Raw genomic sequence first — 113,323 nt, 5'->3', positions numbered from 1 at the left:
GACGCCAACGACCGTGGCACCTTCGCCCTTCAGCTCCTTGACGGTTTCCGCACCGATACCCGATGCTGCCCCGGTCACCACAATCTTCTTTCCAGGCAGTCGCATCTTGATCTCTCCTAGGTCCGAGGTGGGTTCAGAACGGGTCATGGCGCGGCGGCGTCTGCACGCTGATCCAGCGCGGTTCGGTGAATTCGTGCGCACCGGCCTTGCCGCCGAATCGGCCATATCCGCTGCCCTTGACGCCACCGAAGGGCATCTGCGCCTCATCGTGGACGGTCGGCCCGTTGACATGGCAGATCCCGGATTCGAGGCGCGTGGCCACGTTCATGGCATGCGGCGCGCCACATCGCGCCCGAAAACGGCGGCGGAGAGTCCGTATTCGTTGTCGTTGGCGCAGGCAATCGCCGCCTCGATGTCCTTGACCCGCACGATCGGTTTGACCGGGCCGAACGATTCGTCGCGGAAAATGCGCATGTCCGCAGTGACGTGGTCGAGCAGGGTGGCCGGCATGAGCGTGCTGTCGGCCTTGCCGCCGCAGACCAGCGAAGCACCTTTGGCCAGTGCATCGTCGATGAGGGCGTTGCAGCGCTCAACCGTACTCATGTCGACGACCGGGCCCAGCACGGATCCCCAAGCGGCAGGCCGCTTGCCTTGGCCGCCAGGCGGGACACAAAGGCGTCAGCGATGCTCTCGTCGACGATGATGCGCGCGGCCGACATGCAGATCTGGCTGGGCAATCATGGCCTCCACGACCTCGGCGGCGTCAGCCGGCGCGTTGGTGACAAAATTCACCACACCCGCTGGCAGGCCCGCATCGTGCAGCGCCTCGACGATCAAACCATGGGTTGCCGGGCAGAGTTCCGAGCCCTTGAGAACGGCCTGTTGCCACACGCCAGCGGAGGCGAGGTGAACGTTGAAACCCGCCCACAAGACGGATCCCCCCGTTTCTGCGGCAACGGCATTCGCGAATGCCTTGGACTTCGCCGCGAGCGACTGCGCGGCCTTCATCAGCATGGCGCGACGCTCCCCCGGGCCGATTGCGGCCCAGGCGGGGAAGGCCTTCGCGGCCGCATCGGCCGCCGCCAAGGGGGCTGCGGCGATCGAACACGGCCCCACTGGCCGCCTGGACATGTTGTGCCCGGCAATCAGCATCGAAATATTGTTCATGGATGTCTCCGGAGGGTCCATGCAATGAGCCGCCAGCCTCAAGCATTCAGCGGCCAAGGAGATGGCATTCGCTGCCAGTGGGCGCAGGAATTCCCCAGAGGATTCTCTGCCAATGGTTGTTTTTAAGAGGAATCTGGCGCGCCCGGCTGGAATCGAACCAGCGGCCCTTGGCTTCGGAGGCCAATACTCTATCCACTGAGCTACGGGCGCGGATCTCGATGTTGCGGTGGTGCAGGCGGCGCGTTCGGCAACTTGTCGCTAAGCGCTTTTTCCCTTCAACAAAACAGGGCAACCGACCCTTCTACATCGAGCTTATGGTGATGAAAATCAACATGCGAGTGTATCAGTAGCGCTGTTTGCGGCGAGTGTGACCAAAACGATGCGCGTAGGCCATATCATGCGGCAGGTTTCACCATCCAGACCTATTTCATAACCACGCGTTGATCATGAGCGAACATCCATCCCAGTCTTCCAACGAAAGCGGCGAACTGCCATTCGCATCCACGCTGCGCAAGACCATCATCATTTTGCTGGTGGGTTTTGCCACGCCTGTCATTGTCTTGCTATTGATCGTGCATTTCATCTCGGACGAAACCGTGCCTCCGGCAGGATCCTTGTCCCTGTCGACGGCGGCTGTCGATCAGCGCGTTGCAGCTGTGGGACAAGTTGCCGTCGCTTCCAGCGCAAAAGCCGCTTCGCAGGCCAATGCAGCGTCCATGTCGAGCGCTGCGCCGGCCCCGGCGGCTTCGGCCACAGCGACTGCGGCGGCGGCCTCGCAACCCGCCGGCGGCGCCCCAGCGGCAGCGGCGGTCACCGTTGCCAGCGCCGATGCAGGCAAGACGTTGTATGAGTCGACCTGCATTGCCTGTCATGGTGCAGGCATTGCGGGTGCGCCGAAATTTGGCGACAAGGATGCCTGGGCGCCGATCATCGCGCAAGGCGTACCGGTGCTTTACGACCGCGCCATTCACGGCTACACCGGCAAGCGCGGCATGATGCCGCCCAAGGGTGGCAGCACCGCCAGCGATGCGGACGTGAAGGCCGCGGTGGACTACATGGTGGCGGCGGCGAAGTCATAGCAACACCTCGCCAGGCATGGCCAAGGCGCCCCGTTCGCGCCTTGGCAGGCACCCACGAAAAAGCCCGCATCTCGCGGGCTTTTTCGTGGGTGCGGTCTCGGATGGGCAGGCGGCGGATGGCGCGCCGGGCGGCGCGCTCACGTCAAGCCATCGACATGTGCGGATGGCTGGATTTGAAAACCGAGGCGGCTGCGCAAATCCGGGGCCGACATGGGTTCCAAAACCATGGGCGCGAACCCAGGCAGGGACAGCAGGCGCAGCGTATCGTCCAGCCAGGGCGCCAGGAGGCTCGTATCCAGGCTATGGACAATGCCCGGCCCTTCGCTGCTGGCAAAAAACAGCCGCCCGAGGGCATCGACATACCCAGCGCTGATGTCGCAGGGCTTGCCGGTATGGGTCTGCCAGCGGGGCAGGTCGTCGAGGCTCTCGCCAACCTGCAAGCGCAGCACCAGCGGTGCGGCTTCCAGATCCACATAAACACGCTGCGGCCCGTTCTGAAAAAACCAGTAGCCGCGTTCATCCGCCGCGTAATTGCGCTGGATGAAGTCGATCAATTTTTCGTGCAGCACGCGGCTGGCCCCGGCTTTGTCGAGCCGGCCCTGGGCATCGCGCGGCCAGGGGTGAATCTCCGCGTCGCGGATCCACCACTGCCCGCGCGCATCCAGCGCCAGCCAGCCGGTACAGGCTGGAACATTGGGCCAACGCAACAGGGCCTTGCGAACCAGTTCATCCATGGCTGTTGTTGACCAAGAAATGCCCGGACGCTCAAACACCATGCTGGAAAAAATGCAGCAGGCGTTGCGGCATCCATGCAATGTGCCCCGGGATAGGTCCCTGGGCAAAACCGACATGGCCGCCTTGCTCGGGTTGCTCCAGCCACACACCAGGGGCAACTTCGCCGGCTGCAGGCAAGGCCGCCGCCGGCAGAAAGGGGTCGTTGCGGGCATTGATGACCAGCGCCGGCAGGCGGATGCTGGCGAGGTGGGGTTTGCTGGAGGCGCGGAGCCAGTAGTCGCCGGCATCCCGAAAGCCATGCACGGGTGCGGTGAAGGCGTTGTCGAAGTCGTACAGGTCACGAGCGGTGGCAATGGCCTGCTCATCGGCCACGCCCGGATGCAGGCGGATCATGGCCAGCGCCTTGGGCTTGAGTGTGCGCAGGAACATGGGCGTGTACACCCTGCGGTTGAAGCCGCGGGAAATGGCCGCGCCACCAGCTGCCAAGTCCATCGGAGCGCTGACGCTGGCCAGCGCCTGGACGACTGCGGCTGCCTGCGTGCCTGCCTCTTGAGCCCAGCGCAACAAGGCGTTGCCGCCGAGCGAGATGCCGGCCGCGTAGATGGGGCCGGCATGCGAGCTGCGAAACCGCCGCAGGACCCAGTCGACCTCCTGCCAGTCGCCCGAGTGGTAGGCGCGTGGCGCGCGGTTGAGTTCGCCGGAACAGCCGCGGAAATGCGGCACGGCCGTGCGCCAGCCGGCAAGCCGGCAGGCCTGCGCGGTGGCCTGCGCATAGTGGCTGCGAGATGAACCTTCCAGGCCATGAAACAGCACCAGCAACGGCCTTGGTGCTGATGCTGCGTCAGCCACGCGCGCAACTGGCGCAACGGGATCGATGCGATCGACATCGATGAAATCGCCATCGGGCGTATCCCAGCGTTCGCGCATCCAGGCGAGCGCTGGGATGGGCGTTGCCGTGAGGGCTCCCAGCCCTCTGCCTTGCGGCAGCCGCCCCCCAGGGGGAATGACAAAACTTCGGTCAGCCGTGCCTTGTCTCATGGGACGCGAAAACAGCGCCGGCCAGATGGTCTGAGCCTGGCCTCCAGGCAGCCAGCACGGCGCGGTGTAGGCAGCCGGCTGCGGCCCGTTGAACGTATCGATGGTGCTCGGCGCTGCGACGGACATGGCTGCATCGGCCGGGCCGGCAACGTCAGCGGTCGAGTCGTGGCCACGCTTCAATGCAGACGCTCCGAAGTGGCCATGACTTCGGCCGCTTCGTGGGCCGTACCGGGGCTGGCGTGGTGCAGCACCAGGCGCCAGCCGTCGGGTGTCTTGATGTAGACATTGGTGGCGAGCACGAAGGCGAACTGCTGCTCCCCCGGATCGCTCTGCACCAGCACGCGCTCGACCACGTTGTGCACGGCGCCACCCAGGGTGATGGTGCGCAGCACCCGCTCGGGCGTGATGCGCACCGGGCCAACCGCGAACAGTTGCTCGAAGCTGGCGCGTATGGCTGCCGGGCCGACGAGGCGCGGGCCGCCCGGATGCACGCAGACCAGATCGTCCTCATCGGCCCAGACCCGCATGAGCGCATCCACATCGGCCATTTGCAGGGCCTCGTAAAAGGCGGCCTCGGCGGCTTCCGCCGAGCTTTGCAAACCTGCTCGCTGCGATGTTGCGCGTGGCATGAAGCACTCCTCGATGTTCGGTTCGACACAACTGCACGGCAGCGGCAACTCCAGCACCGTTGCAGACTTGATTTGAACACCACCGTTTCAAACCCACTCGCGGCCCCTGTCGCGACACCCAGGCCTGGCGGCAAGGGCACGCGTGCCGCTCAAGCGAAGCGCGAGCTGTGCGAAGCGCACGGGCACATCGCAAGATCCGCCGGCCGGCCCTGGGTTGGCCCGCAAAGAAAGACACGCCAGGATGCCGCCAGAGCCATCGCGACGGCCGATTAAATCTGGCTTAAAAACCGGGCACAAACCTGGCCTAAAGCCTCGCAGCGGGAAACCGATCATGACTTCGGCAAGTCTCATCACGATGAGACCGCCTCTTGCTCAACGGCCCATCGGGGTGGACTGGCCTGCCCGGTGCCTGCCAACGCTTTGCTGCGTTCGCGAACATGGCATGGGCGGGCTCTCTTCATTCGGGCCGAGGCGCCATGGCGGCCACGATGGCCTGCAGTCTTGCAGGCCATCGTGCGGTCGCACGGCGGTTGTTCCTGTCATTCCAAGGAGTTGCCATCATGAAACACTTTCCAACATCCCTGAAATGTGTCGCCCTCCTGGCCGCGGCCTTGCTGCCCCTGGCTGCCTCGCAAGCCCATGCCGCTGCCATCCATACCCAGGGTTCCATCCAGTACGTCTGTGGCGGCGTCGGCCAAGGTTCCCTGCAGAAAATGCAGGCGCAAGCCGCCAAGTTCAACCTCGGCTTCTGGATGGTGAAGGGGCCGCAAGGGGAGTATCTGGCCAATGTGCCGGTGAAGGTCATGCAAAACGGCAAGACCCTGGCCAAGTTCACCGTTGGCGGGCCGTTGTGCTACCTCAAGGCACCAGCGGGCACCTACACCATCGAGGGGCGCCATGACGGCCAGTTGCGCACCATCCGGGCGCAGAGCGGCACCACGGCGCACTATTTGCGTTGGTGAGCGTGTCGCGTGCCGCGTGAAGTTGCTTGCCGCCATCGCCTGAATCGCTGCAGACGTCACCGACTTGAGTCCGCTGGAACGGCTTATGCATGTTCCTGAGGCGTTTTTCGTTCCCGGAGACCGGTCATGTTGGACAGCGTCAAGACCAAATTTTCGCATGTCAGGCCAGGCGATACCGTGTTCAAGGGCGAGGGCCTGCGCGATTTTTTCCACGACCGCGATCCGGGCATCAAGGAGGCCACCAATGGCCGAGTGGTTTCCCATCTGGTGAAGGCCACCGACATCCCGCCCGAGACTGGCGGCACCGGCTGGCATTTCCATGCGGCCGACTTCCAGATCGTCATCATGACCAAGGACTGGGCGCGCTTCATGTACGAGGACCAGGACACGCTGGTGGCGGCAGGCGACGTGGTGCGCATCAATGCCCGGGCATCTTGCATTGCCTCTACGACGACTCGCCCGGCATGGAGTATCTGGAAATCGTCGGCCCGGCCGACTTCGGCACGGTCGATGCCGAAGGCCCTTGCGCGATTCCACCACCCACGCCCTGGAAATAGCTTGCGGTGCCGGGCACCATGACCTGTGCGCCGCAGGCACGGAGCAGCCAGCTTCAGAACTCCCTATCGAGTTCGTCGATGTCGGTGTGCTCCCGGCTCGCAGCGGCCAGCCATTCCTGCATTTCCGGCATGGACATGATGCGTGCGGCATACGCGGTGCAGGCGCCATCGAGCGCCACGTCGTAGGTCATGAAGCGGGTCACCACCGGGGCGTACATGGCGTCGGCCATGCCGCGCTTGCCGAACAGGAACGGGCCGCCGTAAGTCGTCAGGCATTCGTGCCAGATGGCGAGAATGCGCTCGATATCGGCTTGCGCCCGGGCCCATACCTTGTAGCCGGGGTAATGGCGCTTGAGGTTCATGGGCAGGGCCGAGCGCAGGTTGGCGAAGCCGGAATGCATCTCGCCACTGATGGCGCGGCAATGCGCGCGCATCGCCAGGGTTTCGGGCAGCAGGCCGGCCTTGGGCTTGACCTCGTTGAGGTACTCGGCAATGGCCAGGGTATCCCACACCTTGATGCCGTTGTGCGTCAGGCAAGGCACCAGGATGGAGGGCGACAACAGCAACAATTCCTGGCGCGCTCCGGCGGCGTCGGGCGAGACCAGGATTTCGTCGAAATCCAGCTTGGCGAACTTGGCGAGCAGCCAACCCCGTAGCGACCAGGACGAGTAATTCTTGCTGCTGATGCTGAGCGTGGTGCACGCCATGGCCTCGTCTCCGCTGTGTGTATGCCAGGACCGGCGGCGATGCCCGGTCCATGTCAGATTCCAAGCAAGCGCTGTGCCAGCGCGGGCCGCCAGGCCGCGTCAGCTTGGCCCGGAGAAGCGACCGAGTTCCCTGGATGCACGGGCAAACGGCTTGAAACTTGCTTGCTTGAACAAGCACCCCAGCCATCGACACAGGGCGCCCAGACGACCGCGAGCGGCAACGCCGTTTCAACCCGTGAGACCGCCATGCTCGACCAAACCGACGAAACCCAGGCCGACATGCTTTGGCCTCTGCGCGAGTTCGCGCGCATGGCCGCACCTGCATGGCGTGACGCACCATAGCCATGCCTGATGAACAGGCCGCCGTCACGCCCTTTTGCGCCCTGCTGCATTTTCGCAAGGGCATGGAGCACCCGGGACCGGCTGCGCTCATCGTCGCGCTCATCTCCGGGCACTTCGCCACGCTGCTGCGCGAAACCGCACGCACCATGCTGCAGGACCATGATGTCTACATCACCGACTGGCACAACGCCCGCGACGTGCCACTGCGCGAAGGCCGCTTCGGTCTGGACGAATACACCGGGCACCTGATGCGCTTCCTCGAGGTCATCGGCCCCGGCTCGCACCTCATGGCCATCTGCCAGCCCAGCGTGCCGGCACTGGCCGCCACCGCGCTGATGGCCGAGGACCGCAACCCCGCCACGCCCGCCAGCCTGACCCTGATGGCCGGGCCCGTCGACTGCCGCATCAGCCCCACCGGGGTCAACCCGCTGGCCACTTCGAAGCCCATCGAACGGTTCGCGCAAAACCTGGTCAGCCCGGTGCCACTGCAGTGCAAAGGTGCCGGGCGGGATGTCTACCCGAGCTTCCTGCAACTCACGGCTTTTCTCAACATGAACCTGGAGCGCCACACCGGCATGTTCCGCCAGTATTTCGACGACCTGGTGGAGGGCAATACCGACCGCGCCCAGTCCACCCGCAAGTTCTACAAGGAGTGTTTCGCCGTGGCCGATCCGCCCGACGGGTTCGATCTGGAAGCCGCCGTGTTTCAGGACTACGACCTGCCGCGCGGCGCCCTCACCTTCCGCGATCGTCCGGTACGACCCGCAGCCATTCGCAACACCGCGCTGCTCACGGTGGAAGGCGGGCGCGACGACATCTGCACACTCGTCCAGACCCTGGCTGCGCAGGACCCTTGCAGCAACATCCACCCTTGCCAGCGCACGCATTACGTCCAGGCGGGCGTGGGGCATTACGGCGTGTTCAGCGGCAAGCGCTGGCAGCAGCAGATCTATCCCGTGGTCCGCAACGTCCCCCGTGGTGCGCACCACAGGGGAGAAGCCCCTCCCCCACGTCTGGGGAAGGTTGGGAGGGAGTAATGTGTTGCGCCAAAGAACCTCCCCGCCTGCGGAGAGGGCGCAGCGCAGGGTGCGTCAGCCGTTCTTGATACGGCTGACGATGGCCGCTGTGAAGGTCTTGGTGTCGGCGTTGCCGCCGAGGTCGCCGGTGCGAACCTTGTCCACATTGAGCGTGCCGGAGATGGCCTGGCGCAGGCGCGTGGCCTTGTCGTGCAGCTTGACGTGGTCGAGCATCAGCGCCGCGGCCAGCATCAGCGCGATGGGGTTGGCCAAACCCTTGCCGGCGATGTCGGGCGCCGAGCCGTGCACCGCCTCGAAGATGGCCGCATCCTGGCCGATGTTCGCGCCTGGCGCCATGCCCAGCCCGCCCACCAGCCCGGCGGCCAGGTCCGACAAAATATCGCCGAACAAGTTGGTTGTGACCAGGGTGTCGAATTGCCAGGGGTTGATCACCAGTTTCATGCAGCAGGCGTCGACGATGACGTTGTCCAGATCGATCCGCCCGGCGTACTTCTCGCCATGCAACTGATAGGCGGTTTCCAGGAAGATGCCGGTGAGCGCCTTCATGATGTTGGCCTTGTGCACCACCGTCACTTTCTTGCGCCCGAGGGCAATGGCGGTTTGGAAGGTGTAGTTCAGGATGTTGAGCGCGCCCTGCCGGGTGTTCACCCCGGTGGCGATGGCCACGGCGTGCGGGTCGTCGTTGATCGGGATGTAATGCTCGTAGCCCATGTACAGCCCTTCGACGTTCTCGCGAAACACCAGCAGGTCGATGTCGTCGAAGCGTCCGCCCGGCACCATGGTCTTGGTCGGGCGCATATTGGCATAGAGCTTGAAGGCCTCGCGCAGGCGCACATTGCTGGAGCGGTAGCCGCCGCCGGAGGGCGTTTCCAGCGGGCCCTTGAGCGCCAGGCGGGTGCGGCGAATGCTGTCGAGCGTGACCGGCGGCAACGGGTCGCCCGCGGCATGCACCCCGGCCAGGCCGGCCACCTGCACGTCCCAGTCGAACGGCGCTTGCAGCGCGGCCAGCGCGGCCAGCGTCGCGTCCATGATCTCGGGACCGATGCCGTCGCCGGCAATCAGGGTGGCGGGAATGCGTGTGCTCATGGAGTCTCCAACAATGAAAAGGCTGCCTGCAGAAAAGGTCCGCAGGCAGCCTGTAAGCATAAGCCGTGCCCATGAATGCCCCGCCCGGGCCGATGCGCCACGACTGCGCCGCCAAGCCCTTCTCAGCCCTGACCGGGCTCCAAAAAGCCCCCTGCGCGCCAAGTCAGCACCAGGGTGTCGCGCCAGCCGGGTTGGGTCGGATCCGTGGGCAGGATGGGGGTGGATTCGTGGATCACGCGGCTGTCGTCCATCAGCAGCGCGCTCCACGGCTGCTCCAGGGTGAAACGCACGCCGTGAGGTCCGTCGGCCTGGAACACGCGGGTTTCGCCACCGCGAATGCCGTGGCGCTGCACCAGGATGACGGCGACGAAGTCGACCCCGTCGCGATGCGCGCCCTCGGGCGTGGGGCGGCCTATGCCTTCGTGGGTGTCGATACGGAATTGGTGGGCTTCGACAAACCATTGCCGCTGTGGCCGCAATTGCGCGAACAGGCGCCCCAGCCCGAGCAGCAGTGCCGCCATGCAGGGCAAGGCCAGCAAGCCCGCGTCGAGCGGCGCGTACCAGCGCAGCATGCCGCCGTGCAGGGCGTTGTAGGTGGTGGGCTGGTAATGGGCGCGGTGCGGCGCCAAGGCCAACTCGTTCTCGCCCGCGGCGGCTCGCAGCTTGTGGATGTAGCTGGCGTGGCGGCGGCTGCGGTAATGCCCGCCGTCTTTCAGATAGCTGTCCGGCGGCAGTGCGTTCCAGTAGGCGGCGGCCTGGTCGCAGGCTTGCGCGCCCAGGCCGCACAACGCCGCCAATTCGGCGGCCGACAGCACGGCGTAGCCCGCGGCGCACAGGCGCTCTGCGGCGTCGGCATGGTTGCCTGCCGCAGGCTCGCCGCCGGCGGCAAAACCGGCGACAGCCTCGTCCAAGGTGGTGAGCCCGCGGTTCATGGCTGGCTCACTTGCCCCAACCGTCTTTGAGCGTGGCGGTGCGGTTGAACACCAGATGGCCGGGCGCATGGTCTTTCGCGTCGGCCACGAAATAGCCGTGGCGCTCGAACTGCACGCTCTGCCCCGGCTGGGTCGAGGCTTGGCCGGGTTCGACCCAGGCTTGCGCGATGCGCAGGCTCTCGGGGTTGAGCATGGAGAGAAAATCGCGCCCGCCGGCATCCGGCTGGGCCTCGGTGAACAGGCGCTCGTACAGGCGCACTTCGGCGGACAAGGCATCGGCCGCGGCCACCCAGGTGATGACGCCCTTGACCTTCACCGCTGCGGCGCCGGGCGTGCCGCTTTTGGTGTCGGCAACCAGGGTGGCCTGCACTTCCGTCACCCGGCCTTGCGCATCCAGCGTGGCGCCGGTGCACTCGATCACATGGCCGTATTTCAGGCGCACGCGGCTGCCGGGAAACAGGCGGAAAAAGCCTTTGGGCGGATCGAGCACAAAGTCGTCGCGCTCGATCCACAGCTCGCGGCCGAACTTGAAGTGGCGCGTGCCCCACTCGGGATGGTGGGGATGCACAGGAGCCTGGCAATCGTCCAGCATGCCGGCGCCCATCAGCGCGTCCCAGTTGGTGAGCACGAGCCTGACGGGGTCGAGCACGGCCATGGCGCGCGCGGCCAGCGGATCGAGGTCTTCGCGCAGCGCGCCTTCGAGCGTGGCGTAGTCGATCCATGAATCGGACTTAGTCACGCCGATGCGCTCGGCGAACAAACGCAGGCTGGCTGCGGTGTAGCCGCGGCGGCGCAGCCCGGCGATGGTGGGCAGGCGCGGGTCGTCCCAGCCGGCCACATGGCCTTCGTTCACCAGTTGCGCCAGCTTGCGTTTGCTGGTGACGACATAGCCGAGGTTGAGGCGGGCGAACTCATGCTGGTGCGGTAGCGGCCGGGCGAGCACGCCGAGGTCGGCCAGTTTGCCCAGCACCCAGTCGTAGAACGGGCGCTGGTCTTCGAATTCGAGCGTGCAGATGCTGTGGGTGATGCGTTCCAGCGCGTCCTCGATGGGGTGGGCGAAGGTGTACATCGGGTAGATGCACCAGGCGTTGCCGGTGCGGTGATGCTCGGCGAACTTGATGCGGTAGATGGCCGGATCGCGCAGGTTGATGTTGGGCGAGGCCATGTCGATTTTCGCCCGCAGCACCATGCTGCCTTCCGGGTGCTGGCCAGCACGCATCGCCTCGAAGCGTCGCCGGCTCTCGGCGGCTGGGCGGTCGCGCCAGGGGCTGGCCACACCGGGCTCGGTGAGGGTTCCGCGGTTGCGGCGCATCCCATCGGCGCTTTGTTCGTCGACATAGGCCAGGCCGGCGTCGATCAGGGCGCAGGCGGCTCGCCACATGAGATCGAAGTAGTCGCTGGCGAAATATTCGTGATTCACCCCGCCAGCCACCCAGTCGAAACCCAGCCAGCGCACCGCGTCGCGGATGGCGTGGACGTATTCGTCGTCTTCCTTCTCGGGGTTGGTGTCGTCGAAGCGCAGGTGGCACACGCCGCCATAGTCTTGCGCCAGCCCGAAGTTCAGGCAGATGCTCTTGGCATGGCCGATGTGCAGATAACCATTGGGCTCGGGAGGAAAGCGGGTGCGAATGCGCGCAGCATCGAACGGCGCCTCGGCGAGCTGTTGCGCGTCGCCCGGCACGCCGGCGAAGCGCCGGCCGGCATCGCGCCCGCTCGCCAGGTCGGCCTCGATGATCTGGCGCAGGAAGTTGGAAGCCTTGGGGCTACTGGGTAGATCCGTGGGTTGCATGGGAAATGATGTGAAAAGAGCAATTTTCCGTCAAGCGCGGCGACGAGGGAGCCCTCATGGCGAAAGTCTTCGCATGCCAAGGGCATGGCGCGGCGTGTTGACGGCCAGAATCGCAACGCTCGCCAACGCGTCGTTGATGCCATGCAGCAGGCCCTGGATGCGCTCTCGTCAAGCTCGATGGGATCGGCATCGGTCTCGGCCATGGCGTCAATGACCCGGCGCGGTCTGCATGGCTCTGGCGAAGCGGGAGGGGGCGCGCGGCCTCGTGGCCCAGGCCACGGATGCACCCAGCAAGGTTCCAGCAATCGCGTCGACCACGACATGCTGCTTGGTCGCCAGGGTCGAGAAGACGATCAGCGCGCACCACAGTATGTTGAGGCGACGCATGCGCCTGCCGAAGCCCAGCGCCGGCGCCATCCAGTCCAGCCAGAAAGCGGCAAACACCGCCGTGGCCACATGCAGGGACGGAAAGGCGTTACCGGCCGCGTCGACCCCGCGCAAAATCGCGAAGCCGGGATGCTGCGCCCAGTTGATGGGGAATGCAGGCACCTGGGTGGGCCAGACATAGAACACGCCCAGGCCGATCAGGCAGACGATGGCCATGCGCGCGCCAAAGCCTGTGATCTCGCGCCGCGTCGCCATCAAGGCTGGCGGCAAGCTCACGTACAACCACAGCGAGAAATAGAACGGCAGGGTCCAGGGCTGAAACCCGATCCAGCGGTCGAGGGCCGTCATGGGCATGACCGTGACCGCTCCGTGCGGATGTTTGAGCAACGCAAAGTAGGCCAGAAAAAACACCCAGGTGAACGCCGTGGTGCCGACGGACTTGAACCAGACATGACGCATCATGGTGCGCCATGTCTGCAACGCCAGTGCGCCCGCAGTCGGAGCAGCCGGGGACTCGTTCACACTCGATAAGGCCATGATCGGCTCCCGCCCCGCGCCTCAGCCGCCACGCGGCGTGCGATCAGGCTGGCATGGCTGCCGTACCCGGCCAACTCCGCATGGGCCTGGGCCAGCGGCCGCACCGCCTCGTTGGTGGTCATGGCGGACGTCGCCCAGGTCACCGCAGAGGCCTTGCTGGATGAGTTGGGCAAGCATGCATCCCTCTGAGTTCCCACGGTTTTTTGCCCGCTGATAAGGTCGGCACATGCTAGCAGCGCGTCGCGTCACGGCAGCCAGAAAAACCAGCGGCATGGCTGTGTAGCGAAGGCAAAAATTTTCCTTGAACTTGTCGGCAAGGCGCCCAAAGCCGGCGTTGAAGGCTACAACTTGGGAGATCCCTCATGCTGCGACAAACCCTGCTTGGACTGGCGGCAACAGCCGCCGTTTTCAGCGCTCCAAATGCCCATGCCGGCGACGTCTGGTGGTCCGTTTCGGTCGGTCTGCCGGCCGTGGCCTTCAATGTGCCGCCGCCCATCGCCTACCCCGCTCCGCCACCCATGGTGTATGCGCCGCCTGTCGTCTATGCGCCTCCCCCGGTTGAGTACGCACCACCTCCAATCAGGTACCGGGTTGCGCCACGCCCACCTGTGGTGGCCTACAACGGCTACCCCTATGGCTATGCGCAGGCCGCGTATCCAGGCTGGTGGCCCCGCCCCGACCGCCATGACTGGCATGCATGGAAACATGAGAGACGGGAGCGTCGGCACTGGAAGCATGACAACGACTGATGGATCGGCCTCTTAGTTCTGTCACGTTTTGTCAGATTTATGTGGGGCGTGCTGTCTCCATTGGCCGCTTCGCCGCGTTGATATCGCATACACAAGGCAGACCTCTTCGGAGAACCATCATGCTTCGCACATCTTTATTGGCTTTGACCCTGAGCGCCACAGCCGCGCTGGCACCTGCCGCTCATGCCGACGGGGTGTATTGGTCGCTGGGCGTCGGCGGGCCGGGTGTGGCTGCCAATTTCGGCAACGTCTACCCCGCTCCCCCGGTGTATTACGCCCCACCACCTGCAGTCACCTACTACCCAGGATATATCAGCTATGGCGTCTACAATCGCCCGTGGCATCCAGACCGTGGTTGGCATAGGGGCTGGGGGCGTGAGGACGACGACGACGAGCGCCATTGATCGGCGATTGCAAGCCACTTCACTGTCGGCTTGCGGGGTGATTGAGAAGCAAGGTGGGATGGGACCGGCCCATCTCACCGTCATCGCCCCTTTGGGTTGACGTTCCAAACCGGTCGCCTGCGCCAGACCTCGGCATGGGGTGGGATATGGCCCGAATGCCCGGGCACAAGGCTTGATCTTTTATGATGACGCCTTGATTTGCTTTGTTTTTTGAGCCTTTTGGCAGCCCCATGTCCGATTCTCTGACCGTCCAATCCCCTGCCGATCCCGCTTTCATCCTGGACATCGCGCAGCTCGTCGTCGCCTCGCTCAATCTCGAGACCGCAGCCGCCGACATCGACCCGGACGCACCGCTCTATGGGGATGGCCTGGGCCTGGATTCGATCGACATCCTGGAAATTGCCCTCGTCGTTTCCAAGCAATACGGGGTGCAATTGCGCGCCGATGACGCCGACAACCACCGTATCTTCAGCTCCTTGCGCCACCTGGCCAACCATGTGGCCGCACTGAGAAACCCGTGATCGCAACACGCTCCGGCTTCCTGCGCGGGGCCGTCGCCGCCGCGCTGTGCGTGGCCTATCCGCTGCTGGCCTATCTTGGGGCGCGCGCGCCCCAACCCAACATCCCGGCGGCCATCGTCGCTTTTGCGCCACTTCTGGCCCTGCTGGGCTGGTTGGTCTGGCAGTCCGCGCACCGCTTCGCCGTGTTGCTGCTGGCTGTGCCGAGCGCCTGGCTGCTGTGGAACCAGCGCACAGCCATGCTGCAGCATTACGACTGGGCCTACCTGCTGCAGCATGCAGGGACTCTGGGCTTGCTGGCTTTCATGTTCGGACGCACGCTGCGGCCCGGCTCCACCCCCTTGGTCAGCCGCTTTGCCCAGATTGCCCATGGCAGCATTTCAGCGCGGGTTGCGCGCTACACCCGCGGCGTGACCTGGGCCTGGACGCTTTTTTTCGCTGCCATGACGCTGAGCTCGCTCGTCCTGTTCGTCGCCACGCCGCTGCCGACATGGGCCCTATTCGCCAATCTGTTGTCTCCCTTGCTGGTGCTGGCGCTGTTCGTCGCCGAATACCTGGTGCGACTGCGCGCCCTGCCTGCGCACGAACGCACCGGGCCGATCGAAGCGATTCGGGCTTATGCGCGCTATAGCGTGGAGACGGCCACCCGGCGCGATGCGGCACGCGCGCAGGCCGCCGCGGCCGAGCCCTTCGCCACGCCATCCGCCGAGCGGCGCTGAGACCGGCACAGCTGGGCTTCGACATGATGCAACTGCCGCTGGTTTCGACGCCCGACCTCGACGCCGTGTTCGCCTGGCGCGAAGGCAAACCCATTCTCGCGCGCGATTTCCTGCACGACGTGCGGCAGGTGGCCGCCGCCATGCCGCCCAGCCAGCACGTGCTCAACACCTGCCGCGACCGCTACTGTTTTGGTGTGGGCTTTGCCGCCGCGTTGGTGAGCGGCAGGGTCAGCCTGCTGCCGTCCACGCGCACGCCAGACACCGCGGCGCAACTGCGCGCCTTCGCCCCAGATGTGTTCTGCCTGAGCGACGCGCCTTGCGACTTCGACCTGCCGTACATGCCCTACCCCGAGCCCTGCAGCATCCCCGCCCCCGGGGAAGCGCTTGCCATGCCGATGATCGCTGCCGATCGGGTGGTTGCGCATGTGTTCACCTCCGGGTCCACCGGCGCCCCCATCCCCCACCGCAAGACCTGGGGTGCCTTGGCCAGCAGCATTCCGGCTAGCGCGGCCAGGCTCGGACTGCACACGGGCGCACGCCACACCCTGGTGGGCACCGTGCCGCCGCAGCATATGTACGGGTTCGAGTCCACCTTGCTGCTCGCGCTGCAGGGCGGCGTGGCGCTGGGCGCGGCGCATCCGTTCTACCCGGCCGACATCGCCGCGGCACTGGCCCGCGTGCCCGCGCCGCGCCTGCTCGTCACCACCCCGGTGCATCTGCGCGCTCTGCTCGCGGCGGACGTGAGCCTGCCGCCCGTGGCCGCCGTGCTCAGCGCCACCGCGCCCTTGGCGCTGGAGCTGGCGCACGAGGTCGAGGCCCGCCTGGGCGCGCCGCTGCTGGAAATTTACGGTTCGACCGAGACCGGCCAGATCGCCACCCGGCGCACGGCGCAGAGCGACATCTGGGAACTGTTCCCGGGGGTGACCCTGCACACCGATGCCGCCGGCGTCACCGTGGCCAGTGGCGGCCACGTGCTCGATCCCATCGCACTCAACGACGTCATCGAACTGCTCGACGCGCAGCATTTTCGTCTGCTCGGGCGCAGCGCCGACATGGTCAACATCGCCGGCAGGCGCAGCTCGCTGGCCTACCTCAACCACCAGCTCGGCACCATCCCCGGCGTGCACGACGGCGCGTTTTTCATGCCGGCCGGAAACGACTCCGACGTCACCCGGCTGATGGCCTTCGTCGTCGCTCCGGGCCTGCGCCGCGAAGACCTGCTCGCCGCCCTGCGCCAACGCGTCGACCCGGCATTTCTGCCGCGCCCGCTGGTGGTGGTCGATGCGCTGCCGCGCAATGCCACCGGCAAGCTGCCGCGCGCGGAGCTGGCCGCATTGGCGGCGTCCTTGCCTCCATCCAAGCTTCGCGAGGCCGTGACGGATGCGCGCTGAACCGCCCGCGCCAGACCCGGCCCAGCGTTTGGCTGGCGTCGAACTGCCTGGCTACGCGCCCGGGCATCCCGCCTTCGCCGGTCATTTTCCCGGCCGCCCCATCGTGCCCGGAGTGCTGCTGCTCGACGCAGCGCTCCATCATCTCGGCGCTGCGCAGGACTTCAGCGCGGGGCCGTGCCGCATCGGCACGGTGAAGTTCCTCAGCGTGGTGCAAGCCGGCGAAAATCTGCTGCTGCAGCACGCGGCGACGCCGGACGGCGGCACGCGCTTCGATCTGCTTGCCGGCACGCGCAAGGTGGCCAGCGGCAGTTTGCAAGGCACGCGCGCCGGCGCCGCGAAGGCTCCCGCTGAACCATGAACACCCGGCCGTCCCACCTCGATGCGCAGCAGGCCCGGCAAGCTGCGGGCTTGCCGCCCGCGCCGCCAGTCGCGCCGCGTGCCGCCTGGGCAAACGATGGCGAGCGCAGCAACCAGTTCACCCTGCGCCTCATGGCCTGGATTTCGCTGCGCCTGGGGCGGCGCATCGGGCGCCTCGTGCTGCTCGGCGTCGCCGCTTATTTCGTGCTGTTCGCGCCCAGCGCGCGGCGCGCTTCACGCCAATATCTCAAGCGCGTGCTGGGGCGTGACGCGAACTGGGCGGACGGCTTCCGCCACGTGCACTGCTTCGCCTCCACCATCCACGACCGGATCTATCTGCTCAACGATCGCTCCGATCTGTTCGACATCCGGGTGCATGGCATCGAGCATGTCGACGCCGTGCTTGCCCAGGGTCAGGGGGCCTTTCTGATGGGCGCGCATTTCGGCAGCTTCGAGGTGTTGCGCGCGCTGGCGCGGCAGCAAGGCGGCATCCCCGTTTCGCTGCTGATGTATGCCGACAACGCGCGCAAGATCAACGCCGCGTTGCACGCCATCAACCCCGCCGCCGCGCACGACATCATTCCACTCGGCCAGGTGGGCTCGATGCTGCGCCTGCACGAACGGCTGGACGCCGGCGCCGTGGTCGGCATCCTCGCCGACCGTTCGCTGCACGACGACACCACCGCCACGCTGCCTTTCCTCGGCCAGCCCGCGCCTTGGCCGCGCGGGCCGCTGCGCATCGCCGCACTGCTGCGCCGGCCGGTGATTTTCATGGCCGGCGTCTATCACGGCGGCAACCGTTACGACGTGCATTTCCTCCCCCTGTCGGACTTCTCCGCCTGCACCCGCGGCGAGCGTGCCGCTGCCATCGACGCAGCGCTGGCGCGCTATGTGGCGCAACTGCAGGCGCACTGCCACGCCGCCCCCTACAACTGGTTCAATTTCTACGACTTCTGGCAAGGCCCGGCCGCCGAGGCCGCCGGCCCCAAGGAGCTGTGAACACCCGCCACTTGCCGCAACGCCCATGCATCGCACCCACCTGACTCCCGCCAGTATCCCCGACCGCCGCCGCCTGCTCCTGGCCATGGTGCTGTTTGCGGCCCCGTGGCTGGCACTGCCGAGCCATGCGGCTGAATGGAACCTCGACGCGCTGATGCAGGCGCTGGCGCAACACAAATCGGGCCGCGCCAGCTTCGTCGAAACCAAGACCATGGCCATGCTCGACGCGCCCATCGAGTCGTCGGGCGAGCTGCGTTTCGCCGCGCCAGATTTCCTGGAAATGCGCACCCTCAAACCCAAGCCGCAGACCATCATCCTCCTGGCCAACCAGCTCACCGTGGAACTCGGCGGCCGCAGCCACCAGCTCAGCCTGGACGATCATCCGGACATCGCCGTGCTGGTGGACAGCATCCGCGCCACGCTCAACGGTGACCGCAAGGTGCTGCAGCGCGACTACGTCGTCAGCCTGAGCGGCGACGCCGCGCAATGGACCTTGAACCTCGTGCCGGTGGACGCCCGGGCGCGGAAGCGGGTGCGCGCCATTCGCATCGACGGGCACCAGGGCCAGGTGCGCAGCATCGCCGTGCAACAGACCGACGGCGACCACTCCCTGATGACCATCCGCGAGCGGACTGACCCGTGACCCGCCGCGCCCTGCCCGCGCTGCTGCTGTGGCTGGCCGCGCTCGCAGCCAGCGTCGTGGTCATCACCCACAGCCGCTTCACAGCCGACATGTCGGCCTTCCTGCCGCGCGCGCCCGACGCCCAGCAACAGGTGCTGGTGGACCAGTTGCGCGACGGCATGATTTCGCGCCTCATCCTGGTCGGCATCGACGGCGCCCATGCGTCCACCCGCGCTGCGCTGTCCAAGGCCCTGGCGCAGCGCCTGCGCAGCCATCGCGCCTTCGCCTCGGTGAACAACGGCGAGCCGGTCGATGCGCAGCGTGACTACAAGCTGTTGTTGAAGTATCGCTACGTGCTCAGCCCCAACACCACGCCGCAGGCCTTCAGCGCTGCCGGGCTGCACCAGGCCATGCAAAACAGCATCGACCAGCTCGCCTCGCCCATGGGCGTCGGCCTCAAAAAACTGCTGCCTGCAGACCCCACCGGCGCCACCTTGCAACTGCTCGGCAGCCTGTCCTCTGGCGCCCAGCCACACATGGTGGACGGCGTCTGGGCGGCGCCCAAGGACGCGCGCGCGCTGCTGCTGCTACTGACCAGCGCCCCCGGGACCGATACCGATGCGCAGCAGGCCGCCATCGCCAGCGTGCGCAGCGCCTTTGCCGACGCGCAACGCAGCCTCGGGCCGAGCGCGGCGCAGGCCAGTCTGGTGCTGAGCGGCCCGGGGGTGTTCGCGGTGCAATCGCGCGCCACCATCAAGGGCGCGGCCGAGCGCGTCTCGCTCATCGGCAGCCTGCTCATCATCACCATGCTGTTGCTGGTGTACCGTTCGCTGCCGGTGCTGCTGCTGGGTTTGCTGCCGGTGCTGTCCGGTGTGCTCGTGGCGATCGCCGCGGTCGGTCTGGGCTTTGGCGTGGTGCAGGGCATCACGCTGGGTTTCGGCACCACACTGATGGGCGAGGCGGTGGACTATTCCATCTACCTGTTCGTGCAGTCCAGCGAGGCCGGCGGCGGCAGCGCCTGGGTGCAGCGCTTCTGGCCCACCATCCGCCTGGGCATGCTGACCTCGGTGGTCGGCTTCGCCACCTTGCTGCTGTCGGACTTCCCCGGCCTGGCCCAGCTCGGCGCCTATTCCATCGCCGGTCTGGTGACGGCGTCCCTGGTCACCCGCTTCGTCCTGCCGCATCTGCTGCCGCGTGGGTTTGCCGTGCGTGATTTGAGCGCCATCGGCCAGCGCCTGTTGCACGCCGTGGCGAGGCTGCGGCGCTCGCGCTGGGTACTGGCCGTGCTGGTGGTCATCGCGTGCTCCGTGTTGCTGCTGCAGCGCCAGCATCTGTGGAACACGCGGCTCTCGGCACTCAGTCCCTTGAGCCCGGCGTCGCTGGCGCTGGACGCGCAGTTGCGCCGCCAGATCGGCGCCCCCGACTCCGCCGATCTGGTGGTGGTGAGCGGCGACAGCGCCGACGCCGCGCTGGCCGCTGCCGAGCGCATCGCTCCGCGCCTGCAGGCGCTGCAGGCGCGGGGCGCCATTGCCGGCTTCGACACCCCGGCGCGTTTCCTTCCCAGCCTGGCGACGCAGCGCGCGCGCCAGGCCGCCCTGCCCCCGGGCCCTGAGCTGCAACGGCGCGTGGATGCCGCGGTGCAAGGCCTGCCGGTCAAGCCCGCGCTGTTCGCGCCCTTTGTGCGCGACGTGGAAGCCGCACGCCATGCCGCGCCGCTGACCCGCAGCGACCTCGCCCACACCTCCTTCGCGCTGGCCCTGAACGGCGTGCTGCTGCGAGCCGCGAATGGCCACTGGTCCGCGCTGCTGCCGCTGCGCGCGCCAAGCTCGGGGTCGATCAACGGTGCGCGCGTCGCCGCCGCACTGGCGGGCACACAGGCCAGCTACATCAACCTCGGCGACGCCAGCACCGGGCTGTACGACAGCTATCTGCGGGCCACCGCGTGGTTGTCGCTCGCCGGGCTGGCCGCCATCGCCTTGCTGCTGCTCGTCGCCCTGCGTTCGCCGCTGCGGGTCGCGCGCGTGCTGGCGCCGCTGCTGGCCGCGGTGGTCGTGGTGGCTGCGGGCCTGTTGCTGGCGGGCATTCAGCTCACCTTGCTCCACCTCGTCGGCATGATGCTCATCGTCGCGGTCGGCTCGAACTACGCGCTGTTTTTCGACCGTGGCCATGCCGAAGGCGGCGGCATCGCGCCGCGCACCCTGGCCTCGCTGCTGTTCGCCAATCTCACCACCGTGGCCGGCTTCGGCCCGCTGCTGTTCTCGGGCGTGCCCGTGTTGGAGGCGCTGGGCGCCACGGTCGGCCCCGGGGCCTTGCTCGCGCTGCTGTTCTCGGCCATGTTGTCCGCGCCCCCGGCAACGAGCAGCGAGGCCGTGCATACGGCCACGCCGGCGGCATAATCGAACGCCCATGCCCGACACGCTCACCGGCATCTCAACGCCCCCGCCATCCATCTGGCGACCCACGCCGCTGGTGCTGTTCGCGCTCGCGGTGCACGCCGCCGCCCCGGTCGGCGTCATCGTGCGGCCAGCGTTGTGGCCATGGGCGCTGGGGGCCGTGATCCTCAGTCATGGGCTCATCACCGCCGCGAGCCTGTGGCCGCGCGGCCAGTGGCTCGGCCCGAATCTGATCCGGCTGCCGGAGGCTGCCATCGCGCGCGGCGAGGTCGCACTGACCATCGACGATGGCCCCGATCCGGACGTGACCCCGGCAGTGCTCGATCTGCTCGATGCCCACGGCGTGCAGGCCACGTTTTTCTGCATCGGCAGCCGCGCCCTCGCCCACCCGGAGTTGTGCCGCGACATTGTGCGGCGCGGCCATGCGGTGGAAAACCACAGCGCGCAGCATCGCCACAGCTTCTCGCTGCTCGGGCCGCGTGGTTATGCGCGCGAGTTGCAGGCCGGGCAAGCCGCGCTCTGCGCAGTGACCGGGCGCGTGCCGCAGTTTTTCCGCGCCCCGGCCGGTTTTCGCAACCCGTTTCTGTGGCCCGTGCTGGCGCGGTTGAATTTGCGTCTGGCGAGTTGGACGCGGCGCGGGTTCGACACCCACGAGCGCGATCCGGCCATCGTCACCCGGCGGCTGCTGCGCAATCTGCGCGCCGGCGACATCCTGCTGCTGCACGATGGTCACGCCGCGCGCGCCGCCAGCGGCCGGCCGGTCATTCTCGACGTGCTGCCGCCGCTGCTGGCCGCCTTGCGCCAAGCGGGCTTGCGCGCGGTGACGCTGCACGCGGCCTGCGCCACGACCTCGTCCCCCCTGCCCCCGCTCGCTTCCGCCCCGGCTCGGCCATGAGCCGTGATGCCAGCGCGGGAACTCGCTGATCCGCCACGAACGGTTTGCTGGCGGCCAATGGGTGCGCGTAGGGCAACTCGTGCGCGGGAAGATTGGGCCGATCCGCGACCACCAGGCCCTGGGTATCGAAAAGACGGATTTGCTGCCGTGCCACCTCAGGCGCGACGCCCTGTTGCCTCAATGCCGAGACGATCAGGTCGGCAAGGCCAATGGCGGCGGGGCCGGCGCCCAGAAAGAGGATGCGCTGCCCCTTGAGTTCGCCGCCGGTGATCTTGAGCGCGTTGATCAGGCCCGCAAGCGTGACACCGGCGGTGCCCTGAATGTCGTCGTTGTAGCAGGAGACTTTGTTGCGGTAGCGCGCCAGCAGGGCAATGGCGTCGACACCCGTCCAGTCCTCGAAGTGGAGGCAGCAGTTCGGAAAGACATCCTGAACCGCGTCGACGAATGCGTCGAGCTGCAGCTTGCCGATCGGGAGCCCATGCCGTTGGCGCCCAGGTCGCCCAGTCCGAGGATGCGGCCGGCATTCGTGACGCAGATGAACCGCCTCGGTGAAACCCGTGGACTTGTTGAGCGCCGGGTCGTGCAGGACTTCCATGCCGCGTTTGGTCGTGTCGATCAGCAAAATCCCCTGAGGTTGATGGAATGAAGACAAGAAAGCTGGCGATGCGGCCCGAGAGGCCAAAGCGTCATGCCTGTGCGGCTGCGACGTAGGGCCTGACCATCTTGGCCGGGTCGACGATGCGGTCGAATTCGGCCGCAGTCACATAGCCCAGCTGGAGCGCGGCCGCCTTCAGCGTCAGGTCGTGATCCTCCGCGTGGTGGGCGATCCTGGACGCCTTGTCGTAACCGAGCACCGGCGCGAGCGCGGTCACCAGCATCAGTGAGCGCTCCACGTACTCGGCAATCTTTTTCCGGTTGGGCTGCGTTCCCTCGACGAGGAACTTGCGGAAATTCGTGCAGCCATCGCTCAGGATCGTGATCGAGTGCATGATGTTGAAGATGATCAGCGGCTTGTAGACATTCATCTCCAGATAGCCGCTGGCGCCGCCGAAGCCGACCGCCACGTCGTTGGCCATCACCTGCACCGCGAGCATCGTCAGGGCCTCGGCCTGGGTCGGGTTGACCTTGCCCGGCATGATGGACGAACCGGGTTCGTTCTCGGGAATCATCAGTTCGGCAAAACCGGCCCGCGGGCCGCAGGACATCAGCCGAATGTCGTTGCCGATCTTGTAGAGCGAGGCGGCCAGCGTGCGCATCGTGCCCGAGAACTGCACGAGCGCGTCATGCGCGCCCTGCACGGTGAACTTGTTGGGCGCGCTGACGAAGGGCAGCCCGGTCAGCCGTGCGATTTCGGCCGCGGCGCTTTCCGCGAACCCCGGTGCCGAGTTGATGCCCGTACCCACGGCCGTGCCGCCCAGCGCGAGTTGATAGACGCCCCCCAGCGCCGCGTCGAGCCGGTCGATGTTGTCGGCCAGCATGCCCGCGTAGCCGGACCACTCCTGGCCCAGCGTCAGGGGCGTGGCATCCTGCATATGGGTGCGCCCGATCTTGACGATGTCTTTCCAGTCCTCGGCCTTCGCGGCGATGGCGTCGCGCAGCGCCTGCACCGCGGGAATCAGCCGCTGTGTCGCATTGACGGCGGTGGCGATGTACATCGCGGACGGAAACGAGTCGTTGGATGACTGCGCCATGTTGACGTGGTCGTTGGGATGCACCGGCGCCTTGCTGCCGAGCGGCGTTCCGGCGAGCTGGCAGCAGCGGTTCGAGATCACCTCGTTCACGTTCATGTTGAACTGCGTGCCGCTGCCCGTCATCCAGACGTGCAGCGGGAACATGTCGTGATGCTGCCCGGCAAGAATCTCGTCGCAGACCTGCACGATCAGCTTGTATGCCGGCGCACCGAGGCGCCCGCCCGCAAGGTTGGCGGCTGCCGCGCCTTTCTTGAGCGTGGCGTAGGCCGTGATCATCTCGCGCGGAATCAGATCCGTGCCGATGCTGAAGTACTGCAGCGAGCGCTGGGTCTGCGCCCCCCAGAGCCGATCCGCCGGCACCTCGACCACCCCCAAGCTGTCCGATTCCTGACGTACGTCCGACATGTTTTCTCCTGTGAACCGTTCTTTCGATGAATTCAATCATTCGGGACCTCGGCCAATGCCAGGCCGCGGAGCTGCGACGCTGAGCTTCCAAACCGGCATGCCTCACGCTTGCAGGCGTTCAGGCGGCCGTGAGGTCGCGCCCCATGCACAGGCCAGCAGGGCAAGGCCCGTGGGCAGCGCCAGTGCCAGAAGGCCGAAGGCCGCCTCGCACGCGGCCCCGAGGCCGCAGCCCAATGCGAACCCGAGAATCGCCGGCCAGGTGCGCATCGCCCATGTCCAGCATGAAGCGGGGGGTGTCACTTGCTGACCTTGCTGCAACCACCACTTGTTCGCCAACACCAGCTCAACTGAAGAACTTGCCCAGTGTCACCGCCACCGACTGAGTGGCCGTCAGGCCGATCGAGGGGTTCTGGTTGCACACATCGTCGTAGGGGAAGGCGTAGGCCAGGCTGTTGCTGCTGACCTGGTGAAAGAACTGCGCCCAAGGATTGAACACTTGGCCGCTGTTGTAAAACGTTCCAGAGGCATTCTGACAGGTGGCATCGTCGAGTGAATTCGACATCGCCCCGCGGTTGAACGCGGCTGCGATCATCTTTTGCACGTTCTTCGCTGCTGGGATGCCGGTAACTAGGGAATTGGCGCATTGCCAGACGTCGTAGAAAGGAATGCCGCGGGCCCACTTGGCGTTGCTCCGCTGTAGAAATTCAGCACACCATTTTGCACGAGGCCGCTATGGACCCCAGTGGACAAATCGTTCGTCACCAATGGCGTGTTCTGCCAAGTGGCGTACCAACCCTGAATGGTCGCGTCGAAATAGCTGTTGAGGTTGCCACTGGAGCCGCCGCCCCCGCAAATGGGAACCGAAGAACCGCCGCCACCTCCCCCGCCACAAGCGGCGAGAATGCTCGATGCCCCCACGCCCAAAAGAAAGATCGCCTGTTCAGTCCGCGTTTGCCCATTCGAGAAACCCCCTGAGTGTTTTGTTACTTTTGGGTCGTGTCAAATACCTTGTTTTACAGATCCTAACGTCCGCACATGAAGCTACGCGAGAGTCAAAGCTCAAACAGTGGTAACAAGTTTTATCGATACGACCAACACTGCAACTGAGCCTTCATGCCGAGTCCCACCGCACTCCCCCTGCCGCAGTTGCGGCTCAGCCACAGCACGGCCACGACCTGCCTCGGCGCTGGCCTCGACGCCCAGTTGCGAGCCCTGCAATCCACGCGCAGCGGCCTGGCGCCTTGCGCCTTCGACATCGTCGATCTGCCGACCTGGATCGGCGCGGTCGCCGGGGTGGACGATGTGCGCCTGCCCGAGCCGCTGCTCGATTTCGATTGCCGCAACAACCGCCTGGCCGAACTCGCCTTGCAGCAGGACGGCTTCGCCGACGCGGTGCAGGCGGCCATCGCGCGCCATGGCGCGCAGCGCATCGGCATGTTCCTCGGCACCAGCACCTCGGGCATTCTGCAAACCGAGCAGGCGTATCGCGTGCTCGATGCAAGTGGCGCGCTGCCGCCCACGTTCCACTACGAGCAAACCCACAACACCTTTTCGCTCGGCGCCTACGTACGCGCGCGCTTTGGCCTGCGCGGCCCGGGCAGCGTGGTGTCTTCGGCCTGCTCGTCCAGCGCCAAGGTGTTCGCCAGCGCGCAGCGCATGTTCGCCGCCGGGCTGATCGACTGCGCCCTGGTGGGCGGCGTGGACAGCCTGTGCCTGACCACGCTGTACGGCTTCAACTCGCTGGAGCTGCTGTCGAGCACGGCCTGCCGCCCGTTCGACGCGGCGCGCAACGGCTTGTCCCTCGGCGAGGCCGGCGCCTTCGTGCTGCTGGAACGCGCACCGGCGGCGCCGGCGGCTGACGACGTGCTGCTGCTGGGCGTGGGCGAGTCGAGCGATGCCTACCACATGTCCTCGCCGCATCCCGACGGCCTCGGCGCCCGCATCGCCATGCAGCAGGCGCTGGAGCAGGCCGGGCTGCAAGCGGCCGACATCGACTACATCAATCTGCACGGCACCGCCACGCCGAGCAACGATGCCGCCGAGGGCCGCGCGGTCGGCGCCTTGTTCGGCGCCGGCGTGCCCTGCAGTTCCACCAAGGGCGCCACCGGCCACACCCTGGGCGCGGCCGGCGGGGTCGAGGCGGTGTTCTGCCTGCTTTCGCTGCGCCATGGCTTCATGCCGGCCGGCGTTGGCACCACGGCGCTCGACCCGGCGATTGCCGCTGTCGCACCGCTCGATTACCTGCTCCCGGCAAGCACGCTGCATGCAAGCCGGCCTGCAGCGAACGCCGCCGCGCCGCGCCGCGTGCTGAGCAATTCCTTCGGCTTCGGCGGCACCAATTGCAGCCTGGTGCTGGCGCGGGGAGATGCACTGGGAGATGCGCGATGAGCAGCTTGATGTCCACCGCGCCACGCGCCGCGCCGCCTGTCGCCCAGGCACTCGACGCCCACATCGACGGCGTCGGCCTGCTCGGCCCGGGGCTGAGCGACTGGGCGCAGGCGCAGGCCGTGCTGCGTGGCGATGTGCCGTATGACGCGCAAAAAACCGTGCTGCCGGTGCCGCAAATCCTGCCCGCCGCCGAACGCCGCCGCGCCACGGCCGTCATCAAACTGACCCTCGCCAGCGGGCTGGAAGCGGTCGCCCACGCCGGCTTGAACCCGGCCGATCTGGCCACCGTGTTCACCTCCTCCGGCGGCGACGGCCGCAACTGCCACGAGATCTGCGCCGCGCTGGCCGGCAGCGACCGGCTGCTCTCGCCCACGCGCTTTCACAACTCCGTGCACAACGCCGCCTCGGGCTACTGGGGCATCGCCACCGGGGCGATGGCGCCGTCCGCCGTGCTGTGCGCCTTCGACGCCAGCTTCGCCGCCGGCCTGCTCGAAGCCTTGGTGCAAGTCGCGCTGCTGCGCCAGCCGCTGCTGCTGCTGGCCTACGACACCCCTTACCCCGAGCCGCTGCACCACGTGCGGCCGATTCCCGACAGCTTCGGCGTCGCCCTGGTGCTGGCGCCGCAAGCCGGCGCACGCTCGCTGGCGCGGCTGAGCCTCGACCCCACCGCGCCCTTCACCGAGCTGCCGGCGGACATCTTGAACGATGCCGCGCTCGAAGCGCTGCGCCTGGCGATTCCTGCCGCACGCGTGCTGCCGCTGCTGCGCGCACTGGCCCGGCGCGAAGCCGCCCGCATCGTGCTCGACGATCTGCCCGGCCAGCAACTCGCGCTGCAACTCGCGCCATGCTGAAGCCTGCGCGCCTGGGGCATGTCCCGCTCGATCATGCATGGATCGCGGCGCACATCCCGCATCAAGGCAGCATGTGCCTGCTGGATGCGGTGCTGCGCTGGGACGCACAACACATCGTGTGCAGCGCCACCAGCCACCGCGACGCCAGCAACCCGCTGCGCCAGTTCGACCGCCTCGGCGCGGCCTGCGGCATCGAGTACGCGGCGCAGGCGATGGCGGTGCATGGCGCGCTCGTCGCTGAGCATGACCGCATGCCTGGCCCCGGCAACGCCCCCCAAGGGGGCCAGCAAACCTTGGGGCGGCCCGGCGGTTTGCTGGTGAGTACCCCCGGCGCAGCGCAAACGCTGCGCGCCCCCCAAGGGGGCCAGCAAACCTTGGGGCGGCCCGGCGGTTTGCTGGTGAGCCTGCGCGCGGTGCAACTGCATGTGGCTCGGATCGATGACGTCGCCGCTACGCTGGAGGTTCGCGTCGAGCGTCTGTCAGGCGACGCGCAGATGCTGCTCTACCAGTTTCGCGTGCTGGCCGCCGACCGCTTGCTGCTCGATGGCCGCGCCTCGGTGGTGCTGGACGCCGCCAGTCTTGCCACTTCATTCGCATCCACACCGCCATGAACACCGCGCCCAACGCCACACCCGCACGCCGCGCCCTGGTCACCGGCGGCAGCGGCGAGATCGGCGCTGCCATCTGCCGGCGTCTGGCGGCCGACGGTTATGCCGTCATCGTCCACGCCAACGCCGGCCTCGCCAGGGCCGAAACCCTGGCCGCCGAGTTGCGCGCACAAGGCCATGCGGCGCAAGCCGTGGCCTTCGATCTGACCGATGCCGACGCCACCGCGGCGGCGGTCGAGGCGCTGCTCGCCGACGGTCCGGTGCAGGTTCTGGTGAACAACGCCGGGGTGCACGACGACGCGGTGTTTCCCGGCATGAGCCTGGCGCAGTGGCAGCATGTCATCGACGTTTCGCTCAACGGCTTTTTCCACGTCACCCAGCCGCTGATGCTGCCGATGATCCGCACGCGCTGGGGGCGCGTCATCAACATCACCTCGGTCGCGGCCATCGCCGGCAATCGCGGTCAGGTGAATTACGCGGCAGCCAAGGGCGCGCTGCACGCGGCGACCAAATCGCTGGCGCTGGAAGTGGCCAGTCGCGGCATCACGGTGAATGCGGTGGCGCCCGGCATCATCGCCACCGCGATGAGCGAGGGGGCGTTCGACCCTGCGTCCATCGCCCAGCTGGTGCCGATGAAGCGCGCCGGCCAGCCCGAGGAAGTGGCCGATCTGGTGGGCTTTCTCGCCTCCGCCCGGGCCGGCTACATCAGCGGGCAGATCATTTCCATCAACGGCGGCATGATCTGATGCGGCCGCACCCATAGCCCCCATGTCTGCCACGCAAGACCTGTCCGTCCACGCCACCGAAGCGCTGCTGTTTTTCGTCCTGCTGCAGCTTGCCATCATCGTGCTGGCCGGGCGCATCGGCGGTGAAGTGGCGGTGCGCCTGAAGCAGACCGCGGCGGTCGGCGAAATCATCGTCGGCATCCTGCTCGGGCCGTCCCTGCTGGGTTTGCTGGCGCCGTCGGTGTTTGGCTACGTGTTCCATTCCGCCTCCGGCACGCCACTGCAGATCCTGTCGCAGCTCGGGCTGATCCTGCTGATGTTCCAGATCGGGCTGGAGTTCGATTTCAACCACCTCGGCGACAAGCACAACCGCCGCGCCGTGCTGTGGGTGGCGGTGGCCAGCCTGGCGGCACCGTTCGCCCTCGGCCTGGGCTTCGGCTGGATCAGCGCGCCGGCGCTGTCGCCGCAGGCCCCGCATCTGGCCTCGGCGCTGTTCGTCGCCACCGCGTTCTCGATCACCGCGCTGCCGATTCTCGGCCGCATCCTGATGGACTTCGAACTCACGCGCACGCCGCTGGGCGTGATCGCCATCAGCGCGGCGGCGATCAACGACGTGATCGGCTGGCTGCTGCTGGCCCTGGTCACCACCCTCACCTTGAGCCATTTCGAGCCGCTCGCGTTCGCGCTGAAGGTGGCGATGGTGCTGGGCTTCATGCTGCTGTGGATGGTCGGGCTGCGGCCGCTGATGCGCCGCCTGATCCGCCATGTCCAGAACAGCGGACACGACCTGCCGCCAAACCTGCTGGGCGGCATACTGGCGATGGTGTTCGTCTCCGCCATGGCAACCTATCAGCTCGGCATCTTCGCCATATTCGGCGGCTTCATCATGGGCGTGATCCTGCACGACGAGGCCCGCTTCGTGCGCGCCTGGAAAGCGCAGATCAATCCCTTCGTGCTGGTGTTCTTCCTGCCGATCTTCTTCACCTACACCGGCCTGCGCACCGACATCGGCGGCCTCTCCAGCGCCGCGCTGTGGGGCTGGTGCGCGCTGCTGGTGCTGCTGGCCACGGCGGGCAAGTTCGGCGGCGCGTATCTCGCCGCACGCGCGTGCGGCATGAACCACCCGCAAGCCGGCGTGATGGGCGCGCTGATGAACACCCGCGCCTTGATGGAACTCATCATCATCAACGTCGGCTACGACCTCGGCGCCATCTCACGCCCGATGTTCACCATGCTGGTGCTGATGGCGATTTTCAGCACCGTCATCACCGCCCCGCTGCTGCGGCACTGGCTGCCACGCGCAGGGCATGCGCTTGCGGCCGGGGCTGGCAGGCCGCTCGCAAGTCGGGAAGCCTGAGCGCCCCCTTCCAGGCCAAGTCTTGCAGGCCCGCCCTGTCTGCACGCTCAGCCCCTCGAAAACTTGCTCTGCGCGTTCGATCACGCGGGCGAGCCGCACCAGCTTGGCCGTTTCCTCGCTGTCGAGCATGCCCTCTTTTTTGCGCCGGGCCAGCCTGCGCTCGGGAATGCCCAGGGCCGGCGCCAGTTCGGATTGCGTGGCGTGCAGGGTTTTGGTCAGGGGGCATCCATGGCCGCCGAGGAAATGCCCTGGCGAATGATGGGCACCCAATCCAGCGCCGTGCGGGGCTTGGCATGGAGAACGCCGTGAGGAGCCGTTCAACGCGCGCGCAAGCGTCTTGCAAGCAGCAACGGCAGGCGCAGCACGAAGCCGAGAAGCAGGCGGGTGTGCATCCAGGTGAGCAGGATGTTGTCGCGCAGGTAATTGAAGTGCGAGACGCCGCCCTCCGCGGCGCTCGGATAACGCACCGGTGCGGGCAGATTGACGGCCGGCACGCCGCGCCAGCTCAGGCGCACCACGGCTTCGGGGTCGAAGTCGAAACGGCGCATCCAAGGCTGTCGGCGCATCACCGCGCGCAGCGGCGCGATCGGATAGACGCGAAAGCCATAGAGCGAGTCGCCGATGCCGGCCCACAGGGTTTCGAGATTCGCCCAGGCGTTGGACACCTTGCGCCCCTGCACGCGCAGCTTGGGCGCGCTGGCGTCGAACACGGGCACGCCGAGCACCATCGCCAGCGGCTGCTGCAGCGAGGTCGACATGAAGGCAGGAATGCGCTCGGCGGGATGCTGGCCGTCGGAGTCCATGGTGAGGGCGTGGGTGTAGCCGGCAGCGGCGGCGGCGTCGAGGCCGTACAGCACGGCGGCACCTTTGCCGCGGTTCTCCGGCAGCAGCAGCACGCGCAATTGCGGGTCGGCGGCGCCCAGGGCCTGCAGGCCTGCGGCGGTGCCGTCGCTGCTGCCGTCCACCACCACCCACACCGGCGCCCACTGCGCGCGCGCGGCTTGGACTGTGGCATAGACCGCGGGGCCGGGGTTGTAGCTGGGGATGAGGACGAGGTGGGTGGCGCTCGGCTGCGTAACGCCCGGTGCCACAAGGGCATCAGACGTCGGTGCAGTCGTGGTCATCGGTCGGGGCGGCGCAATGGGGGGCGGTGGCGGTGGCGCCGCCTTGCGGCAGGAGGCGCGGCAGCATGGCATCGGCCAGTGCGTCCTGAAAATAGGCCGCGATCGCGACGGCGAACGCCTGCACGTCCTGCGGCGGATCGAAACGCTTGCCCAGCCGCACGCGGTAGGTGATGGGCAGCAGCGGGCGCTGCAACAGGGGCCAGCCCTTGGTGAGGAAAGGCGAATCGGTCTCGATGAACACGGTTTGCACCGGCACTTGCGCCTGCTTGGCGATGAGCCCGACGCTGCCGCGCACCGGGCCGATGGGCCGCGCCGTGCTGCGCGTGCCTTCGGGGAAGAGCAGCAGGTGATGGCCGGCGTGCAGATCGGCCACGGCGAGGTGGATCATGTTGCGCAGCGCGTCGTTGCGGATGTAGCGCGCCAGGCGCGCGCCGGCGCCGAGCGAGGGGTTGTCGAGGATGTCGGCTTTCATGATGCAGGCCACGCCAGGCAGGCGGGAGATGACCAGCACGGCGTCGATCAGCGAGGGATGGTTGGGCGCGACGATCATCGGCGGCTGGCCGTGCAGGGCGTCCAGCGCGGACAAGTCGAAGCGGCAGGCGCCGATGACCGAGAGCGTGCGCAAGTACCAGCGAAACGCCGTGTGAATCAACCAGCGGCCGAACGTCAGCCCGGTCCGGCGCGGCAGCAGGTAGTACAGCGGCACGGCCAGCAGCGACCACAGCAGACCCACCACGCCGAGCAGGCCCAGACCGAAATACACCCGCAGCGCATCCCACACCTGGCGTGGGCGGCCGGGAGCGTCGGGAGCATGGGAGATCACATCGTCATTCATGGCTGTCGACCATTTGGGATGATTGTCCCAGGATCCACGCGATTCCAATGCCCGCCGAGAGATTCTGGCTGCGGCGCAACAACGGGCTGTCGGCAAAAACGGCGCCGCTCAGGTTGTCGTAACGGGCGAACCCGCCCACCCAGAATCCAGGGAAGCGCTTGCTCAAGGCCAGGGTGAACTGGCTGCCGGCGTAGCCGCCCGATGCCGCATAGGCCGGGCGTGTGGCCGTGGCGCAGGCCGGGGCCACGCCGTAATACGTCTGGTTGTAGCTGCGGTCGGCGAACAGCGGGCCGGTCTGTGCGCCGAGGTTCCAGCCGTTCAGCCCGGCAACGTCGGCCATGTCGAGATTGAGCACCGGTGCGAACAGCCAGCCCACCTGGCGCGGATGCCACGCCACGCTGATGACGGTGCGCAGCGGCACACGAAAGTCCAGGCGCATGCGCTGCGCCGCCGACTGCCAGAGATGCACATCGAGCGCGGGGCCGAACTGGATCGTGGGCTTGAGGTCAGGCATGCCGCTGCGGGCGTAGTCGTCGGTGCTGTTGACCGGCGGCGATGCGCTCAGGCTGAGGTAGGAATCGACGCGCTCGGTGTCGAACAAGCGTGCCTGAAAACCGTTGCGTCCGGCCTTGAAGATCTCGCCGCGATAGACGAAGTACGGGGTTGGCAAGATGTAGCTGCGCTGCTGGTCGGAGCCGGGATAGTCGGGAAAGCTGAGGACGCCAAAGCCAAGGCCGACCTCCCACAACGGCTTTTGCACCGCTTGGGCGGCGGCTGGCCCGAGGCCAGCCAGCAGCGCCGCAGCGGACAAGGCAAGGGCAACCAGGGTGCGGCGCTTCAGCATGCAAACTCCTGCGCCGTGGGCAACGCCACGGCTTCGATTTCAACCAGTAGATCGACACGGCATACGTCCGCCTGCAGGTACAGCGCCCGCACCTCGTCGTCCACCACCTGTTGCAGCTCGGCTTGAATCGCGGGTTGATCGGCGGCGTGGCGCACATACACTTTGTAGTGCAGGTCTTGCAGCGTCAAGCCTTTGCCACCCTGGGTGCCGGCTTGCCGCAGCACGGCCTCGATGTTGCGCAGAATTTCGCGCGTCTGCTCCGCCACGTCGCCATGGTGGAGCGTCTGGTGGCCGACGATGCTGGCGGTGCCGGAAATGAACAGCGCCGACTGGCCGGCGATGCAGGCCAGGTTGGCGCGCGAAAACGTGGGCGCGCGCGGGCCGTAATCGGCCGGGTAGTGATAGGCACTGAGCTGGCGCGGGTTTTCGATGGCGACGGGTGGCCGACGGCCAGCGATGAAATACACCACCAGCGGCGCGCCGCCCGCCGCCCCCAGCGCACTGGCCGAGGGCACGCTGGCGCCGCTGACATGGCGACCATGGGCGAGAAAGGCGTCCTGCCGGCCGATGTTGAACTGGCGGTAATGCTCCAGCCCGGCGCTTTCGCGGTTGATGTCGGGGATATGGTTCCACACCCGCAGCAGGTGGGGGAAACCGAGCGTCTCGATGGCGGCGAACAGCTCGTCGTAGGCCAGCTCGGTGGTGCGTCGCAAGGGGGAGGACGGGCGGCTTGTGTGAGGGGGCAGTGCCTTGGCGGCGCTCTCGCACAGGAGGCTGGCGTCAACCTCCGGCGCATATTGCGTTTCAGGCTCGTCAACCGCCAGCGTCAGCACGCCGAACAGCACCGCTTCGTTGCAGCGCCAGTGCAGCCGGCCATGCACGCCGGCGCGCAACGGCGCATCGGCGATCCAGACTTCGCTCCAGACTTCACTCAAGGCTGTGCCTTGCCGCAGCGCTTGCACCTGCACCTGCGCCAGCGGCAAATCGAGTCCGGCCAGCGCCTGCGGCAACGCGCTGCCGAAACAGGCGACGCCAAGCACGTTGCGCAGCCAGGCGGCGGGCTGCGCCGCGAGTTGCGAGGCGGGCAACACCAGCAGTTGCAAGGGAGATGTGGCGACCATCACCCGCCCGTGACGCCGGGCAGGGATTCCACCCGAATTTGCCGCTTGCGCAGCCCGCGGGCGCGCCACGACCGGGCCAGATGCCGCAAGGAAGCCAGGTAGAAAATGCCCTTGAGCAGGCGCACCGAACCCCAGATGGGGGTGGTGCCGAAAATGTCGCCAGCCAGCACCGACAGCAACGCCTCCTTCACGCGCCAGATATTGCTCGGGCCCATGAACATGTCGCGCATGGTGGGGTGGTTGACGCGGTAGATGAACCAGGAGAACTGGCGCGGGCCATGGCGCATGCCACGGTCGAAGCGGGCCAGCGCCTGCGCCGCCATGGCCGGCTCGCGCAAGCAGGTTTCCACGGCGTCGGCGGCCATGAAGCCGCCCTGCATGGCCAGCATCACCCCGGAGGAAAACACCGGGTCGATGAAAGCGTAGGCATCGCCAATCAGCAGGTAATTGGGGCCGTGGGTGCGGTCGCTGCTGTAGGAGAAATTGCCGGTGGCTTCGACCTCGGTCACGCGGGTTGCGGCGTTGAGTCGCGCCGACAGGTCGGGCGACATGGCGATGGTGTCGGCGAAGAACTGGTCGAGCGGTTTGTCGCGGGTCTTGAGGTAATACGGCCAGACCACCGCGCCGATGCTGGTGGCGCCATCGGCCAGCGGAATCAGCCAGAACCAGCCATGCTCGAACCAGACGATGGTGATGTTGCCCTGCGCCTTGCCGCCCAGCCGCTGCACGCCGGTGAAATGGGCGAACATGGCGGCGCTGTTGTGCTTGGGGTCGCGGTGCTTGGCCTTGAAACGGCTGGCGAGAAAGGTGTCGCGGCCCGACGCATCGATCACCATGCGCGCGGCCCAGCTGGACTGCGTGCCGTCATCGTGCGTGGCGCTGACCACGGCGCCCCCGGCTTCGGGCAGGAACCGCACCTCGCGCACCGCGCAGCCTTCCATCACGGCGGCGCCTTTGCGCGCAGCGTTGCGGATCAGGATGTGGTCGAACTCCGAGCGCCGCACCTGATAGGCCATGGGCATGGTCTTGTCCCAGGCATCGGCGAACTCGTAGGTCTGGGTGTGTTGCGCGTGCCAGGGCGAGACGAACTCGGCACCCCATTTTTCCATGCCGATCGCTTTGACTTGCGCCGCAACGCCGAGCTTGTCCAGCAGCGGCAGGTTGGCCGGCAGCAGCGACTCGCCGATGTGAAAGCGCGGGTGATGGTCTTTCTCCAGCAGCGCCACATGCAGCCCGCGCTCGGCCAGCAGCGCAGCCGCCGTCGACCCACCCGGACCCGCGCCGATGATGAGGACGTCAACCCGTTGCTGCGTGGACTTTGCGGCAAGCGTGGCCTGTGTGGCCAGTGCCGCGCCTGCGCCGTGCGTATCTGCCGCCATGGAAACCTCTGAGGAACGGATCAAACCAGTCGGTAGTTGCGCGTGGAGGTGGGCAGGAGAGAAACCCCGCCGAATTTGCCGCTCGCAGTCTGCGGCCACTTCGAAAGCGAATATTTTAGAGAATCCAGTCAGGCACGAGCTGCTTTCGCCCTCGGGGCGACGCTGCACGAGTCCCTCGCACCGATGGCTGGCGCCGAGCGCAGCAGGCTGCCCAGCACACCGCCCACCGCAAGTTCGGTCATCGCCTGCGCCACGTCCAGCCCGGGGTTGGGGCGCATGGTGTCCGCCGCGGTTTTCACCGCCTTCTGGCGGCGCGAATGGGTGGCCCTGCTCGCCGAACACGTCCCACAGGGTCACGGGACTGGCACCAGAAACCGGCCCGGGCAAGCCCAAGTTTTTCAGGTGCTCGGCCAGTTTTGGGCTCAAGCTTCCGGCCTGCGAAATGCCGGTGAGGTCGCCCTTCACATCGACCATGAACACGGGCGCGCCGATGCGCCAGAACGCTTCGGCCAGTACCTGCAGGCTGACGGTCTTGCCGGTGCCGGTGGCGCCGGTGATGAGGCCGTGGCGATTGGCCAGGCGTGGCAGCCGCTGGCATTGCACGCTGCCGTGCTGGGCGATGAGGATGGGATCGGACATCGGGAATCTCGCCAATGAGGGGCCGTAAAATGCCCGGCGACGTTGGACGATTCAGTCCAAGGCAATGACAAAACCAAAGGCGCCGTGCGCCGGGAGCGAACACTATGGCCGGCCATTCCAAATGGGCCAACATCCAGCACCGCAAAGGCCGCCAGGACGAAAAACGCGGCAAGGTCTGGACCAAGATCATTCGTGAAGTGACGGTTGCCGCCAGGCTCGGCGGCGGCGACGTGGGCACCAACCCGCGCCTGCGCATGGCCATGGACAAGGCGCGCGAAGCCAATATGCCGGCCGACAACCTCAGGCGCGCAGTCGACCGCGGCACCGGCAACCTGGATGGCGCGCATTACGAGGAGATTCGCTACGAGGGCTACGGCCCCGGTGGCGCGGCGCTGATCATCGACTGCATGACCGACAATCGCGTGCGCACCGTGGCCGAAGTGCGGCATGCGCTGTCCAAGCTTGGCGGCAACCTGGGCACCGAAGGCTCGGTGGCGTTCCAGTTCAAGCATTGCGGCCAGTTCCTGTTCGCCCCGGGAACGAGCGAGGACAAGGTGATGGAAGCCGCGCTCGACGCCGGTGCGGAGGACGTGAACACGCTGGACGACGGCTCCGTCGAAGTCATTTGCGATCCACACGACTTCGAGGCGGTGCGCAAGGCCTTCGAGGCCGCCGCGCTCAAGCCCGAACTGGCCGAACTCGGCATGAAGCCCAGCGTGGAAGTGGAACTGGCCGGCGACGACGCCGAGCGCATGCACAAGCTGGTGGACGCGCTCGAAGACCTCGACGACGTGCAGCGCGTGGACCACAATGCCGTGCTGCCCTGAACGCCCTTCTGCCCGGCAACGCCTCCTGCATCCAACACGCACATGAAAATCCTGGTCATCGGCTCGGGCGGGCGCGAACATGCCCTGGCCTGGAAACTGGCGCAATCGCCGCGCGTCAAGAAGGTGTATGTCGCGCCTGGCAACGGCGGCACGGCCACGGAAACGCGGGTGGAAAACCTGCCCATCACCGACCCGCAGCAACTGGCCGATTTCTGCATCGCCGAAGACATCCACCTCACCGTGGTGGGCCCCGAGGCGCCGCTGGCCGCTGGCATCGTCGACTACTTCCGCATGCGCCGCCTGCGCATCTTCGGCCCGACGCAGGGCGCGGCCCAGCTTGAGAGCTCCAAGGCTTTCGCCAAGGCCTTCATGGCGCGCCACGGCATTCCCACCGCGGCCCACCGTACCTTCAGCGACGCAGCCGAGGCGCATGCCTACATCGACACCCACGGCGCACCGCTGGTGGTGAAAGCCGACGGCCTGGCCGCCGGCAAGGGCGTGGTCGTGGCCCTCACCCTGGCCGACGCGCACGCCGCCGTGGCCGACATGCTGGAGCACAACACCTACGGCGTGCAGCATGGCGAAGACGGCGCGCGGGTGGTGATCGAGGATTTTCTCGACGGCGAAGAAGCCAGCTTCATCGTGCTGGTGGACGGACGCAACGTCGTTCCCCTGGCTTCCAGCCAGGACCACAAACGCCTGCAGGACGAGGACCGCGGCCCCAACACCGGCGGCATGGGCGCGTACTCTCCGGCTCCGGTGGTGACGCCCGAAGTGCATGCGCGGGTGATGCGCGAAATCATCCTGCCCACGGTGCAGGGCATGGCCGCCGAGGGGCACGACTACACCGGCTTTCTTTACGCCGGGCTGATGATCGACCCGCAAGGCCACGCCAAGACCCTGGAGTTCAACTGCCGTCTGGGCGACCCCGAAACCCAGCCCATTCTGATGCGCCTGAAAAGCGATCTGGTGACCGTGTTCGACGCCGCCATCGACGGCAAGCTCGACAAGATGGAACTGCAGTGGGACCGGCGCACCGCGCTGGCCGTGGTCATGGCCGCGCCCGGCTACCCCGAAGCCCCGCGCCTGGGCGGCGCCATCAGCGGCATCCCCAAGCACGCGGACGATCTGCATGTCTTCCACGCCGGCACCCGGCTGGAGGAGGGCAAACTGCACACCAGCGGCGGCCGCGTGCTGGCCGTCACCGCGCTGGGCGACTCGGTGCGCATGGCGCAAACCCGCGCCTATGTCGGCGTGCGGCAGATCGCCTTCGAGGGCATGCAGTTCCGGCAAGACATCGGCTGGCGGGCGATCAAGCGTTGAGCGCGCCCCAAGCCGGGTTCAGATGACGCCCTGATCTCGCAAAGCGGCGATTTCCGCTGCAGTGAGACCCAACTCGTGCAAGACCCCATCGTTGTGCGCACCCAGCGCCGGACCCAGCCAGCGTGTCGCGCCCGGTGTGAGAGAGAAGCGCGGAGCCGGAGCAGGCAGGTCGATGGGGGTGCCGTCGGCCAGGTGGTGGTGTTCGATCATGCCGCGCGCCTGGAACTGCGGGTCTTGAACGATATCCTTGATGCTGTAGATGCGGCTTGCGGGCACCTCGGCGGCGCGCATGGTCTGCACGATGGCCTCGGCGGCGTGCTGCCCGGCCCAGGTCTGGATGGCGGCGTCGATCTCGCCGACGCGCTGCATGCGGCCCTGATTGCTGGCCAGGCCCGCATCTTCGGCCATGTCGACCCGGCCGATGGCGCGCATCAGGCGCTTGAAAATGGCGTCGCCATTGCCTGATATCTGCACCCACTCGCCGCCCTGGCTGCGGTACACGTTGGACGGCGTGATGCCAGGAATGCTCGTTCCCGTGCGCTCGCGCACGGTGCCGTCGGCGCTGTACTCCATCAGCGTGCTTTCCAGCAGGTTGAACACGCTCTCGGTCAGTGCCACGTCCACCACCTGGCCTGCGCCGCCGGTGCTGCCGTTCCAGCGCCCGCCGGTGGCGTCGCGGTGGCGCAGGGCCATGAGCGCGCCCATGGTGGCGTGCAGAGCGGCGATGGAATCGCCCAGCGACAAATTGGCGCGCATGGGCGGCCGGTCGGGGTCGCCGATGAGGTAGCGCATGCCGCCCATGGCTTCGGCAATGGCGCCGAAACCGGGCTGCTGGCGCATCGGCCCGGTCTGGCCGAAGCCGGAGATGCGCACCATCACCAGGCTGGGGTTGACGGCACTGAGTTCGTCCCACCCGAGGCCGAGTCTTTCCAGCGCGCCGGGGCGCAAGTTCTCCACCAGCACATCGGCCTGCGCCGCCAAGCGCAGCACGATGTCGCGGCCCTGCGGGTGCTTGAGGTTGGCGGTGATGCAGCGCTTGTTGCGCGCCTGCGCCGCCCACCACAGCGAGGTGCCAGCATGCAGCTTGCGCCAGGTGCGCAGCTGGTCGCCGCCGAGGTCGTCGCCTTGCGCGGGAGATTCGATCTTGACCACGTCCGCGCCGAACTCGGCCATCAGCCGGGTGGCGAAAGGCCCGGCGATGAGGCTGCCGAGTTCCACGACGCGCAGCCCGGCCAGCGGGCCCGGGCTGGTCCCTGCAGCAGGCTGCGCGGAAGCTGCGGCATCAGCCATAGAACGGTGCGAACAAGAGGGCGACGTTGACCAGTACGGCGAGGAACCAGACCGTGGAGCGCAGGCTGGCGCGATCGTTCACATACAGCCAGAGGTAGACGGCGCGCAACGCCACCCAGGCCATGAGCAGGCCGTTGACCACGGCCAGATCGGCATGGCCATAGAGCGCGAACAAGGCGGCGGCAAACAGGAAGGGCAAGGCTTCGAAGGTGTTGGCCTGCGCCGCGTTGGCCCGCCTGCGGCGCGGGTCCGGATGGTTCTCGAGCCAGGCGCGCGGCTCGTTGTTGTCGTAGCGGTTGGTCCCGGCGCGGAAGGTCCCGGATTTGGCAATGCCGGCAGCGACGATGGGCAGTTGCGCGGCGATGAGCACAAGCGCGGCGGTGAGCAGCATGGGATGGGGTCGGGCGGCGTCGGGGAAGACTGATTATGCGTGAGCATGGCGCGCAAAAAACAAGGGCCGACATGGCCGGCCCTTGGTGCTGCTGCGGCGACGTCAGGCGACGTCGTTGAACGCGCGGTTGTGCGTCCCGTCAACCCGCATAATCGGCCGCGACCGTCGCGTCCTTGTCGTTGGCCATGCCCAAGAACCGAACGACGATGGTGGCGACGACGGCCACGACGAAATTCACGACCAGCGCATACAGGCCGATGTAGGCCGGAATCACCATGCCGGCGATGTGCAGCGCATAGCCCGAGGTCTTGAAGCCGTTGAGCGAGGCCGCCCAGATGCCCCACGCCAGGCCAGCGGCCCAGCCCAGCAGCAGCGCCTTGGCATCGAACCAGCGGGTGTAGATGCCGGAGACGATGGCGGGGAAGGTCTGCAGGATGAGGATGCCGCCCAGCAGTTGCAGCTGAATGGCATAGGTCAAGGGCAGGAAGATGATGAACAGCAGGGCGCCGAACTTGACCACCAGGGACACCAGCTTGGCCATGTCGGTTTCTTTCTGCGCCGAGCATTGCGGGTTGATGAAAGGCTTGTAGATGTTGCGGGTGAACAGATTGGCCGCGGCGATGGACATGATGGCCGCCGGCACCAGCGCGCCAATGGCCACAGCCGCGAAGCCCACCCCGACGAACCAGCTCGGGAAGTAATGCAGCAGCAGGCCGGGCATGGCGAACTGCGGGCCGTACTGTTTGAAGTACGGTGCCAGGTCAGGCAGCGTGGCAATGCCGGAGGCATAGGCCACATAACCGAGCATGGCGATCAACCCCAGCACGAAGGAGTACGCGGGCAGGAACACCCAGTTGCGCCGCAGGGTGTTGGGGCCCTTGGCGGCGAGCACCGCGGTGGTGGCATGCGGGTAGAGCATGAGCGCCAGCGCCGAGCCGAAAGCCAGGGTGCCGTAGAACGACATCAGCCCGGTGTTGCCGTCCTTGATCGGGGGCAGCAGCAATTTTTTCGCCGGAATGGCGGCGAAGATGTTGCCGAAGCCGCCCATCTTGATGGGCACGACGACGATGAGCGCGATCACCGTGATATAGACCAGCAGGTCTTTCACCACGGCGATGGACGCTGGCGCCCGCAGGCCGCTGGTGTAGGTGAACGCCGCCAGAATGACGAAGGCGATGATCAGCGGCAGCTCGCTCACCAATCCATGCCCGGCGGGGAAGCCCAGGCCGCCGATGACCACCTGGATACCCACCAGTTGCAACGCGATGTAGGGCATGGTGGCGACGATGCCGGTGACGGCGATCGCCAGCGCCAGCCCCGGGCTGTTGTAACGCCCGGCGATGAAGTCCGACGCGGTGATGTAGTTGTGCTTGCGCGCCACCATCCACAGTCGGGGCAGGATGGCGAACACCAGCGGATACACCAGCACGGTGTAGGGCAGCGCAAAGAAGCCCAGGGCGCCGGCGCCGAACACCAGGGCCGGCACCGCGATGAAGGTGTAGGCGGTGTACAAGTCACCGCCAATGAGGAACCAGGTGATCCAGGAGCCAAAGCGGCGCCCACCCAGGCCCCACTCGTGCAGGTGCGACATATCACCCTTGCGCCAGTGCGCCGAGACGAAGCCCAGCACGGTGATGAACAGGAACAGGCCGATGAAAACGACGGTTGCGACGATGTTCATGGCGTTCAGTCTCCGCTACCAGCAGGCACGACCATCTTGTAGACGATGGCGATGAACACACCGGACAGCGGCACCCACATCAGTTGCCACCAGTAGAAGAAGGGAATGCCGAAGAGGCTCGGTTCGAGCACGTTGAAATAGGGAACGATGAGCACGGCAATGCAGGGAATCGCCAGCAGGATGACCTGCAGCGGCCCGAGCTTGCGCACCGAGTTGGGCTTGGACATGAATGTCGCCTCCAAAGTTGAATGCTGCGGGATCTCCGCAGGTGGTTGGCGCTTCGGGCGGGTGATGCCGTTCGCGCTTGTTCGTCAAAGGTTAGATTCAAACGCGACAGAATCGCGGTGACCGGGTGTGATCCATGTAACGGAATGTCATGTTTTAAGGGTAATCACGGGTAATCGGGATGCAGCGGCGCCACACTTCAAATTTGAAGATCGCGGATGGCACGCCCAAAAGACTCACGCCCGCCACTGGCCCCAGGCTTTTTCCACGCGCTTGACCGACACCGGCGTGGGCGTACGCAATTCCTGCGCGAACAGGGCGACGCGCAATTCCTCCAGCATCCAGCGCAGCTCCACGAGTTGCGGGTCGGGGCTGGCACCGCCCTGCTGCGCTTGCTGCAGTTCGCGCCTGAGCCGCGCCAGCAAGGGAGTCATCTCGGCCTGGCGCTGAGCGTCGCGCGCAGGGTCGGCGCGGAACTTGTCGAGGCGCAGTTGCACCGCTTTGAGGTAGCGCGGCAGGTGCGCGCGTTGGGTTGCGGGCAGTTCGAGCATGAAGCGCCTGGGCAGCAGCGCCCGCAGCTGCGCGGTGATGTCGGCATGCAGCGCCGCCTGCGGTTTGAACGCAACGAGCTTCTTGCTGGCGGCATGCCATTCGGCGAGGATGGTTGCCGCCAGACGGCCCATTTCCTGCGCCAGCAGCTGCAGCCGCGGACGGCCGGCGGCGAGGCGCGCGGCAAAGCTGGCCGCATTCGCCGGCAGCGGGTCGGCGAGAAAGGCCAGGTCGAGCGCGGCGTCCAGAATTTGCCGGCGCAAATCATCGGCCGCGCCCAGCGGCATGTAATGCATGGCGGCCTGCCGAAAATCCGGCAGGTTTTTCTCGGCCGCTTTCAGCGGCTCGCGCAACTGCAGCGCGAACAGGCGTCGCAGGCCTTCGCGGTGCGCCCGGCTTGCCGCCTCCGGGGTATCGAACACGTCGAGCTGCACATGGTCGCCACGGTCGATGAGCGCCGGGAAACCCACCAGGGCCTGCTGCCCACGGCGCATTTCGAGCAGTTCGGGAAGTTCGCCAAAAGTCCAGTCGATGTAGCGTGGTTCGGCCTGCGCCGAGGCTGCCACGCGCGCCTCCGCCCCCGGAGTTTCGGTGGGATGCGCGCTGCTCTCGGCCAGCGCCGCCGGCAGTTCAGCAAGGCCGTTCTCAGTTTCCAGTTCCGCGCCCTGCGCACTTTGTGCCCGCACGGCGTTCTGGAATGCGGTGCGGGCGGCATCGGCGAGATCGGCGCGCAAACGGCTGAGGTTGCGGCTCATGCCCAGTTGGCGCCCTTGCTCGTCGACCACCCGCAGGTTGAACAGCACATGCGGGCCCAGGGTGTCGAGCTTGAAGTCTTCCGGGCGCGGAATCAGCCCGGTGTGCTCACGCACCAGGGCGCGTACGGCATCGAGCAGTTCGCCCTGGGCGTAGCGCTCGGGCGCACTCAAGACTGCGGCGAACCGGCGCACGGTGTCGGGCAGCGGCACCAGGCGCGAGCGCAGTTTTTGCGGCAGGCTCTTGAGCAAGGCGGTGAGCTTGTCGGCCAGCATGCCGGGCACCAGCCAGGCCAAGCGCTGCTCGGGAATCTGGTTAAGCGCGGCCAGCGGCACGGTGGCCGTCACGCCGTCGCGCGCGCCGCCGGGGTCGAAGCTGTACGCCAGTTGCATCTCCAGCGCGCCGATGCGCAGGCGCGTGGGGAAGGCCTCGGTGGTGATGCCGGCAGCCTCGTGGCGCATCAGGGCTTCGCGCTCCAGGAACAGCAGGCGCGGCTGGGCCTTGCTGGCCTGGCGATACCAGGTGTCGAAGCTGGTGCCGCCAAACACGTCGGGCGGAATGAAGCGCTCGTAAAAGGCTTCGATCAAGGCTTCGTCCACCAGCACGTCGCGCCGCCGCGCCTTGTCTTCCAGCGCCTCGACCTGGGCAATGAGCTTGCGGTTGTGGGCGAAAAACGGCCAGCGGCAATCCCACTCGCCTTCCACCAGGGCGTGGCGGATGAACAGCTCGCGGGCCTGCGCCGGATTCACACGGCCGAAGTCGATGCGGCGCTGGTTGTAGACCACCAGGCCATACAGCGTGGCGCGCTCGAACGCCACCACCTGCGCCGGCGTCTTTTCCCAATGCGGCTCCAGCAGGGTTTTTTGCAGCAGATGCGCGCCGACACGCTCGATCCACGGCGGCTCGATGCGCGCCACGCCGCGCGCGTACAACCGCGTGGTTTCCACCAGCTCCGCCGCCATCACCCAGCGCCCGGCCTTGCGGCCGATGGGCGACGACGGATGGATGAGGAATTTGATGCCGCGCGCGCCCAAATAATGCGGCCCGTCATCCGCCTTGCAGCCGACATTGCCGAGCAGCCCCGCCAGCAAGCTCAGGTGGACGTTTTCATCACTGGCCGCAATGGATGGAACAGCCCCCAGGTCGCCGCTCGCGGCGCCCGCCCCCCGAGGGGGCAAGTCAGACTTGGGGCTGAGCGCCGCGGCTCCAAGGCCGCCTGCGCGGGCTTGGACGGCACGAAGGCCAGTCGACTCTGGCGACTGGCGGCCCGGCGCTTGACTTGGATCGACCCGCCACCCCTGCTCCGCCGCCACAGTGAGCAACTGGCTGTGGATGTCGTGCCACTCGCGCATGCGCATGGGTGAGAGGAATTCGGCGCGCAACTGATCGTGCAGCTTGCGGTTGGATTTTTTATGCGCCACCAGCGCGTGGTAATGCGCCCAGAGTTTCAGCCAGCCCGCCAGTTCGGACGTGCCCTCGACGAAGCGGCGGTGCGCGGTGTCGGCGGCTTCCTGCCTGTCGGCCGGGCGTTCGCGCGGATCTTGCACGGCGAGTGCGGCGGCGATGATCAGGACTTCATGCAAGGCGCCAAGCTTGCGCGCTTCCAGAATCATGCGGCCCAGGCGCGGATCCAGCGGCAGGCGGGCGAGTTCGCGGCCCACCTCGGTGAGCTGGTTTTGCGCATCCACCGCGCCCAGTTCGCTGAGCAACTGGTAGCCGTCGGCAATGGCTTTGCGCGGCGGCGGGTCGATGAAGGGAAACTGCTCGATGCCCTCCAGCCCCAGCGCCTGCATGCGCAGAATCACCGCGGCGAGCGAGGAGCGCAGGATTTCGGGGTCGGTGAAGCGCGGGCGGGCGTTGAAATCAGCCTCGTCATACAGCCGGATGCAAATGCCGTTGGCCACGCGGCCGCAGCGCCCCGCGCGCTGGTTGGCCGCCGCCTGGCTGACCGGCTCGACCTGCAACTGCTCGACCTTCTGCCGGTAGCTGTAGCGCTTCACCCGCGCGCTGCCGGCATCGATCACGTAGCGGATGCCCGGCACCGTGAGCGAGGTTTCCGCCACGTTCGTCGCCAGCACCACGCGCCGCCCGCCGCCACTCTGGAACACGTGGTCCTGCTCGGCCTGCGACAGCCGCGCGTACAGCGGCAGGATGTCGACGCCGCGCCGCGAGGTGTCGAGATGGTGCTTGCGCAGCGCCTCGGTGGCTTCGCGGATTTCGCGCTCGCCGGGCAGGAACACGAGGATGTCGCCGCTGCCTTCGCGCCAGAGTTCGTCCACCGCGTCGCAGATGGCGGCGTGCAAGTCGCGCTCCTCGCGCTGCGCCTGAGCACGGGGTGCCAGTTCTGCGGCAGCGGGTGCGCCAGCACGGGGCTGGGCATCCACACCATAGGGGCGCCAGCGCATTTCGACCGGATACAGCCGGCCCGATACTTCAATGACCGGTGCCAGCCCGCGCGCGGTTTCGAAATGCCGCGCAAACCGCTCGGCATCGATGGTGGCCGAAGTGATGACGACTTTCAGGTCCGGCCGGCGCGGCAGGATGTTGCGGATGTAGCCGAGCAGGAAGTCGATGTTGAGGCTGCGCTCATGCGCCTCGTCGATGATGAGCGTGTCGTAGGCGCGCAGCAGCGGATCGCCCTGGGTTTCGGCCAGCAGGATGCCGTCGGTCATCAGCTTCACCGAGGCGCCAGGCTGGAAGCGGTCGGCGAAGCGCACCTTGTAGCCGACATGCTCGCCCAGCGGCGTGCCGATTTCCTGGGCGATGCGCCGCGCCACCGTCACCGCCGCCAGGCGGCGCGGCTGGGTATGGCCGATCAGCCCGCTGCCACCCGCACCCAGCCCGCGGCCCAGCGCCAGCGCGATCTTCGGCAGTTGCGTGGTCTTGCCCGAGCCGGTCTCGCCGCAGACGATGACCACCTGATGCGCGGCGATGGCGGCGGCGATGTCGTCGCGCCGGCCGCTGACGGGCAGCTCGGCAGGAAACTGCACGGGCGGAATCGGGTTGACGAGGCGAGGCTTGGGGAGCATGGGTGCTTGGCAAAGCGTCCATTTTCAGCCATGCGCCCATCATCCCGGATAATTCCAGGATGATCGAAGAACAGTCCCAGTTCGTGCAATGGCTGCGTTCCGTTGCGCCCTACATCCACGCCCACCGCGGCAAGACCTTCGTCGTCGCCATCGCCGGTGAGCTGATTGCCGCGGGCAAGCTCAACGCCCTGGTGCAGGACGTGGCGCTGCTGGCGGCGATGGGCGTGCGCATCGTGCTCATCCACGGTTTTCGGCCGCAGGTGGAGGCGCAACTCAAAGAGAAAGGCGTGGGCTCGCGCTATGCCCACGGCATGCGCGTGACCGACGAGGTGGCGCTGGACGCGGCGCAGGAGGCGGCCGGTCAACTGCGTTTCGAGATCGAGGCCACCTTCTCGCAAGGCCTGCCCAACACGCCCATGGCCGGCGCGTCGCTGCGCGTGGTGTCGGGCAATTTCATCACCGCCCGCCCGGTGGGGGTGATCGACGGCCTGGACTTCCAGCACACCGGCCTGGTGCGCAAGGTGGACGCCCCCACCATCCAGCGGGCGCTGGAATACGGCGCCGTGGTGCTGATGTCGCCCTTCGGCTTCTCGCCCACCGGCGAGGCCTTCAACCTCAGCATGGAAGACGTGGCCAGCAGCGTGGCGGTAGCCGTCAAGGCGCAAAAACTGGTGCTCGTCACGGAGGTGGACGGCGTGATTGGCGAAGACCACCACTTGCTGCCCGAACTCACCGTGGCCCAGGCCGAAGCCCTGCTCGCCCGCCTGCCCGACCCGCAGCAGCCCACCGACACCGCCTTCTACCTGCGCCATGCGTTGCGCGCGGTGCGCGGCGGCGTGGACCGCGCGCACATCATTCCCTACGCGCTCGACGGCGCCCTGCTGCTGGAGCTGTTCACCCACGACGGCGTGGGCACGATGATTGCCGACGAGCATCTGGAGCATCTGCGCGAAGCCACGGCCGACGACGTCGGCGGCATCCTGCAACTCATCGAGCCGCTGGAAGCGCAGGGCGTGCTGGTCAAGCGCAGCCGCACCGAGATCGAGCGCGACATCGCCAACTACACCGTGCTGGAGCACGACGGCGTCATCTTCGGCTGCGCCGCGCTGTATCCCTACCCCGAACACAAGACCGGCGAGATGGCCGCGCTCACGGTCGATCCCTCCGCGCAGGGCCAGGGCGACGGCGAGCGCATTCTCAAGCGCATCGAGTTGCAGGCCCGCGCTGCCGGACTGCAGAGCATTTTCGTGCTCACCACCCGCACCATGCACTGGTTCATCAAGCGCGGTTTCGTGCCGGTGGAGCGCGACTGGCTTCCCCCCGAACGCAGCCAGCGCTACGACGACCAACGCCGCTCGCGCGTGCTGGTCAAACGTCTGGTCTGACGGCGCACAAGCTGCGCCCGGCGCCGCTGCCCTTGCGTATTGCCCTTCTCCTTCAACCCCACAGGAACCCACATGACCCGCATGGTGAATTGCGTCAAACTCGGCCACGAGGCCGAAGGTCTGGACTTCGCCCCCTACCCCGGCGAACTCGGCAAGCGCATTTATGACAACGTCTCGAAAGAAGCCTGGCAGGGCTGGCTCAAGCACCAGACCATGCTGGTGAACGAGAACCGGTTGAACCTGGCCGATGCCAACGCCCGCAAATACCTGGCACGGCAGATGGAGCGTTTCTTCTTCGGCGAAGGTGCGGATCAGCCCGTCGGCTACGTGCCACCGACAACGGGTTGACGCGCGTCCAGCTCGACCGCTTGACGCTGCTGCTTGCCGCATGCCGCTGCGGAGCCTGGCTCGAACCCAATTCCGTCGAACGTCGGTTTTGATTTTCCTGCCATAAATTTCGCCGCACGTCAATATCGGGAAAACAGGATTGGGATGTCATAACCCTGCCCTCTAGCATGAAGTTGTCGAAATACTGCTACTAAGTTTCAGTATTCGTCCCGGGCCCTGCTTCGCATCGCAGTGCTACTCAACAGCCATCTTGGAGCCGAAACCCGGCCCCACCAAGGGAGACAAATTCATGCATCTGAAAAAACTTGCCGCAGCCCTGCTCCTCGCAGGCGTCATCACCCCCGGCGCGGCCAACGCCACCGACGGTTACTTCCAGCCCGGCTACAGCGTCAAATCCGTCGGCATGGGCGGCGCGGGCATCGCCCTGCCGCAAGATGCACTCGCAGCCGCGACCAACCCCGCCGGCATGGCGCTCATCGGCAACCGCGTCGACGGCGGCATCAGCCTGTTCCGCCCGAACCGTCAAGCCGACATCAACGGCACGACCTATAGCGGCAACGACACGAGCAACTTCCTGATCCCGGAAATCGGTGCGAACTACATGATCAATCCGACCATGTCCGCAGGCATCAGCCTGTACGGCAATGGCGGCATGAACTCCGGCTACAGTACCATCATGAACTCCCAAACGGGCCTCATGAACGGCGCCGGCGTCGACCTGCAACAGATGTTCATTGCGCCGAGCTTCGCATGGCGCGTCACGCCCAGCAACACAATAGGGGTGGCTGTGAACATCGTGCACCAATCGTTCCGCGCCAACGGCCTACAAGCCTTTGGCGGTTATTCGCAATACCCGCAAAGCCTGACCAACCCTCCTGGCCATGACTCCTCAGATGGCGTGGGCGTGCGCATCGGCTGGATCGGACAACTGGCCCCCGGCTTCTCCCTCGGCGCGACCTACCAGCCGAAAACCCATATGAGCAAGTTCAGCGCCTACAAAGGCCTGTTCGCCGATGGCGGGAGTTTCGACATCCCGGCCAATTACGGCATCGGCTTCGCCTGGCAGCCGAACCAGCAATGGACGGTTGCGGGCGATGTGGAGCGCATTCTCTACAGCGGCGTGAGCGCAATAGGCAACACGTCGACGACCTTCGGGCAATATCAACTCGGCGCGGCCAATGGCCCTGGATTTGGCTGGACTGATGTCACCGTGGTCAAACTTGGCGTGGCGTACGCACTCGACGAAGCGCTCACCCTGCGCGCGGGCTGGAACCACAGCGACAACCCCGTGACCTCGCAAAACGTGTTCTTCAACACGGTCGCCCCCGGCGTCGTCAAGGACCACCTCACGCTCGGTTTGACTTATGCCCTGAGCAAGAAGATGGAAATCTCGGCCGACTATGTGCATGCGTTCAAGAACACCGTCACGGGACAACTCTCTCCACCCCCGTATGGCCCAGGCGGCACCGAGCAACTCAGCATGGACCAGGACACCCTGGGCGTGTCGATCGGCTACAAGTACTGATCCGTTTCTTCCCAACGAAAAAACCGCGGCCTCGGCCGCGGTTTTTTGTTATTGGCGGGTGCGACGCTCAGACCGGCAACACCACCCTCCCCCAGGATTCATTGATGATTTCGGCGCCCGCCAGATAGAAGGCCAGCGCAGCCGTCACCAGGCCCAGATAGCCGCCGAACACGGTGAGACCGCCATTGCCAGTCATGGCCCCTGCGGCCAGCAGGAAGAACGTGGGAACCAAGGCGGTGAACACCAGCATCAGCACCTTGCCTTTTTTCCAGGTGGCGATCCACATATAGGTGGTGAACACGCCCCACAGCAGCAGATACCAGCCGACGAACGGGCCTTGCACGCCTTTGGCGAAGAAATCGACGAACAGGGCGAAGCTCCACCAGAACGCGCCGTATCCGCAGAACGCGACAAAGCCGAAGCCGTTGCCGGCGCCGGCCTCCATCACCCCGGCGACGAATTGCGCCGTGCCGCCAAAGGCGAACGCGCTCGCCAGCACCATGGGTACGTCCAGGCCGGGGAACCAGCCGGCGTTGACCATGCTGAGCAGCCATGTGGTGAGGGCGAAGCCCGATAGCCCGAGTGGGGCGGGATTGATTGCTTTCTTGTCCATGTCTTGTCTCCTGTCTCAATGGTGTTGGCCGGAGCCTGTACGGCCTCGGTATGCGCAGGGCGCGCCTGCCGCGGACGCTTGTCCGCGCAGACTTGCAATTTCGCCGCGCCGACTTACGGCCGCCCTACGCAGCAAGGTTCGGTCAGTTTTGTTACGTTCAGTAGTGTGTCGCCCCGAGTGTGTTTTGACGCCACGCACGGAACGAACAACTGCTCACTGAGTTGGCACAAGTCCTCACAGCTTTTGAGGTTCCTGTCTCGTATGCTCTGGGGACTATGCCCATTGAACACATCGCAACATCCGCCGACGTGGTGCTGACCACAACGCAACACTTCTTCGCCATCCTTTCAGGCTTCGCCGTGGGGTTCTCCCTGGGACTGATCGGGGGCGGCGGCTCCATCCTCGCCGTGCCGCTGCTGCTGTACTTCGTCGGCTATCCCAACCCGCATGTGGTCATCGGCACCACGGCGCTGGCGGTCTCGGCCAATGCCTATATCAACCTCATTCCGCATGCGCGGGCCGGCAATGTGCGCTGGAAAGACGCGATTGTTTTCGCCATCGTCGGTGCGCTGGCAGCTTTCGTCGGCTCCAGCCTGGGCAAGGCGGTGGACGGCAAGAAGCTGCTGTTCCTGTTCGCCATTCTGATGTTGGTGATCGCCGCGCTCATGCTGCGGCCACGCAAGGCCAGCACCGCGCAAGACTTGACCAGCGAGCACCCGTCCAAGGCCAAGACCGCCAAGCTCGGCATCGCCGCGTCCATCGTCGGCATGTTGTCGGGCTTCTTCGGCATCGGCGGCGGCTTTCTGATCGTCCCCGGCCTGGTGCTGTCCACCGGCATGTCGATGATCACGGCCATCGGCTCGTCGCTGGTGTCGGTCGGCACCTTCGGCCTGACCACGGCGCTGAACTACGCCAGCTCGGGCCTGCTGGACTGGGGGGTGGCTGGCCTGTATATCGGCGGCGGCATCGTCGGCGGCTGGATCGGCACGCGCGTGGCCACGCATCTGGGCAAGACCAGCAAGGGTGCGCTCAATCTGATTTTCGCCGGTCTGGTGGCGGTGGTCGCGGTGTACATGCTGTACAGAAACCTCTCGGCCTTCGGCATGCATCTCTGACGCTGACCAAGGCTGCGCACAACCTCGGGTTCGCAAGCCGGGCCGGGGTCAATCGGCGGTGAGGCGGCAGCGGTCGCCGCTGGCCTCGCGCCAGACGTCCACATGGCCGAGCGGCGGCAAGTTGGGCTGGAGCTGGCGCCAGAGATAGGCGCAGAGGTTTTCCAGCGTCGCCGGCCCCAGGCCCTGCACCTCGTCGAGCAGGTGATGATCGAGCTGCTCGCGCACGCGTGCGATTTCGCGGCGAATGATGGCCAGGTCCACCAGCATGCCGCTGACCGGATCGGGCTCGCCCTTCACCGCAACCTCGGCCCAATAGGTGTGGCCATGCACCCGCAGGCTGCCGTCGCGGTCGTGCTCGCGGTTCAGGGTATGCGCAGCTTCGAAGTAAAAGCGCTGGGCAAGTTCGACTTTCATCGGATTCCGGTGATCTTGTGGGTTTGCAGACTCAGGCGCCAGCGCGGGTCGGCCAGGCAGTGGGCAATGGCCCATTGGGTGTTGGCCGCAAGCGCCGGGCCGTCCATGGGCTGCAGGTAGCGGTGCTGGAACGCCAGTCCGGCAAGGGCTTCGAGGTCCAACTCCGGCTGCGGCACGACCACCTTGAGTTCGTGGCCGCGTGTCAGGCGCAAGGGCGCCCCAGCCTTGGGGCTGACGCAGATCCAGTCGAGCCCTTCGGGCGCATCCTGCGTGCCGTTGGTTTCCACCGCGATTTCGAATTGCTGCGCATGCAAAGCCGCGACCAGGGCCGCGTCCACCTGCAGCAGCGGCTCGCCGCCTGTCAGCACGACCAGCCGCCGCGCCGGTGTTGACGCGGAATGAGGCGGCGTGACCACCGGGCCGGGCCACTGCGCCGCGATGCACGCCGCGAGCTCTGCGGCCTCGGCATACTTGCCGCCCAGGGTGCCGTCGGTGCCGACGAAGTCGGTGTCGCAGAAGCGACAGACGGCGCTGGCGCGGTCCTGCTCGCGACCGGTCCATAGATTGCAGCCGGCGAAGCGGCAGAACACGGCCGCGCGGCCGGCATTGGCGCCTTCGCCTTGCAGGGTGTAGAAAATTTCCTTGACGGTGTAGGTCATGGATGACGTTCGGGAAGACGGCTATTCAGGGTTCGGCTGACCGCTGCAGTCGACGTGCAGCGGCGGGGTGCGGCGGCGTTGCCGGGGCTCAGAGCAGATCGGCCACCAGATCGTGCCCTTGCGTGCCCACCACGCGGGCGCGCACGAACTGCCCCGCGCTTTGCGCCAGGCGCATCTTGTGCGAGGGCTTGGCCGGCTCGCGGATCAGCACCCTGCCGTCGATCTCGGGGGCGTCGGCGAACGAGCGCGCCACGGCGCCGCTGCGGTTGGCCAGATCCACCAGCACCCGCAGGTCCTGGCCGATGCGGCGCTTGAGCTTGCGCGTGGAGACTTCTTCGGCCACGGCCATGAAGCGCGCCTGGCGCTCCTCGCGCACGGCCTGCGGCACGGCGTGTGGCAACTCGTTGGCCAAGGCGCCATCCACCGGCGAGTAGGCAAAGCAGCCGACGCGGTCGAGTTCGGCCTCGCGGATGAAGTCGAGCAGGGTGTCGAACTCGGCCTCGGTCTCGCCGGGGAAACCGGCGATGAAGGTGGAGCGGATGACGACCTCGGGGCAGGCTTCGCGCCAGCGGGCGATGCGCTCCAGATTGCGCTCGCCGCTGGCCGGGCGCTTCATGCGCTTGAGCACGTCCGGGTGGACATGCTGGAAGGGCACGTCGAGATAGGGCAGCACGCGGCCCTGCGCCATCAGCGGCAGCACCTCGTCCACATGCGGGTAGGGGTAGACATAGTGCAGGCGCACCCAGGCGTCGTGCTGCTCGGCCAGCGCCGCCAGCTCCTGCGCCAGCTCGGTGAAGCGGGTGCGGATGGGGCGGCCGTCCCAGAAGCCGGTGCGGTATTTCACGTCCACGCCGTAAGCGGATGTGTCCTGGCTGACCACCAGCAGCTCTTTCACGCCGGCCTGCAGCAGGGCGCGAGCCTCGTTCAGCACATCGCCAATGGGCCGCGACACCAGATCGCCGCGCATGCTGGGGATGATGCAGAAGGTGCAGCGGTGGTTGCAGCCTTCGGAAATTTTGAGATAGGCGTAATGCCGCGGCGTGAGCTTGAGCCCGCCGGGCGGCAGCAGATCGACGAAGGGATCGTGCGGCTTGGGCAGATGCGCATGCACATGCTGCATGACCTCGTCGGTGGCATGCGGTCCGGTGACGGCCAGCACCTTGGGGTGCACCGCCTGCACCAGATTGGCGCCGTCGGCGCCGGCACGCGCGCCCAGGCAGCCGGTGACCACGACCTTGCCGTTGGCGTGCAGCGCCTCGCCGATGGCGTCCAGGCTTTCCTGCACGGCGGCGTCGATGAAGCCGCAGGTGTTGACGATGACCAGATCGGCACCGTCATAGCTCTTGCTGGTGTCGTAGCCTTCGGCGCGCAGTTGCGACAGGATGCGCTCGGAATCGACCAGAGCCTTGGGGCAGCCGAGTGAGACAAAGCCGATTCTGGGCGGGCTCTTGGGAGGCGCCAGCGGCGCCGGCATCAAGGTGATGGGGGTTTCAGTCATGGGCGCTATTGTCGCTGAGCACCCGCACCCCTGCCCCGGCAGCGGGGAGAGCCCGCCTGCCCGCCTACTTCTTCGGCGGCGGCTGGAAGGCGCCGAGCATCTGCTTGGTCTGTTGCTGCATCTGCTCCTGCATCTGCATGTACAGAATTTTGCTCTGCTCGAGGTAGCTGCCCATCATGCCTTGGAGCATGGGCGCCTGGCCGCTCAAGAATTGCGACCACATCTCGGGACTGAAGCTGCGGCTGTCATAGAGTCCGCGCGACTGCTCGGCCAACTTTCCCTGGATGTCGATGAAAGACTGCACGGTTTTTTCCAGGTAACTGCCCATCATGCCCTGCATGGCATTGCCGTAGAAGCGGATGAGCTGCTCCAGCATGGCCGTGCTCAGCATGGGCATGCCACCCGCCTCCTCCTCAAGAATGATCTGCAGCAGGATGCTGCGGGTCAGGTCGGCGCCGGTCTTGGCGTCCTGCACCACGAAGCGCCCACCCTCCATCACCAGCGCCTTCACATCCACCAGCGTGATGTAGGCGCTGGTTTCCGTGTCGTAGAGCCGCCGGTTCGGGTATTTCTTGATGACGCGCTGGGGAGTCTCTGGATTGGCCATGTCGGTGCGATGCGGAAACTGCGGGATTGCACTCGATTGGAGCACAGAAACTGCGATCCGCAGCCGTCCCGACCCACCGTTTGCGTGCAGACAAACCCTCACGCATCAACGGCGGCCGGGGCTGCGGCCCATCTCAGCTCATGTGCAGGCCGCCATTGATGGACAACTCGGCCCCGGTGACGAAGGCGCCGTCGTCGCTGGCCAGCCAGGTGACCAGCGAACCGACCTCCTCCGGCTTGCCCAGGCGCTTGACCGGAATGGTGGCGACGATCTTGTCGAGCACGTCCTGCCGGATGGCCTTGACCATGTCGGTGGCGATATAGCCCGGCGCGATGGTGTTGATGGTCACGCCCTTGGACGCCACTTCCTGCGCCAGCGCCATGGTGAAGCCATGCATGCCGGCCTTGGCGGCGGAGTAGTTGCTTTGGCCGAACTGCCCTTTCTCGCCATTGACCGAAGAGATGTTGATGACCCGCCCCCAGCCGCGCTCGACCATGCCGTCGATGACCTGCTTGGTCACGTTGAACATGGAATAGAGGTTGGTCTTCATCACCTTGTCCCAATCGTCGTAGCTCATCTTGCGAAACACCGCGTCGCGGGTGATGCCGGCGTTGTTCACCAGGATGTCGACCTGGCCGTGTTCAGCGAACACCTTCTGGAACGCAGCGCAGGTCGAGTCCCAGTCGGCCACATTGCCCTCCGAGGCGTAAACGTCCAGCCCCTGGCCGCGCATGGTCTGCAGCCAGCCGTCCTTGCGCGAGGAATTGGGGCCGCAGCCCGCAATCACCTTGTGTCCGGCCTCGCACAAGCGCCGGCAGATGGCGGTGCCGATGCCGCCCATGCCCCCCGTGACATATGCCACTTTCTTGCTCATCGTTTGCTCCTCGGGTTGTTGTGATGGTGTGTCGATGGAAATTCGGTGCGCTGCGGCGCTTCAGCGCTGCAGCGCCAGGGCCACGCCCATGCCACCGCCGATGCACAGCGAGGCCAGGCCCTTTTTCGCGTCGCGCTTGTTCATTTCGTGCAGCAGCGTGACCAGGATGCGGCAACCGCTGGCCCCGATGGGGTGGCCGATGGCGATGGCGCCACCGTTGACGTTGACCTTGCTCGTGTCCCAGCCCATCTGCTGGTTCACGGCGATGGCCTGGGCGGCGAACGCCTCGTTGATTTCCATCAGATCCAGGTCTTGCGGCGACCAGCCCGCGCGCGACAGGCAGCGCGTGGACGCCGGCACCGGGCCCATGCCCATGTAGGCGGGGTCGAGTCCGGCGTTGGCGTAGGCGCGAATGGTCGCCAACGGCTTGAGCCCCAGCGACGCGGCGCGCTTGGCCGACATCACCACCACCGCGGCCGCGCCGTCGTTCAGGCCGGAGGCATTGCCGGCGGTGACCGTGCCGGCCTTGTCGAACGCCGGCTTGAGCCCGGCGAGGCTTTCGGCGGTGGCGCCGTGGCGCACGAACTCGTCGGTGGCGAAGGCGACGGGATCCCCCTTTTTCTGCGGCAGCATCACCGGCACGATTTCATCGGTGAAGCGGCCGGACTTCTGCGCCGCCTCGGCCTTGTTCTGGCTGGCGGCGGCGAAAGCGTCCTGCATCTCGCGCGTGACGCCGTATTTCTTCGCCACGTTCTCGGCGGTGGTGCCCATGTGATAGTGGTTGAAAGCATCCCACAGGCCGTCGGTGATCATGGTGTCGATCAGGTTCCAGTTGCCCATGCGCATGCCGTCGCGCGAGCCCGGCAGCACATGGGGCGAGGCGCTCATGTTCTCCTGCCCGCCGGCGACGACGATCTCGGCGTCGCCCAGGGCCACCGCCTGCGCCGCCAGCATCACAGCCTTCAAACCCGAGCCGCACACCTTGTTGATGGTCATGGCCGGGACCATGTCCGGCAAGCCGGCCTTGATCAGGCTCTGGCGTGCCGCGTTCTGGCCCACGCCCGCCTGCAGCACCTGGCCCATGATGACTTCCGACACCTGCCCGGGCTCGATGCCGGCACGGGCGATGGCCGTTTTCACCACCAGCGCGCCCAGGTCGACCGCCGAAGTCTTGGCCAGCGAGCCGCCGAATTTACCCACGGCCGTACGCACGGCCGAAACGATCACGATGTCTTCACTCATGGAGAAATGTCCTGGGTTGGGGATGTGGACGAAAAAGAAAAATCAGTCGTTTGACGCGCAAGGTCCGGCAGGAATCATGCCCTGACCTTGACATAACGCCCAGGGGCGGGTTCGATCGGCTCGTAAGCGGCGCCACCGTAATGCTTGGGCGCGGGCTGCAGCGGGCCGCCCTGCTCCGCCAACCACGCGGCCCAGTCCGGCCACCAGCTTCCAGGATGTTCCGCGGCCTGTTCCAGCCACGCGGCAGGCGTGGCTGGAAGGGAGTTGGACAATGTCTTGCGCTTGTCGTTCGCTTGCGCTTTGGGGGTCGGTTGTTCCAGCCGCCAGTGGCTGCGCTTGTTCTTCGACGCCGGGTTGATGACGCCGGCGATATGCCCCGAAGCGCCCAGCACGAATCGGGTCGCGCCACCCAGCAGCAAGGCCGAGGCGTAGCCCGCATGCCAGGGCACGATGTGATCCTCGCGCGAGGAGTACACATACGCCGGAATGGTGATGCGCCGCAAATCCACCGGCATGCCCGTCACGCTGACCGCGTTGGGTCTGGACAGCTTGTTTTCCAGATAGGTGTTGCGCAGATACCAGGCCAGCATGGGACCGGGCAGATTGGTGCTGTCGGCGTTCCAGTACAGCAGGTCGAAGGGTGGCGGGGTTTCGCCCTTGAGGTAGTTGCCCACCACGTAATTCCAGGTCAGGTCGTTGGGGCGCAGGCTGGAAAAAGCCGCCGCCAGTTCGGCCCCGGCGAGCAGGCCGCCCTTGCCGATGGTGGCCTCGCGCAAGCGCACCTGTGCTTCGTCGATGAACACGTCGAGAATGCCCGTTTCGGAGAAATCCAGCATGGTGGTGAGGAAGGTGACACTGTGCACCGGCCTCTCGCCCCTGGCTGCCAGCACGGCCAGCGCGGTGCCCAGCAGCGTGCCGCCGACGCAAAATCCCAAGGCGTTGATGCCGCCCTGCGGCAGTGGCGCTGACGTGTCGCCCGTTTTGGCTGTGGCCTTGCCGGCTTTCGCTGCATGCGCAGCCTTGCCCGATGGAGCCGGCTTGGCCGCCAGGGCCGAAGCCGCGGCGATTTCACCCGCCACCGCGATGGCGCGCAGCACGCCTTGTTCGATGTAGTCGTCCCAGGTCCAGTGGGCGCAGCTCGCATCCGGGTTGCGCCACGACATCAGCAGCACACGCTGGCCCTGCTCCAGGGCGTAGCGCACCAGCGAATTGGCCGGCTGCAGATCGAGGATGTAGAACTTGTTGATGCACGGCGGCACGATGAACAGCGGCCGCGCATGCACCTGCGCCGCCAAGGGTTTGTAGTCGATGAGCTGGAACCAGGGGTTCTCGAACACCACGGCGCCCTCGCTGGTGGCGACGTTGCGGCCGACCTCGAATTCGCGCTCGTCGGTCTGGGTGATCTTGCCCCGGCGCAAATCGGCCAGCAGGTTGTCCATGCCCCGGCGCAGGCTCTCGCCCTGGGTTTGCAAGGCGGTTTGCATGGCTTCGGGGTTGAGCGCCCAGATGTTGCTCGGGGCCGCGGCGTCCACCCACTGCTGCACGGCGAAACGGATTTTCTGCTGGGTCTTGGCATCGGCCTGCACCGCGTCCACCAGTTCGAGCAAGGCGCGTGCGCCCAGCAAATACAGGGCCGCGGTGTAGGTGGAAAAACGGTTCTCGCGCCAACTCTCGGCGGCGAAGCGCCGGTCCTTGACCTCGATCGGCTGGGCGCTGCTGCCCAGCAGGCTGCTCCACAGATCGGCGTACTCACGCCCGAATCGGCCCTGGATGTCGGCGACGCGGGCCGGGTCGAGCCGCAGCGAATGGGCCTGATCGCCCGCCGTCTGCAGGGCGGCGGTGAACGCCTGCTGCAGACCTTCGACCCATGCCGAGGGCGACGCCGCGGAAGCATCGGATGAGTTGGATGCACTGTCTGTCGTACGGGCGGATGCAAAGGGCTGGGCTGACATGAGGAAACCGGATCGTTGAGGTCAGAAACTTGAGGGCCGTGGCGCGCCGGCGGTTCGCGAACTGGCGCACGAAGGGGCCATGCCGCCGCCGTCCCATGACGGCAAGTTCGGCTGCATGTCGGCACGCGGCCCGTGCAGCGGGCGCAGGGTACGTCGGTGCAGGCTGGTGGGAGCTTGGGGCATGGTGATGAGCGCGGGGAGGGTCGATGTGCGGCAGTCCCGTCGCAAGGCGGTCTGTCTGTTTGTGGCGGGCCTCATTGTGGTGGGACATGCGGCCAGACCGGCAACTGGGTAACCCGGTTTCATTCTTGAGCAAAGCCCATGCCGTGTCAACGCGATTTCCCCGTGTCCAGAGCCCAGCGAATGGCCTTGCATTTTCCGGGGGCGTCTTGCGGGTTCATGCCGAGCGGGCCGCAATCCACACCAGGCCTGCCTGACGACCGGTGACCCGGTCTCGCCGGTAAGCAAAATACCGCGCCGGATTGCTGACCGTGCACACCCCGCCGCCTTGCACCTGGGAGAGCGGCATGCCGGCGGCCTGCAAGCGCAGCTGCGCCAGCAGGAACAGATTGGCAAGCCACTTTCCCGGCTCCGCCGCGGCAAGAAAGGCGTCGGCCGCTTCGGGGGCCTGATGGACGAAAGCCGTGCGCACGTCGCCCCCCACCTCGAAGGCCTGCGGGCCGATGGCAGGGCCCAGCCAGGCGTGGACCGCCGCGGGCTTGCAATCAGCCTTGCGGCACAGGGCTTGCAGCGTGTGCTCGAGCACGTCGCCGGCAAGGCCGCGCCAGCCCGCATGCGCCGCGCCCACCGCACGGCCGTCGGGTGCGGCAAACAGCACGGGCAGACAGTCGGCCACCAGCACGCAGGCAGCCACGCCCGGTGTGGCGGTGACGGCGGCATCGGCCTGCGGCGTGGAAGCGCCGTCCCAGCGGTCGAGGTCGGCGACCTCGGTGCCGTGCGCCTGGTCGAGGTAGGCAACGCGCACATCACCGAGCCAAGCGGCCAAGCGGGCGCGATTGGCCGCCACGGCCTGCGGCGCATCGCCCACATGGCTGCCGAGGTTCATGCCACCGATGGACTCTCCCCCCGGAGTGGCCCCTGCCCCGGCATAGGGTCCGGCACTGACGCCGCCCTGGCGGCTGGTGAACAGGCCCCGTACCCGCGGGTTGCCGGGCCAGGGAGCGTCGATCCAGGAATCAGGCCGCGGCGTCATCGTCGTGCCAGGCTTTGGGGTCCAACTCAGCCGCGTGGCCGCCCAGGTCTTGCCATTGCGCCACGACGTCGGCCGCGATGGGCGCGACGCAACCCAGCAGCTTGCGCGACGCGGGATGCACAAAGCGCAATGCCGCGGCATGCAGGGCCTGGCGCTGGATCTGCAGCGGGGGGGCGCCGCGCCGGCCGTACAGGGCGTCGCCCAGCAGGGGCAGGCCGGCGTGCTGGGCATGCACCCGAATCTGGTGCGTGCGCCCCGACTCCAGGCTGCAGCGCAAGGCCGTGACCTGTCCGTGCGGCGTGGACAGCACTGCCAGCGGCGAAAAATGGGTGCGCGCCGGCTTGCCGCCCGCCACCACCGCCATGCGCAAGCGGTCGCGCGGATGACGGGCGATGGCGGCATCCACCGTCATCGCCCGCGGCAAAACGCCCCAGGCCAGCGCGAGGTACTGCCGGCTGACCGTGCGTGCCTGCAACTGGCGCACCAGATCGACCTGCGCCTCAAGGGTGCGGGCCACCACCAGCAGGCCGCTGGTGTCCTTGTCGAGCCGGTGGACGATGCCGGCGCGCGGCACCAAGGCTGCCTCCGGGTAGCGCGCCAACAAGCCGTTGAGCAGGGTGCCGCTCCAGTTGCCGGCCGCCGGATGCACCACCAGCCCGGCTGGCTTGTCGATCACGGCAAGCTGGGTGTCTTCCCACACCACGGCCAGATCCATCGGTTCGGGCGTGAAGGCGCCAGCCTCCGGGTCCAGCGGAACCTGCAACTCCACCAGCGCGGCATTGCGCGCCTTGCTGCGCGGGGCGGCAAGCTGCCCGCCCATTTGCACCAGACCGGCCTCGCACCAGGCCTTGAGCCGGCTGCGGGAAAACTGCGGAAAGATCTGCGCCAGCACCTTGTCCAGACGCTCGCCCGAGAAGGCTGCGGGGACGCTGGCCTGGAGCACAGCGGCTGTCGGTGCGGGCTCGCCGGAATCCAGGTCGGGGGGATCGTCCATCGCGCCGGGCGGCAGGCTGGGCGTAGGGTCGAGCGGGCTGGAGTCTCGGGCGTGCATGCAGGCAGCATAGCCCAGCCCTGCGACGCGTTTGCTCCACCTGGTGTCCGCTCCGTTGCATGGCGCCACGCTGACCTGGCGGCCGTCCACGACGCCGGAGCACGGCCAGTTCCCGGATCTGGCGCCGCAGCGCAACCCGCTTCCTATAATGGCTCGCTTGCCGATCCTGCGACGAGTTGCCTTGTGAATTCCACCCAGTCCTCCACGGGTGTGCGCCTCCTGCTGCGTACATTTGTTCTGCTTGCTGCAGCCCTGCTCGGCGCCTGTGCGTCGACCTCGGAAAAAGATGTGACCGCCGGCTGGTCCGCCGCGAAGTTGTACAGCGAGGCGAAGGACGAGATGAGCAGCGGCGCTTACGACAAGGCCACGAAGTATTACGAAAAGCTCGAGTCGCGCTACCCCTACGGCGTGCTGGCGCAGCAGGCGCTGATGGAGACCGCCTACGGCTACTTCAAGCAGGGCGAACGTGCCCAGGCGCTGGCCGCTTGCGACCGTTTCCTCAAGATCTACCCCAACAACCCCTACACCGACTACGTGCTCTATCTGAAGGGCCGCATCAACTTCTACGACAACAGCAGCTGGTTCTCCGGCCTGTCGGACCAGAAGCTGTATGAGCGCGACCAGCATGCCGCGAAGGAATCGTTCGAAGCCTTCAAGGAGCTGACCACGCGTTTCCCCAAGAGCAAGTACACGCCCGACGCGCGGCTGCGCATGCGCTACATCCTCAATGCGCTGGCCGAGTACGACACCCATGTGGCCTTGTTCTATTACCGCCGCGGCGCTTATGTGGCAGCCGCCGACCGCGCGCAGGAGGCCATCAAGAGCCACCCGGACGCACCCGCCACGCAACTGGCGCTTGCCGTGTTGATGGACAGCTACGACAAGCTGGGACTGACGCAATTGCGCGACGACACCGAGCGTGTGCTCAAGCTCAATTACCCCGCGAGCCCCTACCTCACCCAGGGCCTGCCGCAGCGCAACGAGTCGTGGTGGAAGCTGTGGTGAGTTCGAACTGAACCTGCCGCGTCGCTTGAAAGCCTGACCAACAGGCGGACTTGCGGCTCAGCCCTCGAAAGCCGGATCGCCATCCACGGCCGCAGCCGGGTTTTCCGCCGCGACATCCGGCGCTGCTGAAGCGGGCGCAGGGCCCGCATGCGCCAGCAAGAACGCTGCCGCTTCGTCCACCGATTCCACCCGCGCAAACGGTTGCAGCGAGGCCAGCAGGCGGCGCCCCCAGGCGGTGCTGGCCAGGCGTTGATCGCACACCGCCAGCACGCCCCAATCGCGCTCGCTGCGAATGAGCCGGCCCGCGCCCTGCTGCAGCGCCAGCGCGGCTTGCGGCAGCGAATAGTCCATGAAGCCGCTGCGTCCAGCCGCTTCCAGGCGTTTGATGCGCGCCGCGACCATGGGATCGTCGGGCGGGGCGAAAGGCAGTTTGTCGATCACCACCAGGGTGAGTTGCTCGCCCGGAAAATCGACCCCCTCCCAGAAGCTGTGGCTGCCCACCAGCACCGCCTCGGGATTCGCGGCGAAGCGCTGCAGCAGCACCTGCTTGGACTCGCTGGCCTGCTCCAGCACCACCCGGTTGGGCGGCAGGAGCTCGCGCAGACGCGAGGCGATGCGGCCGATGGCGCGCAGCGTGGTGGTGAGCACGAAGCTGCCGCCGGGATTGACGGCGACCAGCCGCGCGGCCAGCTCGGCCACGCGCAGGGAATGCTCGGCGTCGGACGGATGGAAACCCGCGCGCGGCACCAGCAGGCGCGTCTGGCGCGCATAGTCGAACGGGCTGGCGACGCGCAGTTCGCGCAAACGCGGCAGGACCCCGCCCTCCACTGCGGCCAGCGCCGGACTGCCTTCGTTCAGGCCCAGGCGCGCGCGGGTGTAGCGAAAGCCGCCGTCCAGCGTCAGCGTGGCCGACACCAGCACCCAGGCTTGTGGACGCTGCGCCAGCAGCGCCGAGAACGCCGGGCCAACGCCCAGCGGCGTGGCCAGCAGGCGCAGGTAGTGACTGCCGACTTCGAGCCAGCGCACCGTTTCCTGGGCGGCGACCGCCACAGCCTCGGCGTCCGGGGGTGACGTCGCATCGCGCTGCCAGGCCGCGAGCAAGGCTTGCTGCTCGCGGCAGCGTTCGATCAGGCGCGTGAATTCGGGCGCCAGCGCCTCGAAGGGGTCGAGCGCCGCGAGCAAGCCGGCCAGTTCCTCCTGCCAGCGGTTCAAGCCCTCGGCCCAGCCTTCGAGCGCCTGGGCTTGCGCCCAATCGAGCCGATGCGCGCCGTGGGGTGCGATCAGGCGCTGGTCGCGTGCCGCCTTCTGCAAGCGGCTGCTCAGGCCCTGCCAGTCGGCCACGCCACGCGCCAGTTGCAAGCCGCAAGCCAGGACGTCGCGCGCCAGTTCCAGCGCCTGAGCCGTGCCCACGCTGCTGCCCAGAAACTGCGCGCCGATGTCGGACAACTGGTGCGCCTCGTCCAGCACCACCGTGGTGGCGCTGGGCAGGAGTTCGGCCACGCCTTCGTCGCGCAGGGCGACGTTGGCGAAGAACAGGTGGTGGTTGATGATGACCACGTCGGCCGCCATGGCCTCGCGCCTGGCCTTCATCACGAAGCAGGCACGGTAGTCGGGGCAATCGGAGCCGAGGCAGTTGTCGCGCGTGGACGTGACCAGGGGAATGACGGGCGATTTCTCGTCCAGGCCGCCGAGCGCGGAGAGATCGCCATCGCCAGACGTGCCGGCAAACAGCGCCACGCGACGCAGCTCCTGCACGGCGCGGCGGTTGTCCAGCAGGCCTTCGCCCTGGGTGCGCTTGAGACGGTAGTGGCACACGTAGTTGGTGCGCCCCTTGAGCACCGCGGCCCGCAGCTGCACGCCCAGCACCCCGCGCGCCAAGGGCAGATCCTTGCGAAAGAGCTGGTCCTGCAAGGCGCGCGTCGCGGTCGAGACGATGACCCGCTCGCCGCGCAGCAAGGCCGGCACGAGGTAGGCCAGGGTCTTGCCCGTGCCGGTGCCGGCCTCGGCCAGCAAAATGCCGCGCTCGGCCATGGCGTGCTCGACTGCGGTGGCGAGTTGGCGCTGGCCGGGTCGCTCGCGCCAGCCTGGCAACGCCTCGGCGAACAGACCTTGCCCGCCCCACAGGGCGTCGGTCATGGCGGAATCGGCATCGGCGGAAGGCGCGTCCGGTGTGTCCGCACCGGGCGCTGCGGCGCTCTGCCTAAAATGGCCCGTTGCTTGTTCCCCGACTTTCAAGCGGGTTCGTCCGGCTGCGAGGCCGCTTCCAGGAGTGCAATTTGATCGCGAAGCTGCAACCGCTTTTTCTTCAGCCGGTGCAACAGGAATTCCTGCTCGGGGGTCTGCGGCCCGAGCCTGTCGATGGCGTCGTCCAGGTCGGCATGCTCCATGCGCAGCTCGATGAGACGGCGGTTGGCAGAGCGCAGGTTCTGGTCCATCGGCGTGGTGGCTGGCGGGCTGGGCAAGGTGACGCTCCATTGTATGAACGCATGGCGCCGCCTCGGCCCAACGCTGCCATTCGGGCCGCCTGATGAGCCAAGCTCGCGCACGTCTGCAGTTGCGGGCCGCCACCGGCATTCATCGCGGCGACCGCCAGTACCAGCAGGACCGCATCGAGATCTTCCCGCATCCGCGCGCCCAGGGGCTGATCCTCGTGGTGGTGGCCGACGGCATGGGTGGGCGCAGCGGCGGGCGCATGGCGGCCGACCAGGTGATGCTGACGGCGCAGCAGCTGTTCGAGCGCTTCTTGCCCAGCCAGGAGGAGCCGCTCGATTTGCTGCACAGCCTCGTGCGCGAAAGCCATCTGATGATCAAGCTCAGCGCCATCTCGGCCGAGCAGGAACCCCACTCCACCGTGGCCTGCGCTTTGCTGCAGCCAGATGGACATTGCCACTGGGCGCATGTGGGCGATTCGCGCGTGCATGTGTTTCGCGCCGGCAAGCTGGTGGTGCGCACGAAGGATCACTCCTATGTGCAGGATCTGGTCGATGCCGGCACCTTGAGCGAAGGCATGGCGCGCAATCACCCCATGAGCAATGTGCTGACCTCCAGCCTTGGAACCACCGAGGATCCGCCGCTGGCCAGTGACAGCCTGCAACTCCAGGCGGACGACGTCTTGTTGCTGTGCACCGACGGCTTGTGGCATTACTTCGTCGATGCGGAACTGGGCTCGACGCTCGACCGGCTCGATCCGCGCGACAGCTGCGAGTTCCTCATCGCCAAAGCCAGGCAACGCGCCATGGGGCGAGGCGACAACCTGTCGCTCGCGGTGGTCAAGCTGCTGCGCGCGGAGGCGCCTGCGGCGCCACCCAAGCGACCACCCAAGCTCCACGGATAGATCGCCGGTCAAGGGGTGAGGGGACCGTGCTCTGCCGCGCGTTCAATAACCGGGTGGCAACGGCAGCGGTGGAGCCGGTCCAGAGCCGGATTTTTTCGCTTGCTCGCGTTGCTGCGCCGCCTGGGCCTGGCGGCGCTGATAGTCGGCTTGTTTCTGCGCATAGGCCGCTTCGGCCGCCTGGGTTTGCGCCGCCTGCGGGGCGGCTTGTTGCGATGCTTGCTGCGTCGATTGGGCGTTCGCGCCTGGGGACACGGCGGTGGCTGGGGCGGCTGACGGGGCGCGGCCTTTGCCCTGGGCCGGGCGCTGTTTCGCCTCGTAGGCAGCCTGTCTGGCTGCATCCCCGGCCGCACGATCGGCTTGCTCGCGCTGCTTGCGTGCCTGCTCTTGTTCGCGCAGGGTCCGTTGCTGTTGCGCGGCTGATGCGTCCGGCACCGGGCGCTCACGCAAATTCCGCGCAACACGGCGACGCTCGGCCTCGGCCCGCTGCTGGCGCCCGGCGAGATCGATGGCGTTCAACCTTGCATCCAGCGCGTCCGACTGCTTGTGGTAGCGGCGACGCGCCTGGTCGAGGCAGTCGTTGACGAAAAAGCGGTGCAGGCAAGCGGCTTGTTCACGCACGTAGGCGGCGTCCAGATTGCTGCGTTGGGCTTCCAACTGCTGCCGCTCGGCCGCGCGTTGCGCGGCCTCCGAGGAAGCCGCCTCGGCAGTCTGCGTGGAGGCAGGTGCGGAAACGCCCGGGGCGATCCGGCTTGTCGGCCGGGAGGCCACAGGAGCCTGCGGCTGCGCAGCTTGCGCCCGGCCTGCGAGGCAAACCGCGAGAGCCAGCGCCACGGCAAAGACAGCTCGCCAACCAGCTTGAGCCAGCGGCCAGTCCGGTGCCATGGATGGACGCTGCAACGTGGCGAAAGGAAGCGAATTCAAGCGGTGAGGCATCAGGTCAATTCGGTTTGCACGTCGCGCCGCGCCTGCCGCAAATAGGCGGATGTCTGCATTTCCAGCAGGCGCGAAACGGTGCGCTCGAACTCGTAAGCCAAGGGGCCTGAAGGATACAGCGCGGCGGGCGGGACTTCGGCCGAGAGCACGAGCTTGATGCTGCGGTCGTACAGCACGTCCACCAGCAAGGTGAAGCGGCGTGCGGCGCTGGCGAGTTCGGGCGCCATGCGCGGCACGTCGGACACCAGCACGGTGTGGAAACACGCGGCAATTTCGAGGTAGTCGTTTTGCGAACGCGGGGTGTTGCACAGGGTCTCGAAGTTGAACCAGGCGACGCCGCCGGCGCGGCGCAGGGCGATGATTTCGCGGTGCTCGATCTGCAGCGTGGGGTCGTCGTCCGCAGCCTCGGCCAGGCGCTCGAATGCCTGCTCCATGGCGTCCTCGGCGACAGCGCCCAGCGGTGTGTAGTAGATCTGCATATCGGCCAAGGCCTGGTGGCGGTAGTCCACGCCGCCATCCACCTGCAGCACGTCCATGTTCGCCTTGATCAGCTCGATGGCCGGCAGGATGCGGTCGCGACGCAGGCCGTCGGGGTAGAGGCCATCCGGCTCGAAATTGCTGGTGGCCATGAACACGACGCCCTGTTCGAACAACCCCTGCAGCAGGCGATGCAGGATCATGGCATCGGTCACGTCGCTGATATGGAATTCGTCGAAGCAGATCAGCCGAAAGCGCCGCGCAATGCGCCGCGCCAGTTCCTCCAGCGGATTTTGCGTGCCCTGCAAGGCGGCCAATTCGCGCTGCACCTCGCGCATGAATTCGTGAAAATGCAGCCGTGTCTTGCGCACCACCGGCACGGTCACATAAAAAGCATCCATCAGGAAGCTCTTGCCGCGCCCCACACCACCCCACAGATAGACGCCGCGCGGCAGATCGGGATGGACCAGCAGCCGCCGCACCGCGGTCGAGCGGCGCGACTTGTAGCCCACCCATTCGTCGTAGGCACGCTGCAGCCGCTCGATGGCGAGCTGTTGGGCGGCGTCAGGCTGGTGACCGTGCTCGGCGAGGGACTGCAGGGCGTATTCGCTCACGTCCATCGGCGCGCTCAGAAATTGAGGCCGCGGCCATCGGTGGCCAGCGCTGCCTCCTTCATCGACTCCGACAGCGTGGGATGCGCGTGGCAGATGCGCGCGATGTCTTCGGCGGCAGCCTTGAACTCCATCGCCACCGCGGCTTCGGCAATCAGCTCCGACGCCATCGGGCCGATGATGTGCACGCCCAAAATTTCATCGGTGGCCGCATCGCTCAGCATCTTGACGAAGCCGGTGGTGTCGCCCAGTGCGCGGGCGCGGCCATTGGCGAGGAAAGGAAAGCTGCCAGCCTTGTAGGCGCGGCCAGCGGCCTTGAGCTGCTGCTCGGTCTGCCCGACCCAGGCGATTTCCGGGGCGGTGTAAATCACCCAGGGGACGGTGTTGAAGTCCACATGCGGCTTCTGTCCGGCCATGCGCTCGGCCACCGCCACGCCTTCTTCTTCGGCCTTGTGCGCCAGCATCGGGCCGCGCACCACGTCGCCGATGGCCCAGATGCCGCCCACCGGCGTCCTGCAATCGGCGTCCACCGGAACAAAACCGCGCTCGTCAGCCTGCAAGCCCACCGCCTGCAGGTTCAGGCCTTCGGTGTTCGGTACCCGGCCGATGGAGACGATGAGCCGGTCCACCTCCAGCTTTTGCTCGGCGCCAGCAGCGTCGGCATAGCGCAGGCTCACGCCCTTGGCACTGGTCTTCACCTCGGCAATCCTCACCCCGAGCTGGATGTCCAGGCCCTGTTTCTTGAACTGTTTTTGCGCCTCTTTGGCCACCTGCGCATCGGCCGCGCCGAGAAACTCCGGCAGGGCTTCGAGCACCGTCACCTGCGCCCCGAGCCGGCGCCAGACCGAACCCATTTCCAGGCCGATGACGCCAGCGCCGATCACCCCCAGGCGCTTGGGCACCGGGGAGATCGCCAGCGCTCCGGTGTTGGACAGAATGCGCTCTTCGTCGAACGCCGCGCCGGGCAAGGCGCGCGGGCTGGAGCCGGTGGCGATGATGACCTGCTTGGCGACGAGCCTGCGCGCTTCGCCGCCGGCGGTGGTCGCATTCAGCTCGAAGCCCTCAGCCGTTTTGGCGACGAACGCGGCGCGGCCATGGACGAACTCCACCTTGTTCTTCTTGAACAGATAGAGGATGCCCTCGTTGTTCTGCCGCACCACCTGCTCCTTGCGTGCCAGCATGCGGTCGAGGTCGAGCTTGAGCCCACTCACCGCGATGCCATGGTCGGCAAAAGCGTGGCCGGCCTGGTCGAAATGCTCGGACGATTGCAGCAAGGCCTTGGACGGAATGCAGCCGACATTGGTGCAGGTGCCGCCCGGCGCGGGGCCGCCCTTGGCGTTGGCCCAGGCGTCGATGCAGACCACGGCCATGCCGAGCTGGGCGGCGCGAATGGCGGCGATGTAGCCGCCGGGGCCAGCGCCGATGACGATGAGATCGGGTTGTGCGTTCATGGCCTGCGTCTCACAGATTGAGCAGCAGGCGTGCGGGGTCTTCCAGCGCTTCCTTCATCGCCACCAGGCCGAGCACGGCCTCGCGACCATCGATGATGCGATGGTCGTAGCTCATCGCCAGGTAGTTGATGGGGCGGATGACGACCTGCCCGTTCTCCACCACCGGCCGCTCCTTGGTCGCATGCACGCCGAGAATGGCGGCCTGCGGCGGGTTGATGATGGGGGTGGAGAGCATGGAACCGAACACGCCGCCATTGCTGATGGAGAAGGTGCCGCCAGTGAGGTCTTCGATCGCTAGCTTGCCGTCGCGCGCCTTGGCGCCGAAGTCGGCAATCTGCTTCTCGATTTCGGCGAAGCTCAGCTGGTCGGCATTGCGCAAAATCGGCACCACCAGGCCACGCGGGCTACCCACGGCGATGCCGATGTCGAAATAGCCGTGGTAGATGATGTCGGTGCCGTCGACACTGGCGTTGATCACCGGGTATTTGCGCAGCGCGTGCACCGCCGCCTTGACGAAAAAGCTCATGAAGCCGAGCTTCACGCCATGCTCCTTCTCGAAGCGCTCTTTGTGCGTGTTGCGCAGGTCCATCACCGGCTGCATATTCACTTCGTTGAACGTCGTGAGAATGGCGTTCTCGCTCTGTGACTGAATCAGGCGCTGGGCGATGCGGGCGCGCAGCCGGCTCATGGGCACGCGTTGTTCGGGACGATCGGCGTAGGAGGAAAGGTCGATGCCAGCATCCACCGGGGCCAGCGCGGCCGGGCTGCTCATCGGACTGGGTTGTGGCGCTGCTGCAGGCTTGGCTGCGGCGGCAGAGCCGCCAGCAATGGCGCCAAGTGCGTCGCCCTTGGTGATGCGTCCACCACGGCCAGAACCTGCCACGTTTGCCGGGTCGACACCCTGCTCGGCGAGGATTTTGGCGGCTGCCGGCATGGCCGGGGCCGAAGTCGGCGCTTGGGCAGGGACTGCGACGCTGGCGGCAGCCGCCGCGACGGCCGGCGCTGGGGCGGCGGCCGGCACCGCCGACACCGGCAAGGGACTGACCTGAGGTTTGGCCTCGGTATCGAGCTTGGCGATGATTTCCTCGGCGGCCACGGTCGCACCGTCGTTCTTCAGGATCTGGGCCATGACCCCGGAGGCCGGAGCCGGCACTTCGAGCACGACCTTGTCGGTCTCGATTTCGATCAGGATTTCATCCTGCTTGACGGCTTCGCCGGGTTTTTTCTTCCATTGCAACAAGGTGGCTTCGGCCACGGATTCAGACAGTTGGGGAACCTTGACATCGATCAGTGCCATGGTGGGGTCTCGCGATTGGATGTGAACGGTTTGAGCCGTGCGCGCGGCATGGCTGGCCCGTCAAGGCCAGCCATGCCGCGGCGCATGCAGCCCGCTTATTTGGTGAGGATGAAGCCCTTGAGCTTGCCGAAAGCCGCCGCCAGCAATTCCTTCTGCTGCTCGGTGTGCTTGGCGAAGTAGCCAGCCGCGGTGGAGGCCGATGCAGGCCGGCCCGCATAACCCAGGCGCTGACCTTCCTGCAGGTTTTCGTGGATATGGTGCTGGATGAAGAACCATGCCCCCTGATTCTGCGGTTCGTCCTGGCACCACACCAGATCGCGCAATTGCGGGTAGCGCTTGAGCTCGGCGGCGAAGGCCTTGTGCGGGAAGGGATAGAGCTGCTCGAAGCGGACGATGGCCACGTCCTGCAGGTCGCGCTGTTTGCGCTCGGCGAGCAGGTCGTAGTACACCCGCCCCGTGCACATGACCATGCGTTTGATCTTGGCTTCGTCAAGGTCCTGGCCCTCGCCCAGTACGGTGTGGAAATGCCCGTTGGCCAGGTCGGATAGCGGCGAGCGCGCCTCGTGGTGCCGCAGCAAGGACTTGGGCGTCATCACCACCAGCGGCTTGCGGAAGGGACGGATCATCTGCCGCCGCAGCAAATGAAAAATCTGCGCCGGATTGGTCGGCTGGCAGACCTGGATATTGGTCTCGGCGCAAAGCTGCAGGTAACGCTCCAGGCGCGCGGAGGAATGCTCCGGGCCCTGGCCTTCGTAGCCGTGCGGCAGGAACAGGGTGAGCCCGGAGGCGCGGCCCCATTTCACTTCGCCGGCGGAGATGAACTGGTCGATCAGCACCTGGGCGCCATTGGCGAAATCGCCGAACTGGGCTTCCCAGATCACCAGGGTGTTGGGGTCGGCGGTGGAGTAGCCATACTCGAAACCGAGCACCGCTTCTTCCGACAGAATGGAGTCGATGACGACGAACGGCGCCTGGCCTTCGGCCACGTTCTCCAGCGGCACATAGCTGCCGGCGTCCCAGCGCTCGCGGTTCTGGTCGTGCAGCACGGCATGGCGATGGCTGAAGGTGCCCCGCCCACTGTCCTCGCCCGAGAGGCGCACCGGGTAGCCGTTGGCCACCAGCGAGGCGAAGGCCATGTGCTCGCCCATGCCCCAGTCGAGCGAAAGCTCACCGCGCCCCATCTTGGCGCGATCGGCGATGACCTTCTCCACCAGCGGATGCAGTTTCAGATCCGGCGGCATGGTGGTGATGCGCTCGGCCAGCCGCTTGAGTTCGGTCATCGGCAACGAGGTGTCGGCGCTGTCGGTCCACTTGCGGTTGAGGAAAGGCGACCAGTCGACCGCAAACTTGCTCTTGTAGTTCGACAGCACCGGCTCGACGGCGCGCTCGCCATCTTCCATCGCCTGGCGGTAGGCATGCACCATGGCATCGCCGTCTTCGGTACCGATCACGCCCTGGCTCACCAGCCGGTCGGCGTACAGCTTGCGCGTGCCCGGATGCGCGGCGATCTTCTTGTACATCAACGGCTGGGTCACGGCTGGCGTGTCCTGCTCGTTGTGGCCCAGCTTGCGGAAGCAGACGATGTCGACCACCACGTCGTGGCCGAACTCGGCGCGGTAATCCACCGCGAGCTGGCAGCACAGCGCCACGGCCTCGGGGTCGTCACCGTTCACATGCAGGATGGGCGCCTCGATCATTTTCACCACGTCGGTGCAGTAGAGCGTGGAGCGCGTATCCCGCGGGTCGGATGTGGTGAAACCGATCTGGTTGTTGATGACGATGTGCAGCGTGCCGCCGGTGGAATAGCCGCGCGTCTGGGCCAGCGCCAGGGTCTCCATCACCACGCCCTGGCCGGCGAACGATGCGTCGCCATGCACCAGCACGGGCAGCACTTGCTGGCCGCGCTTGTCGCCACGGCGTTCCTGCCGCGCCCGCACCGAGCCCTCGACCACCGGGTTGACGATTTCCAGGTGCGAGGGGTTGAAGGCCAGTGACAGATGCACCGGGCCGGTCGGCGTGGACACGTCGCTGGAAAAGCCCTGGTGGTATTTCACGTCGCCGGAAGGCAGGTCGCTGGCGTGCTTGCCCTCGAACTCGTCGAACAAATCCTTGGGGCGCTTGCCCAGCGTGTTGACCAGCACGTTCAAGCGGCCGCGGTGGGCCATGCCGATGATGACTTCCTGTGAGCCGAGTTCGCCACCGCGCTGTACGACTTCGTCCATGCCGACGATGAAGCTCTCGCCGCCTTCGAGCGAAAATCGCTTCTGTCCCACGTAGCGCGTGGCGAGGTAACGCTCCAGCCCTTCCGCGGCTGTGAGCTTGTCGAGAATCTCGCGCTTTTTCTCGGCGCTGAAGCTGGGGCGGGTGCGAATGCTCTCCAGTTTTTGTTGCCACCAGCGCTTCTGTCCCTGGTCGCTCAAGTACATGAATTCGGCGCCGATGGAGCCGCAATAGGTTTCATGCAGGTTGTTGAGCAACTCGCGCAGACTCATGCCCTCCTTGCCGAAATAGGTGTTGCTGGTGTTGAACACGGTTTCCAGATCGGCATCGGAGAAACCGTAAAAGCTGGGCTCCAGATCGGGAATTTCGGGGCGTTCGGTGCGCTTGAGCGGATCGAGATCGGCCCAGCGCACGCCGACATTGCGATAAGCGGCGATGAGTTGCTGCGCCGCCACGCGCTTGCGCGACAACTCCACATCGGCGTTGAGACTGATGGGGCGCGCTGGCCCGGTCTTGGCGCGCAGGGCGAAAGCCGAAACGACGGGGGTGTGGGGAATGTCGCGGGCGTTGCTGCCGTCGACCGCGGGGACATGCTGCAAGGCGTCGAAATAGTCGCGCCAGTGGTCGGGGACCGAGCCTGGATTGGCGAGATAGGTTTCGTAAAGCTCCTCGACATACGGAGCATTGCCGCCGGACAGATAGGAGTTGGCGCGTAATTCTTGAATGGTCATGGTGGGCTCACTGGTGCGCCGGGCACCCCGGCATGAAGTGGGGAAACACCATGCGCCCGGGTGGGTAGCCCGCCTTGGCGCACAGCGGTCCGATGACGAAAGACCTGAATGAACTGTAGCAGCCGATTTGATGCCGCGCAAAAAACAAAACATCACCAACACTGGCTGGCATGTCTTGTCCAAGCCATGCCAGCCGCATCCGAGTGTACCCAAGCCCCATTTGCCAAGCCCGGAAAACAAAGCGGGCTGGAATCGCTTCCAGCCCGCTTGTCATGAACGCCCTACCCCGGCGGAAAGACTGACAGGGTCAGATCCGACCGTACTGCGCCAGCCCCGGGTTGCCCTTGACACCAATCAGCTTGGGTTCGTTGACCTTCAGCGGCTTGATGACTTTGTTGTGCTTGAGGTATTCCTCGACGATGTCCCAGATGGGCGGGTTGCTGGGGATGGCAGAGGCCTGTTGCACCGGCGCCCAGCCAGCGACCTTGTAGGTTTTCTTCGGGTCGAGCGGCTTGCCGCCCAGGCGCATGTCCTGAATGCGGTTGCCGATTTTCTCGTTCGGCGCACAGCTGTATTCCAGCGCTCCGAGACGAACCATGTCACCACCCTGCTGGTAGTAGGGGTCGGGGTTGAACAGGTTGTCGCACACGTCTTCCATGACGGCCTTGACGGTTTCGCCGGTCATGTCCGAAAGCGTGCAGTACGGGTAGGTGATGGCCAGTTGGGCCATCATGTCCTCCCTGGTGATCGGTGCGCCGGGAAGCAGGTCGCCGCCCCAGCGGAAACCCGGCGAGAAGGCCAGATCGCCACCGCGCACGGCCAGCATGGCATCCACCACCAGCTGGTCCCAGGTGCCGTTGAAATTACCGCGGCGATAGAGCACGCCTTCGGTATGCGCCAGCACCTCGTTCATCTTGCTCTCGTAAGGCGCGCGGTGCCTCTTGATCAGCGCATTCATGTCCGCGTCGGCGGCGAGCAGTTCAGAGAAGACGGGCAGCAGGCGGTACTTGTAGCTCACCATCTTGCCGCCGCGCACGTCGAAGTCCATCACGGCGAGGAATTTGCCGTGCGATCCGGCATTGGTGACCAGGGTCATGCCGCCCGAGGGGCGCCGAACTTCCACGGCCACGGCTTCGCCATCATGGGTATGGCCACCAAAAATGCAGTCGATGTCTTCGACCAGCGTGGCCATCTTGCGGTCCACGTCCATGCCGTTGTGCGAGATCACGACCACGAGCTGCGCACCCTTTTTCTTCACCTCTTTCACCACTTTCTGCATGTGGTCGGTGTCAATGCCGAAAGTCCAGTCAGGCATCAGGTAACCCGGGTTGGCAATCGGGGTGTAGGGGAAGGCTTGGCCGATGATGGCGACCTGGACCCCGTTCATCTGCTTCATCACATAGTTGGGGAAAACGGGATCGCCAAAGTCAGCTGTCTTCACATTCTGGGCGACAAAGTCGATCTTGCCCTTGAAATCCTTGTTGACGATTTCCTTGACTCGATCCTGGCCATAGGTGAATTCCCAATGCGCCGTCATGACGTCGACGCCGAGCTGGAGCTGGGCATCGACCATGTCCTGGCCCTTGGTCCACAGGGACAGCCCCGTGCCCTGCCAGGTGTCGCCACCGTCCAGCAACAGCGCACCGGGGCGGGCCGCACGGAGTTGCTTCACTAGGGTGGCAATATGCGCGTAACCGCCCATCTTGCCGTACTGCTTGCCGGCGCGCACGAAGTCGAGGTAGGTAAACGCATAGGACTCGCGCGTATTGGGTTTGAAACCCACGCGCTTGAGGTAATTGGCGCCAACCAAGTGGGGCAGGTGGCCATTCATGGCGCCGATGCCGATATTCACGTTGGGTTCGCGGAAATACAGGGGCTGTAGATGCGCATGGCTATCGGTCATGTGAAGAAAGTGCACATTTCCCGTCACGGGTGGGTTGTACAGCTTGTCCACCTCGGCGGCGCTGGCGTCACGCATCATCGGAAATCCGTTGACACCGGCAGCAGCCAAAACACTCAAAAATTCGCGGCGGGAGAGGCTCATGATGGGTCCTTGAAAAAAGAAAAAGCCCGCCAATCGGCAATCAATAGGCGGGCCTAGGCTGATCGGCTGTCGACCAGCCTGGAAACGATGGGATTACTTGTTGACCGGAGAGTTAGGGTCCATCAGCAGCGCCATCACGTCCTTCATCTGCTGCTCGGTGAGGATGTGATGCTCTCCAAACGGCGGCATGTAGGAACATGCATTGAATGCTTCGGAGTTATAGATGCGGGCCCAGGTGTACTTCAAAATCGCTTCGCTGTTGCCGCGCAACTTGGCGTAGTGATACAACTCAGGTCCGATATTGCCTTGAGACGGATCGTTCGCAATCATCTTGTGGCAAGCCAGGCAGTTGCCGCCGTTGGGGGTGCCGGGTTTGTCGTTCCACTGCAGCCCCTTGCCATCCTCGGCAATCTTGAGGCCAGCCTTCCAGTCACCCAGATATTGGCCGTCCTTCGGGTAGACGACCTTGGACTGCGCGGTCGTCTCGATCTCTTTGCGAATCGCATCCGGCAACGGCTGGCCGAGGTAGTCGTACTTCGAGCACTCGTACTGCGCCTTCGTTTGCTTGAGGCGATCGACGCTGGCTTGTCCCTTGCTGACGAAATCGTCTTTGAGGATTTTCTGGAAGGATGCCGTCGCGAAAGGATCACCGCTGGCGCCCGCCGATGCGGATTTGTCCATGCCGGCACAGCCGCTCAGCACAGCAGCACTGGCCGCCGCCGTCAAGACCAATAAAACTGATTTTTTCATGTTGTCTCCTCTCTTAGCGCTTGAACGAAGGCGTGTGGAGCGTGGCGCCATTGGAGTTGACCCCCATATACGTGATCAGGTCGATCACCGCGCTGGACGTGAACTTGGGAGCGGGCCAGCGCTGTTGGCGTGCGCAAGCCAACATGCGCCATTCAAGCGTGCGGGCGACGCCCTGAGAATTGGGGTAGGCAGGCCAGGTCGCGTAGGAGACGGCTGCTTCTTTGTTCGTCAGGTTGGGAAGCGCGGAGATCTTGATGCGCTTGCCACTTTCGGCATGGCAGGCTGCGCACGAGAAACTGAAGGGTCCCGCACGGTAGAAAAACAGCTTCTTGCCATTCTCGTAAGAGAGTTTTTCCATGGCGTCGTTTTGCGGGATGGCCACTTTCATGCCATCGGACTCATGCGCCACATACATCGCGATGTTTTCCAATGGGGATGCGTTACCCCCCTCCTTGGCGAAGGGCTCTTTGTCAGCTTCCTTGGCACTGAAACCTTGGAGGCTTTCCATGCAAGTGACCAGACGGGATTCCAGATCCTGCACCTTGCCGGTATCTGCGAAATAACGCGGAAGTTGGGCATAGGCACCCTTCACCACGCCTGGGCCGAGGCCCAGATTGCACTGTTCGAGAGAGGCGTTTTTGGGCCCACGCTTTTCACTCCAAAGCTTCTTGCCATCGTCGATGTTGAAGTCGGCGGGGTTACCGCCCATTTCGTTCATCAATTTGAGGTAAGCATTCCCCTCCTGGGTTACGGAGTCCGCCTGCGCGGTTGTCGCGCAAGCCCCGATCAGCATCATGGCAGGAAGCGATAACCCAGCCAGCGCCGCAATCTTTTTTAGTCGTGATCTCATAGTCTCCTCGCGAACAGTGGGTACTGCGTCAAACAAAAAGAAGGCTCGATACTTCAGGACACCGTGGTGGTGTCGGTCTGGGTTTCGCCTTTGTTGTCCAGCCACGTCACTGAAACCTTGTCGCCCGATTTTCCACCCTTGAAACGGAATTCGAGGAACGGATTCTTGGAAATGGCCGTGCCCCAATCGCAAGTCAGGACGGTCTTGTCATTGTTTTTGCAGATGACGGATTGAATGAAATGGGCCGGGATGATTTTCCCGTCCGGGGCCTTCATCAGGCCGGTATCTTCGGGGTGAGACATCAGGACGCGAACAACCACTGCGTCGCCTTCGACGTTAGCGCGCATGCGCATCGGATTTGGCATATTGAACTCCAGTAAAGTCTAGATAACCGAGGTAGGAAAGAAGGGATCAGCCGCCGCAACCGCCGAGCGTGACCTTGATTTCTTTCTTGCTGAACAGCAGCTTGTCACCAGCCTTCGCCACGGCATAGACGTGGGAGGTCTGCGCCATCTTGATACGGGTGGCAAAGTTCGGCTCGGCTCCATCCTTGGTGCTGAAGGTAGCGACCAGCGCAGTGGGGTTTTTCTGCACCACGATGCCCAGCATGCTCACGCCAGCGGCCGTGGACTTGATGCCGACCGGCACGACAGCACCGTTTTCGGCAATGTCCGGACCGACGATGGACACATCCGTGCTTTCGGTGGCTGTGGTGCCGAGAACCTTGGCGATTTCATCCAGAGTCTTGGCTTCGAACAACTTGGGGTCCCAGCCTGGAGCGTCGGCCGCCTGGGCGGTGACGGGCAGAAGACCGGCCGAAGCGGCCAGACCCACAACGGTCGCACCAGCACCAAGCTGCATGACCTGACGACGAGATTGATTCATACGACTAACTCCTCAATTATAAAAATGCGCAAGTAGTGAGAGTTGTCCTCATGGATGGACCACGAGGACTTAACGCCTTACTGCTTCGCTCCGTCTACAACCCAAGTTGCAATCATCTTGGCATCAGCCTCGCTGATACTCTGCGGCGGCATTGGGATGCTGCCCCATATGCCTGAGCCGCCCTTCATGATGCGGGTGGTCAATTCGCCCACCATCGCTGTCTTGCCACCGTATTTGCCGGCAATTTCCTTGTAGCCAGGCCCGACCAACTTGTTGTCGCCAAAGCTGTGGCAAGCAATGCAGCCATTGACCTTGATCAAGGCGACAACCTTGGCGTTGGGGTCGACTGCGGCTGATTCTTTTTGCAGTGCAGCTTTTTTCAGCTCGGCCTGTGACAAGGTGACCTGACCGCGGATCGGCCCCCAAGGGCGGGTCTCATCAGCCAAGTTACCCCAAGTATTCATGGCGTAAGCAGGGATGAAGGAATCGACCTTCGGCTTCGGGCTGCAGTTTTTCATGCATTCAACATTATGGGTATCCGGGATACCCCCATTTCCGATTTCCTTGCCAGGCCACATGCCGTGGTTCCAGGTCATGCCGTTGCGGTTGGGCAGCATGTTTTGCACTTGCTGCACGTTGTCACGCGTCAGCGTGAAATTGGCGGGCACGACATTGGCCAAGTTCAGCAGGTAAGCGACCAGGGAATAGGTTTCATTCCAACTCAGCGACAGCGGCGCATTCCACGGCATCGCGCGGTGGATGTAGTCGAACAGCGTCGACAGGGTCGAGAGTTTCTCGAGCGAGGTGCCGCCGCCATCCGTCACATTCGCCAACTTGGCAACGCGCCCCGTGGCAATGTCTTGCTTCGAGGCTTGAAATGCACCCACCAAGGGCGGGAACACGGCATTGGAATCTGCGAAGTCGCCATGGCAGGAAGCGCATTTGGCTTCCCACAGCTTGGTGCCTTCGGCAACGGTTCCCTGTCCCGCAGGCAGCCCTTGAAAGTCGGGGCGCACGTCGATATTCCACGCCTTGATCTCGTCCGGGGTTGCCGCACGACCCAGCGAAGTTGCGGCGTTGGCGCCCCATGCGGCCGAAAAAGCCAGCCCGAGTGCTGCCGCGAGGGCGGCTTTACGAATTCGCGAGTTGGACATTGCGAACGTCTCCAGTTTCTTCAACTTGCCAAGTTTGGATGGAATTGTTGTGGTACACCGAACGCGTGCCACGAATCTTGCGCATTTCCTGATAGGTAGGCTGCACCATGCCGGTTTCGTCGACAGCGCGGCTTTGCAGGAAAGCTCCCTTGCCGTTCCACACCCAGGGAATGTTGAAACGGGTCAGCGCCTTGTTCTGGATCGGCCCCTCGAGTCGGGCCTGCTGCCAGTTGACGCCGCCGTCGAACGACACATCGACGCGTTTGATCTTGCCGCGGCCCGACCATGCCAGGCCGGTGACGTTGTAGACGCCGCGATCCATCAATACCTGCCCGCCGGACGGCGAAGTCACCACCGACTTGACTTCCATGACGGAGGTGTATTGGCGCAGCTTGCCGTCGGGCATGAGGTCGACGTAGCCCAAGACTTCGTCTTTGGTGGCGAAGGGTGAGGTTCCCAGTTTGATGCGGCGCAGGTACTTGATTTGCGATACGCCTTCCACGCCGGGGACGACCAGGCGCAGGGGATAGCCGTTTTCAGGACGCAGCATTTCGCCGTTCTGGCCATAAACCACCAGCACTTCGCCCGACATGACCAGGGACATGGGGATGGTGCGGTTTTCGTGGGAGCCATCGGCACCTTCGGCCATGATGAAGCGCACGCCCTTGAGATCGGCGCCGCAATCGTCCAGAAGTTTGATCAGCGGCACGCCGGTGAACTCGCTGCATGACACCATGCCGTGGGTGTACTGCACCGTGGGCACGGCCACATTGCCCCACTCCATGGCGGAATTGGCGCCGCACTCGATGAAGTGGAAGCGCGACACCGGCTGCATGCGCATGATGTCGCCGACGCTGTAGACCTTGGGGTTTTTCACCAGGTCCTTTTCGCCCATGACCATCAGCCGGAACTGGGCCGGATCGATGTCATACCAACCCTGGTGCGAGCGGTTGAAGTGCAAGCCGGCCGGGGTGACGATGCCGAACATGCCCTGCAACGGAGCGAAGGCCACGTTGGCCTGGGTGACGGCCGCCAGACCCGGGCTGATGCGGCGCACCAGATTGGCCTCGTATTTCGACGGCGAGCCATAAGGCGGCTCGTCCACACCGTTGCCCAACGTGGTTCCCCACTCGGGCTTGTCCAAAATCAACTTGCTGCCCTTGTCGCCAACCCAGTCTTTGCGGTTGTCGTCAGTAGCACCGTAGGCGTTCACGGCCCCGCCGGCAACCATGGTGGCGCTGGCTGCCGTCAACGCCCGACGCAAAAAATCGCGTCGGCCGCCCTGGACCTGCGCGATTTGCTCGGCAGTCAGGAAGTTTTCCGGTGCAGGACGCAACCGGCCTAGCCTTTTGCTGTAGTCACTCATCCTCGTCCTCGCTTGTTGAAAATCTAAATGCGCCGAGCCAGGCGCTCTGATTGAGAAACGGACTCTGGATCGTCCAGCTCGATGGCAATTTGGGTGCAAACCGTGCGGCATAGCTGCACCGCCTTCTCACTTTGCACCCGGTAATAAACCTGATTACCCACGCGCCGCTTGGCAACGATGCCTGCCTGATACAGCACCTTGAGATGCTGGGAGACGTTGGGCTGGGTGGAGTTGACCGCCTCCATGATGTCGCCGACACTTTTTTCCTGGTCGCAAATGGCATTGATGATGCGCAGGCGCAAAGGGGTGGCCAGAACACCGAACAACTCGGCGGCGGAGACGAAAACGCGCTCGGCGTCGACTTGGTCGGCTGCCGCTGAATCGAGCAATTGCAGTGTGTTGAGCATCGCGGGCATTGATGAATTTGCTTATAAGCAAGAACTTATGAATTGTAGGGAAGCCGCCCTCTGCGTCCAGATCGGCGGCCTAGGAGTTTCCCTAGCTATTGGTGAGCAATTGCTTCACGAATCTGCGCCAGGGCAAGCGGATCTTCCAAGGTGGTCAGATCGCCGGGGTCGCGTTGCTCGCACAGTGCCTGGATGGAGCGGCGCAGCAATTTGCCGGATCGGGTCTTGGGCAGCATGGCGACGAAGCGGACCCGAGCCGGGCGCGCCAGGGCGCCCAGTTGCGCCTGCACGGTCTGCATGATGCCGGTCTCCAGGCTGGCGCAAGCTGCAGCGTCGGCCACTTTGCCGGCATCGCGCGGCACGACGAAAGCCATCGCCACCTGACCCTTGATCGCATCCGCGGCTCCGACCACGGCCACCTCGGCCACGGCCGGATGGCTGGAAATGCTCTCCTCGATTTCGCGTGTGCCGAGGCGGTGGCCGGCCACATTGATGACGTCGTCGGTGCGCCCGAGAATGGTGATGTAGCCGCGCGCGTCGGCCACGCCCCAGTCAAAGGTGGAGTACACCTGTTTGCCCGGGAAGGTCGACCAATAGGTGTCGACGAAGCGGGCGTCGTCACGCCAGACGGTTTGCATGCAGCCCGGCGGCAGGGGCCAGCCAATGGCGACCACCCCCTTCTCACCGGGCGCAACGGGCTCGCCTGTGGTGTCGTGCAGGATTTGGACGTCATACCCCGGCATGGCGACACCGGGGGAGCCAGGTTTGGGCGCAAGCTCTTCCACGCCGCCGGCGATGCTGAGAATCGGCCAGCCGGTTTCGGTCTGCCAGTAGTTGTCGACCACAGGCTTGCCCAATGCCTGCGTGACCCAGGCCGCCGTGGGTTCGTCCAGCGGTTCACCCGCCAGGAACAGGCGCTGCAGGGACGACAAATCGCTGCAACGCATGAAGGCCGTGTCGAACTTCTTGAGCACGCGAATGGCGGTTGGCGAGGAAAACATCACGCTCACCCGATGGCGCTCGACCAGTTGCCAGAAGCTGCCGGCGTCCGGGCGCAGCGGCGTGCCCTCGTACAGCAGCGTGGTCATGCCGTGCAACAGCGGCCCGTAAACGATGTAACTGTGGCCGACGACCCAGCCGATATCGCTGGTGCAGAAATAGGTCTGCCCCGGCTCGGCGCGAAAGATATCGCGCATGGAAGCCGCCAGAGCCACGGCATAGCCCCCGGTGTCGCGCTGCACGCCTTTGGGCCTGCCGGTGGTGCCAGAGGTGTAGAGGATGTAGCTCGGATGCGTCGCATCCACCCAGGTGCAGGGCACGGGTGCACTGCCCACCGCGGCGCATGCTGCGGCGTAATCCAGGTCGCGCCCGGCCACGGGCTCGTAGGGTTGCAGCCCGCGGTTCACCATCAAGACGGTGCCAGGCTTGTGCGCGGCGCGTGTCATGGCTTCGTCCAGCAGCGGCTTGTAGGGAATGACGCGTCCAGCACGCGAGCCGGCATCGCTGCTGACCACGACCTTGGGCTGGGCGTCGTCGATGCGCGTGGCCAGGCTCATGGCGGCAAAGCCGCCGAACACCACGGAATGAATCGCCCCCAGGCGAGCGCAGGCCAGCATGGCGAAGACCGCCTCGGGAATCATCGGCATGTAGATCAGTACCCTGTCGCCCTGCTCGACGCCTTGCCGGCGCAGCACCGCCGCCATGCGCTGCACCTCGGCATGCAACTGGGCGTAGGTGTAGATGCGGCTTTGGTCGACTTCGGTGGACTCCCAGATCAAGGCCGGCTGCTCGGCGCGCCTGGGCAGATGCCGGTCGATCGCGTTGTGGCAGAGATTGGTCAACCCGCCCGGGAACCAGCGTGCAAACGGCTTGCGGCTGGCGTCGAGCACTTGATCCCAGGGCCGATGCCAATCGATCAAGCCGGCCTGCTCGGCCCAGAAGGCTTCGGGCTGTTCGATCGAGCGACGGTAGTAGTCGGCGTAGCGCATGTTTTGTCTCCAGTCCTGTTGTGATGGCGGCCGCAGGGGGTACCGCTCTGATTCGCTGGCCGGTGGTGTCGAGGTTCGCCAAAACCTCGACCCTGTGCAGCAAGCCCGCGCACGTTAGGAGCCGGAACTGACGCAGCACTGACCCGATGCCCCCGGGGCGGACGGCTGTGGGCCAAAGCTGGAGCGTATGTGTGGGATCGATGCGCCGGCTGGATGCACGCGGCGGCCGCTCGGTTCAGAGGCCCACCACCGCCCGGCCGCGCGACTGCCCGGCCATGATGCTCGCAGCTGCCTGCAGCACCTGATCGAGCGGCACATCGTGCGCCATGCGCTCCAGCCGGGCAAGGTCGATCTCCGCGGCCAGCGCGTCCCAGGCCGCCCGGCGCGCAGCCAGCGGCTGCATCACGCTGTCCACGCCGGCCAGGGTGACGTTGCGCAAGATGAAGGGCGCCACGCTGGTCGGGAAATCCATGCCCTGTGCCAAACCACAGGCGGCCACGACGCCGCCCCAGCGGGTTTGGGCGCAGGCATTGGCCAGGATGTGGCTGCCTGCGGTGTCGATCACCGCAGCCCAGCGCTCTTTCTGCAGCGGCTTGCCCGGTGCGCTCAAGGTGGCGCGGTCGATGATGTCGGCAGCGCCCAGCTCCCGCAGGTAATCCGCCTCGGCAGGCTTGCCGGTCGCGGCCACCACACGATAGCCGCGTTGCGCCAGCAGGCCCAGTGCGACACTGCCCACCCCGCCGGTGGCGCCAGTCACCAGCACATCGCCATCGGCAGCTTGCACGCCGTGGCGAGCAATGGCCTGGACGCACAACATGGCGGTGTAGCCCGCGGTGCCGATGATCATCGCCTGTCGCGTGTCGAACCGCCCCGGCAGCGGCACCAGCCAGTCGCCGCGCAAGCTTGCGCGCTCGGCCAGGCAACCCCAATGCGTTTCGCCCACGCCGAAGCCGTTGAGAATCCAGCGGTCTCCTGCCTTCCAGGCTGGATGGCTGCTGCGCAACACCACGCCCGCGCCATCAATGCCCGGCACCATGGGCCATTTGCGCACCACCGGCGCCTTGTCGGTCAGCGCCAGCGCATCCTTGTAGTTGAGGGTGGAATGCTGCACCTGCAGCAGCACGTCGCCTTCGGGCAGCTCACGCTCGTCCACAGTGCTCAAGGTCGCGCTGAATCGGCCATCCTCCTTGCGCAAAAGCCAGGCTTTGAACATTGAAGTCTCCAAGTGTTGGGGGTTATGGAGCAAGCCTAGTTCAAGCGCAGCAACGTGGGGCTGAAGCAATCCTTCGCGTCCTGAAGAGTAGTNTCAGGCTCATTCCACGTTGGACAAGGCTTGACAGGCCCGTAGGGGAAACGGTAAGGTCGCGCCCTTATGGGAAATCTGCGCGCCAACATGCTCAAACTCGCACTGTCCCTGGCCATGCTGGCGGGTGCGGTGGCGGCTTGCGCGCAAAATCGCCCGGCCGGCATGGCCGACAATGGCGCCAGCAACGGCGTGCCGACGGACTCGGTGCAAACCGCGACCCAAGCGCCTGAAACCCATTCGAGCAGCCGCGATTCGCTGCAGCAGTGGCTGGCACAGAACGGCCTGGTGCAGCAGGTTTCGGCGCGCGCGTCCGATCTGGTCATCAATGCCCTGAGCTTCCTGGGTGTGGGCTATAAGTATGGTGGCGACCACGCCGCCACCGGCTTCGACTGCTCGGGTTTCGTGCGCCACGTCTATCAGCAGACTCTGGGCTTGGTGCTGCCGCACAACGCCGCGCAGCAAAGCCGCGAAGGCGAAAAAATTGCCGAAAACCAGCTGAAACCGGGCGATCTGGTGTTCTTCAACACCCTGCGCCGCGCCTTCTCGCATGTGGGCATCTACATCGGCAACGGCGAGTTCGTGCACGCGCCCAAACCGGGGCAGGACGTGCAGATCGGCAATCTCAACAATCCCTACTGGTCCCGGCGCTTCGACGGGGCTCGCCGCTTCATCACCCGCGCCGCCGATGCGGTTCCCGAGGCGCAGGCAGCACCAGCAGCAGTGGGCTCGGATGGCAACGACGCAGCAGGAGATGGGCCGGGCAAGGCCTTGCAGACCGCCTTGCCCCAGCGCGCCGACTCAGGCCGCGCCAACGCCGCTCAAGCGGCCGATTCCCCGAACCGCTGAAGCTTGAGGTGGCGCAGGCCCTGTGCGGGTTCTGCGCCTGGCTCACGACCTGCATCCAAGCGACGCCGCGCGGTGCGCTGCCCAAAACTCCATCAGCGCCTGGGCGGCGGCAGATCGGTGCACACGCCTTCGACCACTTCCGCCGCCATCCCCACCGATTCGCCCAGCGTGGGATGCGGATGGATGGTGCGGCCGATGTCCACCGCGTCCGCGCCCATTTCGATCGCCAGCGCGATTTCGCTGATCAAGTCGCCCGCATGGGTGCCGACGATGCCGCCGCCGACGATGCGATGCGTTTCCTTGTCGAACAGCAGCTTGGTGAAGCCTTCGTCGCGTCCATTGGCAATGGCGCGGCCTGAAGCCGTCCACGGGAACAGGCCCTTGGTGACGGCGATGCCTTGGGCCTTGGCGGCGTCTTCGGTCAGGCCGACCCAGGCGATTTCGGGGTCGGTGTAGGCCACACTCGGAATCACCCGGGCGTCGAACGCGGCCTTCGCCAAGTTGGCGTCCCCCTTCAATTCACCCGCGCACACTTCCGCCGCCACATGCCCTTCGTGCACCGCCTTGTGCGCCAGCATGGGCTGGCCGACGATGTCGCCAATGGCGTGAATGTGCGGCACATTGGTGCGCAACTGCGCGTCCACAGGAATGAAGCCGCGCTCGCTCACCGCCACGCCCGCCTTGTCGGCACCGATCTTGCGGCCATTGGGCGCACGGCCCACGGCTTGCAACACCAGGTCGTAGCGCTGCGGCTCGGGGGGTGCGCCTTCACCTTCGAAGCGCACCCAGATGCCGTCGGGCTTGGCCTCGGCAGCCACGGTCTTGGTCTTGAGCATGACGCGGTCGAAGCGTTTGGCATTCAGCTTCTGCCAGACCTTGACCAGGTCGCGGTCGGCACCGGGCATCAGGCCGTCGAGCATTTCCACCACATCAAGCCGCGCGCCCAGCGTGGAATAGACCGTGCCCATTTCCAGGCCGATGATGCCGCCGCCGACGATGAGCATGGCTTTCGGCGCGGCGTCGAGTTGCAGCGCGCCGGTGGAGTCGACGATGCGCGGGTCGTCCGGCAGGAAGGGCAAACGCACCGCCTGGCTGCCTGCGGCGATGATGGCGCGCTGGAAGCGCACCGTCTGCGTCGCCCCGGTTTTGTGTTGCGCCTCGCCTTCGGTCAACTCCACTGCAACGTGATGCGCGTCGACAAAGCTGCCGTAGCCGCGCACCACCGTGACCTTGCGCATCTTGGCCATCGCGCTCACGCCGCCGGTGAGCTTGCCCACGACCTTCGCCTTGTGCGCGGCGAGCTTGGTCCGGTCGACCTTGGGTGCGCCGAAGTCCACGCCGATGTCGGCGAAATGTGCCGCCTCGTCCATCACTGCAGCCACATGCAGCAGCGCCTTGCTCGGAATGCAGCCCACGTTCAGGCAAACCCCGCCGAGTGCGGCGTAGCGCTCGACCAGCACCACCTTGAGGCCGAGATCGGCCGCGCGGAATGCGGCGGAATAGCCGCCGGGGCCGGAGCCCAGCACCAGCACCTCGCAATCGTGGTCGACGCTCCCGGTGTAGCTGTTTGCGGGAGCCGGCGGCGGCGCGGCGGGGGCCGCCGAGGTTTGCGGAGCTGCTGCCGCCGCTGCCTGGGTGGCAGGTGCTGCAGCCGCATCAGGAGCGGCTGCGGGCTGCACGGCAGCGTCCGCCTCCAGCTCCAGCAGCACCATGCCTTCGTTCACCTTGTCACCCAGCTTCACCCGCATGGACTTCACCACGCCGGCCGCGCTGCTGGGAATTTCCATGCTGGCCTTGTCGCTCTCCACCGTGATGAGCGACTGCTCGACCTTGATCGTGTCGCCGGGTTTGACCAGCACCTCGATCACCTCAACGTCCTTGAAATCCCCGATGTCGGGAACCTTGACTTCCATCACTGCCATCTTGCATGTCTCCGGGGTTCACAGCAACGTGCGGCGCATATCGGCCAGCAACTCACCGAACAGGGTGGTGAAGCGCGCGGCCATCGCGCCATCGATCACACGATGGTCGTAGGACAGCGACAGCGGCAACATCAACCTTGGCTGGAAGGCCTTGCCGTCCCACACCGGCTTGATCTGCGACTTGGACAACCCGAGGATGGCCACTTCCGGCGCGTTGATGATGGGCGTGAACGCCGTGCCGCCGACGCCGCCCAGACTGGACAGGGTGAAGGTTGCACCCTGCATGTCGGACGGCTTGAGCTTGCCCTCGCGCGCCGTGGCGGCGAGTTCGCCCATCTCGGTGGCGATCTGGCCGAAGCCCTTCTTGTCCACGTCCTTCAGCACCGGCACCACCAGACCTTGCGGCGTGTCGGCGGCGAAGCCCAGATGCACATAATCCTTCAGGATGAGGTTCTCGCCGCTCTCGTCCAGCGAGGCGTTGAACGCGGGCATTGCCTTGAGCGCAGTCACGCAGGCCTTCATCACGAAGGCCAGCATGGTGAGCTTGACGCCCTGCTTGGCCAGGCGCTCGTTGCTGCTCTTGCGGAACTCTTCCAACTCGGTGATGTCGGCTTCGTCGAACTGGGTGACGTGCGGAATCATGGCCCAGTTGCGCGCCAAGTTCGGGCCCGAGAGCTTCTTGATGCGCGACAAGGGCTCGGTGCGGATGGGGCCGAACTTGGCGAAGTCCACCTTGGGCCATGGCAGCAGGTTCAGCCCCAGGCCATTGCCTGCGGGCTTGCCGACGGACTGCGTCGCGGCGGCGGCCTGGGTCGTGGCCTTGCCTGCCATCACGGCCTTGACGAAGGCCTGCACATCCTCGGGACTGATACGCCCCTTCGGACCCGTGCCTTTGACTTCGCCTAGCGGCACGCCCAACTCGCGCGCCAGTTTGCGCACCGTGGGGGAGGCATGGGGTAGTTGAGTCGAGGCGCTCGGAGACGGCACGCTTGGCTCCAAGCCCACGGTGGGTGGCGTGTGCTGGCGCGGCTCGGAAGCGAAGCCCACCCCGGCGGCGGCAGGTGCCGGGGTGGGAGCGGGAGATGGCTGGGCGACGGCCGCGTCGCCAGGCTTGTTCGCAGCGGCTGCTGGCGCCGCGGCTGGTGCGGCGGGTGTGGCGACGGCTGCACCAGCGTCCGCCTCCAGCTCCAGCAGCACCATGCCTTCGTTCACCTTGTCACCCAGCTTCACCCGCATGGACTTCACCACGCCGGCCGCGCTGCTGGGAATTTCCATGCTGGCCTTGTCGCTCTCCACCGTGATGAGCGACTGCTCGACCTTGATCGTGTCGCCGGGTTTGACCAGCACCTCGATCACCTCAACGTCCTTGAAATCCCCGATGTCGGGAACCTTGACTTCCATCACTGCCATGTTCTTGTCTCCAGATTGTTCGGCGCCCCGCGGACCCCGCCATGGGCCCAGCGGTTCCCGCGATGGGTTGCGGGCTCAGGCCAGCAAGGGGTTGATGCGATCAGCGTCGATGCCGTATTTGGCAATCGCCTCGGCCATCTTGGCCTGGGGCACCGCGCCCTCGTCGGCCAGGCTGCGCAAGGCGGCCAGGGTGACGAAATGGCGATCGACCTCGAAGTGCCGGCGCAGCTTGGTGCGCGTGTCGGAGCGGCCGAAGCCGTCGGTGCCAAGCACGCGGTAGTTGCGCCCCTTGGGCAGGAAGGGGCGAATCTGCTCGGCGAACAGGCGCACGTAGTCGGTCGAGGCCACCACGGGTCCGGTGTGCTTGTCGAGCTGCTGCGCGACGAAGCTCTGGCGTTGCGGCTCGCCGGGGTGCAGCAGATTCCAGCGCTCGACGTCGCGGCCATCGCGCGCCAGTTCGTTGAAACTCGGGCAGCTCCAGACATTGGCTGCCACGCCCCAGTCCTTTTCCAGCAAGTCGGCTGCGGCAATAACCTCGCGCAGGATGGAGCCCGAGCCCAGCAGTTGCACCCGCGGCGTCAGCTTGGGCCCTTCGCGCAGCAGGTACATGCCCTTGAGAATCTGCGCCTCGGTGCCGGCCTTCAGCCCCGGCTGGGCATAGTTCTCGTTCAACAGGGTGATGTAGAAATAGATGTCTTCCTGGTTCTCCACCATGCGCTTCAAGCCGCTGTGCAGGATGACGGCCACCTCGTGGGCGAAGGTCGGGTCGTAGCTGATGCAGTTGGGGATGTTGGCCGCCATGATCTGGCTGTGGCCGTCCTCGTGCTGCAGGCCTTCGCCGTTGAGCGTGGTGCGCCCCGAGGTGCCGCCCAGCAGGAAGCCGCGCGCCAGCATGTCGCCCGCCGCCCAGGCCAGGTCGCCGATGCGCTGAAAGCCGAACATCGAGTAGTAGATGTAGAACGGAATGGTGATGCGGTTGCTGTGCGAGTAGGACGTGGCCGAAGCGATCCACGAGCACATGCCCCCGGCCTCGGTGATGCCTTCCTGCAGAATCTGCCCGGCCTTGTCCTCGCGGTAATACATCACCTCGCCGCGGTCCACCGGGGTGTACTTCTGCCCCTCGGGCGCGTAGATGCCGATCTGCCGGTACAGTCCCTCCATGCCGAAAGTGCGGGTCTCGTCCACCAGGATGGGCACCACGCGCGGGCCCAGGGTCTTGTCGCGCAGCAGTTGGTTGAGACAGCGCACATAGGCCTGGGTGGTGGAAATTTCGCGGCCCTCCGCAGTGGCTTCCAGCACGGGTTTGAACACGTCGGCCAGCTCGGGAATCGGCAGATGCTCGTCGGCCTTGCGGCGACGCTGCGGCAGATAGCCGCCCAGTGCCTGGCGCTGGGCGTGCAGGTACTGCATCTCCGGCGTGTCGTCGGCCGGCTTGAAGAACGGCAGATTGGGCAGCTCGTGGTCGGGGACGGGGATGTTGAAGCGGTCGCGGAACTCGCGGATATCCTCGTCGGTGAGCTTTTTCACCTGGTGCGCCACATTGCGCGCTTCCGCCGCCTGGCCCATGCCGTAGCCTTTGATGGTCTTCACCAGCAGCACGCTGGGCTGGCCCTGGTGATGGGCCGCGGCATGGAAAGCGGCGTAGACCTTTTGCGGATCGTGGCCGCCGCGATTGAGGCGCCAGATGTCCTCGTCGCTCATGTTTTTCACCATCTCCAGCAGTTTGGGATGGCGTCCGAAGAAATGCTTGCGCACGAAAGCGCCGTCGTTGGCCTTCATCGCCTGATAGTCGCCGTCGAGCACGTCCATCATCACCTGGCGCAGGATGCCGTCCTTGTCGCGCGCCAGCAGCGGGTCCCAGTACGAGCCCCAGATGAGTTTGATGACGTTCCAGCCCGAGCCGCGGAACTCGGCTTCGAGTTCCTGGATGATCTTGCCGTTGCCGCGCACCGGGCCGTCCAGACGCTGCAGATTGCAGTTGACGACGAACACCAGGTTGTCGAGCTTTTCACGCGCCGCCAGCCCAATCGCACCGAGCGATTCCGGCTCGTCCATTTCGCCGTCGCCGCAAAACACCCAGACCTTGCGCTTGGAGGTGTCGGCAATGCCGCGCGCGTGCAGATACTTCAGGAAGCGCGCCTGGTAGATCGCCATGATCGGTCCCAGGCCCATCGACACCGTGGAGAACTGCCAGAAATCCGGCATCAGCTTGGGGTGCGGATAGCTGGACAGGCCTTTGCCGTCGACCTCCTGGCGGAAATTCAGGAGTTGCTCCTCGCTCAGACGCCCCTCCATGAAGGCGCGGGCGTAAACGCCCGGTGCGCTATGGCCCTGGAAGTAGATGAGGTCGCCGCCATGCTCGGCCGTGGGCGCATGCCAGAAATGGTTGAAGCCCGCCCCCAGCATGCTCGCCAGCGAGGCGAAGGAAGCGATGTGGCCGCCGAGATCCCCGCCATCGGGCGGATGCAGACGGTTGGCGCGCACCACCATGGCCATGGCGTTCCAACGCATGTAGGCGCGCAGCCGCTCCTCGATCTCGACATTGCCGGGGTTACGCTCCTCCAGGTCGGCGGGGATGGTGTTGACGTAGGCGGTGTTGGCCGAGAACGGCATGTCCACACCGTCCTGACGCGCTTGGTCAATCAGCGACTCCAGCAGGAAGTGGGCTCGCCCACGCCCTTCCGTGGCGATCAGCGCCTGCAGCGCGTCGAGCCATTCACGGGTTTCCTGCGGGTCACCATCGTTGGCGGAAGCGGGCACGGGGAACTCAGGGACAGCCGACATGGTGAATCTCCTCATCTTGGTTCGGCATAAGTATTGCAGATAATTTTTCGAATCGCAATATTACTTTTTATATTGTGAAATAGACAGAACCGGAGTTCCAGATGCACTGGCCCGGCTCCAGCGTCCACACGATTTGCGTTTCAGTGCAACGCACGCAAGGCGAGAAACGTCTGAACCATGTCATGCAGGCGCACACGGCAAAGGTCAGGGCGGCATCGACCATCCCATGATCGTGGAAATCTGTAGCCCCTCATAGCCTGGTTGCTTCGGGCATACCCGTAGACGTCGCGTCGCGTGGCAAGGTCGCAGCGCAACGCGCAACTTGCATAGACTGCATGCGTGAACCACTCTGACACCCCTCCTCTGCTGCGCCGCCTGGCTTCAGCCCTGCGGCCATTGCGCCTGCGCGCACAGGCCGCGCTGCGCGGCCGTAACGCCGACCGCCTGCTGCTGTTTGGTCCACTGTTGTCCCTGGTGCTGTTCCTCGGCGCCGCCGCCGCGCTGGTGCGCTACACCCAGCAAACCGAGGTGCAGCGCGAGCGCGACACCCTGCAGCGCGACAGCGAGTGGGCCCAGCAGCGCATGAGCCTGGAAATGGGCTTGATGCAGGAACAGCTGCAATCCATGGCCAACACGCTGGAGGCTTCGCCGCGCGGGCCCGCGCGTTTTGAGTTCATGGCGCGCAGCTTTTTGCGACAGCACGCCAGTGCCGTGCTGGTCTATGCCACCGACGCTCAAGGCATGGTGACGCAGCTGGCGTCGAGTGCGGTGTTGCCGCATGACCTCAAGCTGCTGGAGAAAGGCGCGCCGGAGAACCAGGCCCTGGCCCTGCGCGCCTTCAACCAGGCGCAGATCACCCTGCACACGGCTTATTCCATGCCCTACCAACTGCCTCGGGTCGGCTGGGTCGTGCAGTCCGCCACACCCTTGTTCAGTACGCCCAAAACACCGGCGGGTACGGCCGCCTCCCAGGGGTCGCTGGAGCCCAGCCAGCAATTCGCTGGAACGGTGAATGCCGTGTTCAGCATCGACGGCTTGTTGCGCAGCGACGTGGTGCAGGAGCTCAGCACGCGTTATGCAGTCGCGTTGGTGAGCCGTGCACAAACCGTTCTTGCCAGTAGCGCGACGGCGGACCTCCACAGCAAGCCGTTGCAGTATGTGGCGGCCGTGCATCCCTTTGACGCTGGCTTGTTCATGCGCGTCAGCAGTTATCACTCGGCCCCGAGCTGGGTGGTGCGCGGCCTGTACTGGGCGGTGTTCGTGCTGTCGGCGCTGATGCTGTGGATGCTGTGGGGCACCTGGCGTCAGATGCGTCAGCGGCTGCAGACCCAGGAGAGCCTGACGCGCGAGACCGCCTTCCGCCGCGCGATGGAAAATTCGCTGTCCACCGGCATGCAGGCCATCGACCTGAAAGGGCGCATCAGCTATGTCAACTTGGCGTTCTGCAAGATGACCGGCTTTTCCGAACAAGACTTGTTGGGCAGCGCACCGCCCCATCCCTATTGGCCACAGCGGCGCGCGGCGGAAATGGCGCTGGCGTTGCAGCAGACCATCGACGGGCTGGCGCCGCCCTCGGGGTTCGCCCTGAAGCTGCGGCGCAAGGACGGCAGCGAGTTCGACGCCCGCGTCTACGTCTCGGCGCTGATCGACGCGCGCGAACGCCAGACCGGGTGGATCACCTCGATCACCGACATCACCGAGCCCACGCGCATTCGCCACGAGCTGGCGGCCTCGCACGAACGCTTCGTCGCCGTGCTGGAAGGCCTGGACGCGGCGGTTTCGGTGCTCGCCATCGACCGCAACGAACAGCTCTTCGCCAACAAACTCTACCGCCAGTGGTTCGGCGCCTCGGCGCACGGCCACCACCTGCTCAGTGGTCAGGATCCGCCCCCCAGCACGGTTCAGGATGCCGATGACGAGGTTGACGCCTATGCCGGTCTGCCTGCTGGCGAAATCATCAAACCCATGGCCCAGGTGCATGAAATCCACGTCGCCGCGCTGGACCGCTGGTTCGACGTGCGCCAGCGCTACATCCAGTGGGTGGACGGGCGCATCGTGCAGATGCTCATCGCCACCGACGTGACGGCGCGCCACCAGGCCGACGACGTCACGCGCAACCAGGAAGAGAAAGCGCAGATCACCAGCAGGCTCATCGCCATGGGCGAAATGGCCTCCTCGCTCGCACATGAGCTCAACCAGCCGCTCACCGCCATCAACAACTACTGTTCGGGCATGATCGCACGCCTGAAAAACCAGTCCATGCCGCCGCAGGAACTGCAGGCGGCGCTGGAAAAAACCGCGCGCCAGGCCCAGCGTGCCGCAGCGGTGATCCGCCGCGTGCGCGACTTCGTGAAAAAGAGCGAGCCGCACCGCATCGACTGCCGCGTGCAGGACATCGTGCAGAACACGCTGGAACTGGCCGAAATCGATCTGCGGCGGCGCAATGTGCGCCTGTTCACGCATATCGCCCCCGGTATTCCGCAACTCTGGGCCGACCCCATCCTGGTCGAGCAGGTGCTGCTCAATCTGCTGCGCAATGCCGCCGAATCGGTCGACAAGGCGCAGCGCAAAGGCCTGGCGCGCAGCATCGAACTCAACATCAGCGCCGACGCCCACCAGACCACCTTCGCCGTGCGCGACAACGGCACCGGCGTGCCGGAGGATGTGATGGCCCATCTGTTCGAGGCCTTCTACACCACCAAGGCCGACGGCCTGGGCATCGGCCTGAACATTTGCCGCTCCATCATCGAGTTCCACCAGGGCCGGCTTTGGGCGGAGAATCAATACAATCAAGAGCTTGTATGCGGTTGCATTTTCAGCTTCACACTGCCCTTTCAACCCTTGCCGCAAGAACTCCCCGCCGCAGTCACGTCCACGCCCGCCATCGAGCACACGGATCTGTCGGACAGCCGGTTCGGCCGTGCTTAGCCGGGCACGACAACCACCGCACCCACAACCCGCACCTCACCCATCAAGCCCATGAAACCAGCAAGCAAAGGTACGGTTTATGTCATTGACGACGACGAGGCCGTGCGCGACTCGCTGCAATGGCTGCTCGAAGGCAACGATTACCGCGTGCGCTGCTTCGACTCCGCCGAAGCCTTCCTCACCCGCTTCGACCCGCGCGAGGTGGCCTGTCTCGTGGTGGACGTCCGCATGCCGGGTATGAGCGGCATCGAATTGCAGGACCGGCTGATTCAACGTGGCGTGAGCATGCCGCTGGCCTTCATCACCGGCCACGGCGACGTGCCCATGGCGGTGGCGACGATGAAAAAAGGCGCAGTGGATTTCATCGAAAAACCGTTCAACGAACATCTGCTGCGCGATCTGGTCGACCGCATGCTGCAAAAAGCCCGCGTCGACCTGGAAGAACATACCCAGAACGCCAGCCGCGACGCCCTGCTGGCCAAGCTCACCAGCCGCGAATCGCAGGTGCTGGAGCGCATCGTTGCCGGGCGGCTGAACAAGCAGATCGCCGACGACCTCAACATCAGCATCAAAACGGTGGAGGCGCATCGCGCCAACATCATGGAAAAGCTCGGCGCCAACACCGTGGCCGACCTGCTCAAGATCGCCCTGGGCGCGAGCAAATAAAGCGGCGTCTGCTGACCGCGGCAGCGCTGCCGCACCCTGTTGCCGCGCGACTTCCCATCATCTCGATCCACCCATGACCGCTCAACGCATCGATGGCAAGGCCCTGGCCGCACAGGTTCGCGCAGAGGTCGCCGTACGCGCCGCTGCCCTCACGGCCGCGGGGCGCCAACCGGGACTGGCGGTCATCCTGGTCGGTGCCAATCCGGCCAGCCAGGTGTATGTGCGCAACAAGGTCGCCGCCTGTGAGCAGGCCGGCATGCGTTCCATTCTCGAAACCTATGCGGCCACCCTGCACGAGGCCGATTTGCTCGCACGCATCCACACCCTCAACCAGGACGAGGCGGTTCACGGCATCCTGGTGCAGTTGCCGCTGCCGGCGCATATCGACGCCCACCGCGTGATCGAGGCCATCTCGCCGCGCAAGGATGTGGACGGTTTCCACGTCTCCAGCGCCGGCGCGCTGATGGTGGGCCAGCCCGGCTTTCGCCCTTGCACGCCGCTGGGCTGCATGCGCATGCTGGAGCACATCGGCATGGGCCGGCTGCGTGGCAAGCACGCCGTGGTGGTGGGACGCTCCAACATCGTCGGCAAACCCATGGCGATGATGCTGCTGGCAGCCGACGCCACAGTCACCATCGCCCACAGCGGCACGGCCGATCTCGCCGCCATCTGCCGCCAGGCCGACGTGCTGGTGGCTGCCGTGGGCAAAGTCGGATTGATCACCGCCGACATGGTGAAACCCGGCGCGGTGGTCATCGACGTCGGCATGAACCGCAACGCCGAGGGCGCCTTGTGCGGCGATGTCGACTTCGGCGCGGTGGAGCAAGTCGCCGGCTGGATCACACCCGTGCCCGGCGGCGTCGGCCCCATGACCATCGCCATGCTGCTGGCCAACACCGTGCAGGCCTGCGAGCAATTCTGAACTGAAGGAGGGCCATCATGCCCACATTGGAGCAAGCCAGCAGCCAAACGGCGCCGCAACCCCGCGGCAACCCGCTGCTCGATTTCGCCGATCTGCCCGCTTATGCCCAGGTTCAACCCGAGCATGTGAAACCGGCCATCACGCAACTCATCGGCGAGGCCCGCGCCGCACTGGCCAAAGTCACCGACCTGGTGACTCCTGCCACCTGGGATGCGGTGGTCGACCCACTCAACCTCGCCACCGAGCGGCTCTCGCGTGCCTGGGGCATGGTCGGGCATCTGAACGCCGTGGCCGACACCCCCGCGCTGCGCGAGGCCTTCAACGCCCTGCTGCCCGAAGTCACCGAGTTCTGGACCGAGCTGGGCCTGGACGCCGGGCTCTACGCCCAATACAAGCGCCTGAGCGAAAGTGCGGAGTTCACCCGCCTGAGCGCCACGCGCCAGCGCATCATCCGCCACGCCTTGCGCGACTTCCGCTTGAGCGGGGCCGAATTGCAGGGCGAGGCTCGCCGGCGCTACGCCCAGATTCAGGAGCGCAGCGCCGAGTTGGCCCAGACCTTCTCCGAACATCTGCTCGACGCCACCAACGCCGCCAAACTCGAAGCCAGCGCCGCCGAGGTGGACGGCATCCCTGCCGATGTGCTGCAGGTCGCCCAGGAGGCCGCGGCCGAACTCGGCAAGCCTGGCTATGTGTTCACCCTGCACCAGCCGAGCTATGTGCCGGTGATGCAGTACGCCAAGAGCCGCGCCCTGCGCGAGCGCATCTACCGCGCTTACGTCACCCGCGCCAGCGACCTGGGCGACGCGGCGCTCGACAACTCGGCGCCGATGGCCGAACTGCTGCAACTGCGCGACGAGGAAGCCCGCCTGCTGGGGTTCTCCAGCTTCGCCGAGCTGTCGCTCGAACCCAAGATGGCCGACAGCCCCGCGCAGGTCGAGCACTTCCTGCTCGACCTCGCCCAGCGCGCCCGCCCCTACGCCGAGCGCGACCTGGCCGATCTGCGCGCCTTCGCCGCCGAGAATCTGGGCCTTCCCGAACTGGCGTCCTGGGATATTTCCTTCGCCTCCGAGCGCCTGCGCGAACGCCGCTACGACTACTCCGAGCAGGAGGTGAAGCAATACTTCACCGAGCCGCAGGTGCTGACTGGTCTGTTCGCCCTGGTGCAGACCCTGTTCGGCGTGCGCATCGTCGAGGCGCAAACGCAGCGCGGCGCGTGGCATCCCGAGGTCAAGCTCTGGGATGTGCAAACGCCCCAGGGCCAGGGGATAGGCCAGTTCTACACCGACCTGCACGCTCGCGCCGGCAAGCGCTCCGGCGCCTGGATGGACGATGCCCGCGCCCGCTGGCTGCGCCCGGGCCAGCCCGGCACTCGCTTGCAAACACCGATTGCCCTGCTCACCTGCAACTTCGCCGCCGGGGTCGGCGGCAAACCCGCGCTGCTGACGCACGACGACGTGCAGACCCTGTTCCACGAGTTCGGTCACGGCCTGCATCACCTGCTGACCCAGGTCGACGACATCTCCGCTTCCGGCATTTCCGGCGTGGAGTGGGACGCGGTGGAATTGCCCAGCCAGTTCATGGAGAACTTCTGCTGGGAATGGGACGTGCTGCAACAACTCACCCGCCATGTCGACACCGGCGCCGCCCTGCCTCGCGCCTTGTTCGAGCGCATGCTGGCGGCGCGCAATTTCCAGGCTGGCATGCAAACCCTGCGGCAGATCGAGTTCTCGCTGTTCGACCTGCGCCTGCACCACAGCCTGCGCAGCTTCACGCCACAAACCGTGGCCGATGTCGCTGCCGCCGTGCGCCAAGAGGTGGCCGTGCTGTTCCCGCCCGACTTCTACCGCTTTCAACACAGCTTCTCGCACATCTTCGCCGGTGGCTATGCGGCGGGCTACTACAGCTATAAATGGGCCGAGGTGCTGTCGGCCGACGCGTACGCCCAGTTCGAGGAAAACGGCGTCCTGGACCCGCAGACCGGAGCCCGTTTCCGCGATGAAATCCTCGCCCGCGGCAGCAGCCGGCCGGCGCTCGAATCCTTCCGTGCCTTTCGCGGGCGCGATCCGCAGATCGACGCCCTGCTGCGCCACCAGGGCATGGTCGAGACGACCTGAAGCCACCGGCCGCCCGCGCCCCGAGCTACCCTGCTAGTCGCCCAGCACTTCCGCTGATCTGGAGCCACGCCCATGTCCATGCGCCACGTCCTGCTGTCGTCCGCCCGTCCCGCGTTGCTTGCAACCGCCGTGGCGCTGCTTGCAACGCTTGCGGCACCTTCGGCCTGGGCGGTCTACAAGGTGGTCGGGCGCAACGGGCAGATCACCTTCACCGACATTCCCCCCAGCCGCCCAGGTGAGCAGGTGGAGCGCATCGGCACACCCGCGCAGGCGCAATCCGAGCAGGGCGCAAGCCGCGTTCCGGCGGATCTGCAGCCAGTCGTGCGCAAGTATCCCGTGGTCATCTACACCACGCCGCAATGTCCGGCTTGCGACGATGGCGTGCACTTGCTGCGCCAGCGCGGCATTCCCTACAGCGACAAGAGCGTCGCCACGCCAGCCGACGTCACGGCCTACAAGCGCATCAGCGACGGCTCGGAAAAATTGCCGCTGCTGACCGTGGCTGGAGTGCGCCTGCCGGTGGGCTTTGCGCCCGACGCCTGGAACCAGGCGCTCACGGCTGCGGGCTATCCCCAACAATCTCGCCTGCCGAAAGACTTCGCATTCGCCGCGCCCGAGAACCTCGTGCCGCTGGCCGCGGCATCACGGCCCGCCAAGAAGGCCAGCAATCCCGAAGGCTTGCCTGCGGCCCCAGTGCTGCCACCGCCCAACCCGAAGGCGCCGCCCGGCTTCCAGTTCTGAAGCCTGGGCGAGCACGGCTTACACGTAAGCGTGTTCCTGCACGCCCGTGGCTGTTCCCACCAGCGCCAGATCGGCGCCGCGATGGGCGAACAGGCCCACCGTGACCACGCCCGGAATCTGGTTGATGCTGGACTCGAACTCGCGCGGGTTGGCAATCGCCAGGCCATGCACGTCCAGGATGACGTTGCCGTTGTCGGTGATGTAGCCCTCGCGCAAACGCGGCTCGCCGCCCAGCGCGCGCAGCCGGCGCAACACCAGTTCGCGCGCCATCGGCACCACTTCCACCGGCAGCGGAAACTTGCCGAGCACCGGCACCAGCTTGCTGGCGTCGACGATGCAGACAAAGCGATCGGCGACTTCGGCGATGATCTTCTCCCGCGTCAGCGCACCACCGCCGCCCTTGATCATCGCCCCGGACGGGTCGATTTCATCGGCCCCGTCCACATAAACCGGAATACGCTCCACCACGTTCAAGTCGAACACTTCGATGCCATGCGCCTTGAGACGCTCGGTGCTGCGCTCCGAACTCGACACGGCGCCACGCACTTTGTCCTTCATGGTGGCGAGCGCGTCGATGAAAAAATTCACCGTCGATCCCGTCCCCACACCAATGATTTCGCCTTGCGGCACCTGGCGCAGCGCGGCATGAGCCACGGCTTGTTTGAGTTCGTCCTGGGTCATGTGTGCACTCGCGAAAAAGGTCGGCCTTATTATCGCCGCTCGCTACAGCGCGCCCTTTGGCGCAGCAGCGCGCCGCCCACTCAAGCCAAGCCCGCAATGCCCCTGCCCTACGCGCTCATGCGCCCGCTACTCTTCAGCCTGGACCCTGAGGCGGCGCATGACTTGACGCTACGTGGTTTGCGCCTGCTGCATCAAACCGGGCTGTCACGGCTCTACGCCCATCCGCGCGTGCATGATCCGGTGCAACTCCTGGGCCTGAGCTTTCCCAACCGCATCGGCCTCGCCGCCGGGCTGGACAAGAATGGCGCAGCCATCGATGCGCTGGCGGCCATGGGCTTTGGTTTCATCGAAGTGGGCACGGTCACACCACGCGCCCAGCCCGGCAACGCCAAGCCGCGCCTGTTCCGCTTGCCGCAGGCCCAGGCGCTGATCAACCGCATGGGCTTCAACAACGCCGGGCTGGATGCCTTTCTGCACCATGTGCGCCGCAGCCGGCGCGAGCTGCCCCTGGGGCTGAACATCGGCAAGAACGCAAGCACCCCCATGGAGCAGGCGCTGGACGACTATGCGGCCGGACTGCGCGCGGTTTATGCCCATGCCGATTATGTGACCATCAATGTCTCCTCACCCAACACCCAGGGGCTGCGGGCTTTGCAGACTGATGCGGCGCTCGAGGCCTTGCTGACAGGGCTGGCGACCGAGCGCGAGCAACTGGCGCAAGCGCAGGGCAAGCGCGTACCGCTGATGGTGAAAGTGGCGCCCGACTTGCAGCCTGAACAGATTGCCGCCCTGGCCGACGCGCTGATGCGCCACGGCATCGACGGCGTGATCGCCACCAACACCACGATTGCAAGGGATGCCGTCGCGGGGCTGCCCCATGCGGACGAAGCCGGCGGCTTGAGCGGAGCTCCGCTGCGAGAGCAGTCCACCCGGGTGATTGCGCAATTGCGCGCACGCCTGGGGCCGGGCTACCCCATCATCGGCGTCGGCGGCATTTTGCAGGCTGGCGACGCTGTTAAGAAAATCCAGGCCGGTGCGAATCTGGTGCAGCTCTATACCGGGCTGATCTATCAAGGGCCGGAACTGGTGAGCCGTTGCGCCCAAGCACTGGGGAGAATGACCAAGCCCCATTGACGCGCCGGGCTTTCCAGCACACCCATGGGGCTTGGGGTCTTTCGCTGCAGGACTTTACTTCTGCTTGAGCCGCGTCTTGTTCGCGGTGATGTGTTCGTAGATTTCACGCGACCGCTGGGAAAGCGGCCTGCCGAAACCTTCGCGCCAAGGGGATGAAACCTTGACTTGCGGACGCTTGCGGAAGGTTGAGGCCACTTCAGCCGCATTTTCCAGCATGGCATCCCAGGGATTGGCCTCTTTGGATGCCTGTGGCTTTGTGGCCAGGGTATCGGTATCGGAGTCCACGGATTTGCGCGTAGTAGTCGTTTTTGCCACGGCTCGCCCTCTAGCGGAACTTGGTAGATCAAGACAAGAATCAAAGGGCACCAAGTCAGGCAGCCCGATTGATCAGCACAGGCAATTGTAACGCAAAACGTCGCTCAGGCGCAACAGGCGGGCCTGCGCGAGCGCGTGCAGGCTGCAGCCATTCAGGTGTTTGCGGCTAGTCTTTGCACCACGGTGTCGCGCGTGAACAGGGCCAGGACTGCATCGACCGACGGCGTTTGCAAACGCCCCGTCACCAGCAGGCGCAGCGGCATGGCCAGCTGCGGCATTTTCAGTTGGTGCGCCGCAAGGACCTGCTTCATGGCGGCGCCAATGGCCGGCGCATCCCAGCTCGGCAATGCCGCGAGCGCGGTGCGCAAATCGGACAAGGCAGCCTGGGCCGGTGCGGTGAGATGCTGGGCCAGCAAGGCCGCATCAGGTTGGGGCTGGACATAGAACATGCCGCACAGCTCGGCCATCTCGACCAGGGTGTGGGCGCGTTCGCGCAGCAGCGCCACCGCGCCAGTAAGATCGACTCCCTGCTCATGCAAGCCCAGTCGCCGCAGAAATGGGCGCACGGCTTCGGCCAGTTGCTGCGGGGGCAAGGCGCGCAGGTAGTGCGCGTTCACCCACTTGAGTTTTTCGCCGTCGAACTGGGCGGCGGAACGGCCGAGGTGATCGAGGTCGAACCACTGCACGAACTGCTCGCGCGAGAAAATTTCCGCGTCGCCATGCGACCAGCCCAGGCGCGCGAGGTAGTTCACCATGGCATCGGGCAGATAACCTTCATCGCGGTACTGCAGCACGCTCTTCGCCCCATTGCGTTTGGACAGCTTCTCGCCCTGCTCGTTGAGCACGGTGGGCAGATGGGCATAGACCGGCGGCTCGTGGCCGAGGGCGCGGAAGATGTGGATTTGCCGCGGCGTGTTGTTGACATGGTCGTCGCCACGAATCACATGGGTGATGCGCATGTCGATGTCGTCGACCACGACGCAGAAGTTGTAGGTGGGAGTGCCGTCCGGTCGGGCGATGACCAGGTCGTCAAGCTCGGCATTGCTGAACTCGACGGGTCCTTTCACCCGATCGTCCCAGGCCACGGCACCGGCAAGTGGCGTGCGAAAGCGCAGCACCGGCGGCACGCCGGCAGGAACCGGCGGCAGGGTCTTGCCCGGCTCGGGCCGCCAGGTGCCGTCGTAGCGCGGCTTGAGGCCGGCCGCCATCTGCCGCTCGCGCAAGGCATCGAGCTCCGCAGTGCTCATGTAGCAGGGGTAGACATGGCCGGCGTCCTGCAATTGCCGCAGCGCCTCGCGGTAGCGCGGCATGCGCTGCATTTGGTAGAACGGCCCTTCGTCGTGGTCCAGGCCCATCCAGGCCATGCCGTCGAGAATGACTTGCACCGCCTCCTGCGTCGAGCGTCCGACGTCGGTGTCTTCAATCCGCAGAATGAAGGTGCCGCCGTGATGCCGGGCAAAAGCCCAGGGATAGAGCGCGGCGCGGATATTGCCGAGATGGATGAAGCCGGTCGGGCTCGGGGCGAAGCGGGTGCGGATGGGTGGGTTTGTTGCGCTCATGCTGGAGAAATTGACGCGGCCAGTTGGCTCGCGATTGGCTGACAGTTGGCGACCTGATGGCTTAAGCGAGCGTGCCAAGTCCACGCGCCAGGTCGGCCTGGATGTCGGGCTGATGTTCCAGCCCGACGGCCAAGCGGATCAAGCCCTGGCCGATGCCGGCGGCTTGCCGTTGCTCGTCCTTGAGCCGGCCGTGGGTGGTGGTGGCGGGATGGGTGATGGTGGTTTTGGTGTCGCCCAGATTGGCGGTGATGGAGCACAGACGGGTCTGGTCGATGACATGGAAGGCGCGGCGCCGTGCCTCTTCCGGGTTGGACGCAGCCAGTTCGAAAGCGAGCACCGCGCCCCCCTGCCCGTCCTGCTGGCGCATGGCCAGGGCATGCTGGGGATGCGACTCCAGCCCCGGGTAATGCACCCGCGCCACGCCGGGCTGGGCTTGCAGCCAGCGGGCCAATTCGAGCGCGCGCGCGCTGTGCGCCAGCATGCGCAGGCCAAGGGTTTCCAGGCCCTTGAGCACTACCCAGGCGTTGAACGGCGACAGGCTGATGCCCGCACTGCGCTGCACCGGCAGCAGCCGGCCCTCGATCAATTCGGTCGTGCCGCACACCGCGCCCGCAATCACGCGGCCCTGGCCGTCCAGATACTTCGTCGCGGAATGCACCACCAAGTCGGCGCCGAGTTCCCGTGGGCGTTGCAAGACGGGCGTGCAAAAGCAGTTGTCCACCGCCAGCAGGGCGCCGCAATCGTGGGCGAGATCGGCCAAGGCGCGGATGTCGCAAACCTCGGTGAGCGGATTCGTCGGCGTCTCGGCGAACAGCAGCCGGGTCTTGCCGGGGCGAATGGCGGCTTTCCAGGCGGCGATATCGTCCTGCGGCACGAAGCTGCTTTCCACGCCGAAGCGCGAGAACTCGCCGCCGATGAGCTTGATGATGGAGCCGAACACCGAACGCGAGCACACCACATGGTCGCCGGCCTGCAGCAGGCCCAGCATCAGCAGCAGGATGGCGCCCATGCCACTGGCCGTGCCGATGGCGTCTTCCGTGCCTTCGAGCGCCGCCAGGCGGCGCTCCATGCTGGCCACGGTGGGGTTGGAAAAACGCGAGTAGAGAAACCCGTCCTCCTCACCGGCAAAACGCGCGGCGGCGGTGGCGGCATCTGGATGCACGAAGCTGCTGGTGAGAAACAGGGCTTCGCTGTGTTCGCCGTAAGCCGTGCGCGGCAGCGCCTCGCGCACGGCCAGCGTGTCGATGTGCAAGCCCTTGCTCAGGGCCTTGTCGTTCGCGTTCACGATTGGGACTCCTCCTGCTCCGCATTCTGCAGGTTCAAGCGGCTGCCGAAGTCTTCGCCCCGGTTGGCGCCCGAACCCACGAGCAAAGCCGCGTCGACATCGCCGGTGATGTAGCAGCCGTCGAAGCAGGAAGCCTCGAAGGTGTCGATGTCGGGACGCTCGCGACGCACGGCGCGCTTCATCGCTTCCAGGTCCTGATAGATCAGCGCATCGGCGCCGATGATCTGGCGCACTTCCTCGATATTGCGTTCATGCGCGACCAACTCGCGGCCCGTGGGCATGTCGATGCCATAGACATTCGGGTAGCGCACCGGCGGCGCGGCCGAAGCCAGATAGACCTTGCGCGCCCCGGCCTCGCGCGCCATTTGCACGATCTCGCGCGAGGTCGTGCCACGCACGATGGAGTCGTCCACCAGCAGCACATTGCGTCCGGCGAATTCCTGGGTGATGGCGTTGAGCTTCTGCCGCACCGATTTCTTGCGCACGGCCTGGCCGGGCATGATGAAAGTGCGCCCGACATAGCGGTTCTTGACGAAGCCTTCGCGGTAGGGCCGCCCCAGCTTCCAGGCCAGTTGCATGGCGGAGGGCCGGCTGGATTCGGGCACCGGGATCACCACGTCGATTTCACTCGGCGGCATGGTGGAGATGACGCGCTGCGCCAGGGTCTCGCCCATGTTCAGGCGCGCCTGGTAGACCGAAATGCCGTCGAGCACCGAGTCGGGCCGCGCGAGGTAGACGAACTCGAAAATACAAGGGTTGAGCGTGGGGTTCTCGGCGCACTGCTCGCTATGCAGCCGACCTTCCAGATCGACGAACACGGCCTCCCCGGGAGCAACATCGCGCACCAGCTTGTAGCCGTTGCCCTCCAGCGCCACCGACTCGCTGGCCACCATGATGTCGCCGTCCTCATCCTGCGTGCCGAAGCACAGCGGGCGGATGCCGTAAGGGTCGCGGAACGCCAGCAAGCCATGGCCCGCAATCAGCACGACCACGGCATAGGATCCGCGAATGCGCCGGTGCACCGCGCGCACGGCCTTGAACAGATCGGCCGGCTTGAGCGGCAATCCATGCGAAGCCGCATCGATTTCATGCGCCAGCACATTGAGCAGCACCTCGGAGTCGGACCCGGTGTTGATATGCCGGTGATCGTGGGTCTTGAGTTCCTCGCGCAGGACATCGGTGTTGGTCAGGTTGCCGTTGTGGGCGAGCGCCAGGCCGAACGGTGCATTCACATAGAACGGCTGCGCTTCTTCCTCGCTGTCGGCGCTGCCGGCCGTGGGGTAGCGCACCTGGCCCAGACCGTAATTGCCGGGCAGGCCGCGCATATTGCGGGTGCGAAACACGTCGCGCACCATGCCGCGCGCTTTTTGCATGTAGAGCTTGCCAGCCTGGCCGGTGATGATGCCGGCCGCGTCCTGCCCCCGGTGCTGCAACAGCAGCAGGGCGTCGTAAATCACCTGGTTCACGGGCTGCTTCGAGACGATGCCGACAACTCCACACATGATGCCTGTACTCCAGAACTGAAACGCTGAATGAATCTGAATCGGGATGGTTACGGCTTCGGCAGTGCAGGCATGGCCGGAACCACGGCCACAGGCAGGAGAGGGAGCACTTCGGCCACCGCCGCTGCCGCCGGCGGGATGAATAGCGAGGTCTTCCACATCGCACTATGCGGCAATTCTGTATAACCTGCAGCGAAAATGGTCAGCATCAGCAACGCCAGGCCGCGGACCAGGCCGAACACGGCGCCCATGCTGCGGTCGAGAACCCCCAGCCCCGTCGAGCGCAGCAGCAGCCGCATCACCGTGGCCAGCAGCCCCGCTGCCAGCAGCGCGAGCACGAAGCAGGCGAACCAGGCCACGCCGTTGCGCAATTCCACCGTGCCCAGACCCTGCAAATAGTGCTCGGCCAGCCAGGGCGAGCACTGGCGCGCCACGAAGAATGCCACGATCCAGCCGCCGAGGCTGATGAACTCGTAGGCCGCGCCCCGCAGCACGCCCACCAAAGCCGACAGGCCGAGACCTGCCAGGACGAACCAGTCCAGCGCGTTCACAAGGTCAGCACGACCGCACTGAGCCCCAGCGCCTTGATCCGGGCGAGCGCCTGGTCCGCCTGCTCGCGCGTGGTGAAGGGGCCGACACGGACCCGGATGCGCTTGCCGGCCTGCGTATCCACCACCTGGGTGTAAGTCTTGAAACCGGCGTGCTCGATTTTCAGGCGCACCTCATGGGCGGCCTTGGTGTCGGCATAGGCCCCCGCCTGGATGACATAGCGTGCCGAACTGGACGTCTGGTTGGAAACACCGGAGCCGCGGCCTGACTGGGCAATGGCCGCCTCGGCCTGGGCCGTGGTGATCTGGTCGGGCTGCTTGCCCTCCAGTGCGGCAAGCGCCTGCCGCGCACTGGCGATCTGATGTTGCGAAGGCTGCGGTTTGTGCTGGGACGGTGGCGAAACCTGCGCCGTCGATGGTTCTGGCGCAGCCGCTGGTTTTTGCTCGGGCTTCTGTTCTGGTCGTTGCACCGGCGCTTGCGCCTGCACAGGCTCTTGCCGGGTTGGCGCCACGGGGGCGGGCGCTGGCGCGACCACCGCGGCCTGCGGCGCGGCAGGCTCGACAGCCTTGGGGGCGATGGCTTGCGGGCCGCTGGAGGATTTTGGCGCCGACTCGGCCACCGCCGCAGCCGCTTTGGCATCGGCCCGAGGCACGCTGCCAGCCGGCGCCGGCAAGATGCTCGCCTGGTTCTGCGGCGGGATCACCAGCGACATATTCGAGGCCACGGGCTTGGGCTGGGTCTCGAAAATCAGCGGGAACACCACCACGCCAGTCAGGACCAGGGCGACCGCGCCGATCAGACGGCGGCGCGCGCGCACCCGCAAGACCTCTTCGCTTTGCGCCTGGCTGTCAGCCTGGGCTGGCGCGTTGGAATCGTCCTTGCCGCGTTTTCCGGGGATTTTCATGGGGATGGATGCGTCGCGTGGCGGCCCTGCATGCGCGGCACGCCTTGAGCCAACACGCCGCCGACTGTGAAGAACGAGCCGAAAACCAGGATTCTATCGGCCGGCTCGGCGCAAGCCGTCGCCTGTGCGAAGGCCGTCTGGGGATCGGCATACAAGCCCACCACGGCATGATCCGCTGGCAGCAGCGGACGCAGCACCGCGTCGATGTCCACCGCCCGTGCGGCCCGCGGGGTGGGCAAATCGCACAGATACCAGCGATCGACCAGCGGCGCGATGCGCGCCAGCATCTGCGCCACGTCCTTGTCGGCCATGGCGCCAAAAACCGCGTGGGTGTGCGGCGCGTAGCCCATGGCATCGAGGTTCTCGGCCAGCACCGCAACCGCATGCGGGTTGTGCGCCACGTCCAGCACCACCGTGGGCTGGCCGGGCAGAATCTGGAAACGGCCTGGCAACTCCGCGCGGGCCAGGCCCTGGCGCACGTCCTGTGCGCTGGTGGGCAGGCGTTCCTGCAGGGCTTCCAGCGCAGCCAGGGCGGCGCTGGCGTTGAGCAATTGGTTGGCGCCGCGCATGGCCGGGTAGGCAAGGCCGGGGCGGCGCAGTGCGTGCCCGATGTAGTTCCACTGTTGTTGGCCGGTGGCGGTGTAGCCGAAGTCATGGCCCATGCGCCAGAGCTTGGCGCCCACCACGGCGGCATGTTCGATCACGCTCTGCGGCGGCGCCGGATCGGCAACGATGACCGGCCGCCCGGGGCGCATGATGCCCGCCTTCTCGAAGCCGATGGCCTCGCGGTCGGCACCCAAGAACTGGGTATGGTCGAGGGCGATGCTGGTGATGATGGCGCAATCGGCGTCGACCACGTTCACCGCGTCCAGCCGACCGCCCATGCCCACCTCCAGCACCACGGCGTCCAGCTCCGAGAGGCTGAGCAGACGCATGATGGCCAGGGTGGTGAATTCGAAATAGGTGAGTTCCACCGCCGGTTGCACACTGCAGCGCGCTTGTTCGACGGCGAGCAGATGCGGCAGCAGGGCGGCTGCTTCCATCATGGAGCCGCGGATGCGGCAACGCTCCTCGAACCGCACCAGGTGCGGCGAACCGTAGACGCCGACACGGTAGCCTGCCGCCAGCAGAATCTGTTCGAGCAAGGCGCAGGTCGATCCCTTGCCGTTGGTGCCGGCCACGGTGAAGACCGGGCAGGAGAAACGCAGGTCGAGCGCCGCGCGCACGCGCTCCACCCGCTCCAGCCCGAGGTGGATGGCCTGCGCGTGCAGGCGCTCGGCATGCTCCAGCCACTGCTGCAGGGTCCAGTCCTGCATGGCGGGGACGGGAGTCGAGGTCGGCAGGGTGGGCAAAGGCGGCGGCGCGGCTGAAGGTGCGAGCGGCAAAACGGCCGCCTTGTCGGTCACTGCGTCAGCCGGCAACCGCGTCCGCCGGTTGGCGCTGCAGCATGGCCAGCATGTGCGCCAGCTCGGCGCGCAGTTCGCGGCGATCGACGATGCGGTCGACGGCGCCCTTCTGCATCAGGAATTCGGCGCGCTGGAAACCCTCCGGCAGTTTCTCGCGCACAGTGTTCTCGATCACGCGCGGGCCGGCAAAGCCGATCAGCGCGCGGGGCTCGGCCAGCACCACATCGCCGACGAAGGCGAAGCTGGCGGAGACTCCGCCCATCGTCGGGTCGGTGAGGACGCTGATGTAGGGAATGCGCGCCTGCGCCAGGCGCGCCAGGGCGGCGTTGGTCTTGGCCATCTGCATCAGGCTCAGCAAACCTTCCTGCATGCGCGCGCCGCCGGTGGAGGTGATGCAGACGAACGGCACCTTCTGCTCCAGTGCGGTTTCCACGCCGCGCACGAAGCGCTCGCCGACCACCGAACCCATGGAGCCGCCCATGAACTCGAACTCGAAGCAGGCCACCACCAGGGCGATGCTCTGAATCGCGCCGCCCATGACCACCAGAGCATCGGTCTCCTGGGTGTTTTCCAGGGCCTCTTTCAGGCGCTCGGGGTACTTGCGGCTGTCCTTGAACTTGAGCGCATCGACCGGCAGCACCTCCTGACCGATTTCATAGCGGCCCTCGCCGTCGAGCAGCGCGTCCAGGCGCATGCGGGCGCCGATGCGCATGTGGTGCGAGCACTTGGGGCAGACATACTGGTTGCGCTCCAGGTCGGTCTTGTAGAGCACGGTCTCGCACGACGGGCATTTGATCCACAGCCCCTCGGGCATCTGCCGGCGATTGCCGGATTCGGATTGCTGAATCTTCGGGGGAAGCAGTTTTTCGAGCCAACTCATGATGCACTCCTGTCCTGTCTAGATGCGCCTAAGCGGCGGCGGATGCCGGCGTGGAGGCGTCGATCGCGGTGCGAATGCCACGCACGAAATCGGCTGCAGCCTGCATGCCCGCAGCCACGGGCTGATGCTCCATCAGCTCGATGATGCGCGAGCCAATCACCACGGCGTCGGCGCACTCCGCCACGGCGGCGGCACTGGCCCCGTCGCGGATGCCGAAGCCCACGCCCAGCGGCAGGTGCACATGCCGGCGCAGGGTCTGCAGCCGCTCGCACACCGCTTGCGCGTCGAGATTGCCGGCGCCGGTCACGCCCTTGAGCGAGACATAGTAGACGTAGCCGCTGGCCAGCTGGTTCACCTGCTGCATGCGCGCCTCGGTGGAGGTGGGCGCCAGCAGGAAGATGGGGTCCATGCCTGCTGCGCGCAGGCGGGAGGCGAAGTCTTCCGCCTCCTCGGGCGGGTAATCGACCACCAGCACGCCATCCACGCCGGCTTGTGCCGCATCGCGCACGAAAGCTTCGACGCCGAAGCGCTCGATGGGATTGGCATAACCCATGAGCACCAGCGGTGTGGCCTGGTCGCGCAAGCGGAATTCGCGCACCCAGGACAGCACCTGCGCCAGGTTCACGCCACGCGCCAGGGCGCGTTCGCTGGCGCGCTGAATGACAGGGCCATCGGCCATCGGGTCGGAAAACGGAATGCCCAGTTCCAGCACGTCGGCACCGGCTTCGACCAGGGCGTGCAGCAGCGGCACGGTGGTCTCGGGCGCGGGGTCGCCTGCGGTGACATAGGGAATCAGCGCTTTGCGGCCGGTCTGCGCCAGGCGCTCGAAGGTGGAGGCGATACGGCGCATCACAGCACCCCCTGACGGCAGGACGGGCGGCAGAAGAACTGCGCCCCGGTGAGATCGGCGATATTGCCGATGTCCTTGTCACCACGGCCGGAGAGGTTGACCAGCAAGGTCTGGTTGCGGCCCATTTCGGGTGCCATTTTCATGGCCTGCGCCAAGGCGTGGCTGCTCTCCAGCGCGGGGATGATGCCCTCGGTACGGCACAGCCGGTGAAAGGCGGCCAGCGCTTCGGCATCGGTCACGGCGACATATTCTGCTCGGCCGATGTCCTTGAGCCAGGCATGCTCGGGGCCCACGCCGGGATAGTCCAGCCCGGCCGATACCGAATGGGTTTCGATGATCTGCCCGCCCGCGTCCTGCAACAAATAGGTGCGGTTGCCGTGCAACACACCGGGTGAGCCCGCCGACAGCGAAGCCGCGTGCCGGCCCGTGCCGAGGCCTTCACCGCCGGCCTCGACGCCGATCAGGCGCACCTTCTCGTGCTCGATATACGGGTAGAAAATGCCCATGGCGTTGCTGCCGCCGCCGACGCAGGCGAGCACGGCATCGGGCTGGCGGCCGATCATCTCGGGCATTTGGGCGATGCACTCGTCGCCGATCACGCGCTGGAAGTCGCGCACCATCATCGGGTAGGGATGGGGGCCGGCCACGGTGCCGATGATGTAGAAGGTGTTCTCGACATTGGCAACCCAGTCGCGCAGGGCTTCGTTCATCGCGTCTTTCAAGGTCTTGGAGCCGCTTTCCACCGGCACCACCTTGGCGCCCAGCAGATGCATGCGATAGACGTTGGGGGACTGCCGTTTCACGTCCTCGGAACCCATGTACACCACGCAGTCCATGCCGTAGCGCGCCGCCACGGTGGCGGAGGCCACGCCATGCTGGCCAGCGCCGGTTTCCGCAATGACGCGCGGCTTGCCCATGCGCTTGGCCAGCATGGCCTGGCCGATGGTGTTGTTGATCTTGTGCGCGCCGGTGTGGTTCAGGTCTTCGCGCTTGAGGAAAATCTGCGCGCCGCCAAGCTCGCGACTCAGGCGTTCGGCGTGGTAGATGGGGCTGGGACGGCCAACGAAATGCTTGAGTTCGCTTTGGTATTCGGCGATGAACTCGGGGTCGGTGCGGTAATGCGCATAGGCCGCCTTGAGTTCGTCGAGCGCCTTGACCAGGGTCTCGGCGACGAAAGAGCCGCCGTAAGGGCCGAAATGGCCGCGGGCGTCGGGATAGGCATAGTTCAGCATGATGGTGAATTCGGGAGCCGGAAGCTGGGGCTTGCGCCGGAAAGCCGTGGCAAGCGGATCAGGCTTGCACGGCGGCATCTGCATCGCGCACCGCCGCGATGAAGCGGCGAATGGCGGCTGCGTCTTTCACGCCCTTGGACAGCTCGACGCCGGATGAGACGTCAACCGCCCAGGGCCTGACCTGCGCAATGGCCCGCCCCACATTTGACGCATGCAACCCACCAGACAAAACGATGGGAAAGTTGGCGTTTTTTGGAATCAGTGACCAATCGAAAACCTCGCCGCCGCCGCCGTAGGACCCGATGTAGGTATCGAGCAAAAGCGCTTGGGCATCTGTGAACTGGGTCTTGAAGTCTAGCAAATCCAGGCCCGTTTTCATGCGGGCTGCGCGCAAATAGGGGTATGCGAAGCGGGAGCAGTCGGCGGGAGATTCATCACCGTGAAACTGCAACAAGGATGGATGCACCGCGTCGATCACCGCGTTCACCTCGGCCTCGGTGGCGTTGACGAACAGCGCCACGGTGCTGACGAACGGCGGCAAGGCGCGCGCAATGGCTTGCGCCTGCTGCATGGCCACAGACCGTGGACTTTGCGGGTAGAAGACCATGCCGATGGCGTCGGCTCCGGCTTCGGCGGCAGCCAGGGCGTCACCGATGCGGGTGATGCCGCAAATCTTGATGCGGGTGCGGTGGGGAGGGTGCATCGACATGGCGGCTTCAGGCGAAAAGCTGGGGCAGGTCACAAGCCGGGTCGGGCAGATCGAAACTGGCGGGGTATTGCGGCCCGAGGAAATAGAGACCGTCCGGCATGAAAGTGGGGGCGGCCAGGCTGCGGTCGCAGGACTGCAGCACATTGTGCAACCAGACGCTGTCTTGCGCCCCGCTGCCCACGGCGATCAGGCAACCCATGATGTTGCGCACCATATGGTGCAGAAAAGCGCTGGCATGGAAGTCGAAGGTCCAGGTGTCGCCTTGCCGGCCGATGTCGATGGCGTGCAGGGTCTTGACCGGGCTGCGGGACTGGCAGGAACTGGCGCGGAAAGCCGAAAAATCGTGCGTCCCCAGCAGTACCGCGGCGGCGGCGCGCATGGCGCTGGCGTCGAGCGGCAGGTGCGTCCAGCCGACGAGCCCATGCAGCAAAGCTGGTCGCACCTTGGCCTGCACCAACACATAGCGGTAGCGGCGCGAAACCGCGCTCTTTTGGGCGTGAAACGCATCCACCACTGGCTGGGCCCAGCGCACGGCGATGTCGGGCGGCAGGAAGGTGTTGGTGCCGCGCACCCAGGAAAACGGCGCACGAGAGACAGGTGAGTCGAAGTGCACGACCTGCTGCAGGGCATGCACGCCAGCGTCGGTGCGGCCGGCGCAAGCCACCCGCACCGGGGTGCCCATGAAGCGTGCCAGCGCGGCCTCAAACTGGTCCTGCACGGTGCGGCCTCCGGGCTGGCTCTGCCACCCCAGGTAGGCGCATCCCCTGTAACTCAGCCCGAGGGCAATGCGCATGGACGCCGCGATCGCCCTCTGACTTCAGCCGATTTCGGCCAGCATCCGCTGGGCGCGCACCTTGGTTTCTCCATCGCTTTCGGCAATGATCTCGCCCAGCAGATTGCGCGCCATGTCCACATCGCCCATGGCACGACATTCCTCCACCAGGGCCAAGCGCGTGTCCAGGCCATGCGATGAGTCCGGCATGGGTTCAGCCTGCGGCTGCGCGGGCGCGTGCGGTTCTTGGCGCTGCGCCGTGCTGGGAGCAACAGGCGCGGCTGGGGCCACCGGTGCCGTGCTGGATTCGCTCGGGGGCAAATCCAGCGAGAGCGCGCCGAGATCGAACTCCAGCGGTTGCTTGTCCGAGGGATGCGAGATCTCGGGCTGTGTGACCGGCAAGTTCGAGTCGGGCGCATGGAAGCCGGAAAAATCAAAGTTCAGGACCGAGTCGGACTTGTCGGCAGGAGCCGGCTCAGCAGGCGCGGCGCTGACAGGGGTCGACCTTTGCGGCGCCATCGCCGTGACGCTCTTGTTTGGCGTGGCCGGCGTGACGGGTGGGCCGGAGAGATTCAAATCGAGGTCGAGGCCAGAACCGGCGGGCGCGGAAGTGGCGGTTGACGCGGAGGTCATCAGCGACGGCAGGCTGGTGAGCAATTCCGTCGCGGGCAGGGACCTCGGCGCCGACAGCATCGACGAACCCGTGGGCGCGAAGTCGCTGACAGGCATGGTGGTCGGCGAGTTGATGGTGCTCGGCGGCACGGTGTTGTGATACAGAGGATTGATGGGATCGAGGTTGCGCCCCAGATCCTGGGCCTTCTTCCAGTCGTCGCCAACGCCTTCGGTCAAGGCGAACAACTCGGCCGCCGTCATCTCGAATGAGCGGACATCCTTGCGCTTGGCATAGATCTCGAGCAATTTGAGCCGTGCGGCGTTGCGGTCGGGATGATTTTTCAACGACTCTTTGAGAATCTCCTCAGCCTGCAGATCGCGACCATAGGCGAGGTAGACGTCGGCTTCGGCGACCGGGTCGACATCACCTGTATCCAGTTGGCTCGGCGAATAGGCAACGGAAGAACCCAGGGTGCTGTTGCGCGTGTCCACGCGCTCCCCGCCCGTGCCACCAAAGAAGCTGTCGGCGGCGCTCAGTCGACTGTCGAACACCGAGGAATCACGTGGCGAACCGCCCTTTTTGCGGCGGCGCAGAAAAGCCCAGGCGGCCAGCAGCAAGACGATGAGGCCAGCAACCGGCGCGAAATAAGGATTGGCCAACAGACCGGAGAGCCAGCCGGGTTGGTTTGACGCTTCGACAGGCGGCTTGGGCGCAGCAACCGGCTTCACCACCGGCTTGGGCTTGGATGCGGCCGTGGCCACGGGAGACTGAACCCTGACCTGGGCCGCAGGCGTTGCGGCTTTGACGGCAGCGCTGGCACTGGCGGCCAGCTTCGAGAGTGCGGCGACATTGGCCTTGGCTTCAGCCAGCTTTGTGGCAGCGGCTTGCGCCTCTTTTTGCGCTGCAATCTTGCTGGCTTGCTCGGTCTGAGCCTGGGCAGCGGTGCCGACCGCGGCCTCGCTCAATTTGAGCTGCGACTTGGGCTCCGATGCCTTCGACGCCGGCTCCTGCACTTGCGCCTGGATCTTGCCTGCGGCCTGGCGCGCATTCGTCTTTTCTTGCGGCGCTGCCTGCCCGGTCATTTGCGCCAGACGGCGGCGGTAAGCCTGGAAATTCTGGCTCTGGGCGATGACGACCTCGCGCGCCTTGGCCTGTGGAATGTCCTGCGCCTCTTGCGCGCTGGGGATGCGCAAAATGGCGCCGGCCCGCAGCAAATTCATATTGCCGT

General features: G+C 65.9%; 101 protein-coding genes, 1 tRNA gene and 6 pseudogenes (1 of these 108 running past the window's edge). 33 read left to right on the top strand and 75 right to left on the bottom strand.

Going from position 1 to position 113,323, the window contains the following annotated elements; all coding sequences use genetic code 11:
- Positions 1-133: 133 nt before the first annotated feature.
- From THIX_RS24510 to THIX_RS06760, 4 genes and pseudogenes are all read right to left on the bottom strand, one after another.
- Entirely contained in the window at positions 134-328 is a 195-nt protein-coding gene (locus tag THIX_RS24510; protein WP_252997370.1) for an aldehyde dehydrogenase family protein, read from the bottom strand.
- A pseudogene (locus THIX_RS24025) lies at positions 325-719 on the bottom strand (aldehyde dehydrogenase family protein). The gene THIX_RS24510 and the pseudogene THIX_RS24025 overlap by 4 nt, the downstream one beginning before the upstream one ends.
- Positions 679-1,152, bottom strand: coding sequence for an aldehyde dehydrogenase family protein (locus tag THIX_RS24020; protein WP_233224437.1), 474 nt, complete (start codon positions 1,150-1,152; stop codon positions 679-681). The pseudogene THIX_RS24025 and the gene THIX_RS24020 overlap by 41 nt, the downstream one beginning before the upstream one ends.
- Positions 1,153-1,301: 149 nt before the next feature.
- Positions 1,302-1,377: transfer RNA gene (locus tag THIX_RS06760), tRNA-Arg, on the bottom strand.
- Positions 1,378-1,613: 236 nt separating this feature from the next.
- Here THIX_RS06760 and THIX_RS06755 point away from each other — a divergent pair.
- On the top strand, positions 1,614-2,246 hold the full coding sequence (locus THIX_RS06755; protein ID WP_112485615.1) for a cytochrome c5 family protein: 633 nt from the start codon (positions 1,614-1,616) through the stop codon (positions 2,244-2,246).
- A 137-nt stretch (positions 2,247-2,383) separates the two neighbouring features.
- Here the strand turns inward: THIX_RS06755 and THIX_RS06750 are convergent, their stop codons facing one another.
- The 3 genes from THIX_RS06750 to THIX_RS06740 are packed head-to-tail and all read right to left on the bottom strand — an operon-like array spanning position 2,384 to position 4,648.
- Positions 2,384-2,980, bottom strand: coding sequence for a DUF2946 family protein (locus THIX_RS06750; protein WP_112485614.1), 597 nt, complete (start codon positions 2,978-2,980; stop codon positions 2,384-2,386).
- A gap of 31 nt (positions 2,981-3,011) precedes the next feature.
- A complete protein-coding gene (locus tag THIX_RS06745) occupies positions 3,012-4,145 on the bottom strand; it encodes a YheT family hydrolase (protein WP_112488217.1) in 1,134 nt (377 codons plus the stop codon).
- Between the two features lie 50 nt (positions 4,146-4,195).
- The gene (locus THIX_RS06740; protein WP_112488216.1) at positions 4,196-4,648 is read right to left on the bottom strand and encodes a nuclear transport factor 2 family protein; all 453 of its coding nucleotides are present in this window, start codon (positions 4,646-4,648) and stop codon (positions 4,196-4,198) included.
- 560 nt (positions 4,649-5,208) lie between these two features.
- Between THIX_RS06740 and THIX_RS06735 the strand changes: the two genes are divergently transcribed.
- Positions 5,209-5,610: a hypothetical protein gene (locus THIX_RS06735; protein ID WP_112485613.1), complete on the top strand. Its 402-nt coding sequence runs from the start codon at positions 5,209-5,211 to the stop codon at positions 5,608-5,610.
- A 126-nt stretch (positions 5,611-5,736) separates the two neighbouring features.
- Positions 5,737-6,167: pseudogene (locus tag THIX_RS06730) on the top strand (cupin).
- Positions 6,168-6,220: 53 nt separating this feature from the next.
- Here THIX_RS06730 and THIX_RS06725 read toward each other — a convergent pair.
- Complete coding sequence (locus tag THIX_RS06725) at positions 6,221-6,874, bottom strand: glutathione S-transferase family protein (protein ID WP_112485612.1); 654 nt, start codon at positions 6,872-6,874, stop codon at positions 6,221-6,223.
- 344 nt (positions 6,875-7,218) lie between these two features.
- Here THIX_RS06725 and phaZ point away from each other — a divergent pair, with 344 nt between their 5' ends.
- Positions 7,219-8,253 (top strand): polyhydroxyalkanoate depolymerase, encoded by a 1,035-nt coding sequence (phaZ, locus tag THIX_RS06720; RefSeq protein ID WP_112485611.1) that lies wholly within the window; start codon positions 7,219-7,221, stop codon positions 8,251-8,253.
- 54 nt (positions 8,254-8,307) lie between these two features.
- On the opposite strand, the gene THIX_RS06715 is transcribed toward phaZ, so the two are convergent.
- The 5 genes from THIX_RS06715 to THIX_RS22930 all read right to left on the bottom strand — a co-directional run bounded on the left by THIX_RS06715 (position 8,308) and on the right by THIX_RS22930 (position 13,157).
- The gene (locus THIX_RS06715) at positions 8,308-9,339 is read right to left on the bottom strand and encodes an isocitrate/isopropylmalate family dehydrogenase (protein WP_112485610.1); all 1,032 of its coding nucleotides are present in this window, start codon (positions 9,337-9,339) and stop codon (positions 8,308-8,310) included.
- A 122-nt stretch (positions 9,340-9,461) separates the two neighbouring features.
- Positions 9,462-10,271, bottom strand: a complete 810-nt coding sequence (locus tag THIX_RS06710) for a 2OG-Fe dioxygenase family protein (RefSeq protein WP_112485609.1) — start codon at positions 10,269-10,271, stop codon at positions 9,462-9,464.
- Between the two features lie 7 nt (positions 10,272-10,278).
- The gene (locus THIX_RS06705; protein ID WP_112485608.1) at positions 10,279-12,060 is read right to left on the bottom strand and encodes a glutamine--tRNA ligase/YqeY domain fusion protein; all 1,782 of its coding nucleotides are present in this window, start codon (positions 12,058-12,060) and stop codon (positions 10,279-10,281) included.
- Positions 12,061-12,267: 207 nt separating this feature from the next.
- Positions 12,268-12,984 carry a phosphatase PAP2 family protein gene (locus tag THIX_RS06700; protein ID WP_112485607.1) on the bottom strand — a complete coding sequence of 239 codons (717 nt, stop codon included), beginning with the start codon at positions 12,982-12,984 and terminating at the stop codon, positions 12,268-12,270.
- Entirely contained in the window at positions 12,966-13,157 is a 192-nt protein-coding gene (locus tag THIX_RS22930; protein ID WP_146748467.1) for a hypothetical protein, read from the bottom strand. The genes THIX_RS06700 and THIX_RS22930 overlap by 19 nt, the downstream gene beginning before the upstream one ends.
- 189 nt (positions 13,158-13,346) lie before the next feature.
- On the opposite strand from THIX_RS22930, the gene THIX_RS06695 reads away from it, so the two are divergent.
- From THIX_RS06695 to THIX_RS06650, 9 genes and pseudogenes are all read left to right on the top strand, one after another.
- Positions 13,347-13,733, top strand: a complete 387-nt coding sequence (locus THIX_RS06695) for a hypothetical protein (RefSeq protein ID WP_112485606.1) — start codon at positions 13,347-13,349, stop codon at positions 13,731-13,733.
- 119 nt (positions 13,734-13,852) lie between these two features.
- Positions 13,853-14,137 carry a hypothetical protein gene (locus tag THIX_RS06690; protein ID WP_112485605.1) on the top strand — a complete coding sequence of 95 codons (285 nt, stop codon included), beginning with the start codon at positions 13,853-13,855 and terminating at the stop codon, positions 14,135-14,137.
- Between the two features lie 230 nt (positions 14,138-14,367).
- Positions 14,368-14,658, top strand: coding sequence for a phosphopantetheine-binding protein (locus THIX_RS06685; protein ID WP_112485604.1), 291 nt, complete (start codon positions 14,368-14,370; stop codon positions 14,656-14,658).
- Positions 14,655-15,374 (top strand): hypothetical protein, encoded by a 720-nt coding sequence (locus THIX_RS06680; protein WP_112485603.1) that lies wholly within the window; start codon positions 14,655-14,657, stop codon positions 15,372-15,374. The genes THIX_RS06685 and THIX_RS06680 overlap by 4 nt, the downstream gene beginning before the upstream one ends.
- A 23-nt stretch (positions 15,375-15,397) precedes the next feature.
- Positions 15,398-17,123 (top strand): annotated as a pseudogene (locus tag THIX_RS06675) (AMP-binding protein).
- A 131-nt stretch (positions 17,124-17,254) separates the two neighbouring features.
- Positions 17,255-18,121 (top strand): acyl-CoA synthetase, encoded by an 867-nt coding sequence (locus THIX_RS06665; RefSeq protein WP_233224722.1) that lies wholly within the window; start codon positions 17,255-17,257, stop codon positions 18,119-18,121.
- Positions 18,122-18,146: 25 nt separating this feature from the next.
- Entirely contained in the window at positions 18,147-18,764 is a 618-nt protein-coding gene (locus THIX_RS06660; protein ID WP_233224436.1) for a LolA-related protein, read from the top strand.
- Positions 18,761-21,139 carry an MMPL family transporter gene (locus tag THIX_RS06655; protein WP_199195245.1) on the top strand — a complete coding sequence of 793 codons (2,379 nt, stop codon included), beginning with the start codon at positions 18,761-18,763 and terminating at the stop codon, positions 21,137-21,139. Before THIX_RS06660 ends, THIX_RS06655 begins: the two co-directional genes overlap by 4 nt.
- Before the next feature lie 10 nt (positions 21,140-21,149).
- Positions 21,150-22,031: a polysaccharide deacetylase family protein gene (locus THIX_RS06650; protein WP_112485599.1), complete on the top strand. Its 882-nt coding sequence runs from the start codon at positions 21,150-21,152 to the stop codon at positions 22,029-22,031.
- Between the two features lie 106 nt (positions 22,032-22,137).
- Here the strand turns inward: THIX_RS06650 and THIX_RS24015 are convergent.
- The 5 genes and pseudogenes from THIX_RS24015 to THIX_RS24000 form a co-directional block, all read right to left on the bottom strand.
- Positions 22,138-22,302 (bottom strand): annotated as a pseudogene (locus THIX_RS24015) (malic enzyme-like NAD(P)-binding protein); the annotation flags it as partial.
- A gap of 14 nt (positions 22,303-22,316) precedes the next feature.
- Entirely contained in the window at positions 22,317-22,544 is a 228-nt protein-coding gene (locus THIX_RS24010; protein ID WP_233224721.1) for a hypothetical protein, read from the bottom strand.
- A 173-nt stretch (positions 22,545-22,717) separates the two neighbouring features.
- The gene (gene fumC, locus THIX_RS06640; RefSeq protein WP_112485598.1) at positions 22,718-24,127 is read right to left on the bottom strand and encodes a class II fumarate hydratase; all 1,410 of its coding nucleotides are present in this window, start codon (positions 24,125-24,127) and stop codon (positions 22,718-22,720) included.
- Positions 24,128-24,229: 102 nt separating this feature from the next.
- The gene (locus tag THIX_RS24005) at positions 24,230-24,394 is read right to left on the bottom strand and encodes a hypothetical protein (RefSeq protein ID WP_233224435.1); all 165 of its coding nucleotides are present in this window, start codon (positions 24,392-24,394) and stop codon (positions 24,230-24,232) included.
- A 76-nt stretch (positions 24,395-24,470) separates the two neighbouring features.
- A complete protein-coding gene (locus THIX_RS24000) occupies positions 24,471-24,728 on the bottom strand; it encodes a beta-1,3-glucanase family protein (RefSeq protein ID WP_233224434.1) in 258 nt (85 codons plus the stop codon).
- Between the two features lie 512 nt (positions 24,729-25,240).
- Between THIX_RS24000 and THIX_RS06630 the strand changes: the two genes are divergently transcribed.
- The 5 genes from THIX_RS06630 to THIX_RS06610 are packed head-to-tail and all read left to right on the top strand — an operon-like array spanning position 25,241 to position 30,056.
- Positions 25,241-26,515, top strand: a complete 1,275-nt coding sequence (locus THIX_RS06630; protein ID WP_112485597.1) for a beta-ketoacyl-[acyl-carrier-protein] synthase family protein — start codon at positions 25,241-25,243, stop codon at positions 26,513-26,515.
- Positions 26,512-27,366 carry a beta-ketoacyl synthase chain length factor gene (locus tag THIX_RS06625; protein WP_233224433.1) on the top strand — a complete coding sequence of 285 codons (855 nt, stop codon included), beginning with the start codon at positions 26,512-26,514 and terminating at the stop codon, positions 27,364-27,366. Before THIX_RS06630 ends, THIX_RS06625 begins: the two co-directional genes overlap by 4 nt.
- Positions 27,360-27,977: a 3-hydroxylacyl-ACP dehydratase gene (locus tag THIX_RS06620; protein WP_112485596.1), complete on the top strand. Its 618-nt coding sequence runs from the start codon at positions 27,360-27,362 to the stop codon at positions 27,975-27,977. The genes THIX_RS06625 and THIX_RS06620 overlap by 7 nt, the downstream gene beginning before the upstream one ends.
- Positions 27,974-28,720: a 3-oxoacyl-ACP reductase FabG gene (fabG, locus tag THIX_RS06615; RefSeq protein WP_112485595.1), complete on the top strand. Its 747-nt coding sequence runs from the start codon at positions 27,974-27,976 to the stop codon at positions 28,718-28,720. Before THIX_RS06620 ends, fabG begins: the two co-directional genes overlap by 4 nt.
- A gap of 22 nt (positions 28,721-28,742) precedes the next feature.
- Positions 28,743-30,056, top strand: a complete 1,314-nt coding sequence (locus THIX_RS06610; protein WP_112485594.1) for a cation:proton antiporter — start codon at positions 28,743-28,745, stop codon at positions 30,054-30,056.
- A gap of 144 nt (positions 30,057-30,200) precedes the next feature.
- On the opposite strand, the pseudogene THIX_RS24785 reads toward THIX_RS06610, so the two are convergent.
- The 8 genes and pseudogenes from THIX_RS24785 to THIX_RS06575 all read right to left on the bottom strand — a co-directional run.
- Positions 30,201-30,326 (bottom strand): annotated as a pseudogene (locus THIX_RS24785) (hypothetical protein); the annotation flags it as partial.
- Between the two features lie 47 nt (positions 30,327-30,373).
- Complete coding sequence (locus THIX_RS06600; RefSeq protein ID WP_112485593.1) at positions 30,374-31,180, bottom strand: glycosyltransferase family 2 protein; 807 nt, start codon at positions 31,178-31,180, stop codon at positions 30,374-30,376.
- A complete protein-coding gene (locus tag THIX_RS06595; RefSeq protein ID WP_112485592.1) occupies positions 31,155-32,015 on the bottom strand; it encodes a 1-acyl-sn-glycerol-3-phosphate acyltransferase in 861 nt (286 codons plus the stop codon). Before THIX_RS06595 ends, THIX_RS06600 begins: the two co-directional genes overlap by 26 nt.
- Entirely contained in the window at positions 32,008-32,859 is an 852-nt protein-coding gene (locus tag THIX_RS06590) for a MipA/OmpV family protein (RefSeq protein WP_112485591.1), read from the bottom strand. Before THIX_RS06590 ends, THIX_RS06595 begins: the two co-directional genes overlap by 8 nt.
- Positions 32,853-33,980 carry a Rid family hydrolase gene (locus THIX_RS06585; protein ID WP_112485590.1) on the bottom strand — a complete coding sequence of 376 codons (1,128 nt, stop codon included), beginning with the start codon at positions 33,978-33,980 and terminating at the stop codon, positions 32,853-32,855. Before THIX_RS06585 ends, THIX_RS06590 begins: the two co-directional genes overlap by 7 nt.
- Positions 33,980-35,359: an NAD(P)/FAD-dependent oxidoreductase gene (locus tag THIX_RS06580; RefSeq protein ID WP_112488212.1), complete on the bottom strand. Its 1,380-nt coding sequence runs from the start codon at positions 35,357-35,359 to the stop codon at positions 33,980-33,982. The genes THIX_RS06585 and THIX_RS06580 overlap by 1 nt, the downstream gene beginning before the upstream one ends.
- Before the next feature lie 128 nt (positions 35,360-35,487).
- The gene (locus THIX_RS24780; protein ID WP_371412993.1) at positions 35,488-35,637 is read right to left on the bottom strand and encodes a hypothetical protein; all 150 of its coding nucleotides are present in this window, start codon (positions 35,635-35,637) and stop codon (positions 35,488-35,490) included.
- 40 nt (positions 35,638-35,677) lie between these two features.
- Positions 35,678-35,998: pseudogene (locus THIX_RS06575) on the bottom strand (helicase HerA-like domain-containing protein); the annotation flags it as partial.
- A 104-nt stretch (positions 35,999-36,102) separates the two neighbouring features.
- Between THIX_RS06575 and THIX_RS06570 the strand changes: the two are divergent.
- Positions 36,103-36,825 carry a YebC/PmpR family DNA-binding transcriptional regulator gene (locus tag THIX_RS06570; protein WP_112485589.1) on the top strand — a complete coding sequence of 241 codons (723 nt, stop codon included), beginning with the start codon at positions 36,103-36,105 and terminating at the stop codon, positions 36,823-36,825.
- Positions 36,826-36,867: 42 nt separating this feature from the next.
- Positions 36,868-38,148 carry a phosphoribosylamine--glycine ligase gene (purD, locus tag THIX_RS06565; protein ID WP_112485588.1) on the top strand — a complete coding sequence of 427 codons (1,281 nt, stop codon included), beginning with the start codon at positions 36,868-36,870 and terminating at the stop codon, positions 38,146-38,148.
- Positions 38,149-38,166: 18 nt separating this feature from the next.
- On the opposite strand, the gene THIX_RS06560 is transcribed toward purD, so the two are convergent.
- From THIX_RS06560 to hrpA, 5 genes are all read right to left on the bottom strand, one after another.
- Positions 38,167-39,438, bottom strand: coding sequence for a CaiB/BaiF CoA-transferase family protein (locus tag THIX_RS06560; protein WP_112485587.1), 1,272 nt, complete (start codon positions 39,436-39,438; stop codon positions 38,167-38,169).
- Complete coding sequence (locus THIX_RS06555; protein ID WP_112485586.1) at positions 39,431-39,829, bottom strand: MAPEG family protein; 399 nt, start codon at positions 39,827-39,829, stop codon at positions 39,431-39,433. The genes THIX_RS06560 and THIX_RS06555 overlap by 8 nt, the downstream gene beginning before the upstream one ends.
- 139 nt (positions 39,830-39,968) lie before the next feature.
- Positions 39,969-41,510 carry a monocarboxylate uptake permease MctP gene (gene mctP, locus THIX_RS06550; protein ID WP_112485585.1) on the bottom strand — a complete coding sequence of 514 codons (1,542 nt, stop codon included), beginning with the start codon at positions 41,508-41,510 and terminating at the stop codon, positions 39,969-39,971.
- Between the two features lie 5 nt (positions 41,511-41,515).
- Positions 41,516-41,737: a DUF3311 domain-containing protein gene (locus THIX_RS06545; protein WP_112485584.1), complete on the bottom strand. Its 222-nt coding sequence runs from the start codon at positions 41,735-41,737 to the stop codon at positions 41,516-41,518.
- Positions 41,738-41,971: 234 nt separating this feature from the next.
- Positions 41,972-46,066 (bottom strand): ATP-dependent RNA helicase HrpA, encoded by a 4,095-nt coding sequence (gene hrpA, locus THIX_RS23995; protein WP_112485583.1) that lies wholly within the window; start codon positions 46,064-46,066, stop codon positions 41,972-41,974.
- Between the two features lie 59 nt (positions 46,067-46,125).
- Between hrpA and argA the strand changes: the two genes are divergently transcribed.
- The 3 genes from argA (at position 46,126) to THIX_RS06525 (ending at position 49,324) form a co-directional block, all read left to right on the top strand.
- Positions 46,126-47,451 carry an amino-acid N-acetyltransferase gene (gene argA, locus THIX_RS06535; protein ID WP_112485582.1) on the top strand — a complete coding sequence of 442 codons (1,326 nt, stop codon included), beginning with the start codon at positions 46,126-46,128 and terminating at the stop codon, positions 47,449-47,451.
- A 72-nt stretch (positions 47,452-47,523) separates the two neighbouring features.
- A complete protein-coding gene (locus THIX_RS06530; protein ID WP_112485581.1) occupies positions 47,524-47,799 on the top strand; it encodes an oxidative damage protection protein in 276 nt (91 codons plus the stop codon).
- 289 nt (positions 47,800-48,088) lie between these two features.
- Positions 48,089-49,324 (top strand): OmpP1/FadL family transporter, encoded by a 1,236-nt coding sequence (locus tag THIX_RS06525; protein WP_112485580.1) that lies wholly within the window; start codon positions 48,089-48,091, stop codon positions 49,322-49,324.
- Between the two features lie 67 nt (positions 49,325-49,391).
- On the opposite strand, the gene THIX_RS06520 is transcribed toward THIX_RS06525, so the two are convergent.
- On the bottom strand, positions 49,392-49,937 hold the full coding sequence (locus THIX_RS06520; protein WP_112485579.1) for an acetate uptake transporter family protein: 546 nt from the start codon (positions 49,935-49,937) through the stop codon (positions 49,392-49,394).
- 275 nt (positions 49,938-50,212) lie between these two features.
- Between THIX_RS06520 and THIX_RS06515 the strand changes: the two genes are divergently transcribed.
- The gene (locus tag THIX_RS06515; RefSeq protein ID WP_112485578.1) at positions 50,213-51,052 is read left to right on the top strand and encodes a sulfite exporter TauE/SafE family protein; all 840 of its coding nucleotides are present in this window, start codon (positions 50,213-50,215) and stop codon (positions 51,050-51,052) included.
- A gap of 48 nt (positions 51,053-51,100) precedes the next feature.
- Here THIX_RS06515 and THIX_RS06510 read toward each other — a convergent pair whose 3' ends face one another.
- The 9 genes from THIX_RS06510 to THIX_RS06470 all read right to left on the bottom strand — a co-directional run bounded on the left by THIX_RS06510 (position 51,101) and on the right by THIX_RS06470 (position 60,562).
- Positions 51,101-51,466, bottom strand: coding sequence for a 6-carboxytetrahydropterin synthase (locus THIX_RS06510; protein WP_112485577.1), 366 nt, complete (start codon positions 51,464-51,466; stop codon positions 51,101-51,103).
- On the bottom strand, positions 51,463-52,125 hold the full coding sequence (gene queE, locus THIX_RS06505) for a 7-carboxy-7-deazaguanine synthase (RefSeq protein WP_112485576.1): 663 nt from the start codon (positions 52,123-52,125) through the stop codon (positions 51,463-51,465). The genes THIX_RS06510 and queE overlap by 4 nt, the downstream gene beginning before the upstream one ends.
- A gap of 88 nt (positions 52,126-52,213) precedes the next feature.
- The gene (gene rimO, locus THIX_RS06500) at positions 52,214-53,623 is read right to left on the bottom strand and encodes a 30S ribosomal protein S12 methylthiotransferase RimO (protein ID WP_199195244.1); all 1,410 of its coding nucleotides are present in this window, start codon (positions 53,621-53,623) and stop codon (positions 52,214-52,216) included.
- Between the two features lie 64 nt (positions 53,624-53,687).
- Positions 53,688-54,230: a polyhydroxyalkanoate synthesis repressor PhaR gene (gene phaR, locus THIX_RS06495; protein ID WP_112485575.1), complete on the bottom strand. Its 543-nt coding sequence runs from the start codon at positions 54,228-54,230 to the stop codon at positions 53,688-53,690.
- 133 nt (positions 54,231-54,363) lie between these two features.
- A complete protein-coding gene (phbB, locus tag THIX_RS06490) occupies positions 54,364-55,104 on the bottom strand; it encodes an acetoacetyl-CoA reductase (RefSeq protein WP_112485574.1) in 741 nt (246 codons plus the stop codon).
- A gap of 60 nt (positions 55,105-55,164) precedes the next feature.
- On the bottom strand, positions 55,165-56,346 hold the full coding sequence (locus tag THIX_RS06485; protein ID WP_112485573.1) for an acetyl-CoA C-acetyltransferase: 1,182 nt from the start codon (positions 56,344-56,346) through the stop codon (positions 55,165-55,167).
- Between the two features lie 74 nt (positions 56,347-56,420).
- The gene (locus THIX_RS06480; protein ID WP_112485572.1) at positions 56,421-58,298 is read right to left on the bottom strand and encodes an alpha/beta fold hydrolase; all 1,878 of its coding nucleotides are present in this window, start codon (positions 58,296-58,298) and stop codon (positions 56,421-56,423) included.
- A gap of 397 nt (positions 58,299-58,695) precedes the next feature.
- Complete coding sequence (gene pgeF / locus THIX_RS06475; protein ID WP_112485571.1) at positions 58,696-59,511, bottom strand: peptidoglycan editing factor PgeF; 816 nt, start codon at positions 59,509-59,511, stop codon at positions 58,696-58,698.
- Positions 59,495-60,562, bottom strand: a complete 1,068-nt coding sequence (locus tag THIX_RS06470) for an RluA family pseudouridine synthase (RefSeq protein WP_199195243.1) — start codon at positions 60,560-60,562, stop codon at positions 59,495-59,497. The genes pgeF and THIX_RS06470 overlap by 17 nt, the downstream gene beginning before the upstream one ends.
- A gap of 183 nt (positions 60,563-60,745) precedes the next feature.
- On the opposite strand from THIX_RS06470, the gene THIX_RS06465 reads away from it, so the two are divergent.
- A complete protein-coding gene (locus THIX_RS06465) occupies positions 60,746-61,567 on the top strand; it encodes an outer membrane protein assembly factor BamD (RefSeq protein WP_371412880.1) in 822 nt (273 codons plus the stop codon).
- A gap of 57 nt (positions 61,568-61,624) precedes the next feature.
- On the opposite strand, the gene THIX_RS06460 is transcribed toward THIX_RS06465, so the two are convergent.
- Entirely contained in the window at positions 61,625-63,703 is a 2,079-nt protein-coding gene (locus THIX_RS06460; RefSeq protein ID WP_233224432.1) for an ATP-dependent DNA helicase, read from the bottom strand.
- A gap of 95 nt (positions 63,704-63,798) precedes the next feature.
- The gene (locus THIX_RS06455; RefSeq protein ID WP_112485569.1) at positions 63,799-64,002 is read right to left on the bottom strand and encodes a YdcH family protein; all 204 of its coding nucleotides are present in this window, start codon (positions 64,000-64,002) and stop codon (positions 63,799-63,801) included.
- 92 nt (positions 64,003-64,094) lie between these two features.
- Here THIX_RS06455 and THIX_RS06450 point away from each other — a divergent pair, with 92 nt between their 5' ends.
- Positions 64,095-64,901: a PP2C family serine/threonine-protein phosphatase gene (locus THIX_RS06450; protein WP_112485568.1), complete on the top strand. Its 807-nt coding sequence runs from the start codon at positions 64,095-64,097 to the stop codon at positions 64,899-64,901.
- Between the two features lie 42 nt (positions 64,902-64,943).
- Here the strand turns inward: THIX_RS06450 and THIX_RS06445 are convergent, their stop codons facing one another.
- From THIX_RS06445 to THIX_RS06375, 15 genes are all read right to left on the bottom strand, one after another.
- On the bottom strand, positions 64,944-65,822 hold the full coding sequence (locus THIX_RS06445) for a hypothetical protein (protein WP_158540820.1): 879 nt from the start codon (positions 65,820-65,822) through the stop codon (positions 64,944-64,946).
- Between the two features lie 11 nt (positions 65,823-65,833).
- Positions 65,834-66,931 (bottom strand): cell division protein ZapE, encoded by a 1,098-nt coding sequence (gene zapE / locus THIX_RS06440; RefSeq protein WP_112485566.1) that lies wholly within the window; start codon positions 66,929-66,931, stop codon positions 65,834-65,836.
- An 8-nt stretch (positions 66,932-66,939) separates the two neighbouring features.
- On the bottom strand, positions 66,940-68,373 hold the full coding sequence (gene lpdA / locus THIX_RS06435) for a dihydrolipoyl dehydrogenase (RefSeq protein WP_112485565.1): 1,434 nt from the start codon (positions 68,371-68,373) through the stop codon (positions 66,940-66,942).
- Positions 68,374-68,383: 10 nt separating this feature from the next.
- Positions 68,384-69,670, bottom strand: a complete 1,287-nt coding sequence (gene odhB / locus THIX_RS06430) for a 2-oxoglutarate dehydrogenase complex dihydrolipoyllysine-residue succinyltransferase (RefSeq protein WP_112485564.1) — start codon at positions 69,668-69,670, stop codon at positions 68,384-68,386.
- A 95-nt stretch (positions 69,671-69,765) separates the two neighbouring features.
- A complete protein-coding gene (locus THIX_RS06425; RefSeq protein ID WP_112485563.1) occupies positions 69,766-72,621 on the bottom strand; it encodes a 2-oxoglutarate dehydrogenase E1 component in 2,856 nt (951 codons plus the stop codon).
- Positions 72,622-72,928: 307 nt separating this feature from the next.
- Entirely contained in the window at positions 72,929-74,665 is a 1,737-nt protein-coding gene (gene soxB / locus THIX_RS06420; protein WP_112488208.1) for a thiosulfohydrolase SoxB, read from the bottom strand.
- A gap of 93 nt (positions 74,666-74,758) precedes the next feature.
- Complete coding sequence (gene soxX, locus THIX_RS06415; RefSeq protein ID WP_233224431.1) at positions 74,759-75,391, bottom strand: sulfur oxidation c-type cytochrome SoxX; 633 nt, start codon at positions 75,389-75,391, stop codon at positions 74,759-74,761.
- A 37-nt stretch (positions 75,392-75,428) separates the two neighbouring features.
- Positions 75,429-76,265 (bottom strand): sulfur oxidation c-type cytochrome SoxA, encoded by an 837-nt coding sequence (gene soxA / locus THIX_RS06410; protein ID WP_112485561.1) that lies wholly within the window; start codon positions 76,263-76,265, stop codon positions 75,429-75,431.
- A 53-nt stretch (positions 76,266-76,318) separates the two neighbouring features.
- A complete protein-coding gene (gene soxZ, locus THIX_RS06405; RefSeq protein WP_112485560.1) occupies positions 76,319-76,630 on the bottom strand; it encodes a thiosulfate oxidation carrier complex protein SoxZ in 312 nt (103 codons plus the stop codon).
- Positions 76,631-76,676: 46 nt separating this feature from the next.
- Complete coding sequence (gene soxY, locus THIX_RS06400; RefSeq protein ID WP_112485559.1) at positions 76,677-77,150, bottom strand: thiosulfate oxidation carrier protein SoxY; 474 nt, start codon at positions 77,148-77,150, stop codon at positions 76,677-76,679.
- Between the two features lie 77 nt (positions 77,151-77,227).
- On the bottom strand, positions 77,228-78,304 hold the full coding sequence (locus tag THIX_RS06395) for a c-type cytochrome (protein WP_112485558.1): 1,077 nt from the start codon (positions 78,302-78,304) through the stop codon (positions 77,228-77,230).
- The gene (soxC, locus tag THIX_RS06390; protein WP_112485557.1) at positions 78,282-79,670 is read right to left on the bottom strand and encodes a sulfite dehydrogenase; all 1,389 of its coding nucleotides are present in this window, start codon (positions 79,668-79,670) and stop codon (positions 78,282-78,284) included. The genes THIX_RS06395 and soxC overlap by 23 nt, the downstream gene beginning before the upstream one ends.
- 23 nt (positions 79,671-79,693) lie before the next feature.
- Complete coding sequence (locus THIX_RS06385) at positions 79,694-80,077, bottom strand: helix-turn-helix transcriptional regulator (protein ID WP_199195362.1); 384 nt, start codon at positions 80,075-80,077, stop codon at positions 79,694-79,696.
- A 95-nt stretch (positions 80,078-80,172) separates the two neighbouring features.
- Entirely contained in the window at positions 80,173-82,101 is a 1,929-nt protein-coding gene (locus THIX_RS06380) for a propionate--CoA ligase (RefSeq protein ID WP_256360000.1), read from the bottom strand.
- Positions 82,102-82,300: 199 nt separating this feature from the next.
- The gene (locus tag THIX_RS06375) at positions 82,301-83,278 is read right to left on the bottom strand and encodes an MDR family oxidoreductase (protein ID WP_112485554.1); all 978 of its coding nucleotides are present in this window, start codon (positions 83,276-83,278) and stop codon (positions 82,301-82,303) included.
- 180 nt (positions 83,279-83,458) lie between these two features.
- On the opposite strand from THIX_RS06375, the gene THIX_RS06370 reads away from it, so the two are divergent.
- On the top strand, positions 83,459-84,217 hold the full coding sequence (locus THIX_RS06370) for a C40 family peptidase (RefSeq protein WP_233224429.1): 759 nt from the start codon (positions 83,459-83,461) through the stop codon (positions 84,215-84,217).
- Between the two features lie 92 nt (positions 84,218-84,309).
- Here THIX_RS06370 and lpdA (THIX_RS06365) read toward each other — a convergent pair whose 3' ends face one another.
- The 3 genes from lpdA (THIX_RS06365) to aceE all read right to left on the bottom strand — a co-directional run bounded on the left by lpdA (THIX_RS06365) (position 84,310) and on the right by aceE (position 90,333).
- Positions 84,310-86,139: a dihydrolipoyl dehydrogenase gene (lpdA, locus tag THIX_RS06365; RefSeq protein WP_112485553.1), complete on the bottom strand. Its 1,830-nt coding sequence runs from the start codon at positions 86,137-86,139 to the stop codon at positions 84,310-84,312.
- Positions 86,140-86,157: 18 nt separating this feature from the next.
- Entirely contained in the window at positions 86,158-87,549 is a 1,392-nt protein-coding gene (aceF, locus tag THIX_RS06360) for a dihydrolipoyllysine-residue acetyltransferase (RefSeq protein ID WP_112485552.1), read from the bottom strand.
- A 75-nt stretch (positions 87,550-87,624) separates the two neighbouring features.
- Positions 87,625-90,333 (bottom strand): pyruvate dehydrogenase (acetyl-transferring), homodimeric type, encoded by a 2,709-nt coding sequence (gene aceE, locus THIX_RS06355; protein ID WP_112485551.1) that lies wholly within the window; start codon positions 90,331-90,333, stop codon positions 87,625-87,627.
- Between the two features lie 339 nt (positions 90,334-90,672).
- Here aceE and THIX_RS06350 point away from each other — a divergent pair, with 339 nt between their 5' ends.
- From THIX_RS06350 to THIX_RS06330, 5 genes are all read left to right on the top strand, one after another.
- Positions 90,673-93,261: a PAS domain S-box protein gene (locus tag THIX_RS06350; RefSeq protein ID WP_112485550.1), complete on the top strand. Its 2,589-nt coding sequence runs from the start codon at positions 90,673-90,675 to the stop codon at positions 93,259-93,261.
- A gap of 51 nt (positions 93,262-93,312) precedes the next feature.
- On the top strand, positions 93,313-93,927 hold the full coding sequence (locus tag THIX_RS06345) for a response regulator transcription factor (protein ID WP_112485549.1): 615 nt from the start codon (positions 93,313-93,315) through the stop codon (positions 93,925-93,927).
- 73 nt (positions 93,928-94,000) lie between these two features.
- Positions 94,001-94,849 carry a bifunctional methylenetetrahydrofolate dehydrogenase/methenyltetrahydrofolate cyclohydrolase FolD gene (folD, locus tag THIX_RS06340; RefSeq protein ID WP_112485548.1) on the top strand — a complete coding sequence of 283 codons (849 nt, stop codon included), beginning with the start codon at positions 94,001-94,003 and terminating at the stop codon, positions 94,847-94,849.
- A 17-nt stretch (positions 94,850-94,866) separates the two neighbouring features.
- Positions 94,867-96,963 (top strand): M3 family metallopeptidase, encoded by a 2,097-nt coding sequence (locus tag THIX_RS06335; RefSeq protein ID WP_112485547.1) that lies wholly within the window; start codon positions 94,867-94,869, stop codon positions 96,961-96,963.
- A gap of 72 nt (positions 96,964-97,035) precedes the next feature.
- Positions 97,036-97,704 (top strand): glutaredoxin family protein, encoded by a 669-nt coding sequence (locus THIX_RS06330; protein ID WP_112485546.1) that lies wholly within the window; start codon positions 97,036-97,038, stop codon positions 97,702-97,704.
- Between the two features lie 18 nt (positions 97,705-97,722).
- Here the strand turns inward: THIX_RS06330 and rpiA are convergent, their stop codons facing one another.
- The gene (rpiA, locus tag THIX_RS06325) at positions 97,723-98,385 is read right to left on the bottom strand and encodes a ribose-5-phosphate isomerase RpiA (RefSeq protein WP_112485545.1); all 663 of its coding nucleotides are present in this window, start codon (positions 98,383-98,385) and stop codon (positions 97,723-97,725) included.
- 96 nt (positions 98,386-98,481) lie between these two features.
- Here rpiA and THIX_RS06320 point away from each other — a divergent pair, with 96 nt between their 5' ends.
- A complete protein-coding gene (locus THIX_RS06320; protein WP_112485544.1) occupies positions 98,482-99,519 on the top strand; it encodes a quinone-dependent dihydroorotate dehydrogenase in 1,038 nt (345 codons plus the stop codon).
- A gap of 54 nt (positions 99,520-99,573) precedes the next feature.
- On the opposite strand, the gene THIX_RS06315 is transcribed toward THIX_RS06320, so the two are convergent.
- The 13 genes from THIX_RS06315 to THIX_RS06255 all read right to left on the bottom strand — a co-directional run.
- On the bottom strand, positions 99,574-99,834 hold the full coding sequence (locus THIX_RS06315) for a hypothetical protein (RefSeq protein ID WP_233224428.1): 261 nt from the start codon (positions 99,832-99,834) through the stop codon (positions 99,574-99,576).
- Positions 99,835-99,986: 152 nt separating this feature from the next.
- Positions 99,987-101,393, bottom strand: coding sequence for a glutamate--tRNA ligase (gene gltX, locus THIX_RS06310; RefSeq protein ID WP_112485542.1), 1,407 nt, complete (start codon positions 101,391-101,393; stop codon positions 99,987-99,989).
- A gap of 61 nt (positions 101,394-101,454) precedes the next feature.
- Positions 101,455-102,678 carry an O-succinylhomoserine sulfhydrylase gene (locus THIX_RS06305; RefSeq protein WP_233224427.1) on the bottom strand — a complete coding sequence of 408 codons (1,224 nt, stop codon included), beginning with the start codon at positions 102,676-102,678 and terminating at the stop codon, positions 101,455-101,457.
- Positions 102,675-104,180 carry an amidophosphoribosyltransferase gene (gene purF / locus THIX_RS06300; RefSeq protein ID WP_112485540.1) on the bottom strand — a complete coding sequence of 502 codons (1,506 nt, stop codon included), beginning with the start codon at positions 104,178-104,180 and terminating at the stop codon, positions 102,675-102,677. The genes THIX_RS06305 and purF overlap by 4 nt, the downstream gene beginning before the upstream one ends.
- Positions 104,181-104,230: 50 nt before the next feature.
- A complete protein-coding gene (locus tag THIX_RS06295) occupies positions 104,231-104,731 on the bottom strand; it encodes a CvpA family protein (protein WP_112485539.1) in 501 nt (166 codons plus the stop codon).
- Positions 104,728-105,633: an SPOR domain-containing protein gene (locus THIX_RS06290; RefSeq protein ID WP_112485538.1), complete on the bottom strand. Its 906-nt coding sequence runs from the start codon at positions 105,631-105,633 to the stop codon at positions 104,728-104,730. Before THIX_RS06290 ends, THIX_RS06295 begins: the two co-directional genes overlap by 4 nt.
- A complete protein-coding gene (gene folC / locus THIX_RS06285) occupies positions 105,630-106,949 on the bottom strand; it encodes a bifunctional tetrahydrofolate synthase/dihydrofolate synthase (protein WP_112488206.1) in 1,320 nt (439 codons plus the stop codon). Before folC ends, THIX_RS06290 begins: the two co-directional genes overlap by 4 nt.
- A 94-nt stretch (positions 106,950-107,043) precedes the next feature.
- Positions 107,044-107,919 carry an acetyl-CoA carboxylase, carboxyltransferase subunit beta gene (gene accD, locus THIX_RS06280; protein WP_112485537.1) on the bottom strand — a complete coding sequence of 292 codons (876 nt, stop codon included), beginning with the start codon at positions 107,917-107,919 and terminating at the stop codon, positions 107,044-107,046.
- 28 nt (positions 107,920-107,947) lie between these two features.
- Positions 107,948-108,769 (bottom strand): tryptophan synthase subunit alpha, encoded by an 822-nt coding sequence (trpA, locus tag THIX_RS06275; RefSeq protein WP_112485536.1) that lies wholly within the window; start codon positions 108,767-108,769, stop codon positions 107,948-107,950.
- Entirely contained in the window at positions 108,769-110,001 is a 1,233-nt protein-coding gene (gene trpB, locus THIX_RS06270) for a tryptophan synthase subunit beta (RefSeq protein ID WP_112488205.1), read from the bottom strand. Before trpB ends, trpA begins: the two co-directional genes overlap by 1 nt.
- 58 nt (positions 110,002-110,059) lie before the next feature.
- Positions 110,060-110,704, bottom strand: coding sequence for a phosphoribosylanthranilate isomerase (locus THIX_RS06265; RefSeq protein WP_199195361.1), 645 nt, complete (start codon positions 110,702-110,704; stop codon positions 110,060-110,062).
- Positions 110,705-110,717: 13 nt separating this feature from the next.
- On the bottom strand, positions 110,718-111,503 hold the full coding sequence (gene truA, locus THIX_RS06260) for a tRNA pseudouridine(38-40) synthase TruA (RefSeq protein WP_112485534.1): 786 nt from the start codon (positions 111,501-111,503) through the stop codon (positions 110,718-110,720).
- A 24-nt stretch (positions 111,504-111,527) separates the two neighbouring features.
- Positions 111,528-113,323: the 3' portion of a FimV/HubP family polar landmark protein gene (locus THIX_RS06255; protein ID WP_112485533.1), read on the bottom strand. The gene runs 727 nt beyond the window's last position; the window shows 1,796 of its 2,523 coding nt (coding positions 728-2,523); the start codon falls outside the window, past its right edge; it ends in the stop codon at positions 111,528-111,530.

Source organism: Thiomonas sp. X19, assembly GCF_900089495.1.
GTDB lineage: Bacteria > Pseudomonadota > Gammaproteobacteria > Burkholderiales > Burkholderiaceae_C > Thiomonas_A.
Note: the sequence above shows the minus strand (reverse complement) of the source record. Positions and strands in the feature narration are given on the sequence as shown.

Excerpts from the sequence above, each read along its gene's own strand:
- THIX_RS24510 (WP_252997370.1), bottom strand. The coding sequence starts at position 328 with ATGAACGTGGCCACGCGCCTCGAATCCGGGATCTGCCATGTCAACGGG.
- THIX_RS24020 (WP_233224437.1), bottom strand. The coding sequence starts at position 1,152 with ATGCTGATTGCCGGGCACAACATGTCCAGGCGGCCAGTGGGGCCGTGT.
- THIX_RS06755 (WP_112485615.1), top strand. The coding sequence starts at position 1,614 with ATGAGCGAACATCCATCCCAGTCTTCCAACGAAAGCGGCGAACTGCCA.
- THIX_RS06750 (WP_112485614.1), bottom strand. The coding sequence starts at position 2,980 with ATGGATGAACTGGTTCGCAAGGCCCTGTTGCGTTGGCCCAATGTTCCA.
- THIX_RS06745 (WP_112488217.1), bottom strand. The coding sequence starts at position 4,145 with ATGTCCGTCGCAGCGCCGAGCACCATCGATACGTTCAACGGGCCGCAG.
- THIX_RS06740 (WP_112488216.1), bottom strand. The coding sequence starts at position 4,648 with ATGCCACGCGCAACATCGCAGCGAGCAGGTTTGCAAAGCTCGGCGGAA.
- THIX_RS06735 (WP_112485613.1), top strand. The coding sequence starts at position 5,209 with ATGAAACACTTTCCAACATCCCTGAAATGTGTCGCCCTCCTGGCCGCG.
- THIX_RS06725 (WP_112485612.1), bottom strand. The coding sequence starts at position 6,874 with ATGGCGTGCACCACGCTCAGCATCAGCAGCAAGAATTACTCGTCCTGG.
- phaZ (WP_112485611.1), top strand. The coding sequence starts at position 7,219 with ATGCCTGATGAACAGGCCGCCGTCACGCCCTTTTGCGCCCTGCTGCAT.
- THIX_RS06715 (WP_112485610.1), bottom strand. The coding sequence starts at position 9,339 with ATGAGCACACGCATTCCCGCCACCCTGATTGCCGGCGACGGCATCGGT.
- THIX_RS06710 (WP_112485609.1), bottom strand. The coding sequence starts at position 10,271 with ATGAACCGCGGGCTCACCACCTTGGACGAGGCTGTCGCCGGTTTTGCC.
- THIX_RS06705 (WP_112485608.1), bottom strand. The coding sequence starts at position 12,060 with ATGCAACCCACGGATCTACCCAGTAGCCCCAAGGCTTCCAACTTCCTG.
- THIX_RS06700 (WP_112485607.1), bottom strand. The coding sequence starts at position 12,984 with ATGGCCTTATCGAGTGTGAACGAGTCCCCGGCTGCTCCGACTGCGGGC.
- THIX_RS06695 (WP_112485606.1), top strand. The coding sequence starts at position 13,347 with ATGCTGCGACAAACCCTGCTTGGACTGGCGGCAACAGCCGCCGTTTTC.
- THIX_RS06690 (WP_112485605.1), top strand. The coding sequence starts at position 13,853 with ATGCTTCGCACATCTTTATTGGCTTTGACCCTGAGCGCCACAGCCGCG.
- THIX_RS06685 (WP_112485604.1), top strand. The coding sequence starts at position 14,368 with ATGTCCGATTCTCTGACCGTCCAATCCCCTGCCGATCCCGCTTTCATC.
- THIX_RS06665 (WP_233224722.1), top strand. The coding sequence starts at position 17,255 with ATGGCCTGGATTTCGCTGCGCCTGGGGCGGCGCATCGGGCGCCTCGTG.
- THIX_RS06660 (WP_233224436.1), top strand. The coding sequence starts at position 18,147 with ATGCATCGCACCCACCTGACTCCCGCCAGTATCCCCGACCGCCGCCGC.
- THIX_RS06650 (WP_112485599.1), top strand. The coding sequence starts at position 21,150 with ATGCCCGACACGCTCACCGGCATCTCAACGCCCCCGCCATCCATCTGG.
- fumC (WP_112485598.1), bottom strand. The coding sequence starts at position 24,127 with ATGTCGGACGTACGTCAGGAATCGGACAGCTTGGGGGTGGTCGAGGTG.
- THIX_RS24005 (WP_233224435.1), bottom strand. The coding sequence starts at position 24,394 with ATGCGCACCTGGCCGGCGATTCTCGGGTTCGCATTGGGCTGCGGCCTC.
- THIX_RS06630 (WP_112485597.1), top strand. The coding sequence starts at position 25,241 with ATGCCGAGTCCCACCGCACTCCCCCTGCCGCAGTTGCGGCTCAGCCAC.
- THIX_RS06625 (WP_233224433.1), top strand. The coding sequence starts at position 26,512 with ATGAGCAGCTTGATGTCCACCGCGCCACGCGCCGCGCCGCCTGTCGCC.
- THIX_RS06620 (WP_112485596.1), top strand. The coding sequence starts at position 27,360 with ATGCTGAAGCCTGCGCGCCTGGGGCATGTCCCGCTCGATCATGCATGG.
- fabG (WP_112485595.1), top strand. The coding sequence starts at position 27,974 with ATGAACACCGCGCCCAACGCCACACCCGCACGCCGCGCCCTGGTCACC.
- THIX_RS06610 (WP_112485594.1), top strand. The coding sequence starts at position 28,743 with ATGTCTGCCACGCAAGACCTGTCCGTCCACGCCACCGAAGCGCTGCTG.
- THIX_RS06600 (WP_112485593.1), bottom strand. The coding sequence starts at position 31,180 with ATGACCACGACTGCACCGACGTCTGATGCCCTTGTGGCACCGGGCGTT.
- THIX_RS06595 (WP_112485592.1), bottom strand. The coding sequence starts at position 32,015 with ATGAATGACGATGTGATCTCCCATGCTCCCGACGCTCCCGGCCGCCCA.
- THIX_RS06590 (WP_112485591.1), bottom strand. The coding sequence starts at position 32,859 with ATGCTGAAGCGCCGCACCCTGGTTGCCCTTGCCTTGTCCGCTGCGGCG.
- THIX_RS06585 (WP_112485590.1), bottom strand. The coding sequence starts at position 33,980 with ATGGTCGCCACATCTCCCTTGCAACTGCTGGTGTTGCCCGCCTCGCAA.
- THIX_RS06580 (WP_112488212.1), bottom strand. The coding sequence starts at position 35,359 with ATGGCGGCAGATACGCACGGCGCAGGCGCGGCACTGGCCACACAGGCC.
- THIX_RS24780 (WP_371412993.1), bottom strand. The coding sequence starts at position 35,637 with ATGCGCCCCAACCCCGGGCTGGACGTGGCGCAGGCGATGACCGAACTT.
- THIX_RS06570 (WP_112485589.1), top strand. The coding sequence starts at position 36,103 with ATGGCCGGCCATTCCAAATGGGCCAACATCCAGCACCGCAAAGGCCGC.
- purD (WP_112485588.1), top strand. The coding sequence starts at position 36,868 with ATGAAAATCCTGGTCATCGGCTCGGGCGGGCGCGAACATGCCCTGGCC.
- THIX_RS06560 (WP_112485587.1), bottom strand. The coding sequence starts at position 39,438 with ATGGCTGATGCCGCAGCTTCCGCGCAGCCTGCTGCAGGGACCAGCCCG.
- THIX_RS06555 (WP_112485586.1), bottom strand. The coding sequence starts at position 39,829 with ATGCTGCTCACCGCCGCGCTTGTGCTCATCGCCGCGCAACTGCCCATC.
- mctP (WP_112485585.1), bottom strand. The coding sequence starts at position 41,510 with ATGAACATCGTCGCAACCGTCGTTTTCATCGGCCTGTTCCTGTTCATC.
- THIX_RS06545 (WP_112485584.1), bottom strand. The coding sequence starts at position 41,737 with ATGTCCAAGCCCAACTCGGTGCGCAAGCTCGGGCCGCTGCAGGTCATC.
- hrpA (WP_112485583.1), bottom strand. The coding sequence starts at position 46,066 with ATGCTCCCCAAGCCTCGCCTCGTCAACCCGATTCCGCCCGTGCAGTTT.
- argA (WP_112485582.1), top strand. The coding sequence starts at position 46,126 with ATGATCGAAGAACAGTCCCAGTTCGTGCAATGGCTGCGTTCCGTTGCG.
- THIX_RS06530 (WP_112485581.1), top strand. The coding sequence starts at position 47,524 with ATGACCCGCATGGTGAATTGCGTCAAACTCGGCCACGAGGCCGAAGGT.
- THIX_RS06525 (WP_112485580.1), top strand. The coding sequence starts at position 48,089 with ATGCATCTGAAAAAACTTGCCGCAGCCCTGCTCCTCGCAGGCGTCATC.
- THIX_RS06520 (WP_112485579.1), bottom strand. The coding sequence starts at position 49,937 with ATGGACAAGAAAGCAATCAATCCCGCCCCACTCGGGCTATCGGGCTTC.
- THIX_RS06515 (WP_112485578.1), top strand. The coding sequence starts at position 50,213 with ATGCCCATTGAACACATCGCAACATCCGCCGACGTGGTGCTGACCACA.
- THIX_RS06510 (WP_112485577.1), bottom strand. The coding sequence starts at position 51,466 with ATGAAAGTCGAACTTGCCCAGCGCTTTTACTTCGAAGCTGCGCATACC.
- queE (WP_112485576.1), bottom strand. The coding sequence starts at position 52,125 with ATGACCTACACCGTCAAGGAAATTTTCTACACCCTGCAAGGCGAAGGC.
- rimO (WP_199195244.1), bottom strand. The coding sequence starts at position 53,623 with ATGACTGAAACCCCCATCACCTTGATGCCGGCGCCGCTGGCGCCTCCC.
- phaR (WP_112485575.1), bottom strand. The coding sequence starts at position 54,230 with ATGGCCAATCCAGAGACTCCCCAGCGCGTCATCAAGAAATACCCGAAC.
- phbB (WP_112485574.1), bottom strand. The coding sequence starts at position 55,104 with ATGAGCAAGAAAGTGGCATATGTCACGGGGGGCATGGGCGGCATCGGC.
- THIX_RS06485 (WP_112485573.1), bottom strand. The coding sequence starts at position 56,346 with ATGAGTGAAGACATCGTGATCGTTTCGGCCGTGCGTACGGCCGTGGGT.
- THIX_RS06480 (WP_112485572.1), bottom strand. The coding sequence starts at position 58,298 with ATGTCAGCCCAGCCCTTTGCATCCGCCCGTACGACAGACAGTGCATCC.
- pgeF (WP_112485571.1), bottom strand. The coding sequence starts at position 59,511 with ATGACGCCGCGGCCTGATTCCTGGATCGACGCTCCCTGGCCCGGCAAC.
- THIX_RS06470 (WP_199195243.1), bottom strand. The coding sequence starts at position 60,562 with ATGCACGCCCGAGACTCCAGCCCGCTCGACCCTACGCCCAGCCTGCCG.
- THIX_RS06460 (WP_233224432.1), bottom strand. The coding sequence starts at position 63,703 with ATGACCGACGCCCTGTGGGGCGGGCAAGGTCTGTTCGCCGAGGCGTTG.
- THIX_RS06455 (WP_112485569.1), bottom strand. The coding sequence starts at position 64,002 with ATGGACCAGAACCTGCGCTCTGCCAACCGCCGTCTCATCGAGCTGCGC.
- THIX_RS06450 (WP_112485568.1), top strand. The coding sequence starts at position 64,095 with ATGAGCCAAGCTCGCGCACGTCTGCAGTTGCGGGCCGCCACCGGCATT.
- zapE (WP_112485566.1), bottom strand. The coding sequence starts at position 66,931 with ATGGACGTGAGCGAATACGCCCTGCAGTCCCTCGCCGAGCACGGTCAC.
- lpdA (WP_112485565.1), bottom strand. The coding sequence starts at position 68,373 with ATGAACGCACAACCCGATCTCATCGTCATCGGCGCTGGCCCCGGCGGC.
- odhB (WP_112485564.1), bottom strand. The coding sequence starts at position 69,670 with ATGGCACTGATCGATGTCAAGGTTCCCCAACTGTCTGAATCCGTGGCC.
- THIX_RS06425 (WP_112485563.1), bottom strand. The coding sequence starts at position 72,621 with ATGACCATTCAAGAATTACGCGCCAACTCCTATCTGTCCGGCGGCAAT.
- soxB (WP_112488208.1), bottom strand. The coding sequence starts at position 74,665 with ATGAGCCTCTCCCGCCGCGAATTTTTGAGTGTTTTGGCTGCTGCCGGT.
- soxA (WP_112485561.1), bottom strand. The coding sequence starts at position 76,265 with ATGAGATCACGACTAAAAAAGATTGCGGCGCTGGCTGGGTTATCGCTT.
- soxZ (WP_112485560.1), bottom strand. The coding sequence starts at position 76,630 with ATGCCAAATCCGATGCGCATGCGCGCTAACGTCGAAGGCGACGCAGTG.
- soxY (WP_112485559.1), bottom strand. The coding sequence starts at position 77,150 with ATGAATCAATCTCGTCGTCAGGTCATGCAGCTTGGTGCTGGTGCGACC.
- THIX_RS06395 (WP_112485558.1), bottom strand. The coding sequence starts at position 78,304 with ATGTCCAACTCGCGAATTCGTAAAGCCGCCCTCGCGGCAGCACTCGGG.
- soxC (WP_112485557.1), bottom strand. The coding sequence starts at position 79,670 with ATGAGTGACTACAGCAAAAGGCTAGGCCGGTTGCGTCCTGCACCGGAA.
- THIX_RS06385 (WP_199195362.1), bottom strand. The coding sequence starts at position 80,077 with ATGCTCAACACACTGCAATTGCTCGATTCAGCGGCAGCCGACCAAGTC.
- THIX_RS06375 (WP_112485554.1), bottom strand. The coding sequence starts at position 83,278 with ATGTTCAAAGCCTGGCTTTTGCGCAAGGAGGATGGCCGATTCAGCGCG.
- THIX_RS06370 (WP_233224429.1), top strand. The coding sequence starts at position 83,459 with ATGCTCAAACTCGCACTGTCCCTGGCCATGCTGGCGGGTGCGGTGGCG.
- lpdA (WP_112485553.1), bottom strand. The coding sequence starts at position 86,139 with ATGGCAGTGATGGAAGTCAAGGTTCCCGACATCGGGGATTTCAAGGAC.
- aceF (WP_112485552.1), bottom strand. The coding sequence starts at position 87,549 with ATGGCAGTGATGGAAGTCAAGGTTCCCGACATCGGGGATTTCAAGGAC.
- aceE (WP_112485551.1), bottom strand. The coding sequence starts at position 90,333 with ATGTCGGCTGTCCCTGAGTTCCCCGTGCCCGCTTCCGCCAACGATGGT.
- THIX_RS06345 (WP_112485549.1), top strand. The coding sequence starts at position 93,313 with ATGAAACCAGCAAGCAAAGGTACGGTTTATGTCATTGACGACGACGAG.
- folD (WP_112485548.1), top strand. The coding sequence starts at position 94,001 with ATGACCGCTCAACGCATCGATGGCAAGGCCCTGGCCGCACAGGTTCGC.
- THIX_RS06335 (WP_112485547.1), top strand. The coding sequence starts at position 94,867 with ATGCCCACATTGGAGCAAGCCAGCAGCCAAACGGCGCCGCAACCCCGC.
- THIX_RS06330 (WP_112485546.1), top strand. The coding sequence starts at position 97,036 with ATGTCCATGCGCCACGTCCTGCTGTCGTCCGCCCGTCCCGCGTTGCTT.
- rpiA (WP_112485545.1), bottom strand. The coding sequence starts at position 98,385 with ATGACCCAGGACGAACTCAAACAAGCCGTGGCTCATGCCGCGCTGCGC.
- THIX_RS06320 (WP_112485544.1), top strand. The coding sequence starts at position 98,482 with ATGCCCCTGCCCTACGCGCTCATGCGCCCGCTACTCTTCAGCCTGGAC.
- gltX (WP_112485542.1), bottom strand. The coding sequence starts at position 101,393 with ATGAGCGCAACAAACCCACCCATCCGCACCCGCTTCGCCCCGAGCCCG.
- purF (WP_112485540.1), bottom strand. The coding sequence starts at position 104,180 with ATGTGTGGAGTTGTCGGCATCGTCTCGAAGCAGCCCGTGAACCAGGTG.
- THIX_RS06290 (WP_112485538.1), bottom strand. The coding sequence starts at position 105,633 with ATGAAAATCCCCGGAAAACGCGGCAAGGACGATTCCAACGCGCCAGCC.
- folC (WP_112488206.1), bottom strand. The coding sequence starts at position 106,949 with ATGCAGGACTGGACCCTGCAGCAGTGGCTGGAGCATGCCGAGCGCCTG.
- accD (WP_112485537.1), bottom strand. The coding sequence starts at position 107,919 with ATGAGTTGGCTCGAAAAACTGCTTCCCCCGAAGATTCAGCAATCCGAA.
- trpA (WP_112485536.1), bottom strand. The coding sequence starts at position 108,769 with ATGCGCCGTATCGCCTCCACCTTCGAGCGCCTGGCGCAGACCGGCCGC.
- trpB (WP_112488205.1), bottom strand. The coding sequence starts at position 110,001 with ATGCTGAACTATGCCTATCCCGACGCCCGCGGCCATTTCGGCCCTTAC.
- THIX_RS06265 (WP_199195361.1), bottom strand. The coding sequence starts at position 110,704 with ATGCACCCTCCCCACCGCACCCGCATCAAGATTTGCGGCATCACCCGC.
- truA (WP_112485534.1), bottom strand. The coding sequence starts at position 111,503 with ATGCGCATTGCCCTCGGGCTGAGTTACAGGGGATGCGCCTACCTGGGG.